The organism is Arthrobacter sp. Hor0625 (assembly GCF_052567525.1).
In genome coordinates this window covers 2,662,723-2,775,150 of sequence record NZ_CP199586.1, presented here as the reverse complement: position 1 = coordinate 2,775,150, position 112,428 = coordinate 2,662,723, and the positions used below count along the sequence as shown (strand labels likewise).

105 protein-coding genes, 7 tRNA genes, 1 other RNA gene and 2 riboswitches are annotated in these 112,428 nt (G+C 68.7%); of the genes, 37 read left to right on the top strand and 76 right to left on the bottom strand.

What is annotated here, in order from left to right:
* The first annotated feature begins 409 nt into the window (after positions 1-409).
* Positions 410-607, top strand: coding sequence for a hypothetical protein (locus tag ACTWLI_RS12800; protein ID WP_056738712.1), 198 nt, complete (start codon positions 410-412; stop codon positions 605-607).
* Between the two features lie 33 nt (positions 608-640).
* Here ACTWLI_RS12800 and ACTWLI_RS12795 read toward each other — a convergent pair whose 3' ends face one another.
* From ACTWLI_RS12795 to ACTWLI_RS12725, 15 genes are all read right to left on the bottom strand, one after another.
* On the bottom strand, positions 641-1,843 hold the full coding sequence (locus tag ACTWLI_RS12795) for an ROK family transcriptional regulator (protein WP_445154185.1): 1,203 nt from the start codon (positions 1,841-1,843) through the stop codon (positions 641-643).
* A gap of 139 nt (positions 1,844-1,982) precedes the next feature.
* Complete coding sequence (locus ACTWLI_RS12790; protein WP_445154184.1) at positions 1,983-3,227, bottom strand: class I SAM-dependent methyltransferase; 1,245 nt, start codon at positions 3,225-3,227, stop codon at positions 1,983-1,985.
* 147 nt (positions 3,228-3,374) lie between these two features.
* Positions 3,375-3,447 (bottom strand) — tRNA-Ala (locus ACTWLI_RS12785).
* A gap of 195 nt (positions 3,448-3,642) precedes the next feature.
* A tRNA-Ala gene (locus ACTWLI_RS12780) sits at positions 3,643-3,715 on the bottom strand.
* A gap of 119 nt (positions 3,716-3,834) precedes the next feature.
* Entirely contained in the window at positions 3,835-4,236 is a 402-nt protein-coding gene (gene rsfS, locus ACTWLI_RS12775) for a ribosome silencing factor (RefSeq protein ID WP_056738370.1), read from the bottom strand.
* A gap of 110 nt (positions 4,237-4,346) precedes the next feature.
* Complete coding sequence (locus tag ACTWLI_RS12770) at positions 4,347-5,645, bottom strand: hypothetical protein (protein ID WP_445154183.1); 1,299 nt, start codon at positions 5,643-5,645, stop codon at positions 4,347-4,349.
* A gap of 7 nt (positions 5,646-5,652) precedes the next feature.
* Positions 5,653-6,282: a nicotinate-nucleotide adenylyltransferase gene (gene nadD, locus ACTWLI_RS12765; RefSeq protein ID WP_445156181.1), complete on the bottom strand. Its 630-nt coding sequence runs from the start codon at positions 6,280-6,282 to the stop codon at positions 5,653-5,655.
* Between the two features lie 55 nt (positions 6,283-6,337).
* Positions 6,338-6,571: a hypothetical protein gene (locus ACTWLI_RS12760; RefSeq protein WP_445154182.1), complete on the bottom strand. Its 234-nt coding sequence runs from the start codon at positions 6,569-6,571 to the stop codon at positions 6,338-6,340.
* Between the two features lie 80 nt (positions 6,572-6,651).
* A complete protein-coding gene (locus ACTWLI_RS12755) occupies positions 6,652-7,986 on the bottom strand; it encodes a glutamate-5-semialdehyde dehydrogenase (RefSeq protein ID WP_445154181.1) in 1,335 nt (444 codons plus the stop codon).
* 26 nt (positions 7,987-8,012) lie between these two features.
* On the bottom strand, positions 8,013-9,164 hold the full coding sequence (gene proB / locus ACTWLI_RS12750) for a glutamate 5-kinase (protein ID WP_445154180.1): 1,152 nt from the start codon (positions 9,162-9,164) through the stop codon (positions 8,013-8,015).
* Positions 9,154-10,743 carry a GTPase ObgE gene (gene obgE, locus ACTWLI_RS12745; protein WP_056738362.1) on the bottom strand — a complete coding sequence of 530 codons (1,590 nt, stop codon included), beginning with the start codon at positions 10,741-10,743 and terminating at the stop codon, positions 9,154-9,156. Before obgE ends, proB begins: the two co-directional genes overlap by 11 nt.
* Before the next feature lie 115 nt (positions 10,744-10,858).
* The gene (gene rpmA, locus ACTWLI_RS12740; protein ID WP_009372867.1) at positions 10,859-11,122 is read right to left on the bottom strand and encodes a 50S ribosomal protein L27; all 264 of its coding nucleotides are present in this window, start codon (positions 11,120-11,122) and stop codon (positions 10,859-10,861) included.
* A gap of 59 nt (positions 11,123-11,181) precedes the next feature.
* Positions 11,182-11,490: a 50S ribosomal protein L21 gene (gene rplU / locus ACTWLI_RS12735; protein WP_056738360.1), complete on the bottom strand. Its 309-nt coding sequence runs from the start codon at positions 11,488-11,490 to the stop codon at positions 11,182-11,184.
* A gap of 366 nt (positions 11,491-11,856) precedes the next feature.
* Positions 11,857-13,488 carry a bifunctional hydroxymethylpyrimidine kinase/phosphomethylpyrimidine kinase gene (locus tag ACTWLI_RS12730; protein WP_445154179.1) on the bottom strand — a complete coding sequence of 544 codons (1,632 nt, stop codon included), beginning with the start codon at positions 13,486-13,488 and terminating at the stop codon, positions 11,857-11,859.
* A riboswitch (TPP riboswitch) is annotated at positions 13,479-13,576 on the bottom strand. It overlaps the preceding gene by 10 nt.
* A 165-nt stretch (positions 13,577-13,741) precedes the next feature.
* Positions 13,742-17,314, bottom strand: coding sequence for an Rne/Rng family ribonuclease (locus ACTWLI_RS12725; protein WP_445154178.1), 3,573 nt, complete (start codon positions 17,312-17,314; stop codon positions 13,742-13,744).
* A gap of 487 nt (positions 17,315-17,801) precedes the next feature.
* Here ACTWLI_RS12725 and ACTWLI_RS12720 point away from each other — a divergent pair, with 487 nt between their 5' ends.
* Positions 17,802-18,473: a vitamin K epoxide reductase family protein gene (locus ACTWLI_RS12720; RefSeq protein ID WP_445154177.1), complete on the top strand. Its 672-nt coding sequence runs from the start codon at positions 17,802-17,804 to the stop codon at positions 18,471-18,473.
* A 128-nt stretch (positions 18,474-18,601) separates the two neighbouring features.
* On the opposite strand, the gene ndk is transcribed toward ACTWLI_RS12720, so the two are convergent.
* The 10 genes from ndk to ACTWLI_RS12670 form a co-directional block, all read right to left on the bottom strand.
* The gene (gene ndk, locus ACTWLI_RS12715; RefSeq protein WP_445154176.1) at positions 18,602-19,015 is read right to left on the bottom strand and encodes a nucleoside-diphosphate kinase; all 414 of its coding nucleotides are present in this window, start codon (positions 19,013-19,015) and stop codon (positions 18,602-18,604) included.
* Positions 19,016-19,054: 39 nt separating this feature from the next.
* Positions 19,055-19,498 carry a DUF4233 domain-containing protein gene (locus ACTWLI_RS12710; protein ID WP_445154175.1) on the bottom strand — a complete coding sequence of 148 codons (444 nt, stop codon included), beginning with the start codon at positions 19,496-19,498 and terminating at the stop codon, positions 19,055-19,057.
* 3 nt (positions 19,499-19,501) lie between these two features.
* The gene (locus ACTWLI_RS12705) at positions 19,502-20,860 is read right to left on the bottom strand and encodes a bifunctional folylpolyglutamate synthase/dihydrofolate synthase (RefSeq protein WP_445154174.1); all 1,359 of its coding nucleotides are present in this window, start codon (positions 20,858-20,860) and stop codon (positions 19,502-19,504) included.
* 3 nt (positions 20,861-20,863) lie between these two features.
* The gene (gene ileS / locus ACTWLI_RS12700) at positions 20,864-24,205 is read right to left on the bottom strand and encodes an isoleucine--tRNA ligase (RefSeq protein ID WP_445154173.1); all 3,342 of its coding nucleotides are present in this window, start codon (positions 24,203-24,205) and stop codon (positions 20,864-20,866) included.
* Positions 24,206-24,522: 317 nt separating this feature from the next.
* On the bottom strand, positions 24,523-25,758 hold the full coding sequence (locus ACTWLI_RS12695; protein WP_445154172.1) for an MFS transporter: 1,236 nt from the start codon (positions 25,756-25,758) through the stop codon (positions 24,523-24,525).
* Entirely contained in the window at positions 25,755-26,132 is a 378-nt protein-coding gene (crcB, locus tag ACTWLI_RS12690; RefSeq protein ID WP_445154171.1) for a fluoride efflux transporter CrcB, read from the bottom strand. Before crcB ends, ACTWLI_RS12695 begins: the two co-directional genes overlap by 4 nt.
* Entirely contained in the window at positions 26,129-26,707 is a 579-nt protein-coding gene (locus ACTWLI_RS12685; RefSeq protein ID WP_445154170.1) for a fluoride efflux transporter FluC, read from the bottom strand. Before ACTWLI_RS12685 ends, crcB begins: the two co-directional genes overlap by 4 nt.
* A complete protein-coding gene (locus ACTWLI_RS12680; protein ID WP_445154169.1) occupies positions 26,707-27,255 on the bottom strand; it encodes a universal stress protein in 549 nt (182 codons plus the stop codon). The genes ACTWLI_RS12685 and ACTWLI_RS12680 overlap by 1 nt, the downstream gene beginning before the upstream one ends.
* A gap of 139 nt (positions 27,256-27,394) precedes the next feature.
* Positions 27,395-27,482, bottom strand: a riboswitch (Fluoride riboswitch).
* Between the two features lie 61 nt (positions 27,483-27,543).
* Positions 27,544-28,323, bottom strand: a complete 780-nt coding sequence (locus ACTWLI_RS12675) for an SDR family oxidoreductase (RefSeq protein WP_445154168.1) — start codon at positions 28,321-28,323, stop codon at positions 27,544-27,546.
* Positions 28,324-28,332: 9 nt separating this feature from the next.
* The gene (locus ACTWLI_RS12670) at positions 28,333-28,731 is read right to left on the bottom strand and encodes a DUF488 domain-containing protein (protein ID WP_445154167.1); all 399 of its coding nucleotides are present in this window, start codon (positions 28,729-28,731) and stop codon (positions 28,333-28,335) included.
* Between the two features lie 54 nt (positions 28,732-28,785).
* Here ACTWLI_RS12670 and valS point away from each other — a divergent pair, with 54 nt between their 5' ends.
* Positions 28,786-31,404: a valine--tRNA ligase gene (gene valS, locus ACTWLI_RS12665; RefSeq protein WP_445154166.1), complete on the top strand. Its 2,619-nt coding sequence runs from the start codon at positions 28,786-28,788 to the stop codon at positions 31,402-31,404.
* 325 nt (positions 31,405-31,729) lie between these two features.
* Here valS and ACTWLI_RS12660 read toward each other — a convergent pair whose 3' ends face one another.
* The 6 genes from ACTWLI_RS12660 to ACTWLI_RS12635 all read right to left on the bottom strand — a co-directional run bounded on the left by ACTWLI_RS12660 (position 31,730) and on the right by ACTWLI_RS12635 (position 37,100).
* Positions 31,730-32,335, bottom strand: coding sequence for a mycothiol-dependent nitroreductase Rv2466c family protein (locus ACTWLI_RS12660; protein ID WP_445156180.1), 606 nt, complete (start codon positions 32,333-32,335; stop codon positions 31,730-31,732).
* Between the two features lie 179 nt (positions 32,336-32,514).
* Positions 32,515-33,795: an ATP-dependent Clp protease ATP-binding subunit ClpX gene (gene clpX, locus ACTWLI_RS12655; protein ID WP_445154165.1), complete on the bottom strand. Its 1,281-nt coding sequence runs from the start codon at positions 33,793-33,795 to the stop codon at positions 32,515-32,517.
* A gap of 210 nt (positions 33,796-34,005) precedes the next feature.
* Positions 34,006-34,665, bottom strand: coding sequence for an ATP-dependent Clp protease proteolytic subunit (locus ACTWLI_RS12650; RefSeq protein WP_056738346.1), 660 nt, complete (start codon positions 34,663-34,665; stop codon positions 34,006-34,008).
* A gap of 38 nt (positions 34,666-34,703) precedes the next feature.
* Positions 34,704-35,315, bottom strand: coding sequence for an ATP-dependent Clp protease proteolytic subunit (locus ACTWLI_RS12645; protein WP_056738345.1), 612 nt, complete (start codon positions 35,313-35,315; stop codon positions 34,704-34,706).
* 246 nt (positions 35,316-35,561) lie between these two features.
* Positions 35,562-36,956 carry a trigger factor gene (gene tig / locus ACTWLI_RS12640; protein WP_445154164.1) on the bottom strand — a complete coding sequence of 465 codons (1,395 nt, stop codon included), beginning with the start codon at positions 36,954-36,956 and terminating at the stop codon, positions 35,562-35,564.
* Positions 36,957-37,025: 69 nt separating this feature from the next.
* A tRNA-Pro gene (locus ACTWLI_RS12635) sits at positions 37,026-37,100 on the bottom strand.
* Between the two features lie 131 nt (positions 37,101-37,231).
* On the opposite strand from ACTWLI_RS12635, the gene ACTWLI_RS12630 reads away from it, so the two are divergent.
* A tRNA-Gly gene (locus ACTWLI_RS12630) sits at positions 37,232-37,302 on the top strand.
* 57 nt (positions 37,303-37,359) lie between these two features.
* Here ACTWLI_RS12630 and ACTWLI_RS12625 read toward each other — a convergent pair.
* The 3 genes from ACTWLI_RS12625 to ACTWLI_RS12615 form a co-directional block, all read right to left on the bottom strand.
* Positions 37,360-38,307: an Fpg/Nei family DNA glycosylase gene (locus ACTWLI_RS12625; protein ID WP_445154163.1), complete on the bottom strand. Its 948-nt coding sequence runs from the start codon at positions 38,305-38,307 to the stop codon at positions 37,360-37,362.
* Positions 38,307-38,801, bottom strand: coding sequence for a ribose-5-phosphate isomerase (locus tag ACTWLI_RS12620; RefSeq protein ID WP_445154162.1), 495 nt, complete (start codon positions 38,799-38,801; stop codon positions 38,307-38,309). The genes ACTWLI_RS12625 and ACTWLI_RS12620 overlap by 1 nt, the downstream gene beginning before the upstream one ends.
* Positions 38,802-38,868: 67 nt before the next feature.
* The gene (locus tag ACTWLI_RS12615) at positions 38,869-39,876 is read right to left on the bottom strand and encodes a hypothetical protein (RefSeq protein WP_445154161.1); all 1,008 of its coding nucleotides are present in this window, start codon (positions 39,874-39,876) and stop codon (positions 38,869-38,871) included.
* Positions 39,877-40,020: 144 nt separating this feature from the next.
* Here ACTWLI_RS12615 and pepN point away from each other — a divergent pair, with 144 nt between their 5' ends.
* Positions 40,021-42,573, top strand: a complete 2,553-nt coding sequence (pepN, locus tag ACTWLI_RS12610) for an aminopeptidase N (protein WP_445154160.1) — start codon at positions 40,021-40,023, stop codon at positions 42,571-42,573.
* Between the two features lie 105 nt (positions 42,574-42,678).
* Complete coding sequence (locus tag ACTWLI_RS12605; RefSeq protein ID WP_445154159.1) at positions 42,679-43,167, top strand: OsmC family protein; 489 nt, start codon at positions 42,679-42,681, stop codon at positions 43,165-43,167.
* Here the strand turns inward: ACTWLI_RS12605 and ACTWLI_RS12600 are convergent.
* Complete coding sequence (locus ACTWLI_RS12600) at positions 43,164-44,207, bottom strand: NAD-dependent epimerase/dehydratase family protein (RefSeq protein ID WP_445154158.1); 1,044 nt, start codon at positions 44,205-44,207, stop codon at positions 43,164-43,166. The genes ACTWLI_RS12605 and ACTWLI_RS12600 overlap by 4 nt on opposite strands.
* 88 nt (positions 44,208-44,295) lie before the next feature.
* Here ACTWLI_RS12600 and ACTWLI_RS12595 point away from each other — a divergent pair, with 88 nt between their 5' ends.
* Both ACTWLI_RS12595 and ACTWLI_RS12590 read left to right on the top strand, forming a co-directional pair.
* A complete protein-coding gene (locus ACTWLI_RS12595) occupies positions 44,296-44,952 on the top strand; it encodes a mechanosensitive ion channel family protein (RefSeq protein ID WP_445154157.1) in 657 nt (218 codons plus the stop codon).
* Position 44,953: 1 nt separating this feature from the next.
* A complete protein-coding gene (locus ACTWLI_RS12590; RefSeq protein ID WP_445154156.1) occupies positions 44,954-45,412 on the top strand; it encodes a globin in 459 nt (152 codons plus the stop codon).
* A 131-nt stretch (positions 45,413-45,543) separates the two neighbouring features.
* Here ACTWLI_RS12590 and ACTWLI_RS12585 read toward each other — a convergent pair whose 3' ends face one another.
* Complete coding sequence (locus ACTWLI_RS12585) at positions 45,544-46,203, bottom strand: hypothetical protein (protein ID WP_445154155.1); 660 nt, start codon at positions 46,201-46,203, stop codon at positions 45,544-45,546.
* 63 nt (positions 46,204-46,266) lie between these two features.
* Between ACTWLI_RS12585 and tesB the strand changes: the two genes are divergently transcribed.
* On the top strand, positions 46,267-47,247 hold the full coding sequence (gene tesB / locus ACTWLI_RS12580) for an acyl-CoA thioesterase II (protein WP_445154154.1): 981 nt from the start codon (positions 46,267-46,269) through the stop codon (positions 47,245-47,247).
* 79 nt (positions 47,248-47,326) lie between these two features.
* On the opposite strand, the gene ettA is transcribed toward tesB, so the two are convergent.
* Positions 47,327-49,009, bottom strand: a complete 1,683-nt coding sequence (gene ettA / locus ACTWLI_RS12575; RefSeq protein ID WP_056738333.1) for an energy-dependent translational throttle protein EttA — start codon at positions 49,007-49,009, stop codon at positions 47,327-47,329.
* Positions 49,010-49,097: 88 nt separating this feature from the next.
* Positions 49,098-49,625: a single-stranded DNA-binding protein gene (locus ACTWLI_RS12570; protein WP_445154153.1), complete on the bottom strand. Its 528-nt coding sequence runs from the start codon at positions 49,623-49,625 to the stop codon at positions 49,098-49,100.
* 229 nt (positions 49,626-49,854) lie between these two features.
* Between ACTWLI_RS12570 and ACTWLI_RS12565 the strand changes: the two genes are divergently transcribed.
* Positions 49,855-49,927 (top strand) — tRNA-Arg (locus ACTWLI_RS12565).
* Positions 49,928-50,077: 150 nt separating this feature from the next.
* Here ACTWLI_RS12565 and mptB read toward each other — a convergent pair.
* Positions 50,078-51,643: a polyprenol phosphomannose-dependent alpha 1,6 mannosyltransferase MptB gene (mptB, locus tag ACTWLI_RS12560; protein WP_445154152.1), complete on the bottom strand. Its 1,566-nt coding sequence runs from the start codon at positions 51,641-51,643 to the stop codon at positions 50,078-50,080.
* A 158-nt stretch (positions 51,644-51,801) separates the two neighbouring features.
* Here mptB and orn point away from each other — a divergent pair, with 158 nt between their 5' ends.
* The 5 genes from orn (at position 51,802) to ACTWLI_RS12535 (ending at position 55,519) form a co-directional block, all read left to right on the top strand.
* The gene (gene orn / locus ACTWLI_RS12555) at positions 51,802-52,449 is read left to right on the top strand and encodes an oligoribonuclease (RefSeq protein WP_445154151.1); all 648 of its coding nucleotides are present in this window, start codon (positions 51,802-51,804) and stop codon (positions 52,447-52,449) included.
* Between the two features lie 131 nt (positions 52,450-52,580).
* Positions 52,581-52,653: transfer RNA gene (locus ACTWLI_RS12550), tRNA-His, on the top strand.
* Between the two features lie 103 nt (positions 52,654-52,756).
* Positions 52,757-53,911, top strand: a complete 1,155-nt coding sequence (locus ACTWLI_RS12545) for an acyl-CoA dehydrogenase family protein (RefSeq protein WP_445154150.1) — start codon at positions 52,757-52,759, stop codon at positions 53,909-53,911.
* A gap of 29 nt (positions 53,912-53,940) precedes the next feature.
* Positions 53,941-54,513 (top strand): peptide deformylase, encoded by a 573-nt coding sequence (gene def, locus ACTWLI_RS12540; protein WP_445154149.1) that lies wholly within the window; start codon positions 53,941-53,943, stop codon positions 54,511-54,513.
* 43 nt (positions 54,514-54,556) lie between these two features.
* Complete coding sequence (locus ACTWLI_RS12535; protein ID WP_445154148.1) at positions 54,557-55,519, top strand: 1-phosphofructokinase family hexose kinase; 963 nt, start codon at positions 54,557-54,559, stop codon at positions 55,517-55,519.
* A gap of 27 nt (positions 55,520-55,546) precedes the next feature.
* Here the strand turns inward: ACTWLI_RS12535 and ACTWLI_RS12530 are convergent, their stop codons facing one another.
* From ACTWLI_RS12530 to ACTWLI_RS12520, 3 genes are all read right to left on the bottom strand, one after another.
* The gene (locus tag ACTWLI_RS12530) at positions 55,547-56,344 is read right to left on the bottom strand and encodes an HNH endonuclease family protein (RefSeq protein WP_445154147.1); all 798 of its coding nucleotides are present in this window, start codon (positions 56,342-56,344) and stop codon (positions 55,547-55,549) included.
* 121 nt (positions 56,345-56,465) lie between these two features.
* A complete protein-coding gene (locus ACTWLI_RS12525) occupies positions 56,466-56,675 on the bottom strand; it encodes a hypothetical protein (RefSeq protein WP_445154146.1) in 210 nt (69 codons plus the stop codon).
* 64 nt (positions 56,676-56,739) lie between these two features.
* Complete coding sequence (locus ACTWLI_RS12520) at positions 56,740-58,233, bottom strand: glyceraldehyde-3-phosphate dehydrogenase (RefSeq protein WP_445154145.1); 1,494 nt, start codon at positions 58,231-58,233, stop codon at positions 56,740-56,742.
* 278 nt (positions 58,234-58,511) lie between these two features.
* On the opposite strand from ACTWLI_RS12520, the gene ACTWLI_RS12515 reads away from it, so the two are divergent.
* Positions 58,512-58,664 carry a hypothetical protein gene (locus tag ACTWLI_RS12515; protein WP_445154144.1) on the top strand — a complete coding sequence of 51 codons (153 nt, stop codon included), beginning with the start codon at positions 58,512-58,514 and terminating at the stop codon, positions 58,662-58,664.
* Positions 58,665-59,230: 566 nt separating this feature from the next.
* Here ACTWLI_RS12515 and ACTWLI_RS12510 read toward each other — a convergent pair.
* Positions 59,231-59,431, bottom strand: coding sequence for a hypothetical protein (locus ACTWLI_RS12510; protein WP_445154143.1), 201 nt, complete (start codon positions 59,429-59,431; stop codon positions 59,231-59,233).
* 326 nt (positions 59,432-59,757) lie between these two features.
* Here ACTWLI_RS12510 and ACTWLI_RS12505 point away from each other — a divergent pair, with 326 nt between their 5' ends.
* The 3 genes from ACTWLI_RS12505 to ACTWLI_RS12495 all read left to right on the top strand — a co-directional run bounded on the left by ACTWLI_RS12505 (position 59,758) and on the right by ACTWLI_RS12495 (position 61,359).
* The gene (locus ACTWLI_RS12505; RefSeq protein ID WP_445154142.1) at positions 59,758-60,252 is read left to right on the top strand and encodes a hypothetical protein; all 495 of its coding nucleotides are present in this window, start codon (positions 59,758-59,760) and stop codon (positions 60,250-60,252) included.
* Positions 60,253-60,353: 101 nt separating this feature from the next.
* Complete coding sequence (locus ACTWLI_RS12500; protein WP_445154141.1) at positions 60,354-60,908, top strand: hypothetical protein; 555 nt, start codon at positions 60,354-60,356, stop codon at positions 60,906-60,908.
* A 58-nt stretch (positions 60,909-60,966) separates the two neighbouring features.
* Positions 60,967-61,359 (top strand): hypothetical protein, encoded by a 393-nt coding sequence (locus ACTWLI_RS12495; protein WP_445154140.1) that lies wholly within the window; start codon positions 60,967-60,969, stop codon positions 61,357-61,359.
* Here the strand turns inward: ACTWLI_RS12495 and ACTWLI_RS12490 are convergent.
* Positions 61,306-61,917, bottom strand: a complete 612-nt coding sequence (locus ACTWLI_RS12490; RefSeq protein WP_445154139.1) for a hypothetical protein — start codon at positions 61,915-61,917, stop codon at positions 61,306-61,308. The genes ACTWLI_RS12495 and ACTWLI_RS12490 overlap by 54 nt on opposite strands.
* Before the next feature lie 816 nt (positions 61,918-62,733).
* Between ACTWLI_RS12490 and ACTWLI_RS12485 the strand changes: the two genes are divergently transcribed.
* The 4 genes from ACTWLI_RS12485 (at position 62,734) to ACTWLI_RS12470 (ending at position 65,281) form a co-directional block, all read left to right on the top strand.
* Positions 62,734-62,910, top strand: a complete 177-nt coding sequence (locus tag ACTWLI_RS12485) for a hypothetical protein (RefSeq protein WP_445154138.1) — start codon at positions 62,734-62,736, stop codon at positions 62,908-62,910.
* Positions 62,911-63,256: 346 nt separating this feature from the next.
* Positions 63,257-64,261: an AbiTii domain-containing protein gene (locus ACTWLI_RS12480; RefSeq protein WP_445154137.1), complete on the top strand. Its 1,005-nt coding sequence runs from the start codon at positions 63,257-63,259 to the stop codon at positions 64,259-64,261.
* 14 nt (positions 64,262-64,275) lie between these two features.
* Complete coding sequence (locus ACTWLI_RS12475; RefSeq protein ID WP_445154136.1) at positions 64,276-65,043, top strand: hypothetical protein; 768 nt, start codon at positions 64,276-64,278, stop codon at positions 65,041-65,043.
* Positions 65,044-65,116: 73 nt separating this feature from the next.
* Complete coding sequence (locus tag ACTWLI_RS12470) at positions 65,117-65,281, top strand: hypothetical protein (RefSeq protein WP_445154135.1); 165 nt, start codon at positions 65,117-65,119, stop codon at positions 65,279-65,281.
* Positions 65,282-65,964: 683 nt separating this feature from the next.
* Here the strand turns inward: ACTWLI_RS12470 and rnpB are convergent.
* Positions 65,965-66,358, bottom strand: an RNA gene (gene rnpB / locus ACTWLI_RS12465) — RNase P RNA component class A.
* 121 nt (positions 66,359-66,479) lie between these two features.
* Here rnpB and ACTWLI_RS12460 point away from each other — a divergent pair.
* Positions 66,480-67,376: a slipin family protein gene (locus tag ACTWLI_RS12460; RefSeq protein WP_445154134.1), complete on the top strand. Its 897-nt coding sequence runs from the start codon at positions 66,480-66,482 to the stop codon at positions 67,374-67,376.
* A gap of 24 nt (positions 67,377-67,400) precedes the next feature.
* Positions 67,401-68,174, top strand: coding sequence for a YaaA family protein (locus ACTWLI_RS12455; RefSeq protein WP_445154133.1), 774 nt, complete (start codon positions 67,401-67,403; stop codon positions 68,172-68,174).
* Between the two features lie 13 nt (positions 68,175-68,187).
* Here the strand turns inward: ACTWLI_RS12455 and ACTWLI_RS12450 are convergent, their stop codons facing one another.
* Positions 68,188-68,925, bottom strand: a complete 738-nt coding sequence (locus tag ACTWLI_RS12450; protein WP_445154132.1) for a zinc ribbon domain-containing protein — start codon at positions 68,923-68,925, stop codon at positions 68,188-68,190.
* Positions 68,926-69,027: 102 nt separating this feature from the next.
* Entirely contained in the window at positions 69,028-70,044 is a 1,017-nt protein-coding gene (locus tag ACTWLI_RS12445; protein WP_445154131.1) for a Nif3-like dinuclear metal center hexameric protein, read from the bottom strand.
* A gap of 112 nt (positions 70,045-70,156) precedes the next feature.
* On the opposite strand from ACTWLI_RS12445, the gene msrA reads away from it, so the two are divergent.
* The 3 genes from msrA (at position 70,157) to epsC (ending at position 72,305) form a co-directional block, all read left to right on the top strand.
* Entirely contained in the window at positions 70,157-70,681 is a 525-nt protein-coding gene (gene msrA, locus ACTWLI_RS12440) for a peptide-methionine (S)-S-oxide reductase MsrA (RefSeq protein WP_445154130.1), read from the top strand.
* A 66-nt stretch (positions 70,682-70,747) separates the two neighbouring features.
* On the top strand, positions 70,748-71,683 hold the full coding sequence (gene cysK, locus ACTWLI_RS12435; RefSeq protein ID WP_445154129.1) for a cysteine synthase A: 936 nt from the start codon (positions 70,748-70,750) through the stop codon (positions 71,681-71,683).
* 37 nt (positions 71,684-71,720) lie between these two features.
* Positions 71,721-72,305 (top strand): serine O-acetyltransferase EpsC, encoded by a 585-nt coding sequence (gene epsC, locus ACTWLI_RS12430; RefSeq protein ID WP_056738318.1) that lies wholly within the window; start codon positions 71,721-71,723, stop codon positions 72,303-72,305.
* A gap of 84 nt (positions 72,306-72,389) precedes the next feature.
* On the opposite strand, the gene gndA is transcribed toward epsC, so the two are convergent.
* Positions 72,390-73,826 (bottom strand): NADP-dependent phosphogluconate dehydrogenase, encoded by a 1,437-nt coding sequence (gene gndA / locus ACTWLI_RS12425; RefSeq protein WP_445154128.1) that lies wholly within the window; start codon positions 73,824-73,826, stop codon positions 72,390-72,392.
* 224 nt (positions 73,827-74,050) lie between these two features.
* On the opposite strand from gndA, the gene ACTWLI_RS12420 reads away from it, so the two are divergent.
* Positions 74,051-74,779 (top strand): FadR/GntR family transcriptional regulator, encoded by a 729-nt coding sequence (locus ACTWLI_RS12420; protein WP_445154127.1) that lies wholly within the window; start codon positions 74,051-74,053, stop codon positions 74,777-74,779.
* A 131-nt stretch (positions 74,780-74,910) separates the two neighbouring features.
* Here ACTWLI_RS12420 and ACTWLI_RS12415 read toward each other — a convergent pair whose 3' ends face one another.
* From ACTWLI_RS12415 to ACTWLI_RS12395, 5 genes are all read right to left on the bottom strand, one after another.
* Entirely contained in the window at positions 74,911-75,201 is a 291-nt protein-coding gene (locus ACTWLI_RS12415) for a hypothetical protein (protein ID WP_445156179.1), read from the bottom strand.
* A gap of 127 nt (positions 75,202-75,328) precedes the next feature.
* Positions 75,329-75,404 (bottom strand) — tRNA-Val (locus ACTWLI_RS12410).
* An 86-nt stretch (positions 75,405-75,490) separates the two neighbouring features.
* The gene (locus tag ACTWLI_RS12405; RefSeq protein ID WP_445154126.1) at positions 75,491-76,384 is read right to left on the bottom strand and encodes an NAD-dependent protein deacetylase; all 894 of its coding nucleotides are present in this window, start codon (positions 76,382-76,384) and stop codon (positions 75,491-75,493) included.
* Positions 76,385-76,427: 43 nt separating this feature from the next.
* Positions 76,428-76,931 carry a peroxiredoxin gene (locus tag ACTWLI_RS12400; protein ID WP_445154125.1) on the bottom strand — a complete coding sequence of 168 codons (504 nt, stop codon included), beginning with the start codon at positions 76,929-76,931 and terminating at the stop codon, positions 76,428-76,430.
* Positions 76,928-77,347: a DUF3052 domain-containing protein gene (locus ACTWLI_RS12395; RefSeq protein WP_056738313.1), complete on the bottom strand. Its 420-nt coding sequence runs from the start codon at positions 77,345-77,347 to the stop codon at positions 76,928-76,930. The genes ACTWLI_RS12400 and ACTWLI_RS12395 overlap by 4 nt, the downstream gene beginning before the upstream one ends.
* Positions 77,348-77,795: 448 nt before the next feature.
* On the opposite strand from ACTWLI_RS12395, the gene aceE reads away from it, so the two are divergent.
* The 6 genes from aceE (at position 77,796) to fabF (ending at position 85,905) form a co-directional block, all read left to right on the top strand.
* The gene (gene aceE, locus ACTWLI_RS12390; RefSeq protein ID WP_445154124.1) at positions 77,796-80,537 is read left to right on the top strand and encodes a pyruvate dehydrogenase (acetyl-transferring), homodimeric type; all 2,742 of its coding nucleotides are present in this window, start codon (positions 77,796-77,798) and stop codon (positions 80,535-80,537) included.
* 191 nt (positions 80,538-80,728) lie between these two features.
* Positions 80,729-81,973, top strand: coding sequence for a PucR family transcriptional regulator (locus tag ACTWLI_RS12385; protein WP_445154123.1), 1,245 nt, complete (start codon positions 80,729-80,731; stop codon positions 81,971-81,973).
* An 88-nt stretch (positions 81,974-82,061) separates the two neighbouring features.
* Entirely contained in the window at positions 82,062-82,991 is a 930-nt protein-coding gene (locus tag ACTWLI_RS12380; RefSeq protein ID WP_445154122.1) for an ACP S-malonyltransferase, read from the top strand.
* Complete coding sequence (locus ACTWLI_RS12375) at positions 82,988-84,049, top strand: beta-ketoacyl-ACP synthase III (RefSeq protein WP_445154121.1); 1,062 nt, start codon at positions 82,988-82,990, stop codon at positions 84,047-84,049. Before ACTWLI_RS12380 ends, ACTWLI_RS12375 begins: the two co-directional genes overlap by 4 nt.
* 143 nt (positions 84,050-84,192) lie before the next feature.
* The gene (locus ACTWLI_RS12370) at positions 84,193-84,438 is read left to right on the top strand and encodes an acyl carrier protein (protein WP_056738309.1); all 246 of its coding nucleotides are present in this window, start codon (positions 84,193-84,195) and stop codon (positions 84,436-84,438) included.
* Positions 84,439-84,669: 231 nt separating this feature from the next.
* Positions 84,670-85,905, top strand: coding sequence for a beta-ketoacyl-ACP synthase II (fabF, locus tag ACTWLI_RS12365; RefSeq protein ID WP_445154120.1), 1,236 nt, complete (start codon positions 84,670-84,672; stop codon positions 85,903-85,905).
* Positions 85,906-86,071: 166 nt separating this feature from the next.
* Here fabF and ACTWLI_RS12360 read toward each other — a convergent pair whose 3' ends face one another.
* From ACTWLI_RS12360 to ffh, 19 genes are all read right to left on the bottom strand, one after another.
* Positions 86,072-86,575 carry a DUF3145 domain-containing protein gene (locus tag ACTWLI_RS12360; RefSeq protein ID WP_056738307.1) on the bottom strand — a complete coding sequence of 168 codons (504 nt, stop codon included), beginning with the start codon at positions 86,573-86,575 and terminating at the stop codon, positions 86,072-86,074.
* Positions 86,576-86,917: 342 nt separating this feature from the next.
* Positions 86,918-87,844, bottom strand: coding sequence for a tyrosine recombinase XerC (locus ACTWLI_RS12355; RefSeq protein WP_445154119.1), 927 nt, complete (start codon positions 87,842-87,844; stop codon positions 86,918-86,920).
* 59 nt (positions 87,845-87,903) lie between these two features.
* Positions 87,904-89,091 carry a DNA-processing protein DprA gene (gene dprA, locus ACTWLI_RS12350; RefSeq protein WP_445154118.1) on the bottom strand — a complete coding sequence of 396 codons (1,188 nt, stop codon included), beginning with the start codon at positions 89,089-89,091 and terminating at the stop codon, positions 87,904-87,906.
* Between the two features lie 76 nt (positions 89,092-89,167).
* Positions 89,168-90,712, bottom strand: coding sequence for a YifB family Mg chelatase-like AAA ATPase (locus ACTWLI_RS12345; RefSeq protein ID WP_445154117.1), 1,545 nt, complete (start codon positions 90,710-90,712; stop codon positions 89,168-89,170).
* Positions 90,713-91,069, bottom strand: coding sequence for a YraN family protein (locus ACTWLI_RS12340; RefSeq protein ID WP_056738303.1), 357 nt, complete (start codon positions 91,067-91,069; stop codon positions 90,713-90,715). It lies immediately after the preceding gene.
* 162 nt (positions 91,070-91,231) lie between these two features.
* Positions 91,232-91,558, bottom strand: coding sequence for a DUF2469 domain-containing protein (locus ACTWLI_RS12335; RefSeq protein ID WP_018773443.1), 327 nt, complete (start codon positions 91,556-91,558; stop codon positions 91,232-91,234).
* 134 nt (positions 91,559-91,692) lie between these two features.
* Positions 91,693-92,364, bottom strand: a complete 672-nt coding sequence (locus tag ACTWLI_RS12330; RefSeq protein ID WP_445154116.1) for a ribonuclease HII — start codon at positions 92,362-92,364, stop codon at positions 91,693-91,695.
* An 11-nt stretch (positions 92,365-92,375) separates the two neighbouring features.
* A complete protein-coding gene (gene lepB / locus ACTWLI_RS12325) occupies positions 92,376-93,425 on the bottom strand; it encodes a signal peptidase I (protein ID WP_445154115.1) in 1,050 nt (349 codons plus the stop codon).
* Positions 93,426-94,103 carry a signal peptidase I gene (gene lepB / locus ACTWLI_RS12320; protein ID WP_445154114.1) on the bottom strand — a complete coding sequence of 226 codons (678 nt, stop codon included), beginning with the start codon at positions 94,101-94,103 and terminating at the stop codon, positions 93,426-93,428.
* A 101-nt stretch (positions 94,104-94,204) separates the two neighbouring features.
* The gene (gene rplS / locus ACTWLI_RS12315) at positions 94,205-94,564 is read right to left on the bottom strand and encodes a 50S ribosomal protein L19 (protein WP_056738299.1); all 360 of its coding nucleotides are present in this window, start codon (positions 94,562-94,564) and stop codon (positions 94,205-94,207) included.
* 280 nt (positions 94,565-94,844) lie between these two features.
* The gene (trmD, locus tag ACTWLI_RS12310; protein ID WP_445154113.1) at positions 94,845-95,660 is read right to left on the bottom strand and encodes a tRNA (guanosine(37)-N1)-methyltransferase TrmD; all 816 of its coding nucleotides are present in this window, start codon (positions 95,658-95,660) and stop codon (positions 94,845-94,847) included.
* 1 nt (position 95,661) lies between these two features.
* Positions 95,662-96,249, bottom strand: coding sequence for a ribosome maturation factor RimM (rimM, locus tag ACTWLI_RS12305; protein WP_445154112.1), 588 nt, complete (start codon positions 96,247-96,249; stop codon positions 95,662-95,664).
* 124 nt (positions 96,250-96,373) lie between these two features.
* Positions 96,374-96,616, bottom strand: a complete 243-nt coding sequence (locus ACTWLI_RS12300) for an RNA-binding protein (protein ID WP_056632598.1) — start codon at positions 96,614-96,616, stop codon at positions 96,374-96,376.
* A 1-nt stretch (position 96,617) separates the two neighbouring features.
* A complete protein-coding gene (gene rpsP, locus ACTWLI_RS12295) occupies positions 96,618-97,040 on the bottom strand; it encodes a 30S ribosomal protein S16 (protein WP_445154111.1) in 423 nt (140 codons plus the stop codon).
* Positions 97,041-97,282: 242 nt separating this feature from the next.
* Positions 97,283-97,720 (bottom strand): hypothetical protein, encoded by a 438-nt coding sequence (locus ACTWLI_RS12290; RefSeq protein WP_445154110.1) that lies wholly within the window; start codon positions 97,718-97,720, stop codon positions 97,283-97,285.
* A 341-nt stretch (positions 97,721-98,061) separates the two neighbouring features.
* Positions 98,062-98,937: a VOC family protein gene (locus tag ACTWLI_RS12285; protein ID WP_445154109.1), complete on the bottom strand. Its 876-nt coding sequence runs from the start codon at positions 98,935-98,937 to the stop codon at positions 98,062-98,064.
* 81 nt (positions 98,938-99,018) lie between these two features.
* Positions 99,019-100,131: an amidohydrolase family protein gene (locus tag ACTWLI_RS12280; RefSeq protein WP_445154108.1), complete on the bottom strand. Its 1,113-nt coding sequence runs from the start codon at positions 100,129-100,131 to the stop codon at positions 99,019-99,021.
* Between the two features lie 31 nt (positions 100,132-100,162).
* Entirely contained in the window at positions 100,163-100,912 is a 750-nt protein-coding gene (locus tag ACTWLI_RS12275) for an alpha/beta fold hydrolase (RefSeq protein ID WP_445154107.1), read from the bottom strand.
* A gap of 62 nt (positions 100,913-100,974) precedes the next feature.
* Complete coding sequence (gene ffh / locus ACTWLI_RS12270; protein ID WP_445154106.1) at positions 100,975-102,561, bottom strand: signal recognition particle protein; 1,587 nt, start codon at positions 102,559-102,561, stop codon at positions 100,975-100,977.
* Positions 102,562-102,711: 150 nt separating this feature from the next.
* Here ffh and ACTWLI_RS12265 point away from each other — a divergent pair, with 150 nt between their 5' ends.
* Positions 102,712-104,100 carry a glucose-6-phosphate dehydrogenase gene (locus ACTWLI_RS12265; protein WP_445154105.1) on the top strand — a complete coding sequence of 463 codons (1,389 nt, stop codon included), beginning with the start codon at positions 102,712-102,714 and terminating at the stop codon, positions 104,098-104,100.
* A gap of 153 nt (positions 104,101-104,253) precedes the next feature.
* On the opposite strand, the gene ACTWLI_RS12260 is transcribed toward ACTWLI_RS12265, so the two are convergent.
* Both ACTWLI_RS12260 and ACTWLI_RS12255 read right to left on the bottom strand, forming a co-directional pair.
* Positions 104,254-104,592, bottom strand: coding sequence for a P-II family nitrogen regulator (locus ACTWLI_RS12260; RefSeq protein ID WP_354236720.1), 339 nt, complete (start codon positions 104,590-104,592; stop codon positions 104,254-104,256).
* The gene (locus tag ACTWLI_RS12255; protein WP_445154104.1) at positions 104,589-105,983 is read right to left on the bottom strand and encodes an ammonium transporter; all 1,395 of its coding nucleotides are present in this window, start codon (positions 105,981-105,983) and stop codon (positions 104,589-104,591) included. The genes ACTWLI_RS12260 and ACTWLI_RS12255 overlap by 4 nt, the downstream gene beginning before the upstream one ends.
* A 255-nt stretch (positions 105,984-106,238) precedes the next feature.
* On the opposite strand from ACTWLI_RS12255, the gene ACTWLI_RS12250 reads away from it, so the two are divergent.
* Positions 106,239-107,480 carry an MFS transporter gene (locus ACTWLI_RS12250; protein ID WP_445154103.1) on the top strand — a complete coding sequence of 414 codons (1,242 nt, stop codon included), beginning with the start codon at positions 106,239-106,241 and terminating at the stop codon, positions 107,478-107,480.
* 55 nt (positions 107,481-107,535) lie between these two features.
* Here ACTWLI_RS12250 and ftsY read toward each other — a convergent pair whose 3' ends face one another.
* Together ftsY and smc are read right to left on the bottom strand one after the other, a co-directional pair.
* Positions 107,536-108,732 (bottom strand): signal recognition particle-docking protein FtsY, encoded by a 1,197-nt coding sequence (ftsY, locus tag ACTWLI_RS12245; RefSeq protein WP_445154102.1) that lies wholly within the window; start codon positions 108,730-108,732, stop codon positions 107,536-107,538.
* A gap of 72 nt (positions 108,733-108,804) precedes the next feature.
* Positions 108,805-112,413, bottom strand: coding sequence for a chromosome segregation protein SMC (gene smc, locus ACTWLI_RS12240; RefSeq protein WP_445154101.1), 3,609 nt, complete (start codon positions 112,411-112,413; stop codon positions 108,805-108,807).
* Positions 112,414-112,428: the final 15 nt, after the last annotated feature.

Here is a 112,428-nt window from a genome sequence, read left to right as displayed (position 1 = left end):
CCGGCCGGCGCTGGCGCCAATGAGGTGAGTTTGGAAACACGGAGGGAACTTCGGCAGGACGCAGCCGCGACTGGTACGCCTGGGGGAAGCTGTCCGTGAGCAAATGTCAGGCCCACATGGGGGCACCCACACCCTCCTGGGCGGCGCCGGATGGTTCCGGTGGCGGGCCCGCAGCGGAGGATCGCTGACACGTTACGGAAGTAACTTGGCTACGACTCTAGGCGGTGCCGGAAGGGGCGCACAAGCCGGTCGCCGAATTAAGACGCGGTTTTACGTCATCGAGGCACCGCTGGTTGAATATTCTTCGGCGGAAATCCCCCTGCGCCGCCGGGTCGGTCCGGTGGCGGGGCGTGATGCTCAGTGCGGAAGGACCCTCCCCAGGCCACCGGTGCGGGTCTATCCTGTGCACATGATTCAGCTTCCAGCCAGTTACCAGGAGTATCTCGCCGGCAAGAGCGAGAGCCTCGTCAACACCGTGCGGCCCATTTTGATGCAGTCCGCTGCGGACGGCCGGCACGGCGTCCGGGTGGTCGTCCACCCCCACGACCATCAGGCGCACCTCGACGACACCATCCCGTTCGGGACCGTCATCGAGGACATCGACTAGCGTCCGGAGCCCCGCAAGGCCCGGCCCGCTCGCCTAGCCTTCGAGCAGAAGGCGCTGCGACCGGGGTGCCAGCGTGTGTTCGAGCACCAGGCAGGCCGCACCCACGGCGCCCACGTCCTCCCCCACGCCGGTGCCGACGACGTCGACGCCGTGAATTTTCCCGGTGGCGCTGCTGCGGCCCACCAGCTCGGGAAGCAGTTCCAGGTAGGCGGGCGAGAGGCAGGTCCAGAACGGGCCGCCGAAGACGACGCGGTCCACGTCCAGGGCATTGGTCACCGCGGAAACGGCCCTGCCGACCAGCACCGCGGACTTCCTGATGATCTCAACGGCTGTCTCGTTGCCGCCGTAGGCCAGGGCACAGAGTTCGGCGAAGCTTTCCTGCACGGCGGGCGCGCTGCGGTCGCCCCGGGAACCGTCCAGCACCCCGGCGGCCTCGGCCTGCGCCACGAGGACCTGCGGGATGGCGGATGACTTCACGCAGCCCCGCTGGCCGCAGTCGCAGAGCGGGCCGTCCGGGTCCACGATGATATGGCCGATTTCGCCGGCGTTGCCCGACGTCCCACGGATGACCTCGTCATTGATCACCACACCGCAGCCGATGCCGGTGCCCATGTACATGAACACGAAGCTGCCGGCCCCACTGGGCCCGCCGGCCCAGGTCTCTGCGACGGCAGCGCTGGTGACGTCCTTGTCCAGCAGCGTGGACAGGCCGGTCGCTTCGGCGAGGGTGTCGCGCAGCCGCACCCGGTCCCACCCCGGCAGCAGCGGCGGATCCACCACGGCGCCTTCGCCGAGATCGATCGGCCCCGGCGACGCCACCCCCAGCCCCGCCACCTTGGCCGGATCGACGCCGGAGTCCTGGATCAGCTGCCGGATTTCGGTGGCGATGGTGCCGATGATCGATTCCGGGTCCGTGCGGGAGGGGGTTTTGAGCCGGGAATGCTTGACGACCGCGCCGACGAGATCCAGCACGACGAAGGTCAGGACGGCGGGATCGAGGTGGACGCCGACGGCGTACATTCCGCCCGGATTGAGCCGCAGCATGGTGCGCGGCTTCCCGGGCCCGGACCCTTCCTTGCCGGCTTCCACGATCAGGTTCTGGTCCAGCAGGCGCCGGGAAATATTGGAGATGGTCTGCGGCGACAGGCCGACCATCTGTGCGAGCTCGACGCGGCTCAGCCCGGCCGGGGCCCGACGGATGGCGTCCAGGATGACGGTGAGGTTGAAGTCGCCCATGCGTGGGAGGTTGGTTCCGCGCCGAGGCGAGGGTGTGCGGATCTCAGTCACTGATACCTCTCAACGTCTTTGGCAAAGCACAGCCGATGTCAGAATCGTACGTTACCGACGGCGCTGGCCCCACCCGCGGGCGTCACGATCAGGCTGGTTCGGCGTCCGGTTCGGCGGCCGCGGCCGGTGCCGCTGCCGACGGTGCCTGCGCGGCGCCGCGCGGCGGCTCTTGCCGCACGCTGACCGTGACGGTGAATTTGCGGTTGCGGCCGGCCTCCCGGGTGGGCCCCACCATCCGCTGGAGGGCGGGCCGGTACTGCAAATGGCTGTTGAAGACCGTCCACAGTTCCCCGCCCGGCGCCAGGACGCGGGCGGCCGCCTCGATGAGTTTGAGCCCGGCGCCGGCGTGGACTGCGGCGCCCAGATGGAACGGCGGGTTGAGCAGGACCAGCCCTGCACAGCCGTCCGGCAGGGAGCTCACGGCGTCGTCCTGCAGCGTCTCGATCTGTTCGTCCAGGCCGTTGGCGCGGGCGGTGGCCCGGGCGGAGTCGACGGCCGCTGCCGAGCGGTCGGTAGCCGTGACCCGGGCGCGCGGATGGCTGCGCGCATAGGCCGCGGCCAGGACGCCGGTGCCGCAGCCGAGATCCACGGCGTGGGCGACGTCGGGCAGTTCGGGGAGGAAGTCCAGGAGGAACCGGGTGCCGATGTCCAGCCCTGTGCCGGCGAAGGCTGCACCGCGGGCGCAGACGGTCAGCCCGAGCCCGGCGTGCCGTTCGGCGACCGGGAACGGCGCGGCTCCGTCGACGGCTTTGGCCCCGCGCACCAGGAGGACGCGTGACTTTTGCCTGGCCAGCTGGGGTTGGACGTGCCGGAAGTAGCGTTCCAGTACGGTGTTCATGCCCAGGCTCATGTGCTTGATCCTGCCGCCGGCCAGCACGGTCACGCCGGGGGCGGCGTACCGGGCGACGGCGTCGGCGATCTCTTCGAGTTCGGCCAGGGACCGCGGCAGCTGGAGCAGGACCAGGCCGGCGTCCCGGACCGCGTCGTGAAGCGGGAGCTGCTCGAAGCCGCCGGTGAGGCCGGCGGCCTCGGCGTTGCGCCTCAAGGCGCGTTCGCCGGTGACCAGGTCCTCGTGGACACGAATGATGCTGTCCGCCCCGGCGGCGCCGTCCCGGCCCCAGCCGGTCAGGCGCAGCCCCAGGGTCAGGGCGCCGTAGCGGTCCCCCACGACGGCGGTCCGGACGCCGGGGGCAAGGTCACCGCTGGCCCGCAGCGCGGCGGCGGTGTCCAGCAGCAGGCGGTCCGTGGCATCCCAGGCCTGCAGGTTGGGCGCCTCGACGTCGGGGGCCCTCCGCAGCAGGGAGAACAGGGAGTCGAGGTCTTCTTCCGCCATGTGCACCGCTTGCCGCCGTTCTCTCGCGCCGTTTCGGTCGTTCCTGGGCCGCACCGCACCCGGGGGCTTCCCGCGCCAAGCAGCCGCCTGCCCGGCCTGTCGGCTTAAAAAGGTGAGGTCCCGCTCGCTGAGCGGGACCTCGTTCGGTGGAGCTGAGGGGACTCGAACCCCTGACCCCCTGCATGCCATGCAGGTGCGCTACCAGCTGCGCCACAGCCCCGAAACCGCTGCTTCTCCAACCTTCCCAGTGGGCGGTTCGATCAAGCAACCTGATTAGCTTAATCTACATTTGCCGCTGACGCTAATCGGCGCGCCGACGCGCATTTCGGCGGGATGGCCGGCACCTGGAAGCCGGCCGGCAGTCCCGGAAACCAAAAAATCCGCCGGAATCTTTCGATTCCGGCGGATTATCCGGTGGAGCTGAGGGGACTCGAACCCCTGACCCCCTGCATGCCATGCAGGTGCGCTACCAGCTGCGCCACAGCCCCGTATTCTTGCCGTTCCGGTTTCATTCTCTCCGGAGCAACTCAAATATCTTAGACCAGCACTTCTGAAAATTCCAAATCGGGCATATTCAGAATCCGGTGCCGCCCGGTCCGGCTGTCCGCTACTCGGTTTCGGTGGCGGGAGCCGTGGTGGCGGTGGCTTCGTCGCCCAGCTGGAGGTCCACGACGGGGCAGTCCTTCCAGAGGCGCTCCAGGGCGTAGAAGACGCGGTCCTCCTCATGCTGGACGTGGATGACGACGTCGGCGTAGTCCAGCAGGACCCAGCGGCCGCCGGAGCGCCCCTCGCGGCGGACCGGCTTCAGGTCGTGCTTGGACAGTTCGTCTTCGATGCCGTCGACGATGGCGTTTACCTGGCGTTCCGAGGGGGCGGAGGCGATCAGGAAAACGTCGGCCAGGGCCAGCCGTTCGCTGACGTCGAGGGCCACGATGTCCTGGGCCAGTTTGTCTGCGGCGGCGTGGGCTGCCTGGCGGGCGGTCGTGATGGATGAATCGGTGGCAGTCATTGGACTCCTTGGTGAAGGGGAAAGCTGGTGGATGGGGACGGGCTGGCCGCCGGGGTGCGTTGGGCGCCGGCTGCCGGCGGGGCGGTGCGGGACCGCGGAGACGGGACGGGTTAGCCGGCCAGCCCGGTGATGATCAGGATGATGCCTGCGATGAGCGCCAGCACGCCAAGGGCCAGGACCCCGAGCTGGATGGCGCGCAGGCGCCGGGCCCGGCCGAGCCCGGCCGTGGCGGCGTCCAGCGGATCGAGCCCGTACGCGGCGTTGGCGGCCACGGGAGGCCTGGCCGCCGGCTCTTCCTCGGCCGCCGCCTCGACGCCGGCAGGCCGGCGGCGGACGGAGGCAGCCTGCGCGGCGGCCTCTGCCCGGGCCAGGACGCCGGAGCGTCCGTCCGCCGGGCCGGCGTCGCGCTTGCGGGCCGATCCGGGCCTACGCGCGGTGCGAGGCGGCTGGACCTTGGGGCTGGAGTTGGTGACCAGCGGGACGTAGGACGTTGCCGGGCGTTTCATCACCGGCCGGTCGATGCCGGGGACGGCTTCGAATTCCAGCGGCGTGACCATGGCGAGGTTGCTCGCCGTCGAGGGCCCGTTGCTGGGCGTCTCGGTGCGCGGCTGGCCGGGACGCGGCGCGGCCGGCTGGCTGTTTTGTGCGGCGAGCTTTTGCTTTGCTGCCGCCCGCCGGTTGAGCACCGCGGCACGTTCGGCCAGGGCGATCTGCTCGGCAAGGACTTCCGGGTTGACCGCGTCCGGGTCAGTGGCTGCGATGTGTTCCATCTTGGCAACCTGGTTGCGCGCCTGTTCGGCGAGGAGTTCGCGCGCGGCGAGGGCCTGTTCGACACTCATCCCCTCGGGCAGCTTTGCCTCCGGCCCGGGGCCGGCCGACGCGCCGGCAGGCGCGGTGCCGGGGCCGGGAGCGGCGCCGGTAGCGGGAGCGGCCGGCTCCGGAGCCTTAGGAGCGGCGGCAGGCCCGGCAAGGCCCTTGTCGGCGGCACTCTTCGGTGCAACCACCGGGTGGGACCGGGTCCGCGGCGACGGCATCGGAACGATCGGGTTGGCCGAGGTCGCCGGGGCGGTCTCCTCGGCCAGCTGCTGGAGCCGGAGCTGCCGGCGCGTCGGGGTCCCGCCGGGCGCGAGCTGGCCCTCCTTTTCGGCGAGCTCCTTGATGGTGCGCAACGCGGCGCGGTCACGGGCGCGGACCTGGGACGAGCGCTCGGCTGCGGAGGTCGTCCGGACCGAGTCCACCGGCCCGGGAATGCGCCGCCGGCCGGTGGTTTCGGCCTCCGTGGGCGCTTCCGGCCGCGCGCCATTGGCCGGGTTGTCCGGCGTCGCGGCGCCCGGGTTGGCGTCCTGGCGTTCACCCCTGGCCTGGCGCAGTTCGCGTCGGCTGCGGATGGGGGGCTGTTCCTGACTCATTGAAGACTCATTCGGTGCTGGCGGTTTGGTGTGCTTCGGGCTCCGGCCGCGGCTCCCGGGTATCCGACTCGGGATCGGACCGGCCGTCGTAGAGGTCGTACTTGGCGATGTACTGGACCACCCCGTCGGGTACGAGGTACCAGACCGGGTTGCCGGCAGCGACCCGCGCCCGGCAGTCGGTGGAGGAAATGGCCATGGCGGGGACCTCCAGCAGGCTCACATCGTCGCGGCCCATGCCGTCGAGCACGTGGCCGGGCCGCGTCACGCCGACGAAGTGCGCCAGTGACCACAGCTCGTCGATGTCCTTCCAGGACAGGATCTGGGCCAGCGCGTCCGCGCCGGTGATGAAGAACAGGTCCGCGTCCGGCCGCAGCGTGCGCAGGTCGCGCAGCGTGTCGATGGTGTACGTCGGGCCGGGCCGGTCGACGTCGACCCGGCTCACCGTGAACCGAGGGTTCGACGCCGTGGCGATGACGGTCATGAGGTAGCGGTGCTCGGCCTCACTGACCTTCTTGCTGCTCTTCTGCCACGGCTGGCCGGTAGGCACGAAGACGACTTCGTCGAGGCCGAACTCGGCCGCGACCTCACTGGCCGCGACGAGGTGGCCGTGATGGATCGGGTCGAAGGTCCCGCCCATCACACCCAGGCGCAGGCGGCGCTTCGCGCCGTGCTGCTTCACTGTGGCGGAAATATTAGTGGCCCAGTCCGTGGTCGTGCTTGTTCGGGTGCTGGCGGTGCGGGTCCGCGTGCTCCTCGACGGCTTCGTGGCGCTTGCCGAGGTTGCCGTAGGAGAGCGTGATGAACAGCATGACCAGCAGGATCACGAACATCGTAATGCCGATGACGAACGGCGGCGCGATGAGCGGTGCGAGTTCCTCATGCTCGGCAGCGGCGGCTACGGTGGTGGCGATCTGCTGGAACAGCATGTTCTCCCCTAGTGAGTTCACGGAATCAGGACGGCGGGCTCCCCCGCCGTTCCTGGCTTTTGTTCCATGTTACCGCGTCGCTACGCCCTGACTTGGCCTTCGCCCTGCACGATCCACTTCGTGGTGGTCAGCTCGGTCAGGCCCATCGGACCGCGGGCGTGGAGTTTCTGGGTGGAGATGCCCACTTCGGCGCCCAGGCCCAGTTCCCCGCCATCGGTGAAGCGCGTGGAGGCGTTCACGATCACAGCGGCCGAGTCGACCTCCGCGATGAAGCGTTCGGCGTTGGCGAGGTCGTTCGTGAGGATGGCTTCGGTGTGTCCGGTGGACCAGGTCCGGATGTGCTGGACCGCCTCATCCAGGCTGTCGACCATGGCCACGGCGAGGTCCAGGTCCATGTATTCGGTGCCCCAGTCCGCGTCGGTGGCCGGGACGGATTCGATGTCGGCGGGCAGCGCGGCCCGGATCCGGTCGTCCGTGTGCAGCGTGACGCCAGCGCCGCGCAGTGCGGCGGCGACCGCGGGCAGCACTGTCGACGCGGAGTGCACCAGCAGCGTCTCCACGGTGTTGCAGACACTGGGCCGCTGGGTCTTGGCGTTGAGCAGGATCTCCACGGCCATGTCTTCGTCGGCGGAGGCGTCGAGGAAGATGTGGACGTTGCCCTCGCCGGTTTCGATCACGGGTACCGAGGAGTTCGTCACCACGGTCTGGATCAGCTCGCGGCCGCCGCGGGGAATCAGCACGTCGACGCGGCCCCGGGCTCGCATCAGCACGCCCGCGCCCGCGCGGCCGTATTCGTCGACGCTCTGCACGGCGTCCGCGGGCAGGCCCACGGACTCCAGCGCGTCGCGGAGGATCGCAACCAGCGCGGCGTTGGTGTGGGCCGCAGCGCTGCCGCCGCGCAGGATGACGGCGTTGCCGCTCTTGAGGGCCAGCCCGGCGATGTCCACGGTGACGTTGGGACGCGCCTCGTAGATCGCTGCCACCACTCCCATGGGCACATTGACCTGCCGCAGCCGGAGCCCGTTCGGGAGGGTCTGGCCGCGGACCACGTTGCCGACCGGGTCGGGCAGGTTGGCGAGGTTTTCGAGCGCCGCGGCGAGGGCCTGGACGCGGGCGGCGGTGAGGGTCAGCCGGTCCAGCAGTGCCGCGGAGGTGCCGTTGGCCCGTCCGGCGGCGACGTCCTGGGCGTTGGCGGCCAGGACTCTGTCCTGGTGTTCGAGCAGGGCGGCTCCGACGGCCCGCAGGCCGCGGTCCTTCCAGGCGCGGTTGGCGCGGGCCATCCGGCGGGACGCGGCCCGCGCCCGGTCGGCGACGGCGTGCACCGCGGCTTCGACGTCCGTCACGGCCGGCGGCAGGGCCCCGGCGGGCGCGTCGGTAACCGGCAGGTCGGGGTGCGAAGTGAGGGCCTCAGTCATGCTCCAAGTTTAGGCGAGCCGGGGGCTTAGACCAGCACCAGGTCGTCAACATGAACAACTTCACGGTCATAGCCGCGGCCGAGCGCCCGGCCCAGTTCCCGGGTGGAGCGGCCGAGCATCTGCGGCAGCTCCCCGGCCCCGTAGTTGACCAGCCCGCGGGCCACCACGGTCCCGTCGGTGCCGGTCATCTCCACCGGGTCGCCGGCTTCGAAGTCCCCGTGCACGGCGGTGATGCCGGCCGGAAGCAGCGAGGTGTGGCGGTCGCGCACGGCGCGGACGGCGCCGTCGTCGAGCACCAGCGTGCCCTGGACGGACGCCAGATGGGCGAGCCACAGCAGCCGGATCGGCTTGCGGGAGCCGTTGACGGAGAACCAGGTTCCCACGTCCTCCCCCGCCAGCGCCGCGGCGGCGTTGGCGGTGGACGTGACGAGGGCGTGGATGCCGGAGCCGGCGGCGATCGAGGCGGCTTCCACCTTGGTGACCATGCCGCCGGTGCCCACCCCCGCTTTGCCGGTGCTGCCGATCGAGACCCCTTCGAGGTCCCGCGGGCCCGCGACGTGCGGGATCCGCTTGGCGCCGTGGGAGGGCGGCCCGTCGTAGAGGGAGTCGACGTCGGAGAGCAGGACCAGTGCGTCGGCGCGGACCAGGTGGGCCACGAGCGCGGCGAGCCGGTCGTTGTCGCCGAAGCGGATTTCATGGGTGGCCACGGTGTCATTCTCGTTGACTACCGGGACCACGCCGAGGTTCAGCAGCCGGTCCAGTGCCCGGAAGGCGTTGGTGTGCTGGCTGCGGCGCATGAAATCATCCGCGGTGAGCAGCACCTGGCTGACCGTGACGCCGTGTGCGCCGAAGGCGTGGGTGTAGCGGGCCATCAGCAGTCCCTGGCCCACGCTCGCGGCGGCCTGCTGGGTGGCGAGGTCGCGGGGCCGCTTGTCCAGGCCCAGCGGGGCCAGGCCGGCGGCGATCGCGCCGGAGGAAACCAGGATGATCTCGGTGCCGGCGTTGCGCTTGCGCGCCAGGGCGTCGGCGAGGTCGGTGACCGCTTCCTCCGCGATGCCGCCCCGGATGGAGGTCAGCGACGAGGACCCGACTTTGACCACGATCCGGCGGGCCCCGGAGAGCACCTCACGGCCGGGGACGCCGGCCGTGCCGGGCCGGGCGACGGCGTTACTCGTCATCGGCTTCGCCGAGCCCACTCTCCTTGAGCGGCTGCGGGGCGCGGCGGGCACTGACCGATTCGGTCCAGATACCGGCCTTGCGCTCGGCCTCCAGCTCGGCGCGGGCGGCAGCCTTGGCCTCGCGGCGCTCCTGCTGCTCCTCGCGCTTCTGGCCACGGGTGGGTCGGTCGCCGATGTCGGCGAACCGGATGTCCGTGCCGCGCGGCGAGGCCAGCAGTTCGGCGCCGGCCATCATGGTCGGCTCCCAGTCGAAGACGACGCCGTCATCCTCGCCGATGACGACCGCGTCGCCGGGCTTGGCGCCCTGCTTGAACAGCTCGGTTTCGACGCCGAGCTTGGCCAGCCGGTCCGCGAGGTAGCCGATGGCTTCCTCGTTGGTGAAGTCGGTCTGCTTGACCCAGCGGACCGGCTTCTCGCCGAGGACGCGGAACAGCGGCTCCATGCCGCGTTCTTCGCGGCGGATAGTGAAGCCGGATTCGTTGACCGCGCGGGGCCGCAGCACCGGCGCCGCGACCTTGGGCGGGGTGGCGGCGACGGCGTCGCGGGCGGCCTTGACGATCTCGGCCATGGCGAAGCCGAGCTGGCGGAGTCCCTCATGGCTGGTGGCGGAGATTTCGAAGACGCGGTAGCCGCGTTTCTCCAGCTCCGGACGGACGAATTCGGCCATGTCCTTGCCGTCGGGCAGGTCCACCTTGTTCAGGGCGACCAGCCTCGGGCGGTGGTTCAGGGGCACGACTTCGCCGTCGGTGCCGGCGTAGCTCATGTCGACGGCGTACTTCTCCAGTTCGGCCTCGATCACGGCCAGGTCGGAGAGCGGGTCGCGGTCGGATTCCAGCGTGCCGCAGTCCAGCACGTGGACCAGGGCCGCGCAGCGTTCGACGTGGCGCAGGAAGTGGTGGCCGAGGCCCTTGCCTTCGCTCGCGCCCTCGATCAGGCCCGGGACGTCGGCGATGGTGAAGCGGACGTCGCCGGCCTGCACGACACCGAGGTTCGGGACCAGGGTGGTGAAGGGGTAGTCGGCGATCTTCGGCCGGGCGGCGGACATCGCGGCGATCAGGCTGGACTTGCCCGCGGAGGGGAAGCCGACCAGGGCGATGTCGGCGATGGACTTCAGCTCCAGGACGATGTCGCTGGATTCGCCTTCAATGCCCAGCAGCGCGAAGCCGGGGGCGCGGCGCTTCTGGGAGGACAGCGCGGCGTTACCCAGGCCGCCCAGGCCGCCTGCCGCGGCGATGAACTCGGTGCCTTCGCCGACCATGTCGGCCAGGACGGTGCCGTCCTTGCTCTTGACGACGGTGCCTTCGGGCACGGGCAGGACCAGGGTCTCGCCGTTCTTGCCGCCGCGCCAGTCGCCCATGCCGGGGCCGCCGTTGGTGGCGTGGCGGTGGGGGGCGTGGTGGTAGTCGAGCAGGGTGGTGGTCTGGGGATCCACGCGGAGGATGACGTCGCCGCCGTTGCCGCCGTTGCCGCCGTCGGGCCCGCCGAGCGGCTTGAACTTCTCGCGGTGGACGGAGACACAGCCGTGGCCGCCGGTACCGCCGGATACGTGCAGTACTACCCGGTCTACAAAGCTGGCCACGTGGATCTCCTCAGTGCTGTTCCTTGGGTCCCTGGGGGCCCAAGATGATTGTAATGCGGTTAAAACACCGGTGGAGCGGACCTGCTGGCCCGCCCCACCGATTTAGAACTTGTTGTTACTCTGCAGCTGCAGCAGCCACGATGTTCACAACGCGGCGACCACGACGGGTGCCGAACTCGACAGCACCGGGGGTCAGGGCGAACAGGGTGTCGTCGCCGCCGCGGCCGACGCCGGCGCCCGGGTGGAAGTGGGTGCCGCGCTGGCGGACGATGATCTCGCCTGCGGAGACTACCTGGCCGCCGAAGCGCTTGACGCCGAGGTACTGGGCGTTGGAGTCACGACCGTTGCGAGTGGAGCTCGCGCCTTTTTTATGTGCCATTTGAAATGCCTGCCTTTAAATTCTGGGGAATCTGCTGAAAACCTGAACAGTAACGCTAGTTACTTGATACCGGTGATCTTGACCTTGGTCAGTTCCTGACGGTGACCCTGGCGCTTCTTGTAGCCGGTCTTGTTCTTGAACTTCTGGATGACGATCTTGGGACCACGCAGGTCCTCCAGGATCTCAGCCGTAACCGTTACCTTGGCCAGGTCCTTGGCTGCAGACGTGACCTTGTCACCGTCTACCAGGAGCAGTGCGGGCAACTCAATGGTGCTGCCGGCTCCACCGGGGACGCGGTTCAGGGTAACGAAGTCTCCAACGGAAACCTTCTCTTGGCGGCCGCCTGCGCGGACAATCGCGTACACCACTGGGGAACTCACTTCTCTCGACGTTTATTACTAGATTTGCGTGCGGAACCTGGGACCAAGGACTGGTCCGGCTCACGCTGTGCCTCAACGCCGGTGGATTCCCCGGGGGGATCCATGAGCCATTCCGTGAAAGCGTCCTGCCCGTAGGCGGATGGACACTTCCTCAAGGACATAGCCCAAGTGTTGGCGTAAGCACCGAAGGTCTAGACTACGCTAATTTTGCCTTCGGTCGCAAACGAGGCCGGGCCCGGCATGGAGTGCGTGACAGGCGCCACACCGCCCCCGTCGAGGGGCCGGTGCCGTCCTGCCGCAACAGCTTCCGGAACCGCGCCCCATTATCTTACCGGCCGGAACGTCCCGCGGCGCCTAGGCGTGCAGCCTCGGCGCGTCGAAGAACTCCCTCTCGTAGCGGCAAGAGTGGCGGAAGGCTTCGGCCATGGCCATGCGGTCCCCCGCCGACGCCCGCCGGGCTGCCGCGTCGGTGAAGCGGATGGCCTGCCGCGTCGATTCCGCGAAGGCCTCGTCGGCGTAGGTGCGCAGCCACGCGGCATAGGGATGGGCGCCGGGGTCGGTGGCGAAGTCCCGCCGGAAGGCCTCGTGCAGGGTGGCTCCCACTTCGGCGTACAGCCAGAAGCACGGCAGCACCGCCGCGAGCAGTACCGCGTAGCTGCCGGCGAGTGAGGCCGCGTGCAGGTGGTCCACGTAGGCCTTGGTGACCGGTCCCGGTTCGGCCGTTGCCGCGGCGCGGCCGGCCAGCCATGTCCGGTGCAGCTCGGATTCGACCTCGAGGCACTGCTGGGCCGAGCGCCCCCAGAACAGTTGCTCGTCCTCGGTGGGGGCAAGGGCGGCGGCACGGGACAGCACCCGGGAGTAGCCGTTGAGGTACAGGGCGTCCTGGCCGAGGTAATAGGTGAATTCGCGCTCGGGCAGGGTCCCGTCCGCAAGACCCCGGATGAAGTCGAGGCCGTAGATGGCCGCCAGGCTGTCGGCCGCGTGCCGGTCGAGCGCCGCCGCGAAGCCGCCCTCGGCGGCCTCCGGGCCCCCGTCCCCGTCCCCGCCGGACGCGGGGTGCAGGTGGTGGAAGTGGTGGACGGGTCCGTTGCCGCCCCCGACCTGCAGTTGCCCGGCCTCCCGAAGTGCTCCCAGCAGCCAGGGTTTGACCTCCCGCAGTGCGGCCTCCCAGTTGCCCGTCCGGGCCTGCACCGTGGCGAGGGCCGAGGACAGCGAGCAGCCCGTGCCGTGGCTGTTCCCGGTGGCGATCCGCTCGCCTTCCACCACCACCTGTTCCCGGCCAAGCACTCCCCCGGTGTTGATCAGCGCATCCGGGCAACCGCCGTCGTCGGTCCCGGCGCTGCCCGCCAGGTGGCCACCCTTGACCAGCACCGTCGTCCCGGCGGCGGCTGCGAGCCGTTTGCCCTGCTGCAGCGCACCGGCCCAGTCACTGGCCGCCGGTTCGCCGAGCAGCATGCCCAGTTCGGCCAGGTTGGGGGTGATCAGGTCCGCCAGGGGAAGCAGCGCGCGGAGGGCGGCTTCCGCCGATTCCTGCAGCAGCCGGTCGCCGCTGGTCGCCACCATCACCGGATCCAGGACCACGACGGCGGGCCGGGCCTTCTCCAGCCAGCCGCGCACGGCCTCGATCACGGCGGCGTCGCCCAGCATGCCGATCTTGACGGCGTCGATGGTGATGTCCTCGCTGATGGCCGCCAGTTGGGAGGTCAGGAACGACGCCGGCGGGACGTGCACCGCGCGCACGCCGCGGGTGTTCTGGGCGGTCAGCGCGGTTATGGCGGCCATTCCGTAGCCGCCGTGCGCGGCGATGCTCTTCAGGTCCGCCTGGATGCCGGCGCCGCCGGAAGGATCGGAGCCGGCGATGGCCAGGACCCTCGGGATCCGCCGGGCCTGCGGCGCTTCGGTGGCGGCGCCTCCCCGCCGGTCCGCCGGTGCGGGGGTTGGAAAGGCGGAGGTCAGGGTGGAAGTGGGCGCGGTGGATACAGTCATCTGGACATCCCTTCGCCGGTGCTAACCGGACAGGTTCAACGGGTCTGAATCTCAGCCGGCTCGATGCGCGGCACCCCGTGTCAGTCCACCCAGCCTAGCGCGCGTCGCCGGCCGATATCCCGCGTCCCGCGGCGGGTCCGTGTGCCCGGCGGAACAGCGCTGTTAACGAACCAGCGGGCCCCGCCCGGATCCAACGACATGCGTCGGATCCGGGCGGGGCCCGCGGTGGTTCGTGCCTGCTGCTTCCGGTCGCCTACAGTTCCGAGGCGGGGACGCCGACGCCGAGGATGAGGGGTTCGCTGGCGGCCGGCTTGGCTGCTGCCTGGCTCGGTTCCGGCGCCTTGGCCTCGTGCACCGAGCCGGCCGCAGCCGACGGGGTGGCTTCGCGCTGCTGCACGGAGGTTTCGTTGGCGGCACCCTGCGCGCGGCTGGCGCTGCGGTTACGGCGCACCCGGCGCGGGGCGGTGGTGTCCGCAGCCGCCACGGACGGCTGGGCCGGAGCCTGCCGGACCGGCGCCTGCTGGGCCGGCGCCTGGGCGCGTTCCTGGCGGGCCGGTTCCTGGGCGCGTTCCTGCGTCCGGTCCTGGCGGCCGCGGTCCTGGCGGGCCGGTTCCTGGGCGCGTTCCCGCGTCCGATCCTGGCGGCCGCGGTCCTGACGCGACGGCGCCTGTCCCCGCTCCTGCCGGGACTGGTCCTGCCTGGACTGGTCCTGCCGGACCGGTTCCTGGCCGGCTGCCTGCTCCTCGCGGGCACGCACGCTCGGCGGCTGGATCCGGGCGACCCGGGCCCTGCCCCGGCCGCGGGTGGCACGGGACGGTGCGGCGGCCGGTGCAGCCGCAGATTCCTCGTCCGGCGTGGCTTCGGCGGCCCGGGTGGGGGCAGCCTCGGCGGCGGGAGCCTGCGCCTGGACGGGAGCCGCCCCGGCGGGCTTGCCGGTTTCGGCGTCGCCCAGGTTGGCGAAGGCTTCGGTCAACAGGTCCAGGGTCAGCGCAGGCTGCGTGCTTTCCTGGGCGTGCTCGACGAAGGGCAGGGCTACCTGCTCCCCGCCGAAGGTCAGGACCGCGGCCGGCCGGCCGGCCGCTTCCTCGGTGGAGGCGAGCTCCACGGCGGCGTCGAGCGCCGCCTGCCGCGTTTCGGCGTCGGGCGCTGCCGTTGCCTCGCCGTCGTGCAGGTGCGCGGCGTGCGCTGCGGCGGCGATGTTGGCCAGCGCCGCACGGGTCGCCTCCGCCTTGGCGTGGCGCTCCGCCTCATCCGGTTCGGCGTGCGCAGCTGCGGGCGTGGGAGCCCCGGCCTCGCTGCCCTGGCCGCCCTTGCCCCGACGGCGCTTGCGCTCACTGCGGCCGGCCGGCTGGTGCTCGGTGCGCGGCACGTGGTGTTCGGCGGCGACGGTGTTGGCGCGGCGGTGTTCCACCGGCTCGTCGTGGGTAACGACGCCCCGGCCGGCGCAGGCTTCGCACTGTTCGCCGAAGACTTCCAGCAGGCCGGTGCCCATCCGCTTGCGGGTCATCTGCACGAGTCCGAGCGAGGTCACCTCGGCGACCTGGTGCTTGGTCCGGTCCCGGCCCAGGCATTCGACCAGGCGGCGCAGCACGAGGTCGCGGTTGGATTCGAGCACCATGTCGATGAAGTCGATCACGATAATGCCGCCGATGTCGCGCAGCCGCAGCTGCCGGACGACTTCCTCGGCGGCTTCGAGGTTGTTCTTGGTGACCGTTTCCTCAAGGTTTCCGCCGCTGCCGGTGAACTTGCCGGTGTTGACGTCGACGACGGTCATGGCCTCGGTGCGGTCAATCACGAGCGAGCCGCCGGAGGGCAGGAAGACCTTGCGGTCCAGGGCCTTGTGGATCTGCTCGTCGATGCGCCAGGCAGCGAAGATGTCCGTGTCCTTGGTCCACTTCTCGAGCCGGCCCACCAGGTCCGGGGCGACGTAGGTGACGTAGGCCTCGATGGTGTCCCATGCCTCCTCGCCGGAGACGATCAGCTTGGAGAAGTCCTCGTTGAAGACATCCCGGACCACCTTGATGGTCAGGTCCGGTTCGCCGTAGAGCAGCTCCGGGGCGAGGACCTTGCTCGACGCGGACTGGGCTTCGATTCCCTCCCATTGCGCCCGCAGCCGGTTGATGTCGTGGGTCAGCTCCTCTTCCGAAGCGCCTTCGGCAGCGGTGCGGACAATGACGCCGGCATCCTCCGGGAGGCGGTCCTTGAGGATCCGCTTGAGCCGGTTGCGTTCGACGTCGGGCAGCTTGCGGGAGATGCCGGTCATGGAGCCGCCGGGCACGTAGACCAGGTACCGGCCGGGCAGGGAAATCTGGCTGGTCAGTCGGGCGCCCTTGTGGCCGATCGGGTCCTTGGTGACCTGGACCAGCACGGAGTCGCCGGACTTGAGCGCGTTTTCGATCCGGCGCTGCTTGCCCTCGAGGTTGACGGAATCCCAGTTCACTTCGCCGGCGTACAGCACGGCGTTGCGGCCGCGTCCGATGTCGACGAAGGCTGCCTCCATGGACGGCAGCACGTTCTGGACCTTGCCCACGTAGACGTTGCCGATCAGGGAATCCTGCTGCGTGTTGGACACGAAGTGCTCGGCCAGGACGCCGTCTTCGAGGACACCGATCTGGATTCTGTCGTCGCGCTGGCGCACGATCATCTGGCGGTCCACGGATTCGCGGCGGGCCAGGAACTCGGCCTCGGTGATCACGGTACGGCGGCGGCCGGTGTCCCGGGACTCGCGGCGCCGCTGCTTCTTGGCTTCCAGCCGGGTGGAGCCCTTGACGGAGGTGACTCGGTTGCTGGCCGGGACTTCGCTGACCGTCCGCGGGGCCCGCACGCGGGTCACCGTGTTGGGCGGGTCGTCGTCGTTGCCCCCGGTCAGTTCCAGGTCCTGGTCACCGCGGCGGCGCCGGCGGCGGCGGCGGGAGGTGACGCCGTCTTCGAGCGTGGCCTCGGAATCATCGCCTTCGCCCTCAATGTCGCCTTCGGTCTCGGCCTCGCCGGCGGTGCGGCTGCGCCCACGGCGGCCGCGGCTGCGGCGGCGCCGGCGGCTGCCGGAGTCCTCGCCGTCCTCATCTTCTTCTTCGTCCGTCTCCTCGGCGGCCGCGGGGGCTGCCGCAGCGGCCGGGCGGACCACCGCGCTCAGGTCGGGGGCCTGGAAAATCATCGAGGTGACGGCGCCCGGGGCCAGGAAGGGCGACGGCGCCCCGGCGGTCTGCGTGTCCGGCTCCGCCTCCGGGGCCGGGGTTTCGGCGGCCTGGGTGGCCGGGGCCGCTGCGGGGGCTTCCGCCTCCGGTGCGGGGGCTTTCGCCTCCGGTGCGGGGGCGGCCGTCTCGGGCGCTGCTGCCGTCCCTGCTTCCTGCACCGCTATGTCCTGCGCTGCTACGGCGGGCTCTGCTGCTGCTTCATCCGGGGCGGCTGCGACCGGGGCGACCTTGGCCCGGGAAGCCCGGCGCCGGACCGGCTTTTCGGGGGCCTCGACGGCCGGAGTTTCTGCGGGGGCTTCGACGGCGGCGGCCGTCGTGTCGGCGGCGGCTTCGGCGACAGCGTCCTGGACGTCCGTCTCGACCTTTTTCCGCGACCGGGTTCGGCGGGCAGGGGCCTTGGCTTCCGCGGCGGGGGCTTCGACGGCGGCGGGGCTGTCGGGCGCGGCACCCTCGGCGCCGGCCGCAACGACGGCATCGGCGTCGGGCGCCGGCTCGGCTGCTGCCGACTTCGGCGCCGCCTTGCGGCGGCTACGGGTGGCCTTCTTCGGCGCCTCCGCCGCGACGGCGGCTTCCGGGGTTTCCTCGGTGACGGTTGCTTCGTCGTTACCGGCTACAAGCTGGTCTTTATCCATATGTGGCGACACTCCTGCCCCTGATATACCGCCACATCCGGCACCCGTGGGGGCAAATATGCGTCAACACCCGCAGGCATTGACAGAAGTCAATTGGCTACCTTCAGGTTCGCACCGGCAGTGGGGTGCGGCAGCCCTGGAAGGCCGGCGGGATTGTCGTGAACCCGTTGATCTCTACGTCACAACCAGGTGCCGTCCAATGGCATTGCGGGATAGCCCGGATCGACGGATCCGTAGTATGCCCAGCTCATCATTGGCGGTCTTGGAAACAAAGTCGCCGGACTGAAACCCGAATGTGGTTCGCGTAACAGCCAGGTTCATTGTCTCACAGGAGGCACAAAAGCAGGGGTAGGCCGGGTCTCCGGTCCGCGCATTGGACCGCGGGCCGGGGTGAGGCAGGGCCGTTGCCGGGCTTCTTCCAGCCTCCGGCGATAGAATCGGCGCTAGAGCATCCGCCCCGGTTTCCCAACGCAAAGGACTGAAATCCATGCCGAGCCTGTCCACCGCCCCCGGCGACGTGTCCCCGGCCGGACCTGCCGCCGGCACGGCCGCAGCGGAGCGGCCGTTGCCCCCGATGACCCGCGACCGGCCGTTCGCCTGGCTCCTGCTGGTCACCGGCGTCGTCGGCTGGCTCGCGTCCGGTGCGCTCGTGCTGGAAAAGCTGGAGGTCCTGAAGGACCCGAGCCATGTCACGGTGTGCGACGTGAACCCCTGGATTTCCTGCGGGCAAGTGATGCAGACCTGGCAGAGCTCGGTCTTCGGCTTCCCGAACATGTTCATCGGCATCGTGGCCTTCGCCGTTATCATCACCACGGCCATGGGCATCTTCGCCGGGGCCAAGTTCGCCCGCTGGTACTGGATCGGGCTGCAGACCGGCGTGACGCTCGGCTTCGCCTTCGTGGTGTGGCTCTGGTCCCAGGCGCTGTACTCGATCCACATCCTTTGCCCGTTCTGCATGATCGTCTGGGCCGCGATGATCCCCCTGTTCGTCTGGGTGACGGTGCGCAACGTCAGCCACGGCGTCATTCCGGTCCCGGCCCCGGCCGCCCGCATCCTGGGGGAATCCGGCTGGATCATCACGGCCCTGCTCTACGTCGCCGTCATCGCCACCATCTTCTTCGCCTTCATCCAGGTTTTCATCGGCACCTCCGGCTACTGAGCCTCCCCACCCCCGCACACACAAGCGCGAACGTACACTTGGGGCCCCGGTTTCCATCCAAAACCGGGCCCCAAGTGTACGTTCGCGCTTAACGGGGGGTCTGAGGTGTCCGTTCGCGCGGGAGTGGGTTAGAACCAGATCTTGATCTCGCGCTCGGCGGATTCGGCCGAGTCGGAGCCGTGGACCAGGTTCTGCTGGACCTTGACGCCCCAGTCGCGGCCGAAGTCGCCACGGATGGTGCCGGGCGCCGCCGTCGTCGGGTCGGTGGTGCCGGCGAGTGAACGGAAGCCCTCGATCACGCGGTGGCCCTCGAAGATCGCCGCAACGACCGGGCCGCTGAGCATGAACTCGACGAGCGGCTCGTAGAACGGCTTGCCGACGTGCTCTTCGTAGTGCTGCTCGAGGAGTTCGCGGGTGGCGTCGACCTTCTTGAGTTCGGCCAGGGTGTAGCCCTTGGCCTCGATCCGGGCAAGGATGCTTCCGGTCAGGTTGCGGGCGACGCCGTCGGGCTTGATCAGGACTAGGGTGCGCTCAGTGCTCACAGCTGCTCCAATATGTTGGGGTGGGGTTCGGGGACAAGTCTAGTTGCTCTGGCCTTCGGGGTGGGCGGCGTCCCAGGCCTGCTGCTCGCGGTCCCGTTCGGCCGACTCGCGGTCGATCCGGATGCCGGTCAGGATCCCGTACCACCAGGTGATCGCGAACAGGCCGCCGACGATGAACATGGTGGGCTCGATAAACCCGGTGAGCACCAGCAGCAGCTGCAGGATCCAGCCCAGGGCCACACCCCACGGCTTCGTCAGCACGGCGCAGGTCAGCGCGAGCACCAGGCTCAGCCCGATGCCGACGCCGAAGACCAGCAGCGGCGGGAACTCGCCGCGCCGGAGCCCGAAGACGGCGAGGGTGCCGAAGAGCGCCACGAAGGACTCCAGCAGCAGGACCGTGGAGGCGAACATGACCTTGGTGGAACGGCGCTTTTTGGGCATGCCCGGGCGCCATTCGCGCTGGGCTTTGGTGAGCTTTGCCATCGGTTACGCCTCGGACTTTCCGAGCAGGATCCGCGCCTCGGCCACGAGCGTGATGGACCCCGTGACGAGGATGCCGCCGGCGAGGTCGTCGTTGGCTTCGGCCCGCTCGACGGCCCATTCGAGGGCGTCGTCGAGTTTTTCCGCGACGTGGATGTTCTCCTCGCCGAAGCCCAGGTCCAGGGCCAGCTCCCCCAGCTCGGCGGCCGGGATCGCGCGGGGCGAGTTGGACTGGGTGAAGCAGTACTCGGCAGCCATGTCGCCCAGGGAGTCCTTGAGCTGGCGGAGGATTTCCTCGGCGTCCTTTTCCTGCAGGATGCCCACGACCACCACGAGCTTGCTGAAGCTGAACGCTTCCTGCAGCGCTTCGGCCGACACCCGGATGCCTTCCGGGTTGTGGGCGGCGTCCACGATGATGGTGGGGGCGGTGCGGAGCACCTCGAGCCGGCCCGGGGAGGTGACGGCGGCAAACGCCTCCTGCAGCACCTCGGCGTCGAGCGGTTTCTCGGCGCCGAAGAACGCCTCCAGGGCGGCGATCGCGACGGCGGCGTTCTCCGCCTGGTGCGCCCCGTGGAGTGGAACCAGCAGGTCCTCGTAGCGGCCGGCGATGCCCTGGACGGTCACAAGCTGTCCGCCGACGGCGACCGTGCGGGACTCGACGCCGAACTCCACCCCTTCGAAGCGGAACGGCACGTCGACTTCCTTGGCCTTGTCCAGCAGGACCTGGGCGGCGTCGAGCGGCTGCGCAGCGCTGACCAGAAAGCCGCCGGGCTTGATGATGCCGGCCTTTTCGTGCGCGATGTCCTCGGTGGTGTCCCCGAGGAGGTCGGTGTGGTCCAGGGAGATCGGCGTGATCACGGAGACCTGGCCGTCGCCGACGTTGGTTGCGTCGGTGATCCCGCCCAGGCCCACCTCGATCACGGCGACGTTGACCGGCTGGTCCGCGAAGACCGCGAAGCCCAGGATCGTCAGGCATTCGAAGTAGGTCAGCCGGGGCTGGCCCTCGGCGGCGAGCTCCCCGTCGACGATGTCCAGGTACGGGCGGATTTCGTCCCAGATCCGGACGAAGGTTTCGTCCGGGACCGGTGCGCCGTCGATGCTGATCCGCTCGGTGACCTTGGTCAGGTGCGGGCTGGTGTACCGGCCGGTGCTCAGCCCGTGGGCCCGCAGGCCGGCCTCGATCATCCGGGCCGTGGAGGTCTTGCCGTTGGTTCCGGTGACGTGGATGATCGGGAACGCCTTGTTCGGCTCCCCCAGGATGTCCATGGCGCGGCGCAGCGGCGCGAGCCTGGGTTCCATCTTGTTTTCCGGCGCCCGGCCCAACAGTTCGGCGTAGACGCTCTCTACGGAGAATTCGTCGGTCATGGCTTAGGCCCCTACTTCAACGGTTACTTTGTCGACACTGATCCGGGGTTCCTTGACGTCGGCGGGGACCGTGTCCAGTTCCACCGTCAGCGTCTCGGTTTTCACCAGCTCGGCGTGCGCCAGCAGCGCCTCGACCGTGGCGGCCGCGGCCGTGACCGTGGTGCGGATCCGGTCGCTGACGTTCAGCCCGGCGTCCTTGCGCGCCTGCTGGATGGCACGGACGAGGTCCCGGGCGGTGCCCTCGGCTTCGAGCTCCGGGGTGACTTCGGTGTTGAGCACCACGAACCCGCCGCCGGGCAGGACCGCCGCCGCGCGCGAACCCTCCCCTTCGGCTGCTTCGGCCACCACGGTTTCCAGGGTGTATTCCTGCGGCTCGAGCGCGAGCCCGCCGGCAGTCACCACCCCGTCCTCGCCGACGGACCAGTCACCGGACTTGGAGCCCTTGATGGCCTGCTGGACGTTCTTCCCCAGGCGGGGTCCGGCGGCCCGGGCGTTGACCACGAGCTTCTGCTCGATGCCAAACTCCTCCGGGGAGGCGCTGCCGGCATCGAGCAGCCGGACCGAACGCAGGTTCAGTTCATCGGCGACGACGGCGGCAAAGCCCGCGAGGGCGTCCGCGCCGGGGGCGACGACGGTCAGTTCCTGCAGCGGCAGGCGCACCCGGAGGTTCGCGGCCTTGCGCAGCGAGGATCCGGTGGAGCAGATCTGCTGCACCCGGTCCATCGCCTCGACCAGCTCCGGGTTCGCGGGGAACTTCTCCGCCTCGGGCCAGTCGGCCAGGTGCACGGAGCGCCCGCCGGTGAGGCCGCGCCAGATTTCCTCGGAGACCAGCGGCAGCAGCGGGGCCGCCGCCCGGCAGACGGTCTCCAGCGCGGTGTAGAGCGCGTCGAAGGCGTCGGTGTCCTCGTCGAAGAAGCGCTGCCGGCTGCGGCGCACGTACCAGTTGGTGAGCATGTCCAGGTAGCCGCGCAGTTCATCGCACGCCCCGGAGATGTCATAGCTGTCCAGCTGGGCGGTCATGTTGCGGACCAGCTCGCCGGTGTTCGCCATCAGGTAGGCGTCCAGGGTGTCGGTGTAGCCGTCGTAGCGCAGCTTCGCGTCGTAGCCGGAACCGCCTGCAGCGGCGTTCGTGTACAGCGTGAAGAAGCTGTAGACGTTCCACAGCGGCAGGATGACCTGGCGGACGCCGTCGCGGATGCCCTGCTCGGTGACAACCAGGTTGCCGCCGCGCAGGATCGGGCTGGACATCAGGAACCAGCGCATAGCGTCCGAGCCGTCGCGGTCCAGGACCTCGGAGACGTCCGGGTAGTTGCGCAGGCTCTTGGACATCTTCTGCCCGTCGGAGCCGAGCACGATGCCGTGGCTGATGACGTTGCGGAAGGCCGGCCGGTCGAACAGCGCGGTGGAGAGGATGTGCAGCATGTAGAACCAGCCGCGGGTCTGGCCGATGTATTCGACGATGAAGTCCGCCGGGTTGTGGGTGTTGAACCATTCCTCGTTCTGGAACGGGTAGTGCACCTGGCCGTAGGGCATGGAGCCGGAGTCGAACCAGACGTCCAGGACGTCCTCGACGCGGCGCATCACCGACTGGCCCTCTTCCGGGGTGCGCGGGTCGTCCGGGTTCGGCCGGGTCAGTTCGTCGATGAACGGCCGGTGCAGGTCCACCTGGCCGTCCTTGTTGCGCGGCAGCCTGCCGAAGTCCGCCTCGATCTCGGCCAGCGAGCCGTAGACATCGGTGCGCGGGTAGTCCGGGTCGGTGGACTGCCAGACCGGGATTGGGCTGCCCCAGTACCGGTTGCGGCTGATCGACCAGTCGCGGGCGTTGGCGAGCCACTTGCCGAACTGGCCGTCCTTGACGTTGCCCGGGATCCAGTTGATCTCCTGGTTCAGCTCCGACATGCGGTCCTTGAACTTGGTGACCTCGACATACCAGGAGGAGACGGCGCGGTAGATCAGCGGGTTGCGGCAGCGCCAGCAGTGCGGGTAGCTGTGCTCGTAGCTGGCCTGGCGGACCAGGCGGCCCTGCGCGCGAAGCACCTGGGTGATGGGCTTGTTGGCCTCGAACACCTGCAGCCCGGCGATCGCGGCGAGGTCGCCGTGGCCGAAGAGCGGCAGGAACTTCGCGCCCTCGTCGACGGAGAGGACCACGGGGATGCCGGCCTCTTCGCAGACCTTCTGGTCGTCCTCACCGTACGCCGGTGCCTGGTGGACGATGCCGGTGCCGTCGGTGGTGGTGACGTAGTCGGCCACGAGGAAGCGCCAGCCGTTTTCGGTGCCGTACTTCTCGGCGTCGGCGAAGTAGTCCCAGAGCGGCTCGTACGTCAGGCCCTCGAGTTCGGCGCCGGTGTGGCGGGAAACGACGGCGGCTTCGGCCGCGGCGGCGCCCTCGGCGCCGTCGCCGTAGCCGAGGTCCTTGGCGTAGGCGCCCAGCAGGTCGGCGGCGAGCAGGAAGGAGCCGGTGACCGGCGCGTCGGCCGAGGCGGCCTTGATCCCGTGCGGGCCGGCCGGGAGCACCACGTAGGTGATGGCGGGGCCGACGGCGAGCGCCAGGTTGGTCGGAAGGGTCCAGGGCGTGGTGGTCCAGGCGAGCGCCTGCACACCGGCCAGCTGCTTGGAGAGCTCGGACTCCCCCGCGGTGATCGGGAACGTGACCGTGACGGTCTGGTCCTGGCGGTTCTTGTAGACGTCGTCGTCCATGCGCAGCTCATGGTTGGACAGCGGCGTCTCGTCCTTCCAGCAGTACGGCAGCACGCGGTAGCCGTTGTAGGTCAGGCCCTTCTCGTGCAGCTGCTTAAAGGCCCACAGCACGGACTCCATGTACTCGACGTTGAGCGTCTTGTAGTCGTTCTCGAAGTCCACCCACCGCGCCTGGCGGGTGACGTAGCTCTTCCACTCGTCGGCGTACTTCATCACCGAGGCGCGGCAGGCGTCGTTGAACTTGTCGATGCCCATGGCCTCGATCTGGGTCTTGTCCGTCATGCCCAGCTGCTTCATGGCTTCGAGCTCGGCGGGCAGTCCGTGGGTGTCCCAGCCGAAGCGGCGCTCGACGCGGCGGCCGCGCTGGGTCTGGTAGCGGCCCACCAGGTCCTTGGCGTAGCCGGTGAGCAGGTGGCCGTAATGCGGCAGTCCGTTGGCGAAGGGCGGGCCGTCGTAGAAGACAAATTCGTTGGAGCCGTCTTTACCCGCGTCCCGCTGGTCGATGCTCGCCTGGAACGTGCCGTCCTGGTCCCAGTACTTGAGGATGCGCTCCTCGATCTCCGGGAACTTCACGGAGGCGGACACACCGGCGGAGGGAGCGTTGCCGGCGTCGGAAGGTGCGGCTGAGGCCTTGGGGTAATGGGTCATCTCGACATCCTGGGTTGAGCTGTGAACAACGGGATTCATTCAGGATGCGAGGACGGCTCCTGTGCTGTCGGAACAACACCGGCACCGCGGTACCACCTCACTTACCGCACGCTGGCCATCGCTCCCCGAAGGGGCGCCGGCCGGCCGCGGCCGCTCGTTGACTGCTGTGACGGGCTTACCCGTCCGGTTCTACTGGCCCTGGCGCGCAACCATTTTTACAATCTGCCGCGCCGGGGCGTTCTTCCGGAAGCTCACCGGTGATGGCCGGGTCAAAGCTGATATGTCGATGGTACCGGAAGTCGCGGCGGCCCGCGGTATTACGGCCGGGCCGGCACAGCGGGACGCCGAAGGAGCGGGAGGAAGGCCAGCAGCGCTGCCAGCTGGGTGGCCACGATGAAAGTGATGAGCCCGGGAAGGGAAACGGCATAGAGGGCGCCGACGATGGTGGAGCCGGCCAGCCACCCGGTGCCGTAGATGGCCGTGAAGATACCGTATCCGGTGCCGCGTCGCGCTGCCGGCACCAGGTCTGCGACCGCTGCCCGGAGGGTGGATCCGTGGATGCCCAGGGCCGCGCCCCACACCACCGCGCCCGTCCAGACCAGGCCGGGCGAGGTGCTGAAGGAGAGGAACGGGACGGCAGCCGTCAGCGGCAGCGCAATCAGCAGGCCCCGCAGTCCGATCCGGTCATACAGCGCCCCCGAGGTCAGGGCGGCCAGCGCCGCCGCGCCCATGGACGCGGCGTAGGTGACCGGGATCAGCGCGGCGGGAAGCACCCCCTGCACTTCGAGGTGGTAGGAGATCACCCCGAAGGTGGAGAACCCAAACATCGAGACCGCGGTGAACCCGCTGTACCACCAGAACCTGGCCGGCAGCCGGTGCCGCGGCGGGCGGGGCCCGTCCGGGCCGGCAGTGGTTCCGGAGGTGCCGGGGTCGGCGTCGGGGCCGTCGGGGTCGAACCTCTCGGGCACCGGGACGGCGCGGCGGAGCAGCAGCACAGCGACCAGGGCGAGCGCCCCCGGGATGGCCAGCACCGCGAAACCGAGCTGGTATCCGGACACCGCGACCATCAGCCCGACCAGCAGGGGTCCCACCAGCGCTCCGGACCGGTCGAGGGCTTCGTGGGCGGCGAACGCCCTGCCGTGGCCGATGCTCGACCCGGCGTGGGAGAGCATGGTGTCGCGCGCCGGTGTGCGGACCGCCTTGCCGAAGCGTTCTGCGATGATCAGCACCGACGCCTGCCACAGCGCTCCGGCCAGCGAAAGCAGCGGAACGGTCACGATGGTCAGCGTGTAGCCGGCAATGGTCAGGGGCCAGTACTTCCGGGTCCTGTCCGCCAGGGGGCCGCTGGCCAGGCGCAGGACCAGGGCCACGGCTTCGCCGGCGCCGGTGATGAAGCCGACCATGACGGCGGATGCGCCAAGGGTGGCCAGGTAGGGACCCGTGATGGCGCGGGCGCCCTCGTAGACGACGTCGGCGAGCATGCTCACGACGCCGAAGGACAGCACAAACCGCAGCGGGCCGAGCCGGTTCGTCGTGCCCGCCGGGCCCGTCACAGCAGCCCGGCCAGGCCCAGCCCGGCGGCGGCTGCAGCGACGGCGGCAACGGCCGTGCCGACGCCGTTCAGGAGTGCCAGGCCGGTGCGGCGGGACTGGATGAGGCGGACGGTTTCGAAGCTGGCCGTGCTGAAGGTGGTGAAGCCTCCGAGGAACCCGGTGCCGGCGATAGCCTGCAATTCGGCCGGCGCCGCGTGGGCAATGACCAGCCCGGCGACCAGACCCAGCAGGAACGATCCGCTGACGTTGATGGCGATGGTGCCCAGCGGCAGGGCGGTGCGCAGCCGGGACCGGACCAGCCCGTCGACGACGAACCGTGTCCCGGCGCCGAGGCCGCCGGCGAGGCCAAGCAGGAGCAGCGTTGGGAGGGTCATTCGGTGCGCCCCTGCCGGGCAGCACGCCCGGGGCTCCGCCGCCGGGCCTGCCGGTCGTGCTGTCCGGCGGCTGCCCGGATCCCCGCTACGGTCGCCAGTGCCCCGCCGACCACGGTCGCGGCGACGTAGCCCAGCGCGTCGCCGGCCCGGCCGGCGCCGAGCAGGGTGGTGGTCTCCAGCGCCAGGGAGCTGTACGTGGTGAAGGCGCCCATGAACCCGGTCCCGGCGAGCAGCCGGATCACCCGGAGCCTGCCGCCGTCGGGCCCCCGCCGCACGAGGGCCTCCAGCAGGGCGCCGAGCAGGAACGCGCCGGCGAGGTTGACCACGAAGGTTGGCAGCGGCCACCCGCCCGGGGACGGCAGGACAGTACCGAGCCCGTAGCGGGCCAGCGCGCCGGCCACGCCGCCGCACACCACCACGAGCACGAAGCCCGGGTGCAAGTGCAGCGGACGTTGGACGCGCGCCGGGCCCAGGGTGCCGGCGTCGCCGTTCACGGGCAGCACCCGCCCGGGTCCGGCCGCGGGCGATTCCGCCGAGGTATTCGGGGCGGCCGTCTCCGGAGTGCGCCGCTCCATCAGTGCCCTTCTTTCGGACGCGGTTTGGGCTGCGGCGCGAGCGGCACGACCAGGACCGGCCGGTGCTGGCGGTGGGTCAGATGGACGGCCACAGACCCCACCAGCAGTTCCTCGAACCGGGCCCCGAGGCCGCGTTCCCGGGTGCCGACGACGATCACGGAGGCGGCGATCGATTCGGCCAGCCGCCCCAGCGCGCGGGCCGGTTCGCCGGCCAGGGTCACAAAGGACCACTCGACGCCGGAGCCGTCCAGCGCCTCCCGCAGCCGTTCGGCGATCGCGGCGCTGATCCCCTCGACGTCGTCATCGATCCCGTCAGGATCGATGGGCCGGGCGCCGCCGCCGTCGGGTCCGCCGGCCAGGTAGCTGGTGACGTCCACGTAGGCGCAGATGAGCTTCACGCCCAGGCTGTGTGCCAGCTCGGCGGCGCGATGGACGACGGCGAGAGGCTGGCCGGGCACGACCCCCATCAGGACCGGGCCGGTGATCCGGCGCGGAACGAACGCGGCTGGTCCGGTCTCCGCCGCGGGACGCTTCTCGGGCTCGGTCATCGGTGCTCCTGTCGTTCGGATTCAACATCGCCGGGGGACGCTGCGGGGACGCGGGACAGGGCCGGCAGGGCCCCGGCGGACTCGAGGCGCCGGCGGGACGGGGCACACCGTGCGGCATGGGTCACCTACCTTCGTATCCGCAAAGGTAGGAACCATCAGCCGGGAGGCGGTTCGAACGTCCGCTACGGGTGCGGGGCGTTCCGGCGGGATCCATCGCCGTGAACAGATGCTACAGGCCCAGCCGCGGGCGCGCCATCATAAGGCGCGCCCGGCGGCCACCGGGTACGGCTAGCTTTTGCGGATCACCTTGAAGTTGGATGCCTGCGCGACCGGACGGATGACAATTTGGTCCAGGTTGACGTGGTGCGGCGCGGTCACTGCGTAGCGGACGACGTCGGCCACGTCCCCGGCCGTGAGGGGCTTCTCCACTCCGGCGTAGACCTTGTCCGCGGCGCCCTGGTCACCGAGCCGGTTGAGCGAGAACTCCTCGGTCTGCACCATGCCCGGGGCCACCTCGATCACACGCAGGTTGTGTTCGGCTTCCTCCAGCCGAAGGGCACCGGTGAGGGCGTGCTGGGCGAACTTGGCGGCGTTGTAGCCGCCGCCGCCCTCATAGGCGGACAGGCCCGCCGTCGAGGTCAGGTTCAGGACGGTGCCTTCGCCGCAGGCGCGGAGCATCGGCAGGAAGGCGCGGGTGAGCTTCATCGTGCCGAGCACGTTGACGCCGTACATCCACTCCCAGTCTTCGGTTTTGGACTCGGCGACCTTGTCGGCGCCGCGGGCGCCGCCGGCGATGTTGATCAGGGTGTCGATGCCGCCGGCCTGGCTGACTGCTTCGAGCAGCCGTGCGACGTCGGCGTCGTCGGTCACGTCCGCGGGCAGGGCGACGGCCCCGGTCTCGGCGCCGAGCGCCTCGAGCCGCTCGGCGCGCCGGGCGACGGCGAAGACGGTCCAGCCTTCGTTCCTGAGCGCCCGGACGGTGGCCTCGCCGATGCCGGTGCTGGCGCCGGTGACGACGGCTGCCTTGGCCGTAGGTGCAGTTCCTGCTTTATCGATTCCCTCAGTCATGGCACCACCCTAACGGGAATCGCCCGCCGGCTCGGCGCTGCGCCGCTGCAGGAACTCCAGCAGCACCCGGGCGTGGTTGGTCTCCGGATCCCTGGCTCCGAACAGCAGGGTCACCTTCGGGTGGCTAGCGGCGAGCTCGCGCAGGACGCCGACGGCGGGGTTGGCGTCGAGCTCGGCTTCGTAGGCGGCGCGGAAGTCGGCGAACCGTTCCTGCATGTGGGCGAATTCCGTGCGCAGCGGCGGCGAGGGCGCCACGTCCTTGAGCCACAGCTCCAGCTGCGCGCGGTCCTTGCTGACGCCCCGGGGCCAGAGCCGGTCCACCAGCACCCGGCAGCCGTCGTCGTCCGCGGGCTCGTCGTAAATGCGCTTGATTGCGAAACTTCCGCCGCTTTCCGTCACCTGCAGCATGTTACGGCAGCTGCCCCTGCGGGGCACCGGCAAAAAAGATGGAAGAATTGGCCCATGGCTGAACACACGCAGGGTACAGACACGCCCACCACCGCCCCCATCAACGTTCCGGACAAGCCCGCCCTCGAGGGCCTCGAAGCCGCCCTCACCCGGCGCTGGCTTGACGAAGGGACCTACAAGTTCGACCCGGACACCACCCGGGACGAGGTCTACTCGATCGACACTCCCCCGCCCACCGCGTCGGGGTCCCTGCACGTGGGGCACATGTTCTCCTACACCCAGACCGACGTCCTGGCCCGCTACCAGCGGATGACCGGCAAGAACGTCTTCTATCCGATGGGCTGGGACGACAACGGCCTGCCCACCGAGCGCCGGGTCCAGAATTACTACGGCGTGCGCTGCGATCCGGCCATCCCCTACGACGCCGGGTACCGGCCGCCGGCCGAACCGGCAAAGAACCAGCGCGACTTCGACGTCGTTTCGCGCCGGAACTTCATCGAACTTTGCGAGGAGCTCGCGGTCGAGGACGAGAAAGTCTTCGAGAACCTCTTCCAGACCCTCGGCCTGTCGGTGGACTGGGACCTGACCTACCGCACCATTGACGACAAGTCCCGGGCCATCTCGCAGCGGGCGTTCCTGGCCAACCTCGCCGCCGGCGACGCGTACATGGCCGAGGCGCCCACCCTGTGGGATGTCACCTTCCGCACCGCAGTGGCGCAGGCCGAGCTGGAGGACCGCGAGGTCGCCGGCGCGTACTACCGCTACCCGTTCTTCACCGAAGACGGCGAAAAGATCTTCATCGAGACGACCCGGCCGGAGCTGCTGGCAGCCTGCGCCGCGCTCGTGGCCAACCCCGACGACGAGCGCTACCAGCCGCTCTTCGGCAAGAAGGTCACCTCTCCCCTGTTCGGCGTCGAGGTGGAGGTCAAGGCCCACCCGCTCGCCAAAGCGGACAAGGGCTCGGGCATCGCCATGGTCTGCACCTTCGGCGACCTGACCGACGTCACCTGGTGGCGCGAACTGCAGCTGCCGACCCGCCCGATTGTCGGCCGCGACGGCCGCATCGTGGGCGAGACCCCGGGCTGGATTACCTCCGAGGAGGGCCGGACCGCGTTCGCCGCGATTGCCGGCAAGACCGTGTTCAGCGCCAAGGAAGGCGTGGTGGAACAGCTGGCCGCCGCAGGCCTGCTCGACGGCGAACCGAAGAAGATCATGCACCCGGTCAACTTCTTCGAAAAGGGCGACAAGCCCCTCGAGGTCGTCACCTCCCGCCAGTGGTATATCCGCAACGGCGGCCGCGACGAGGACCGCCGCGAACGCCTGATCGGCCGCGGCAAGGAGATCGAGTTCCACCCGTCCTTCATGCGGTCCCGCTACGAGAACTGGATCACCGGCCTGAACGGCGACTGGCTCGTCTCCCGCCAGCGCTTCTTCGGCGTGCCGGTGCCGGTCTGGTACCCGCTGGATGCCGACGGCAACCCGGACTACGACTCCCCCATCCTGCCGGCCGACGAGCAGCTCCCGGTGGACCCTGCGGCGGACGCAGCCCCCGGCTACGAGGAATCCCAGCGCGACACCCCGGGCGGCTTCACCGGCGACGCCGACGTCCTGGACACCTGGGCCACCTCCTCGCTGACCCCGCAGATCGTGGGCGGCTGGAGCACCGACGAGGCGCTCTTCGCCAAGGTCTTCCCGTTCGACGTGCGCCCCCAGGGGCACGACATCATCCGGACCTGGCTGTTCTCCACCGCCGTCCGGGCCGATGCCCTGCAGGACGTCGCACCGTGGAAGCACGCGGCGATCTCCGGCTGGATCCTGGACCCGGACCGCAAGAAGATGTCCAAGTCCAAGGGCAACGTGATCGTCCCGACCGACGTGCTCAACGAATACGGCTCGGACGCTGTCCGCTACTGGGCGGCCTCGGCCAAGCTCGGCGCGGACACCGCCTATGAGATCGCGCAGATGAAGATCGGCCGCCGCCTGGCGATCAAGCTGCTGAACGCCTCCAAGTTCGTGCTGAACCTGGGCGCCACGGAGGACTCGGTGGTCTCCAGTGACCTGTCGGTCCTGACCAACCCCTTGGACCGCGCCGTGCTCGCGCAGCTCGCCGAGGTGGTTCAGCAGGCCACCAAGGCGTTCGAGAACTACGACTACGCTCGCGCCCTGCAGATCACCGAGAGCTTCTTCTGGCACTTCACCGACGACTACGTGGAGCTGATCAAGGACCGGGCCTACGGTGCCGCCGGTGAGGAGCAGCAGGCCTCCGTGCTGGCCGCGCTGGCCACCAGCCTAGATACGCTGCTGCGGCTCTTCGCTCCGTTCCTGCCGTTCGCCACGGAGGAAGTCTGGAGCTGGTGGCGGAACGGCTCGGTGCACCGCGCGCCGTGGCCCGCCGCCGTTGAGGTCGACGGCGACACGACCCTGCTGGCCACCGTGGGTTCGGCCCTGGGCGGCATCCGCAAGGCCAAGTCCGAGGCCAAGGTCAAGCAGCGCACCGAGGTGCTCTCCGCCACGATCAAGGCCCCGGAGGCGTTGACCGCCCAGTTGCAGGCCGGGCTGGGCGACCTCAAAGCCGCGGCCAACGCACGAGAGCTGGCGTTGGTGGCCGCCGACGGCGAGCTGACCGTGAGCGACGTCGTGCTGGCTCAGGCCGAGGAGCCCGCGCAGGCGTAACGCCTGCTTTTGGGCAAAGGGGAAGCCCCATCAGCTTTTTGCGGTTGGTGGGGCTTCGACTTTTCGATTACCACGTGACGTCTTAGGTAATCTGGCGGGATCCTTGGAATTTCAGGTCTTCCTACCTCGTCACTGGTAGCCATCATCTGACTTTGCCGAAGGCTGCGTCGGATGAGTGTCACTGAATCTTTGGTTCCTGCGTCCCGCTTCTTTCGAAGTGGGTAAGTTCTATTGTTCTCCCGCCCTTCCGGATGCACAAGGGCCCCGGTCGAACTACAACAAAGTAGTTCGACCGGGGCCCTTGTGGCCGCCGTGGGGCTACCGCCTAGCTGAACACCGGGCTCTCGGTGCGGCTGCGCTTGAGCTCGAAGAAGGACGGGAACGACGCCAGGGTCACGGTGGCGTCCCACAGCTTGCCGGCCTCCTCGCCGCGCGGGATGCGGGTGATGACCGGTCCGAAGAATGCCGTTCCGTTGAACGCCACGACCGGGGTGCCGACGTCCTGGCCGACCAGGGAGATGCCGGACTCGTGGCTCGCCCGCAGCTCGGCGTCGAACGCGTCGTCGTCGCCGGCGGCAGCGAGTTCCGCCGGCAGGCCCAGCTCGGCCAGCGACTTGGCGATGACCTCGGCGATGTCCTTATTGCCCTCGTTGTGGATCTTGGTGCCCATGGCGTCGTAGAGCGGCTTGATGTATTCGTTGCCGTGCTTCTGGGCGGCGGCCACGATCACGCGGACAGGTGCCCAGGCCTTGACCAGGAACTCCTTGTAGTCGGCCGGCAGTTCGTCGCGGCCCTCATTCAGGACGGCCAGGCTCATCACGTGCCACTCGGTCTCGATGTCCCTGACCTCCTCGACCTCGGTGATCCAGCGGGACGTCACCCAGGCGAAGGGGCACATGGGGTCGAACCAGAAGTCAGCTTTATTCGTCATGGTTTCAGGCACGGAATTCTCCTTCGGAAGTCAACGGGGCCGCACCGCGCGGGGGCGAAAACACCACCACAGCGCACGGGGCGTTACTTACGCATAGCCACGGTCCCGGATGATTTATTCCGGAACCCCGCCTGCTGACGGACGGTCCCGACCAGGCCGGCGTAGTCGGACCCTCGTGATCAGGCGGACTTGCGGCGTTTGACGTCGTGCGCGATCAGCGTGGGCTCGGCCTTGTTGGCCACGACATCCTTGGTGATCACCACGGATGCAACATCGTCCCGGCTGGGCAGGTCGAACATGACCGGGAGCAGCACTTCCTCCATGATGGCCCGCAACCCGCGGGCGCCGGTGCCGCGTTCGAGCGCCTGGTCCGCGATCGTGTCCAGGGCCTCATCCTCGAATACGAGTTCCACGCCGTCGAGCTGGAACATCTTCTGGTACTGCTTGACCAGCGCGTTCTTGGGCGTGGAGAGGATCTGGATCAGTGCCGGGCGGTCCAGGTTGGACACGGTGGTGATGACCGGGAGCCGGCCGATGAATTCGGGAATCAGGCCAAACTTCAGCAGGTCCTCGGGCATGACCTCGCCGTAGGAGTCCGCGTTGTCCTTGACCTCGTTCAACGGGGCGCCGAAGCCGATCCCCTTGCGCCCCGAGCGCGAACCAATGATTTCCTCCAGGCCGGCGAAGGCGCCCGCCACGATGAAGAGCACATTGGTGGTGTCGATCTGGATGAATTCCTGGTGCGGGTGCTTCCGGCCGCCCTGCGGCGGGACCGAGGCCACCGTGCCTTCGAGGATCTTCAGCAGGGCCTGCTGCACGCCTTCGCCCGAAACGTCGCGGGTGATGGACGGGTTCTCGCTCTTGCGCGAAATCTTGTCGATCTCGTCGATGTAGATGATGCCCTGCTCGGCCTTCTTGACGTCGTAGTCGGCGGCCTGGATGAGCTTGAGCAGGATGTTTTCGACGTCTTCGCCCACGTAGCCGGCCTCGGTCAGGGCGGTGGCATCCGCGACGGCGAACGGGACGTTCAGGCGCCGGGCGAGGGTCTGGGCGAGGTAGGTCTTGCCACAGCCGGTGGGGCCGATCAGCAGGATGTTGGACTTGGCGATCTCGACGTCGTCGTGGTGGCCGCCCTCGGCCAGGCTGCCGCTCTTGGGTGCGTGGCCGGCCTGGATCCGCTTGTAGTGGTTGTAGACGGCGACGGCGAGGGACCGCTTGGCGGGCTCCTGGCCGATGACGTATTCCTGGAGGAAATCGAAGATCTCGCGGGGCTTGGGCAGTTCAAAACTGCCCAGGTCGGCTACTTCGGCGAGTTCTTCTTCAATGATCTCGTTGCAGAGTTCAATGCACTCGTCGCAGATGTAGACGCCGGGCCCGGCAATGAGCTTGCGGACCTGCTTCTGGCTCTTTCCGCAGAAAGAACACTTCAGCAGATCGGTGCTCTCGCCAATCCGAGCCATATGTGAACCCCTTTTAGTGTCTTGCTGCCGGCCGGGTCGTGCTCCTGTGCAGCGCTGCATCCGTTACTCGAGTCACGGACGGTCCCCGCGGGACATCCGGCCGTGACATCTTCCACTCTAGGTCACTTTAGGCGTGATCGGTGGAAAGAAGACGCCGGTGCGGCCCCATTTCTCTGGGCCGCACCGGCGTCGTGGTCTTACCGCCGGGTGCTACTTGGTGAGCGCCTGGGGCTTGATCTTGCGCGAGTCGAGGACCTGGTCGATCAGGCCGTAGCTCATCGCTTCGGCCGCGGTGAGGATCTTGTCGCGTTCGATGTCGTTGTTGACCTGTTCGGAGGTCCGGCCGGAGTGCTTCGCCAGGGTGTCCTCGAGCCAGGAGCGCATGCGCATGACCTCGGCGGCCTGGATTTCCAGGTCGGAGGCCTGTCCGCCCTGCCCGCCGGAGAGGGCGGGCTGGTGGATCAGGACGCGGGCGTTCGGCAGCGCCAGGCGCTTGCCGGGGGTGCCGGCGGCCAGCAGCACTGCGGCGGCGCTGGCGGCCTGGCCCAGGCAGACCGTCTGGATTTCCGGGCGGATGTACTGCATGGTGTCGTAGATCGCCGTCATGGCGGTGAAGGATCCGCCCGGGGAGTTGATGTAGAGCGTGATGTCGCGGTCCGGGTCGGTGGACTCGAGCACCAGCAGCTGCGCCATGATGTCGTCCGCGGAAGCGTCGTCGACCTGGACGCCCAGGAAGATGATGCGGTCCTCGAACAGTTTGGTGTAGGGGTCCTGGCGCTTGAAGCCGTAGGGAGTGCGCTCTTCAAACTGCGGCAGCACGTAGCGGCTGCTCGGCAGGTTCCCGGCAGTCGATCCGAAGTTGTAGTTCATAGTCATTGCTCCTGGAGTCGGTTCTGGCTGCGTGCCGGTTAGTTTTCGGTGCCGGACTCGGCGTTGGTCCCGCCGCCGCCTGCCACGGATCCGGCGTGGGCCGCGATCTTGTCGAAGAAGCCGTATTCGAGGGCTTCGGTGGCCGTGAACCACTTGTCACGGTCGTTGTCCTTGAGGATGGTCTCGACCGTCTGGCCGGTCTGCTCCGCCGTCAGTTCAGCCATGACCTTCTTCATGTGCAGGATCAGCTCGGCCTGGATCTTGATGTCCGAGGCGGTGCCGCCGATGCCGCCGGAGGGCTGGTGCATCAGGATGCGGGCGTTCGGGGTGGCGTAGCGCTTGCCCTTGGTGCCCGAGGAGAGCAGGAACTGGCCCATCGAGGCGGCCAGGCCGGTGGCGACCGTGACGACGTCGTTCGGGATGAACTGCATGGTGTCGTAGATCGCCATGCCGGCGGTCACGGAGCCGCCGGGCGAGTTGATGTAGAGGTAGATGTCCTTCTCGGGGTTTTCGGCCGAGAGGAGCAGCAGCTGGGAGCAGATCGCGTTGGCGTTCTCGTCGCGGACCTCGGAGCCGAGCCAGATGATGCGCTCTTTCAGCAGGCGGTTGTAAATGTAGTTATCCTGGGCTGCCGGATCGACGGTAGCCATCCGGGGTGCCCCTGCTTGCTGTGACATGTGTACTTACCTCTCGCTGGCGACGGTGGCGCCACTGGACGGCGCCACTGAACTTTCCTACATGGACACTAACGGTTTTCCGCCCCGCTTTGTGCGCAGGCGCAGGGCTGTTCGCTGACGGCGCACGATTGGCCGGAGGGGTTCGTTGCAGGCTTAAAAAGCCGCACCCCCGGATCGGTGATCCGGGGGTGCGGGCGGGTACTGCGGGTGCCGGTCGGGCTAGAACTTCACAGCCGCCGGGTCATCGTTCTTGGCTTCTTCGGCAGCCGGAGCCTCCTCAGAGGTTTCCTCGGCCGCGTCGGCTTCGAAGGAGGCCTCTTCGCCGCCGGGGCGGACGAAGTCGCTCAGGTCGATGGTCTTGCCCTCGGAATCGGTGACCTCGGCCTGGCCCAGGACCACGGCGAGTGCCTTGCGGCGGCGGACCTCGGAGACCATCATCGGGACCTGGCCGCTCTGATCGATGATCTGGGCGAACTGGTTCGGGTCCATGCCGTACTGGCTGGCGGTGGTGACGATGTAGTCGATCAGCTCGTTCTGAGTGACGTTGACTTCCTCCTTTTCCGCGATGGCGTCAAGGATGATCTCGTTCTGGAAGGCGCGCTCGGTGTTGGCCTTGACCTCGGCGCGGTGCTCCTCGGTGTCGTGCTCGCCTTCACCGTGGGAGTTCTCGGCGCTGAAGTGCTGCTCGAGCTGCTCTTCGACGACGGAGGCCGGGACCGGAACCTCGACCATTTCTACGAGCTTGTCCAGGACCTTGTCGCGGGCCTCGACACCCTGCTCGACCGTCTTGGAGTCGGCGGCCTGCTTGGCGAGGTCCTCGCGGAGCTCGGCCAGGGTGTCGAACTCGGACGCCAGCTGGGCGAAGTCGTCGTTGGCCTCGGGCAGCTCGCGCTCCTTGACAGCCTTGACGACAACCTTGACCTGAGCGGCTTCGCCGGCGTGGTCACCGCCCACGAGGGTGGTGTCGAAGATGGCGTCCTCGTCGGCGCTGAGGCCGGTGACGGCCTCGTCCAGGCCTTCAAGCATGGTGCCCGCGCCGACCTGGTAGGACAGGCCGGAGGCGGAGTCGACTTCGGCGCCGTCGATCGAGGCGGTGATGTCGATGGTGAGGAAGTCACCGTCAGCGGCGGGGCGGTCGACGGACTTCAGCGTGCCGAAGCGGCCGCGCAGTTCGTCGAGGGCCTTGTCCACATCGGCGTCCGAGGACTCGGCGGCGGCGACCTCGACCTTGATGCCGGCGTAGTCCGGCAGTTCGATCTCGGGGCGGACGTCAACCTCGGCGTGGAACTTCAGCTCGCCGTCGGTGGCGGACGGGTCCGGCACCTCGGTGATCTCGACCTCGGGGCGGCTCAGCGGCCGGATGCCGGTTTCCTGCACGGCGGCCTGGTACCAGCCGTTGAGGCCTTCGTTGATCGCGGTCTCCAGGACGTACCCGCGGCCGACCCGCTGGTCGATGAGCTTGGCAGGGACCTTGCCCTTGCGGAAGCCGGGAACCTGGATCTGCGAAGCAACAGTCTTGTATGCCTCTTCGATGCTGGGCTTCAATTCCTCAAAGGGGACCTCAACATTGAGCTTGACCCGCGTGGGGGTGAGGTTCTCGACAGCGCTCTTCACAGTCTAAGTACTCCTGGTTTTGGGGGTATGGGGGTCTGCAACGCCACTATCGACGGCATTGCTGCAGAGTCGGGGTGACAGGATTTGAACCTGCGACTTCCTGCTCCCAAAGCAGGCGCTCTAGCCAAGCTGAGCTACACCCCGTAAGTGCACAGAACAGTCTACGGTCATACTGTGGCGATTTGCACATTTGACACTGGGGGCCTGCATTGGGTTTAGTTGTATCCGGCTTCAACAGCCGCCCGGAAATTTCGCTGAAGTTCCAGCGGATTCCCGGGGACGTAGCTTAATGGTAAAGCCTCAGTCTTCCAAACTGATTACGCGGGTTCGATTCCCGTCGTCCCCTCTCGAATATGACGAAGAAGGCCCCTCTCCGGAGGGGCCTTCTTCGTACCCGGGCATTTCAGGCCCGCTGGCAGACGGGGCACCAGTAGAGCTTCCGGGCGGCGTGCTCGGCCAGCGCCACCGTTCCGCCGCAGTCGCGGCACTCCAGGCCGTGCCGGCGGTAGACGAAGTGCGCGTCCACGGGCTCCGGCAGGAGGCCTGCGGCGCGGGTCCCCGGGCCGCCCGCGCCTGCGCCGCCGGCCGCACCGGCGCGGGCCGACGTCCAGTAGCGCGGCGCGGTGGTCACGATCCGGCCGTCGCGCACGCCGTCGGACATCACGGCAACCGTGTCGTCCCAGAGCCGGCCGGCGGCCTCCGCGTCCAGGGCGGTACCCGGCAGCAGGGGATCCAGCCGCTGCCGGAACAGCAGTTCGGCCCGGTAGACGTTGCCGACGCCGGCAATCACCTTCTGGTCCATCAGCAGCGTCGCCAGCGGGCTGCGCTTTGCGGCCAGCACGGCAATAAAGGCGCCCCGGTCCCCCGGAAGATTCCGCAGCGGATCCGGTCCCAGCCGGGCAGTGACCGCTTCGGCCTCCGCTGCGGTCAGGGTCTCGCAGGTGGTTGCCCCGCGCAGGTCCGCCCAGCCGTGTGCACTGGCCAGCCGCACCCGCACGGCGCCCACGGGGGCGGGCGGGCCGGCATACACGGGATCCGGGCCGGCCCCGCCGGAGACCTCCCGCTCCCCTACCCGGCGCGGCGCACCGATGCTGGAAGCGCCGCGGAAGTGCGCGTCGCCGCCGAAGTCCCAGGCCCCGTACAGCCCCAGGTGGACGTGGAGGACCAGGCCGTGCTCGAACGTGAGGAAGAGGTGTTTTCCGTGGGCGGCGGAGGCGGTCAGGACGTGTCCGTCCAGCAGCGCCGCGCCCTGGGCAAAACGGCCCTGCGGGCTGCTCACTGCGAGCCGTTCGGCCACAAATACGTCGGCGAACTGGCGCGCCAGCCGGTGGATTGAATGCCCCTCCGGCACTACTCGACGACCTCGCCGGTGGCCTCGTAGGTGGCGATCTTGCCGATCCGGCGCACGTGGCGCTCGTCGTTGCTGAAGGGCTCGGTGAGGAAGGCCTCGATAATGGCGGTGGCCTCCTCGACGCTGTGCTGCCGGCCGCCGACGGCGACGACGTTGGCGTCATTGTGCTCCCGGGCCAGCTTGGCGGTGGAGAGGTTCCAGGCCAGCGCGGCGCGGATGCCCTTGACCTTGTTGGCCGCGATCTGCTCGCCGTTGCCGGACCCGCCCAGCACGATCCCCAGCGCCGCGGTACCGGCCTCCTGGTCGGCGATCACGGCGCGGGCGGCGTTGATGCAGAACGACGGGTAGTCATCCTGGGCGTCGTAGGCCTTCGGCCCGTGATCGATGACTTCGTAGCCCTTGGCCCGGAGGTGGCCCACCAGGTGGGCGCTAAGCTCCATGCCGGCGTGGTCGGTGGCGATGTGGACGCGCGGGAATTGCGGTGCAGTGGTCACGGCAGATCCGTTCTGTGGGGCGCCGGCGGGCTCGCCGGCGCGGCTGATCAGGCTCCTGACAAGCCTACTAGGGCCGGACCGGCGGCGCCCCGCCGTCGCGGCGCGCCCGGGCCGCGACCCGGGTAAGCACCTGCGCCACGTTGTCCGCCGTCGCCGGGCTGCCGCCGCTGATGGCGAGCCGGTGCCCGTCGGAACGGGCGACGACAACGGCGGGGCCGCTGCTGACCAGCATCGCCGTCGTGCCGCCGTGGCGCCGGTAGCCCCAGCCGCCGTAGTCCGCGGCCTTGACCAGCTCCGGGACGGCCGTCTCGATGGCGGCAGCTGGGACGTCCATGACCGGCACGATGCCGGCCGCGAATACCCGCAACCCGGTGCGGTCCACCCTGACCCGGGCGAAGAGGAACACCGCGGCGAGCACTGCCACGGCCGCCAGCAGCACGGCCAGCCAGGGGACAGCGATCGTGAGCAGCGCCGCCGGGAACAGCGTGGCAATGCCCAGCATGACGAACACGGAACTGCGGGCGTGGACCCACAGGCTGATGGAGTCGCGGGCCAGCTCGGGGTCCAGCTCCCGTTCCAGCGCCTCCCTGACGGCCCGCTCATCGTCGGCGGACCACCGCTCGTCCGCCTTGAAGACAAAGCCCATCACCACGCCCAGGCCGAGGGCGGCGCCGCTGCCCATGGCCAGCACCGCCACGTCGACCCGGGAGCCCCGGGCGTCGGGCAGGCCCAGCTGACCGACGAGCATGGCCGCCAGCACAGTGGTGACAAAGAGGCTCACCGCCAGCCCCGCCCCCATCATGAAGCGGCGCATCAGCGCCGGGCGGGACAACGGGACCGCCTGCAGCAGCAGCGCCCAGCCGACGACCGCGATCAGGGCCGCCCCGATCCCCACGACAGCCCCGAAGGGCGCGAAGTCGGCGGCCCCGGCACCGGTCCAGCGGACCGCCAGCGGTTCGGGCAGGTCCGGCCGGATCAGCAGGGCGCAGCCGACGAAGGCGGCTGCCAGCACCACCGGGAACCCGACGGCGAAGCGCAGGGCCCGGACGTCGGCGGAGTCACGGATCTTTCCCATGGCTCCAACGCTACCCCTGCCGCGGCCGCCGGGAAGGACACGCTGTGACGGAGGCAACTTGCCAAGCCGACGAAGCGTGAAAGAATAATTTCACAGTATCGTTTCCACCGTCCCCACCACTTCTGGAGGCACCTCTTGCCCGGTATGAACCTCACGCGCGCCGAAGCCCGCGAGCGCGCCGCACTGATCGCCGTCGACTCCTATGACATCAGCCTCGACCTGACCCGGGGCGAGAAGGTGTTCGGCTCCACCACCGCCGTGAAGTTCACGGCAACGCCGGGGTCCTCGACCTTCATCGACGCCGTGACCGACACGGTGCACAGCGTGACGCTCAACGGCCGCGAACTCGATCCCGCCGTCGTCTCCGACGGCATCCGCATCCAGCTGCCGGACCTTGCCGCCGAGAACGAGCTGGTGGTGGTCGCGGATGCGCCGTATATGAACACCGGCGAGGGGCTGCACCGCTTCGTGGATCCGGTGGACAACGAGGTTTACCTCTACACCCAGTTCGAGGTCCCGGATTCGCGGCGGATGTTCGCCGTGTTCGAGCAGCCCGACCTCAAGGCCAGCTTCACGTTCACCGTCACCGCCCCCTCGCACTGGGATGTCGTGTCCAATTCCCCCACGCCCGTCCCGGCCGAAACCACCCCGGGCGAGGACGGAGGCGCCCGGTCGGTCTGGACGTTCGCGCCGACCCCGCGGCTGTCCTCCTACGTCACCGCCTTGATCGCCGGACCGTACCAGTCGGTCCGCAGTGAAGTGGTCTCCGCCGACGGGAAGGTCACCCCGCTGGGTGTCTTCGCCCGGAAGTCGCTGATGCAGTACCTCGACGCGGACAACATCTTCGAACTCACCCGCCAGGGCTTCGAGTTCTTCGAAGCCCAGTTCGGCTGCCCGTACCCGTTCGAGAAGTACGACCAGCTGTTCGTGCCCGAGTTCAATGCCGGGGCGATGGAAAACGCCGGCGCGGTCACCATCCTTGAGGGCTATGTTTTCCGCAGCAAGGTCACGGACGCGCAGGTCGAACGCCGCGCCATTACCGTGCTGCACGAACTGGCGCACATGTGGTTCGGCGACCTCGTCACCATGCGCTGGTGGAACGACCTGTGGCTCAACGAGTCCTTCGCCGAGTACATGTCCCACCTCGCGGCCGTCGAGAACACCAAATTCGACCACGCCTGGACCACCTTCGCCTCGGTGGAGAAGTCCTGGGCCTACCGCCAGGACCAGCTGCCCACCACGCACCCGATCTTCGCCGAGATCAACGACCTGCAGGACGTCGAGGTGAACTTCGACGGCATCACCTACGCCAAGGGCGCCTCGGTACTGCGCCAGCTGGTGGCCTGGGTGGGGCCGGAGGAGTTCATGGCCGGCGTGCGGGAGTACTTCCGCAAGCACTCCTGGCAGAACACCGAGCTGGCTGACCTGATGGTCGAGCTGGAGAAGGCCAGCGGCCGCGACCTGGACCACTGGGGCCGGCTCTGGCTGGAGACCGCCGGGGTGAACACGCTGAAGCCGGAACTCTCGGTGGGCGAGGACGGCACAATTACCTCCTTCGCGATCCTGCAGTCCGCCACCGAGGCGCAGCCGACCATCCGGCCGCACCGGCTCGCGGTGGGCTTCTACAACCTCGACGGCGCGGGAAAGCTCGAGCGGGTGCACCGCGAGGAGCTCGACGTCGACGGGGAGCGCACCGACGTTCCGGCCCTGGCCGGCATGGCGCGGCCGGACCTGGTCCTGCTCAACGACGACGACCTGGCCTACGCCAAGGTCCGGCTGGACCCGCAGTCCCTGGCCACCGCCACGGCGCACCTGAAGGACTTCGGCCAGAGCCTGCCTCGCACCCTTGTCTGGGGCTCGGCCTGGGATGCCGCGCGCGACGGCGAAACCCCGGCGCGCGGCTACGTGGAGCTGATCCTGGCCAACATCGCGGAGGAAACCGACTCCTCGGTGATCCTGGTCCAGCTCCGCCAGCTCGCCACCACGCTGAACTTCTATGTGGCCGCGGAGCACAAGGAGGCCACCGCGACCGCCGCGGCCGACCGGCTGTGGGAGCTGGCCTCCCGCGTCCCGGCCGGCTCCGACGCGCAGCTGCAGTTCGTGAAGTCCTACGCCCTGCTGGCCCGCAGCGCCGGGCAGCTGGACACGGTTGCCGGGCTGCTGGACGGCTCGGTCGAGCTGGCCGGGCTCGCCGTCGACCAGGACCTGCGCTGGGAGCTGATCACGTCCCTCGTCGCCGGCGGCCGCGTCGGCCAGGAGGCGATCGACGCCGAACTGGAGCACGACAACACCGCCACCGGCCAGAACGCCGCCGCCCTGGCGAAGGCAGCCATCCCCACGGCCGAGGCGAAAGCCGCGGCGTGGGAGTCGATCGTGGTCAAGGGCGAACTGTCCAACGCCCTGCAGGGCTCGGCGGTCGCCGGGTTCACGCGGGTACTGGACACTTCCCTGCTGGAGCCGTTCGCCGAGAAGTACTTCGAGGCCGTCCCGGGCATCGTCCGGGACCGCACCCACGCGCTGGCCCAGCAGATCGTCGTCGGGCTCTACCCGGCCCAGCTGACCACCCAGGCCACGGTGGACCGCACCGACCAGTTCCTGGCCACCCTGCCGGAGGAGAGTGCCGCGCTGCGCCGGATGATGCTGGAGAACCGCGACGGCGTCGTCCGGGCGCTGCGCGCCCGCGCAGCCGACGTCTAAGCCGCATCTGACGGCGGCGCTCACCGGCGCCGCCTGACCGCAGGACCCCGGCACCGCCTGACGGTGCCGGGGTCCTGCTGTTTTTGGCGCGGCTAGACTGGCGCCATGGGCCTTGACGAACACCGCTATTCCCTGCTGGTGCGCTGGACCGGCAACACCGGCAGCGGCACCTCCTCCTACCGGGGCTACTCCCGGGACCACGACATCGAGATCCCCGGCCTTCCGGTCCTGAAGGGCTCCGCGGACCCCACCTTCCACGGCGACCGGCAGCGGTACAACCCGGAGCAGCTGCTCCTCGCCGCGCTCTCGCAGTGCCACATGCTGTCCTTCCTGCATGTTGCCGTGAAGCACGGCGTGGTGGTCACCGGGTACGAGGACCACGCCGAGGGCCTGATGCGAACCAACCGGGACGGCAGCGGCCAGTTTGAGTCCGTCACGCTCAGGCCAAAGGTCACCACTGCGTCCGCCGTGGCCGCGGACCTGATGGAGGAACTGCACCGCGGGGCGAACGCCGTCTGCTTCATTGCCCGGAGCGTGAACTTCCCGGTACGGCATGAGGCGTCGGCGGCGGTGGATCCGGGCCCGGCCGCTTAGCCGGACGCAGCTCCGGCCCGGAACTCCCGCAGCAACCGGCGCTCGGTGTCCGGGCTGAGGCCGGCCTTGCGTTCCCGGTCCAGCCCGCGGCGCCGTTCGTCGGCCAGGCTGTCTGCCAGCGTCCGGGTCCAGGGCCGCAACTGCAGCCCGGCGGCGCGGGCGGCGGCGTTGCTGCGGGTCGCGAATCCCTCGTAGCCCGGCGGAAGCCACAGCGGCAGCGAGTCCGGACCGGCGTAGTAGTTCACGCCGCGGGCGGCCAGCCAGTCAGAAGGAACGGTAACCACCTCGGCCGCTCCGCTGGCTGTTTTCCCTGCGGCGGCCCCGGCTGCTTCCCCCGCCAGCCGCTGCGACTCTTCAAGGTACGCGGCGAACGGCACCGGTTCGCCGACGGCGTTCAGCGGCCCCGTCACGCCCTCTTCCGCCGCCGTCAGCAGCCAGGCGGCCAGGTCCCGGACGTCAATGATCTGGGTCCAAGCAGCCGGAGTGTCCGGCACGAGGACCGGCCCGGGCTCCCGGGCGAAGCGGGCCGGCCAGTAGCCGTAGCGGTCCGATTCGTCGCCGGGCCCGCCGATCAGCCCTGGCCGGCACAGGTGCGCCTTCTCCCCGGCCAGTTCCATGGTCAGGCGTTCAATCGCGGACTTCGCCGCGCCGTAGTTCTCCATCGACGCCGGCGTCCCCGCGGGCAACGGAGGCAGGACGGCGTCGTCCTCCGCCGTGCCGGGGATCGAAGGGTCCGCATAGACCGAACAGCTAGAGACGAAGGTCCAGTGGCGGGCCCGGCCGGCGAGCGCTTCGAGCGCATCCTGCGCCTCGCCGGGGTCCCTGGTGACGTCGACGACGGCGTCCCACTCCCCCGCGTAGACGGCCCCGGCGTAGGCGGCCGGCCCCTGTGAACGGTCCGCCTGCAGCCAGGTGGCACCGTCCGGCGGCCCCGACCGGGTTCCACGGGCCAGGCACATGACCTCATGTCCGGCGGCGACGGCCTGCCGGGCGATTTCGGCTGACAGGAAAGCGGTGCCGCCAAGGACCAGGATGCGCATGGGGCAACGCTACGGCGCTAATCTGGAAAGTGAACAGAGTCTTATGCGCCCGGCGAACGCGGGCGCACCGAAGGAGCAACCCGCGCAGATGTACAGCCTGACCACCGCCGAGCCCATCACGCCTCCGGACATATCCGCCGTCAACCTGCCCGGTGTGCTGATCAGCATCGGCGTAGGGGTGGCCGTCTGGCTGGTGGCGTCCTTCGTGATCGCCGGCATCACCAAACGGGTGGCCGCCGGCACCACGTTCTTCAAGAAGCCGCACTTCCGCTGGGTGGCCCCGGCGCTGCGGGCACTGGACCACCAGCGGCGCGAACAGCGCGCCAACACCATCGGCTCGCTGCTCAGCAGCGTCGTCAGCGTGCTCGTCGTCGTCATCACGGTGATGTACGTCCTGCAAAACCTGAACGTCAACATCGCCCCGCTGCTGACCAGCGTCGGCATCCTGGGCGTGGCAATCGGCTTTGGCGCCCAGCAACTGATCCGCGACTTCCTGGCCGGGATCTTCATCACCATTGAAGACCAGTACGGCATCGGCGACGTCATCGAAACCTCGGAAGTGGTCGGGACGGTGGAGTCCATGGGCTTGCGCATCACCCGGGTCCGCTCCGAGGATGGCACCGTCTGGTACCTGCGCAACGGCGAGATCCTGCGGGTCGGCAACCGCTCCCAGGGCACGTACCTCCCACCCACGGTCCAGGCGGACGACGCCGGAACCGCACCCCAGCAACAGGCCGGAGAATGACATGACCATCCCCAGCGCCGGTGAACCCCGGCTGCCCAAACTGCTGATGCAGAACGATCCGTTCAGCCGCCCCGGGTACACGGACAACTTCTACGACGCCGTGGGCGGGCACGAAACCTTCGTGAAGCTGATCGATGTGTTTTACGACGGCGTCGCGACGGACCCGCTGCTGCGGCCGATGTACCCCGAGGAGGACCTGGGCCCGGCCAAGCGCCGCTTCCTGATGTTCCTGGAACAGTATTGGGGCGGCCCCACCACCTACGGCGAGGAGCGCGGCCACCCGCGGCTGCGGATGCGCCACATGCCCTTCCGGGTCACGCCGGAGGCCAAGGATGCCTGGCTGCACCACATGCGCACCGCCGTCGACGCCCTGGACCTGCCGCCGCTCTACGAGGGCACGCTCTGGGATTACATGGAGCGGGCGGCGCTCTCGATGATCAACAGTCCGTCCGAGGCCTAGGAGCGCACCAGGCCGAACATGGAAAGACCCCGGAGGCACTTGGGGGAATGCCTCCGGGGTCTTTCTGCGTTCAGAATACCCCGACGGGTATGCACGTGGCAAGTGCTGCGTGCGCGTGGTCCGGAAGCGTCCTAGAGGCCCGAGCCGGCACGGACCAGGATGTGTCCGCGGCTGCTGCTGAGCCGGAACCACCGGCCGGCCCGGAAAAGCCCCTGCTCGCCGTCGGCCAGGAACCCCAGGGCCAGCGCGGCGAAGGCCGCTCCGGCAGGCAGCCCGCCGGCGTTGTCGAGAGGCCGGCCCCAGACGGTGGCCCGGGCGTTGTTCACCAGCAGCGCCCCCGGCTTGTCCGGGATGATCCCGGCAATCTCGGCGATCCCGGCATCCGCAGCCTGGCGCAGGACGGCGTCCGGCAGCGCCCCGAGCGGCTCCCAGCCGGACCGCGGGGCTCCGACGCCGGCCCAGGATTCGGCGACAGTCACCGGCGGCACGGGAAGGTCGACGTCGCCGGCACCGGCGCGGGCGAGCCGGTCCAGGACGGCGGACAGCGGAACGGTCACGTCGAGGTCCGCGGGTTCGGCCAGCGCCATCGTGCGCAGCCCCAGGATGGTCGGCGTCGACTCCCCCAGCAGCCGGGGCCGGAGCACGCACACGTAGGCGGCCAGGACCGGGCCGGCGGCGTTCAGCCGGATGGCTCCGTCGTCGATGGACTTGGCGCGGGTCGCGAAGGTGCGCAGGTCGGCGAGGTCTTGGGGATCGGTGAACCGCAGGGACTGGGTGAGGAGGTCAGACACAATCCCGACTTTACCGGCTGTGCCTCTTTTGAGCCTTGCCGGGGCGGCGTCTAGAGTCGTTGCATGACTGAAGCCGAAGCCGGATTGCAGGCGATGCCCACCGAGGATCCCACCTCCTCGCTCATCCAACTCCTGACCCTCGGCGAGCTGGAGGGGGCCCGGACGGACGAGGACATTTTCATGGGCCCCTCGCAGAAGCAGCCCCGGCAGCGCGTCTTTGGCGGACAGGTCCTGGCGCAGTCGCTGGTGGCGGCGGGCCGGACCGTGCCCGACGGGCGCGGGGTGCACTCCATGCACGGCTATTTCCTTCGCCCCGGCGACGCCAACCAGCCGATCACCTTTGGCGTGCAGCGGCTGCGCGACGGCCGTTCCTTTTCCGCCCGCCGGGTGCACGCCTACCAGGAGGGCATGCCGATCCTGTCGATGATCGCGTCCTTCCAGGACGAGGACGAAGGGATCGAGCACCAGAGCGAGATGCCGGCGGGGATCCCGGACCCGGAGTCGCTGCCGAGCACGGCTGACCTGCTGGGCAAGTACGACCATCCGGTGGCCCGGCACTGGGCCTATGAACGTCCCTTCGATATCCGCCATGTCGACCCGGCCCTGTACGTCTCGGCGCAGGGGTCCAGGGAGGCGCGGAACGCCGTCTGGATGCGAACCTTCGGGCCGATGCCGGATGATCCGCAGCTGCACCGCGCTGCCCTGGCCTACGCCAGCGACTACACCTTGCTTGAGTCGGTCCTGCGCCGGCACGGCCTGAGCTGGATCACCCCCGGCATGTCCGTCGCCAGCCTCGACCACGCCATGTGGTGGCACCGGCCGGTCCGCGTTGACGAGTGGCTGCTCTATGTCCAGGAGTCGCCGAGCGCCCAGGGTGCCCGCGGCCTGGCGACGGGCCGGATCTTCAGCCGCGACGGCCGGCACGTGGCGACCGTCGCGCAGGAGGGGATGATCCGGGTGCCGACCGACCTCAAGCACAAGGTCAAGGGCGCCGTCCAGACCAAGGTCCTGCAGCACCAGATGCGCAAGGCCGACCGCGGCTGACGCGCGCACGCAAAAGGGCCGGCTTCCCGTTCGGGAAACCGGCCCTTTTGGTTCGTGCGGCCGTGCCGCGGGGCGGAACCTAGTCGCGGGTGAGGCGGCGGTGGGTCACGCGGTGCGGCTTGGCCGCGTCGGGGCCGAGGCGCTCGATCTTGTTCTCCTCGTAGGATTCGAAGTTGCCCTCGAACCAGTACCACTTCGAGGGGTTCTCCTCGTCACCTTCGTAGGCCAGGATGTGGGTGGCCACCCGGTCCAGGAACCAGCGGTCGTGCGAGACGACGACGGCGCAGCCGGGGAACTCCAGCAGGGCGTTCTCAAGGCTGCTGAGCGTTTCGACGTCAAGGTCGTTGGTCGGTTCGTCGAGCAGCAGCAGGTTGCCGCCCTGCTTGAGGGTCAGGGCCAGGTTCAGGCGGTTGCGTTCGCCACCGGACAGCACGCCGGCCTTCTTCTGCTGGTCCGGGCCCTTGAAGCCGAAGGCGGCCACGTAGGCCCGGGACGGCATCTCGACCTGGCCGACCTGGATGAAGTCCAGGCCGTCGGAGACGACCTCCCACAGCGTCTTGTTCGGGTCGATGCCGCCGCGGCTCTGGTCCGCGTAGGAGATCTTGACCGAGTCGCCGATCTTCAGCTCGCCGCCGTCGAGCGGTTCCAGCCCGACGATGGTCTTGAAGAGCGTGGTCTTTCCGACGCCGTTCGGGCCGATGACGCCGACGATGCCGTTGCGCGGCAGCGAGAAGGACAGTCCGTCGATCAGTGTCCGGTCCTCGAAGCCCTTCTGCAGGTTCTTGGCTTCGAGCACCAGGCCGCCGAGGCGGGGTCCCGGCGGGATCTGGATCTCTTCGAAGTCAAGCTTGCGGGTGCGGTCAGCTTCCGCTGCCATCTCCTCGTAGCGGGCCAGGCGGGCCTTCGACTTGGTCTGGCGGCCCTTGGCGTTGGAGCGGACCCACTCGAGCTCCTCGGCGAGGCGCTTGGCCTGCTTGGCGTCCTTCTTACCCTGGATCTCCAGGCGGGCGCGCTTCTTCTCGAGGTACGTGGAGTAGTTGCCCTCGTACGGGTAGAGGTGGCCGCGGTCCACTTCGGCGATCCACTCGGCCACGTGGTCCAGGAAGTACCGGTCGTGGGTGACGGCCAGGACGGCGCCCGGGTAGGAGGAAAGGTGCTGTTCGAGCCACAGCACACTCTCGGCGTCCAGGTGGTTGGTGGGCTCGTCGAGCAGCAGCAGGTCCGGCTTCTGCAGCAGCAGCTTGCAGAGCGCGACGCGGCGGCGTTCACCACCGGAGAGCAGCGTGACGTCGGCGTCGGCGGGCGGGCAGCGCAGGGCGTCCATGGCCTGCTCGAGCTGGGAGTCGAGGTCCCAGGCGTCCGCGGCGTCGATGGCTTCCTGGAGCTGGCCCATCTCCTCGAGGAGTGCGTCGTAGTCCGCGTCCGGGCTGGCCATCTCTTCGGAGATCTCGTTGAAGCGCTGGATCTTGCCGTAGATCTCGCCGACGCCTTCCTGGACGTTGCCCAGGACGGTCTTTTCCTCGTTCAGCGGGGGTTCCTGCAGCAGGATGCCCACCGAGTAACCGGGGCTCAGCCGGGCTTCGCCGTTCGACGGCGTGTCCAGGCCTGCCATGATCTTGAGAATGGTGGACTTACCGGCACCGTTCGGGCCAACAACACCAATCTTGGCCCCCGGGAAGAAGGACATGCTTACGTCGTCGAGGATAAGTTTTTCGCCAACGGCCTTACGGGCCTTGGTCATTGTGTAGATAAATTCCGCCATGCCTACAAATCTAGTGGCTCGACGCGGATAACTCACATTTTCCCGGCCCCGTGTGTGATCTCCGTCCGCGCTGGCGGCCCGCCGCCCCTCAGGCCGCCGTGTCCTTGAGCTCGCCGGTCTCCTCATCAAATTCCAGCTCGTCCCCCGGAGCATCGCCGGCTTCCCCGTCACCGCCGGCCGGGAAGTCCCGAAACGGGTCCTCCGGCCCGGGCCCGGCGTCGTTCCGTTCGGGGACAGCCGCTTCGTCGGTCGGGCTGTGGCCCGCGTTGCGGATGAAGTTGGCGGAACCCCACATCAGGTCATGGCCAACGGACTCGGCGTCAATGTCCACAGCGTGATGGACCCGGCCGTCGGATTCCCAGCTGCGCAGCTTAAGCCGGCCGACCACGATGACGCGTTGGCCTTTCTTGATGCTGCAGCCCATGTTCCCGGCGAGCTGGCGGTAACCCTGCACGGTGAACCAGTTGGTGTGGGTGTCCACCCAGGCGTTGGCGGTCCGGTCGAAGCGCCGGCCGGTTGACCCCATGCGGAAAGAGGCGGTGGCAACGCCGCCCGGTGTCGTCGAGCTCTTGATCTCCGTGGCCACGAAGCCGCGGACGGTGATGCTGTCGTTCATTGGTCTTGTCCTGTCTCGCTGGGTTGTTCCTTGGCTCTCCCAGCGTCCGGCCTTATGGGCTCGCCCGGCAGGCCGGGACGCCGCTATGTGGAAAACCCGTCCACCTGCGCGTCCGGAGGCGAGTCCCCGGGGCCCCCTGACCGGGTGCGCGCGCCCCCTGACCGGGTGCGCGCGCCCGGCACTGTAAACTTCTTGAGGCGTCTCCGGCAGCAGCCCGGCGAGGCCATGTGCCCCAGTAGCTCAGGGGATAGAGCAGCGGCCTTCTAATCCGCCGGTCGGGGGTTCGATTCCCTCCTGGGGCGCAGGATGATGGCGCGGAACATCGGCGCCCGATGTCCCGCGGGAAATACAACACCCCCGGTCTTCGGACCGGGGGTGTTGTATTTTTGCCGGGAACCGGGACCGCGTGCCTGCCGCCGGAGTCCGGCCGGAGAGCCGGGGTGCCGGCCGGGTCAGATCACCGGGCGGGTGGTGACCGGTTCGGAGGGTTTGCTGAACAGCTGCTTGGTTTTGGGATCCAGGAAGATCAGGTAGAGCGCGAACAGCAGGGCGATGATGGCGGCCGCGTTGCGGGCCAGCGCGAGCGCCAGGCCGAGGTCTTCGGTCTGCAGGTAGGGGAAGACTTCCAGCTGGTCCGAGATGGCGTACACCATGAAGAAGGACACCAGGAAGTACACGGCCTTGACCTGCCAGTCGTCCCGGATTCCGGTGACGGCGAAAAGCGGGATCAGCCAGACGACGTACCAGGACTGGATCATCGGCGCCAGGAACACAACGGCGGCGAAGGCCAGCGTGAGCCGCCGCATCAGGCGGTCGTAGTCACCGCGGAAGATCTGCCAGGCCACGATCCCGAGCGCCAGCAGCTTCCCGGCGTCGTAGACCCATTTGGCCACTCCCCAGCCGTCCAGGCTGAAGGCGTTCAGGATCGAGGCGACGATCAGGCCCAGCAGGCCCACCGGCGCGTACCAGATCCAGATGCTGCCCGGCGCCGAGAGCCCGTTGATCCAGCCGAAACCGAACCCGTTGACCAGGCTCATGGCGTACAGCAGCGCGAGGCTGATGCCGGCGGTCAGCGCCCAGAAGACGAACTTACGCGGCCAGCCGGCGTTCTTGCCGGCCCACAGCAGCCCGATGAACGGCAGGAAGACGATCGTGATGGGCTTGACCGAGATGGACAGGGTCACGAGGACCAGGCCCAGCAGCACGCGCTTGGTGGCGCAGTAGTAGAGACCGGCCAGGGCCAGGCCGATCATCAGGGCATCGTTGTGGACGCTCGCGATGAAGTTGGTGAGGAACAGCGGGTTGGCGGCGGTCAGCCACAGCGCCCGGTGCGGGTTGACGCCGTGGAGGTCGGCCAGCTTCGGTACGTAGATGATGCACAGCACGATGCCGATCAGGGCGGCGAGGCGGAACAGCATGACGCTGGCCTCGGGATGGACGTTCGTGGACCAGACCACGAACTGTTCGATCCAGAGGAAGAGCTGGCCATACGGCACAGGAGCCTCGGTCCACATCTTGTCCGCGCCCAGCTGGAAATAGTTGGACAGCGCAGAGATGCCGTTCTCGTACGGGTTGAACCCCTCCACCATGAGCCGGCCCTGCCCGATGTACGCGTACACGTCGCGGCTGAACAGCGGCACCGACACCATCATCGGCAGCCCCCACGCGGCCACGGCCGCCAGGGTTGCCTTGCGTGCGCCGGGGCCCCAGGTGCGGACCCGCTGCCCCAGCCGGAGCCAGGCGCGGACCAGCAGCATCCCGCCGACCGCCAGCAGCACGATGCTCAGGCCGACGCCCACCGCCTCGGTCCGCATCCAGATGAACAGCGGAACCCGCCGCAGTTCGGAAACCGGGGCCAGCCAGCCGACGCCGAGGGAGCCGATGGCCATGAAGACCGAGCCCACAAATCCGGCCAGTATCGGTGACCGGGCGTTGTCGACGTCCGCGACGGACGCCGCCGGAGAGGTGCGGGACGTACCGGCAGCCGTTCCCCCCGCCGCAGGTACAGGCGCCGTCATCTCAGGGTCGTCCAATCTGTAGTTGGGGGTTGGTTCGGCCCGCAGCCCGCCTCCACGGCGGCCACCGGGCACGCCGCGGGGTCAAAAAATTCGAGGGCCGCGTACCCGAAATCCTAGCACCGGACCGCTCAACGACGGCGGAACGGTAGGCTGGGCGGGTGCCTATAACTAACGAACGCATCGTGTGGATCGACTGCGAAATGACCGGCCTGGACTCCAAGAACGACGCCCTTATCGAGGTGGCGGCCCTCGTGACGGACTCTGAGCTGAACATCCTTGGCGACGGCGTCGACGTCGTGATCAAACCGGACGACGCCGCCCTGGCCCAAATGAACGACTTCGTGCGCGATATGCACACCCGTTCCGGGCTGCTCGCGGAGCTTCCCCACGGCAAGACCATGGCCGAGGCGCAGGCCCTCGTGCTCGACTACATCAAGAAGTGGGTGCCGGACCCGAAGAAGGCGCCGCTGGGCGGCAACTCCGTCGGCACCGACCGGGTGTTCCTGGTCCGCGACATGCCGGAACTGGTCGAACACCTGCACTACCGCGTGATCGACGTGAGCACCATCAAGGAGCTCTCCCGGCGCTGGTACGCCCGCGCCTACTTCCAGTCCCCCGCGAAGCTCGGCGGCCACCGCGCCCTGGGCGACATCAAGGACTCCATCGACGAGCTGCGCTACTACCGGGAAGCCGTCTTCGTGCCCGCACCGGGGCCGGACAGCGCCACCGCCCAGCGGATCGCCAAGTCCATCATGGCGCCGGCCGGCGCAGCCGAAGACGCCCCGGCCACCTCTTCGGCGGAGTAATCTCCACCACGTTTGGGGAAAATTTCGGCGAATTCCGCCAAAGTGGCAAAACCACTCCCGAAGAGCAGGTAAGCTATTTGTCGTTGCCTTAGCAGCCCGCCGGTTCGCCGGAGGGTCCAGCAGGGCACATGGTGGGCGTAGCTCAGTTGGCAGAGCGCCTGGTTGTGGTCCAGGAGGTCGCGGGTTCAACCCCCGTCGCTCACCCTCACCAAGGACGGCACATTGTCCGACCTTGCCAAAGGCCGCACCGGTTATCCGGTGCGGCCTTTGTTGTCTGTCCAGTCGTCCGTGCAGGGAAGGATCCGCCATGAAACGCCGGCTCTTTGAAGAAGACCACGAGATGTTCCGCGAGATGGCCGCGGAGTTCAACACCCGCGCCGTCGCCCCGCACTACAGCCAGTGGGACCAGGACCACATGATCTCCCGCGGACTGTGGACGGCCGCCGGCGAGCAGGGCCTGCTGGGCCTCGCTGTGCCGGAGGAATTCGGCGGCCTCGGCATGGACGACTACCGCTTCCGCGCCGTGCTGGACGAGGAGTTCGCCCGGAGCAACCACCTCGCCGTGGGCCTGGCCCTCCATCTGCACGATGACATGGTCCTCCCCCACCTGCTGGCCTACGCCTCCGAGGACCTGAAATCCCGCTGGCTGCCCGGCATGGTCTCCGGCGAGACGGTCACCTCGGTCGCGTGGACCGAACCGGGGGCCGGCTCGGACCTTCGCGGCATCCGCACCAAGGCAGTGCGCGACGGCGACGACTGGCTGATCAGCGGCCAGAAGACCTTCATCGGCAACGGCATCTCCGGCGACGCGTCCCTGGTCCTGGCCCGCACCGACGGCGGCACCGGACGCGGAAACCACGACTCCTTCTCCCTCTTCATGGTCCGCAAGGGCGAGGGCTACAGCACCGGCAAACAGCTGGACAAGATGGGCCTGAAGGCCTCCGACACCGCAGAGCTGTTCTTCGACAACGTGCGCGTGCCGCACGCGGACCTGGTCGGAGAGGAAGGCAAGGGCCTCCAGTACGCGGCAGCACAGTTGCCGCAGGGCCGGCTGGCGATCGCCGTGGCGGCGTCCGCCGTCGTCCGCGCCGTCTACGAGACGACCGTCGCGTACACCAAGGACCGCAACGCCTTCGGCGAGCGGATCATCGACTTCCAGCACAGCCGCTTCGAGCTGGCCGACATCCTGACCGAGGTGGAAGTTACGGAGAGCTACGTGGACCGGGCCGTCCTGGCCTTCAACGCCGGCGAGCTGGACGCGGCATCCGCGGCGCGGGCCAAACTGTGGGCATCGGAGCGGGCCAAGTCCGTCACCGACCGCTGCCTGCAGCTGCACGGCGGCTACGGCTACATCATGGAGTACCCGGTCGCGCAGGCCTACCTCGCGGCCCGTCTGCTCACCATTTTCGGCGGCACGAACGAAATCATGCGCGACGTCGTCGGCCGCACCATCGCCGGTTAACCAGCCGCCGGCCGCAGCAAAGGAAACCCATGACAGTCCTTCCCATCACCATCTGGGGCGAGCCCGTCCTGCACCGCCGGGCCGCAGAGGTTGAAGTCTTTGACGACGCCCTCCGCACCCTGATCGCGGACATGTTCGAGACCAACGACGCCGCCAACGGCGTCGGACTCGCCGCTCCGCAGGTGGGGGTGGGCAAGCGCTTGTTCGTCTACAAGTACGCGAACGACGACGGCGCGCCGCCGTCCGGCGTGGTCGTCAACCCGGTGCTGACCCTCTCGAAGGTCTCCGGTGCGCTGCCCGACCCGGATGAGGAAGTCGAAGGTTGCCTGTCCTTTCCGGGCGGCCAGTACCCGCTCAAGCGGGCGGAGTGGGCCAGGGTGCAGGGCTTTGACGGCGACGGCAACCCGGTGGACTTCGAGGCGACCGGCTGGTTCGCCCGGGTGATGCAGCACGAGTATGACCACCTCGACGGGAAGCTCTACGTCAACCGGCTGATGGACCGCTACTCCCGCAAGGCGATGAAGCAGGCCAAGAAGAGCGGCTGGGGCGTCCCCGGGCTGACCTGGATGCCGGGCGTGGACCCGGACCCGTTCGGCCACTAAGCAGCCCGGCGACACCGGCCGGCCGGGCTCCTATGCTTGGCCCATGGAAGCCACCGCAGCGGCGAAGCCGATCCTCACGCTTACCGTCAATCCGGCCCTGGACATCAGCACCACCACCGAGACGGTCGCCAGCGGGCACAAGCTGCGCTGCGGGCCGAGCCGGCTGGATCCGGGCGGCGGCGGCGTGAACGTCGCCCGCGTCGTGCAGCGCCTCGGCGGCCGTCCGCTGGCCATCTACACCGCGGGTGGACCCACCGGGGAAGCCTACCGGCGTCTGATCGAAGCCGAACGGCTTCCGTCCCTGGTGGTCCCCGTCCAGGGCAGCACCCGGCAGGACTTCACGGTTGACGAGACCGGCACCGGGAAACAGTTCCGCTTCGTGCTGCAGGGACCGGAGTTGAGCGAACCGGAGTGGCGCCTGTGCCTGGCGCTCGTGGCGGACACCATCCAGCCGGGCGGGTACGTCGTCGCCAGCGGGAGCCTGCCGCCGGGGGTACCGGAGGACTTTTACGCCCAGGTGGCCCGGCTGGCCCGGGAACAGGGTGCGCGCTGCGTGGTCGATGCCTCCGGCCCTGCCCTGGCCGCGGCCCTGGCCGAGGGGGTTTTCCTGATCAAACCCAGCCGGCGGGAGCTCGGGCTGCACTTCGGTACGGTCCTGGACAGCGAGCAAAGTGAACTCGACGCGGCGATGGCGTTGGTGGCCGACGGGACCGCCAAGCACGTTGCGCTGACCCTCGGCGGGCAGGGCGCGGTGCTGGCCTCCAGGGAGGGCACCCTGCGGCTGGCGGTCCCCCAGGTACGCGTGCGAAGCACGGTCGGCGCGGGCGACAGCTTCCTGGCCGCGTTCGTGCTCCGGCTGGCGCAGGGCAGGCCCCTGCCGGAGGCGTTCCGCTCCGCTGTCGCGGCTGGCAGCGCAACGGTCACCACGGTGGCCACGGAGCTCTGCCACCGGGAGGACGTCGAGCGGCTGGAGGCCGAACTCGCGGCCCAGGACTTCGGCGCGTAGGCGGTAAGCCGCCGCGCGCGCGGCGCCTCAGCGGGGCAGCACCGTGGGCTGCTCCGGACAGGAATCGAGCACCCGCTTCATTGCGTCCTTCTCGGCAGGGGTCACCCAGAGCCCGTAGGCGGCCTTTACCGAAATCTGCCGGGCGACGTAGTGGCAGCGGAAGTTCCGGTTCGGCGGCAGCCAGGCGGCGGCGTCGGAGGCGCCCTTGTCCTGGTTGGCCTGGCCGTCGACGGCGATCAGGTTCAGCGGGTCGTTGGCGAGGTGCTGGCGCTGGACCGCCGTGAGCTGCTGGGCGCCCGTCCGCCAGGCATCCCCCAGCGCGACGACGTGGTCGATCTGCACGTCCTTGCTCGAGCCCGACCCCCGGCGGAACGTTTTCGTCCGCCCGGTGTAGGGTTCCTGGAATGTCCCGGCCCCAATCCGGCAGCGGGATCCCGCGGCGAAGCTGGCCCCCGGGAGGTCCCGGCGGAGGATGTCGTTGCGGGTGTCACAGCCGTTGCGGTCGACGTCGAACCACGCCTGCCCGAAGGCGCTGCGGTTGTAGTTGCCGACGCCGGCCGGATCCCTCACCGGCAGCGCTTCCAGCGCGTCGGCGGCGCTCCCGCCGGGGACGGCGCGCACCGCTGCGACGGGTTTCATCCAGCCCCGCGCCAGCACGGGCGCGGCGCTGGGCCCGGTCCCCCGCGGTTCGGTCAAGGCGAACTGGCCTGCGGCGAAAAACCACACCGGCAGCACCAGGGCTGCCAGCAGAGCCGCGGCCAGCACCGCCCACGCCTGCCGGGACCGGCGCCGGGCGCGACGGTAGTCGCGCCAGGTCGCGGTCACGGAGGGTTGGCGCAGGGCCGGGGCGGGTACACAACCTCAGCCTAGGCACGGGCAGAAGCGGCCGCGGGGTTCTCCACAGTGTGCAGGACAAGTCCGCGGCGTGCCCGTCAGGTCCGAGGCGTTACTGCTCCCGGGTGACCCGGCGCAGGTCCTCCTCGGCAAGCTTCAGCAGCGCTTCGAGCTGGGCTACGCGCGCGTCGTCGATCTCGCCGGCCTCGCGCTTGGCACGGGCGTCGTCGAGGAGGCGTTTGGCTTCCTTGGCGTTGCTGCGTGCCACATCGAGGGCGTGTTCGAGGGTGGTTTCGTGCTCCACAGCCGGGTTCTGTTCCATGGCTTTATTGTGGTTCGCTTTCCCGGCCGATGCCAGCAGACCGGCCGGGAAAGCGCGAAGCGTCCTAGCCGACTTCGACCGGCAGGCCGGCTGCGGCCAGCGTGGCCGCCGCGTCCTTGGCGGGGAACGACGGCGGGTTGACGCCGGCCATTTCCTCCATGACCCGGACCACCTGGCAGCTGTAGCCGAACTCGTTGTCGTACCAGACGTAAAGCACCAGGTTCTTGTCGTTGCAAATGGTGGCGAGTCCGTCGACGATGCCGGCACGGCGCGAGCCGACGAAGTCGGTCGAGACGACCTCGGGCGAGTCGATGTAGTCGATCTGCTTGCGGAGGTCCGAGTGCAGGGACATCTCGCGCAGGTAGTCGTTGACCTCGTCCTTGGTGGTGCCGTTCTCGAGGTTCAGGTTCAGGATGGCCATCGACACGTCCGGGGTGGGGACCCGGATGGCGTTGCCGGTGAGTTTGCCCTGCAGCTCCGGCAGCGCCTTGGCCACGGCCTTGGCGGCGCCCGTCTCGGTGATGACCATGTTCAGCGCGGCGGAGCGCCCGCGGCGGTCGCCCTTGTGGAAGTTGTCGATCAGGTTCTGGTCGTTGGTGAAGGAGTGGACCGTTTCCACGTGCCCGTGCACCACGCCGTAGCGGTCGTTGATCGCCTTCAGCACCGGGGTGATCGCGTTGGTGGTGCAGGAGGCCGCGGTGACGATCTTGTCCTCGTCGGTGATCGAGCCGTGGTTGATGCCGTGCACGATGTTCTTGAGATCGCCCTTGCCCGGAGCGGTGAGGAGCACCCGGGAGACGCCCTTGCTCTGCAGGTGCTGGGAAAGACCTTCGGCGTCGCGCCACCGGCCGGTGTTGTCGACCACGAGCGCGTCCTTGATCCCGTAGGCGGTGTAGTCGACGGTGGCCGGGTTGTCGGAGTAGATGACCTGGATCTGCACGCCGTTGGCCGTGATGGTGTCGTTCTCCAGATCCACCTTGATGGTGCCCTCGAAGGAGCCGTGCACCGAGTCGCGGCGCAGCAGGCTCGCCCGTTTGGTGAGGTCGTTATCAGACCCGCGGCGTACGACGATTGCGCGCAGCCGCAGCCCGTGGCCGCCGCCGGCCTTTTCAATCAGGAGCCGGGCCAGCAGACGGCCGATCCGGCCGAAGCCGTAGAGGACGACGTCGGTGCTTGTGCGGTCGTCGCCGCCGCGCTTGCCCACAACCTCAGCGAGTTCCTGGCGCAGGAAGGCGTCCAGGCTGACGCCCTCGCCCTCCGCGCGGTACTTCTCGGTCAGCCGGGCGATGTCGATGGCCGCGGCGCCGAGATCCAGCTTGGTGAGCGCGTCCAGCAGCGGCGCGGTCTCTTCCAGGCGCAGCTCTTCCTTGCTCATGCGGCGCGCGAAGCGGTGGGCCTTGAGGATGTTCATGGTGGACTTGTTGATCAGGCTCCGTCCATGGATGGAGGTCACCACGTTGTTCTCGCGGTACAGCCGGCCGATGACCGGGATCATGGCCTCGGCGAGCGCCTCACGGCCCATCCACGTATCAAGACAAGAATCTGACGTCTGGCTCACAGAACTACCTTCCTAGAATCCCCGCATACGCCCTCGTATACGGATGTCGGCCGCCGGCGGGTCTCCGGAACCTGGGCGCCGCGGGGATTCGGTCCACCCCGGGCGCCTGCGTGAACTGCAGAGAAAAAGCCACCGGCTGCGAACGCAGACCCGGTGGCAGAACATCTACGTTCGCTATCCATTCTAGGGCGGGGCCGCGCCCCCGGAAGCCGGAGGCGGCGTGAAGTCACTCACACGGCCGTGGGGCTGGCGGGGCGCCTGTGACGTAGGATGAACGGATGGGACTCATCGTTGCACTTCTTGTCATCTGGCTGATCCTCTCAGTCCTCGGCTTCGTCGTGAAGGGCCTGCTCTGGCTGGCCGTAATCGGCCTCGTCCTGTTCGTCGCGACCGCCGCCTGGGGCTGGGTCAAGCGCAAGGCCAAGGCCTGACCTAGGCCAAGACCTCAAACCAACGGCGAAGGGCCGGCACCTCCGGGTGCCGGCCCTTCGCCGTATGCCGGCCGCTCCGGCCGGTGCTGTTTGGGGTGGATGGGTTGACCGATACGCCGGGTTACCGGCGAAACCGCGTCACTCCGCGGCCGTTCCGGGTCTATGCGCGATTCATGCGCAATCACCTTCACCAGCCCATCAGTCAGGGTTGCAGCCCGGGTGTCGTCATCCGGCCATAGGTGCCCGTACTTCTTCAGCGTTTCGGTCAACCGCGGCAAGTGTCTCCAGCCACGCGGGGTCGGCCGCCGCGCCACCGGCCGGTTCGCCAGGTGCTCCGCCTCGATGTCCGGGGGAGGGTCCGCTGCGCCCGGATATGCCAGCCCACCGTCTGCCGCACGGCGAAGCAGAGGTCAGCGATCCGGGTCACCGTCAGGCCCTTTCGGTACATCAAATCCGACTCAGCGTGAAGGGACACACCAAGCTCGGACGCTCCCCCGGAATTCATGTCCACATTCTAAAACAATGAGTCGGGGCTACATCAGGTTCCAGCCCAGACCGGGGGCAGGTCAGGAGCAGGAGTTCGCTTCTTCTTTCACCGGCACAGAGGCCGGCGCGGTCTCCTGCCCGCCGAAGAATTGCTCTACGGTCTTAGCCATTTCCTTACCGAGGATGTCACCCACCATGAATACGAATGCCCCCATTAGCGTCAAGAAAGCCGTCGTGACGATGACGTCCACAAAATCGAATGAGAGCTTGAAACCGAACACTATGAGACACAGAAAAGTGGAGGTAAGCGAGCCGATAAGCGCGACATAGCGGACGGTAAAGTGCGCGAGGTTGTACCATCTGGCGAAAGTCCTGGCTTCAAGAATCTCCCCTCAAGGAGGAGAGCGATGAGAAGCGTCGGGAACACCTGGGCAAGGAGCCCTGCAAGGTCGGGAGTTATGTGCATGCGGCATGCTAACCCGGCGCCATCCGCAAACGACTGATTCCCCACGATCAACCGTTAGGGAACTCCGGTTTGATGTCGGGGCTCGCCACTAGTATTCGAAGTGGCCGTCCGCCCACCACGACTACGAAAGGCTGTGCCGCATTGAGTGAAGTAACAGAAACAGAAGAGGAGTATGACTTCTCTACAGACCCGCATGGACTTACAAAGGACGATGTCGCCGGTCAGGACCTCCTGCTTGAAGTAATGCTCGCCATGGCCCACGGCCGGCGCGACGACGGCGAGGGAAGCTTGGGTCTCACGGTCACCATCGATGGTGTTGCGATCTCCGGCATCGCTATCAGCGCCAAGGAATGGCGGCGTCGCATGTCCGAACTCCTTGAACCAGCCGGCGCGGCATTCGCCTCCGCCTTCACCGAAGTGGCGTCGGACCTCGCGGACAAAAAAGCAGAAATGCTCGCCGCCCGCGAAGCAGAGAACCGACCCGCCCCGGCTCCCCGTTTCATCCACATGCGGGACGCCTACCTTGTTTCAGGTAACACACACCAGAAGATGCCCCTGTGGCGCGGAAGGCTGTCAAAGCTCAGCGGCTGGTCTATCGGAAGCATCAACACCCCTGAAGAATCCAAAGAAAACTAAGTGCAACGGGACTGCGGCGCCAAGAAACGTAACTGGGTACTGGCGCCGCAGCCCGTCAAGACCGGAGAATCGACATGATTATTCCCTGTGAGGCCGCGACCGTGGTCGTTGAGTCGGCGCCAGACTGGACGGGGCCCATCGTCGGCATCATCGGTGTTGTCCTCGGGTCACTGATGGGCTTGGCAGGAATCAGGTGGCAACACGATGCCCAAAGGGCATACGACGTACGCAAGCTGTGTGCCGAATTCATCGCTGTGGTCGATGAAATCCGGCTGATGTTCTGGAGCACGACAGAAAACGACCTGAGCCCCTTGGCACTTGACGACGTCTTGTTGAAGATGAACCAGGCTACAGGTCAAATCAATCTGATTCGCCGCCATCTGGAGTTAGTCGCACCTGTGCAGACCGAGCGACTTGCTGCAGCCTACGGATTGTCCGGGGATCTCTTCATAGTGCTATTCGAAAATCGCTTCTTGAAGACTCAGGCCGTGGAGGGGGCAGCAGAAGCCGAAGTGGAGGGCAGATGGCTCGGATCGCGGCAGGCCCTAATTGAGCATCTAAATCCAAACCGGAGGATTCGCCCGACAATCCCGGACCGGGTAGCTGGGTATCGAACGAAAATCGATAGATCCCGGCAGGTTAGGAGAAGCCACTGAAAATGTTGGGAACCAATGCGTGCGGCGCGAAACTCAAGGGCAAGAAGGCCGGCAGGACATGCGAGCTCACGCCAGCGGAGGGCGCTGCACGCTGCTGGCGGCATGGCGGCAAGGCGGCAAGGCTCCGCAGTTGCAGAAGGCGGCGGAGCGGTGCGTTGCTGAGGCCGCGGCCCGGGAAACCATGGCCAAAGCCGTCCGCACGGTGGGCCTGCCCATCGACGTCGACCCCGGCAGAGCCTTGCTGGCTGAGATCCACCGGACCGCCGGGCATGTGGCTTGGCTCCGAGACAAGGTCCAGAAGCAGGAAGCCGAGCAGCTGGTCTGGGGTAAGACCCAGACCGAACAGGGTGTCGGGCCGCGGGGCCCCGTCGACAGCACCACCGAGAAAGCCGGCCCGTCAGTCTGGTACGAGCTCTACCTCAAGGAACGTGACCACCTCGCCAAAGTCTGAGCCCTCGCCCTCCGTGCCGGCATCGAAGAACGCAAGGTCAAGCTCGCCGAATCCCAGGGCCTCCTCGTCGCCGACGCCATCCGCCGGATTCTCGGCGCCCTCGGCCTCACCCCCGAACAACAGCAGCTGGTGCCCGTGATTGTGCCGCGGGAACTGCGTGCGCTTGCCGGGGGCGCCTAAGGCATGGCCCCACTGGTGGGCTCCAGTGGCTGGGGCGGAGTCCGGGGCGGTAGACGCACTAGTGCTCGGATCCTGCGCGCCACCAGTGGGCTCACTGTACGTGTATACCTGCTGTCTTCCGCTGGCAGCGAGCCCTACGCCACAGAAAATACCCACGGGTACGACGAAAATGTATGCCGGCCACCACAGCATGGCCCAGAAGATGAGAGCTGCCATCAACGCACCGATTAGGAACGCCACAAACAGGAGCGCGCCGATCCCACTCCAGTTGAGCGTTCGGGTTCCCCGCCTAATCCGCTCGGAGGCGTACTTCTCCGCTTCGAACGTGATGAGCCTTTCAATTGGCCCCCGACTAATCTCCGGCAACTCCTCACGCAATTTTGCATGTTGTTTGAGCGCCCTTACAGCGGTCGGATCTTGCTGTTCGTTTCGAACCTTCAGCCACAAACCGACGCTGGGCACGATGACGGCACCAATCGAGTTTCAAACGCGTAGAACTTGCTAGACGTACCAGTGCTAAGCGGCGGTATCGGAGGGGGGAGCCAAGTGGTCGAACAAGCGCAGTGCACGGGCGGGGAACACCCAACCAACGCGCAAGGGGTGACCCCCTGCCACAACTGCACCACCCGGCTCGAAACCCTCCTCCGGGACGTCAGGGACGTGTCGGCGAACCTCATGGTCACCGCGGCCCGCCTCGACAGAGGCGCCGCGTCCATCGGGTCCAGCGGCCACTCGGTCCCGGCTGCACCCGGCAACTTCGAGGCCATCGAATACGGGGACCAGCTCGCCGCCGGCCTCCGAGGGTGGGCGGAACAGCTCGCCGTGGTCAGCCCCCACTTCAGCCCGCCCCGGGTCGCGGAGCGCCTACTGAACCAGGTCAAGCAGATCCAGGCGGCGGGACTGGGCCGGCGACCTGATGCACGAGCTTCGGGACCCCCTCAACGCGGCTCGCCGCGCAACGGACCGGGGCGCGGAACGGGTGTTCGCCGGGATGTGCCCCACCCAGACGGACGGGACCGAGTGCGGGGCAGCAGTGTTCACAGCACCCGGGCGGGCCGTTGCACGCTGCCACAAATGCCGGTCCGAATGCGATTTGACGGAGTGGCGGGGACGGGCAATCAGTTCCGCTGGCATCCACCACGGCACGACCGCGGAAATGTCTCGCATGATCTCCGTCCCATCACAGGCGAGGCCTTGCCGCAGGCCCGGATCAGGCAGTGGGTGCGCCGGAACAAGCTCGCACCCATCGAGGTCAACGCCGACGGCAAACCCACCTACCAGGTGCGGAAGGTCCGGAACCTGTGGGCCCGGATGCAGGCCTCCGCCGACGGAAACCCATCGAACAAGAAACAACTTGAACTCACCGCATAGGCGCTCTGCAATTCGCAGACTTGTCACGTAGGTCGAACCCATACTGCGAGCAGGCGCGAAGCCCGCCGCTCCCCCAGCTGTGGCGGACTTCTTGCATGCGAGGGGACGGGTAAACAACCGGAGCGTACCCTGGTGAAGGCCGGCCGGGGTTCTTTGAACCTTTCAACCCTGCAATGGGCGGACCTGCCCACAACTCCCCCCGCCACAACGGAATAGCCCGACGCCGCTGCGTGAGACCCGGCCGGAGCGGGCGTCAGGAAACCCTCTACGACATGCTCCCGATCGCCAGCAATGGCAGCAAGTACCATTTGAAGGTTGAAGAACCTTCGAACGGGAAAGAGAATCCGTGGCCTCCGACCGCATCGCCTCCGCCGCACTCTTGTCAGACCAGCTCTTGGAGGACATCGAGATGTCCCGGATTGGCGCGGCGGACCAAATCCGCCGCGCTAGCCGCTTGGCTCGTCTCCTTGACGACGACGAAGCTCTGGCATGGCTGGGCCACGAGATTGAGGGCTTTACCACAACAAACGGTGGACTCACTGACTCGCAGGTCCAGGCAGCCACAAGGTCGCGCCGACAGGCTCCTTCGAAGGAGAGCGGAAAACTGAGTTTCTGGACCGACTCGGTTGACAAGATACAAGCCGAAATTGAGTCAGCGCGGCTGCAGCTTGCGGCGTCGGCAGACGCACCGGTGAGTGTGTCGTCCGCTAATCCCTCGCAGTTTGTCAGTGCTCCCTCCGGAAACGCTAGAGAACGAGCCTCCTTACGCGAGTTCATCTCGCATCGCAGCGATCTCCTAGGCAGGATCCAGGGTGCTGTGCACAAGTACGCGTCTGAAAAAAACGTGGAACTCCGCTTCGGTGCGGCAATGGAATCCGCGTTTGCGGTTCTCCGGCGGGACGTTGACAGCAAGATCGCGTCCCTCGTTCCGGCAGCAGGCGCCAAGTTCGCCACTGCCTTCGAGAACGCAGCTTCCCGGAACTCGGAAGATTGGGCGAATGCCGCGGGAGCATGCCGGCGGCTAATTAAGGCCGTGGCAGATGAACTCCGGCCCGCCGGAGAGCCGGTCAACAACATCAAAATGACGGATGACAAGTACATAAATCGGCTCATCGACTGGATCAACGAACAACACGAGTTGAGCGCAACGCCGAAGGACGTTATTCGCCGCGATTTGGAGTTTCTGGGCAACCGGCTGGATGCCTTCGCGGACGCCGGGCACAAGGGGGCTCACGCCGAGGTGTCACGCTACGAGGCATCTCGGTACATCACGGGCACGTATCTTCTCATCGGAGACATTCTCCGTCTCAACGATCCGATGGCGACCAGCGCCGACGCCGCATCCGCATAGCTTTCGGAGGTCCAATGACCGTGGACATGTGGGAAGCAGCTGCCCGCATGTTCGAACCGGCGGACAAATACGCGACGCCCGGTGCTCTGGCGAGGGCGATCGACCCGGCCACGGTGCAGACTCCGGCCCTGGACCTGATCGACCAGGCGCTCGTGGATGTCGAGGCGGGCCGCACCAACCGCCTCATCATCTCCATGCCACCCCAGGAGGGGAAGAGCACCCGGGTGACGAAGGTCGGGCCGCTCTGGTTCCTGACCCGCAACCCGGAACGACGCATCGCCGTCGTGCCCTACGCAGCGTCTTTGGCGCAGGAGTTCGGGCGGGACATCCGCAAATTCATCACGGACAACTCCGGTCAGGACGGCACCCTCGACCGCGGCCTGCGCATCGCACCCGACAACGGGGCTGTGTCCGGGTGGCGGCTCGACGGGCACAAAGGCGGCGTCAAAACCGTGGGCCTACGCGGCGGCCTGACCGGTAAACCCGCCGACATCCTCTTCATCGATGACCCGGTCTCCAACCGCGACCAGGCCGAGTCCTCAACGTTCCGGGAACAGGCGAAGAACTTCTGGCGCTCGGTCGGCTCCACACGCCTCGCACCCGGCGCCCCCGTGATCCTGATCCTCACCGCTGGCACGTCGACGACCTCGCCGGCCACCTCCTGTCCCAGCCGGACAAGGACCGGTGGCGGGTCATCAACATCCCCGCCCAGGCGAACCACGACCCCGAACAGGGCGAAACGGACCTTGTGGTCACGAACCATGCCGGGAAGCGGGACGTGAACGCCCGGCAAGTAGCGGTGCAAGCACGCCTGCGGGAAGTCGCCGAGGCGTACGGCGGCGCCCTCGTGAACCTGTGGGGCAAGTACCGGAACTCGTGGGCCGTCGCGCGAACTCGGCAGGGTACTGGGGATCCACGACCACGATCGACGTGACGGGGACAGACGACGTGCACCCGTCGGACACCGGGCACGCCGCCGTCTGGGCAACCATCCGGCCCCTGCTCGTGCCGGCCGCCTAGCTACCAGGCGTTGACGGATTCGAACTCGTCTCTGTGCTCGACCGTGCAGTAGGGAATTCGCGCATCCGGGAGCAGAACTCCGCACATACGGCACTTAGCGCCGGCGAACTTACTCAGCAGGAAACGCAGAACACGCAAGACTATCCGAAAAATGAGATGAGCCTACCCCTACAGCGTTGGAGCTACGATTACCGCATGCCCTCCCTTTACCCTCGACGGTACAACGTTCGAGTATTCCGCCGGCGACCCCGGCCGGGAGGAGGAAACCCATTTGTGGGAGTACGGGCACCACCCCAAGATCGTCGCCATCCTGCAGCTGGCCGACGGCAGTGTCGAGCTCCACGCCCACTCGCAGCGCTGGAGCCCCACCCACGTCCTCGCTTCTTGGGAAGACGACGATCGCCGCCCGCACTGGGCATGGCTCCCCGCCGCCGACGTCCGAAGGCTCACAGAATCCGAATGGGATATCTGGGAAGACTGGGGCTGCCCCGAGAACCTCCACGGCGTGCGCTGGGGCGACCGACTCCCAGGTTTCCTACCGGCATGATTTCCATGCGCGATCTATGCGCAAATTGAGTGACCGAACGGGCAAAAGTAGCCCAAATAGCCCAAAGCTAGAGACCCGGAAATGCCGCAGAAACCGCGGAGTCCCCCGTTTTCACGGGGGACTCCGGCTAAGTCGTGGGATGGGTTGACCGATACGCCGGGTTCTGTGTTCCCGCGCTGTTACCGGCGCGGGAGTAGCGGCCATCCATCTACGAACGCCGTTGCCGACGCCCTCCAGCAGCCTACCCGGACACTCGGGCGGGCAGCCCTCAAACGTGTCCTGTCTGGCCTTGCTCCGGGTGGGGTTTACCTAGCCTTCCCGGTCACCCGGGAAGCTGGTGGTCTCTTACACCGCCGTTTCACCCTTACCTGCTCCCGCCACCGTGCAAGCACGGTTCCTGGGCAGGCGGTCTATTTTCTGTGGCACTGGCCTGCGGGTTACCCCGAGTGGGCGTTACCCACCACCCTGCCCTGCGGAGCCCGGACGTTCCTCGAGCCACTTGCGTGACGCGCGGCCGCCTGGTCAACCCATCCGCTGTCCATTCTACGGTCCCGCCGCCGCATGGCCGGGCGGCCCCGCCGGACCGGCGCCTTTTTCCCTCTCCGGTGGGAGAATTGAAGCAACATTCCCGCCAGGCAAGGGGGCGTCCGAATGGACTTCACCGCCGTCGTCGTATGGCTGCTCGCCGCGGTCCTGCTGCTCCTCCTGGCCCGGGCCTCCATCCGGATCGTCCGCCAGTACGAGCAGGGCGTGCTGTTCCGGCTCGGCCGGGTCATCGGCGTGCGGATGCCGGGGCTGCGCTTCATCGTCCCGGTCATCGACCGGATCCAACTGGTCAGCCTGCGGATCGTCACCATGCCCATCCAGTCTCAGGGCATCATCACCCAGGACAACGTCAGCGTTGACATCTCCGCCGTCGCCTACTACCGGGTGATTGACGCCGTGAAGTCGGTCGTGGCGATCGAGAACGTGGCGGCCGCAATCAACCAGATCGCCCAGACCACCCTGCGGAAGGTAGTCGGCCGGCACAGCCTGGACCAGACCCTGTCCGAGACCGAGCACATCAACAGCGACATCCGCGAAATCCTCGACGCGCTCACCCTGGAGTGGGGCGTCGAGGTGACCCTCGTGGAACTGAAGGACATCCAGCTGCCCGACAGCATGAAGCGCGCCATGGCCCGGCAGGCCGAAGCCGAACGGGAGAAGCGGGCCAAGATCATTGCGGCGGAGGGCGAATCGATCGCGGCGGTGGCCCTCGGCGAGGCATCGGACATGATGATGGCGCACCCGCTGGCCCTGCAGCTGCGGAACCTGCAGTCACTCGTCGAGATCGCCGTGGACAAGAACTCCACGGTCGTCTTCCCCGCCCCGCTGATGAGCACCATCGGCGAACTATCGGCCTTCCTCGCCCGCGAAAACCAGGCCGCCGAGGCAGCCGGGCACCCCCGGCCCGACGCGCCGGCGGCCGGAGCGCCGACCCCGGCCCCGGCGCCCGCGGTGGCCCCGGCTGCCGCCAGCACCCGGGACACCCCGCCGAAAGTCGCCTGAGCTGCGCGCGGCTAAGATCGAACGGTGCTGATTCTGCTGCCGCCCTCCGAAGGCAAGACCCCCGCAACCAGCGGCGACGCCGTCGACCCTGCGTCGCTGAGCTTCCCGGCGCTGAACACCTACCGCGCCAAGGTCCTGGAGGCCCTGGGCACCGTCAGCGCCCACGAGGACGCCTTGGCCCTGCTGGGCGTCGGCGCGTCGCTGCGGGCCGACGTCGAACGCAACACCCGGCTGCACGCCGAACCGGCCGCTCCCGCGCACCAGGTCTACTCCGGCGTCCTTTACGACGCCCTGGGCTACCGCACGCTGACGCCCGCGCAGCGGAAGAAAGCTGACGGCTCGGTCCTGGTCATTTCCGCACTCTGGGGCGCGATCCGCTTCGCCGACCGGGTTCCCGCCTACCGCCTGTCGATGGGCACGGCCCTGCCCGACGTCGGCCGGCTGGCCTCCTTCTGGAAGCCCCAGCTGACCGAGGCACTGGCAGCCGTCACGGAGGGTGAGCTGCTGGTCGACTGCCGTTCAAGCACTTACGCGGCCGCCTGGGCTCCGCCGGCCGGACAGACCGTGGCTGTCAATGTCTTCACCGAGGTCGGCGGGGTCCGCAAGGTGGTGAGCCACTTCGCCAAGCACACCCGCGGCGCGCTCGCCCGGCACCTGCTGACCCGGCGCGGCAAGGCCCCGCAGACGCCGGAGCAGCTGAGACACGCCGCCGCCGAAAAATGGACCGCCGAGCTGGTCGGGGGCACGGCCCGGAAGCCGCACACCCTCAACCTGATCCTGCCGGGCCAGCCCGGCTAAGCCGGAAGCCTGGCTAGGCCCACTCGGCGGAGCGGACCAGGATGCAGCCGGAGTCGGGGCAGAAGACAATGTCATCCTCGGCGGCGGCCTTGATCTCGGCCAGGTCGCCCGGGCTCAGCTGCATGCCCGAGCCCTCGGAGGTGCCGTGGAAGAGCCGCGCCGCGCCGACGCCGCGCTTTGCCAGCGTCTTCTCGTAGACGGCGAGCATCGCCGCATCCAGCCCGTCGGCGAACTCGGCGCGCTGGCCGCGCACCACGGTCAGCTCGGCCGCCACCTCGGCGAGCTGTTCGTCCAGCTCGGCACGGATGGCCCCGAACGAACCCTGGATGTCGTCAACGATCTGCTGCTGTTCAGCCTGGCGGAGGCGCAGCCCGTCCAGCCGTTCGAGGACCTCGAGCTCGACGTCCTCAAGGTCCGAACGGCGCTTGTTCAGGGATGCGATGTCGCGCTGCAGGGCCACCAGGTCCTTGGACAGGCCGGTGCCGCTGTTGAGCCGTGCCTCGTCGCGCTCAATCCGCGAGGCGACCTGCTCGACGTCGGCCTCGGCACGCTTGAGTTCGAGCTCGGCGTCGTGCACCGCCACCTTCGCGGACCCCAGTTCGCCGTTCGCCACGCCCAGCGCGGCCTCCAGGTCGGTGATCCGGGAGTCGCTTTCAAGGCTGCGGCGGCGGTTGGTCAGGGACTTGATCCTGGCGTCGAGTGCCTGCAATTCGAGCAACTTCAACTGTTCCGCCGGTGCTGCCTTGGCCACTGTTTCCTCCGCTTGTTCACTTTCCGGCCGGAGCCGGGCACCGTACCGGCGCTCCCTAGACTCTATCGCCTAGTCTGCTCCCCGGCCCCCTGCACCCCGGGATTAGCCCGGAGTGAGGATGAAGTCCCAGGGGTCGCTGTTGGTGGTGCTGACCCGGATCTCCACGTCGTGGCCCTGGTCGCCCAGCACATTGCCCAGCGCCTCGGCCGCGGCCGGCAGCCACAGCCACTCGCTGGCGAAATGCGAGACGTCAATCAGGTAGGGCCGGTCGTTGACGGCCGCTTCGCGGGCTTCCGAGGCCGGGTGGTGGCGCAGGTCCGCGGTCAGGTAGACGTCGGCGTTGCTGGCCCGGACCTCGTTGAACAGCGAGTCCCCCGCTCCCCCGCACAGCGCCACGCGCCGGACCAGGCCGTCGCGGTCCCCGGAGACCCGGACGCCGCCGGCCACGGAGGGCAGGATTTCGAACACCTTGGCGGCGAACTCCCCCAGCGTCTGCACCTCGGACAGGTCGCCCACGCGCCCGATGCCCTCCTCGGGGAGGCCGTTGGCGGCCGGAGTCAGCGGCATCACGTCCTGCAGGCCCAGCGCATCGGCGAGGACATCAGAGACGCCGCCGACGGCGGAATCACCGTTGGTGTGGACGGTCAGGAGGGCGGTGCCGGACTCGATCAGCCGGTGCACGGCTTTGCCCTTGGGCGTGTTGGCCGCGACGGAGGTGACGCCCTTGAGCAGCAGCGGGTGGTGGGTGATGAGCAGCTCGGCGCCCCAGGCGACGGCTTCCTCGATCACTTCCAGGGTCGGGTCGACGGCGAAGAGGATCCTGCCGACCGGGGCGTTGGGGTGCCCCGCCACCAGGCCGACCTCATCCCACTGCTCGGCCAGCGATTCGGGCCAGAGCTCCTCGACGGCCAGCAGGATGGTGCCAAGCGTGGCAACGGATTCCGCATTGGGGGCCTCCCCCGGAGCGGCGTCGTCCGCGGCGCCGGTTCCTTCGGCAGTTTCGGCACCGGTCACGGTGCCCTCCGCCTCGGCGCCCGCGGCCTCGGTGCCCCCGGGGTTTGCGGCAACGCCGCCGGGCCCGGCCGGCTGTGCTGAAACGTCGTTGTTCTCAGGTTCCATACCCACATTCTTACCCTATCGGCGGCTCCTGCCGCCCGTGCCGGGCGCCCCTGGTTGGGGCCGGGTCCGGGCGGCCGGGAATGATCTGCGCGGTTCGTCCATTGAAGAGAACATGAGAACTTTCGTCCTCGGTGGGGGCTGCTTCTGGTGCCTCGATGCCGTTTACCAGAAGACCAAGGGTGTCAGCTCGGTCGTTTCGGGTTACACCGGCGGCCATGACCGAAACCCCGACTACTACGCCGTCTGCTCCGGCACCACCGGCCACGCCGAGGTGGTGGCGGTGACCTTCGACGAGGAGATCATCCCCGCGGATGTGGTCCTGGACATGTTCTTCGCCCTGCACGACCCCACCACCCTGAACCGGCAGGGCTACGACGTCGGCACGCAGTACCGGTCCTCGATGTTCTACGAGACGACCGAGGAAAAGATCCTGTTCGAGGAAGCGATCGAGCGGAACCAGGCGCTCTGGTCCGATCCGATCGTGACCGAAGTCAGCCGCCTGCCGGTCTTCCACGTCGCCGAGGATTTCCACCAGGACTACTACGCGAAATATCCCGAGCAGGGCTACTGCCAGGTGATCATCAACCCGAAGCTGGCCAAGGCGAGGAAATATTACTCCGCATGGCTTAATGCTTAGCCGGGCCTTTACGGCTCTCGTTAGGCTGACCTTAGAATTCCTCCTCACAGATAGGCACATATACCCATGGCACGGATCTATGACGATGTAACCCAGCTGGTCGGCGGGACGCCGCTGGTGCGGCTCAACCGGCTGAGCGAGGGCCTGGACGCCACCGTCGCGGTCAAGCTCGAGTTCTACAACCCGGCCAACAGCGTCAAGGACCGGATCGGCGTCGCGATTATCGACGCCGCGGAGAAGTCCGGGGCGCTGAAGCCCGGCGGAACCATCGTCGAGGGCACCTCGGGCAACACCGGGATCGCCCTGGCCATGGTCGGCGCAGCCCGCGGCTACAAGGTCATCCTCACGATGCCGGAGACCATGTCCACAGAGCGCCGTGTCATGCTGCGCGCCTACGGTGCCGAGATTGTCCTCACCCCCGGCTCCGAGGGCATGCGCGGAGCGGTGGAAAAGGCCCAGGAGATCGTCGCTAACACCGAGAACTCCATCTGGGCACAGCAGTTCGCCAACGCGGCCAACCCCGAGGTCCACCGCCGCACCACGGCCGAGGAGGTCTGGGACGACACCGACGGCAAGGTGGATATCTTCGTCGCCGGCGTCGGCACCGGCGGAACCGTCACCGGCGTCGGCCAAGTGCTCAAGGAGCGCAAGCCCGGCGTGCAGATCGTCGCCGTCGAGCCCAAGGACTCCGCCATCCTCAACGGCGGCGCCCCCGGCCCGCACAAGATCCAGGGCCTGGGCGCGAACTTCGTCCCGGAAATCCTCGACACCAACGTCTACGACGAGGTGCTCGACGCGACCCTGGAGGACTCCGTCCGGGTCGCGCGCGACCTGGGTACGAAGGAAGGCATCCTCGGCGGCATCTCCTCCGGAGCGATCGTCTGGGCCGCCCTGGAGCTCGCCAAGCGTCCCGAGAACGCCGGTAAGCTGATTGTTGGCGTCGTCTGCGACTTCGGGGAGCGCTACATCTCCACCGTGCTGTACGACGACATCCGCGGCTAATACCGGCCCCGATTCCAGCTTTTGCAGAAAGGTCTTAGTGAGCTTCTTCGCAAGACTGAAGGAAGACCTCGACGCCGCCCGGTCCCACGACCCGGCGGCGCGGGGTTCTTTTGAGAACTTCTTTGCCTACTCCGGCCTGCACGCCATCTGGGCGCACCGGCTGACGCACCGCATGTGGCAGAACCCGTCGCTGCGTTTTCCGGCACGCCTGATCTCGCAGCTGGCCCGGTTCCTGACCGGGATCGAGATCCATCCCGGCGCCACGATCGGCCGCCGCTTCTTCATCGACCACGGCATGGGCGTGGTGATCGGTGAGACCGCCGAAATCGGCGAGGACGTCATGCTGTACCACGGCGTCACCCTCGGCGGACGCTCGCTGGCCAAGATCAAGCGTCACCCGACGATCGAGGACCGGGTCGTGATCGGCGCCGGCGCCAAGGTCCTGGGCCCGATCACGATCGGCCGGGACAGCGCCATCGGCGCCAACGCCGTCGTGGTCAAGGACGCGCCGGCCGAATCCATCCTCACCGGCGTGCCGGCCACCTGGCGGCACCGCGACGCCCAGCGCGAGACCAAGCCCGCGGTCGACCCGGCCGAGTACCTGATCGAATACCGCATCTAGCCCGCGTTCCAAGCAGAGGCTTTAAACGCAGCGGCCGGCGCCCCGGATTGGGGGCACCGGCCGCTGCGGCTTAACCGGTCCGGGCTAGTGCGTGTCCACCGCGGCGATCTCGGACTTGTCCTCGCCCCAGAGGGTGTGGAACGTGCCTTCGGTGTCGATGCGGCCGTAGGTGTGCGCGCCGAAGAGGTCGCGCTGGCCCTGGATCACGGCGGCCGGGAGGCGCTTGCGGCGCAGCCCGTCGTAGTAGGCCAGCGACGAGGAGAACACCGGCACGGGGATGCCCAGCTGCACGGCGGTGGCGACCACGCGGCGCCAGGCCGGGAGAACCTCGGCGATGGCCTGGGTGAAGGCCGGGGCGAAGAGCAGGTTGGCCGGCTTCTCCTCCGCAGCGTAGGCCTTGGTGATTTCCTTGAGCAGCTCGGCGCGGATGATGCAGCCGCCCCGCCACAGGGAGGCGATCTCGTCCAGCTTCAGGTCCCAGCCGTATTCCGCGGCCGCGGAGGTCAGCATGTCCAGGCCCTGGGCGTAGGAGACGAGCTTGGACGCGTACAGCGCCTGCCGGACATCCTCGACGAAGGTCTCGGGGACCTCGACGGCGGCCTCGCCGCCGGCGAGCAGCTCCTGGGCCAGCTTGCGCTGGCCGGCCTGGGAGGACAGGGCGCGGGCGAAGACGGACTCGGCGATGCCGGAGACCGGCGACCCGAGCTCCAGGGCGGAGATGACCGTCCAGCGGCCGGTGCCCTTCTGACCGGCGGCATCCACGACGACGTCGACGAACGGCTTGCCGGTCCTGGCGTCGACATGGCCGAGGACCTCGGCGGAGATCTCGATCAGGAAGGAGGCCAGCTCCCCCTTGTTCCATTCGGCGAAGATCCTGGACTGCTCGGCCGGCTCGATGCCCGCGCCGGAACGCAGCAGGTCGAAGGCTTCGCCGATGACCTGCATGTCGGCGTATTCAATGCCGTTGTGCACCATCTTGACGAAGTGGCCGGCGCCGTCGGTGCCGATCCAGGCGCAGCAGGGCTGGCCGTCGACGTGGGCGGAGATCTTTTCCAGCAGCGGGCCGAGCGCCTTGTAGGACTCCTTGGATCCGCCGGGCATGATCGAGGGGCCGTTGAGCGCGCCTTCCTCGCCGCCGGAGACGCCGATGCCGACGAAGTGGAGGTCCTTCTTGGCGAGGGCCGCTTCCCGGCGGCGGGTGTCCTCATAGTGCGAGTTGCCGGCGTCGATGATGATGTCGCCGGGCTCCAGGAGGGGTTCGAGCTGCTCGATCACGGAGTCCACCGGCTTGCCGGCCTTGACCATAATCAGCACGCGGCGGGGCTTCTCCAGCGAGTCGACGAGTTCCTGCAGCGTCTCGGTCCGGACGAAGTCGCCGTCCTGGCCGTGCTTCTCGAGGAGCGCGTCGGTCTTCTCAACGGACCGGTTGTGCAGGGCAACGGTGAAGCCGTTCCGGGCCAGGTTGCGGGCCAGGTTGGCCCCCATCACCGCAAGGCCGGTGACACCGATGTGTGCTGACATCAAAACTCCAATTCATTCTGTGCAACGTGTGCAATTCGCTCCGCGCCGGGCGGGAGCACGCTTTTGGAACCAGCGGCTGTCAATAAACCATATGTATTCCCGCGCACTGCGGGAAAGCAGCGCCCACGTGGCGGAATACGGCGCGTCATAAACAGTCTATGATTTCGGCGGCCGCCGCGCCTGCTGCCGCCGGATCAGCGGCCCGCGCCACTATGCTTACGACTATGTCGACCAGCCTCCATCACCGCGCTATCGAGCATCTGGGCGCCCGCATCGTTGCCGGTGAGCTTCCCGCCGGCCACGTCATGCTGGCAGAACACCTGGAGGACGAGCTGAAGGTTTCCCGCTCGGTGGTCCGCGAGGCGGTCCGGGTGCTGCAGTCGCTGGGGCTGGTGGAGACGATCAAGCGGGTCGGCATCCGTGTTCTGCCGGCCAGCCGGTGGAACCCGTTCGATCCGCTCGTGATCCGCTGGCGGCTGGCCGGTGAAGGGCGCGGCGCCCAGCTGCGTTCCCTGGCGGAACTGCGGACCGCCGTCGAGCCGGTCGCGGCCGAGCTCGCGGCCGCGAATGCGCCGGACGAGCTCCGGTCAGACCTGGTGGAGATCTCCCATGCCATGCGCGAAGCCGGCGTGGCCGGTGACGTCCCGCGGTTCCTCGACCTGGACATCCTGTTCCACTCGCTCCTGCTCACCGGTTCCGGCAACGAGATGTTCGCCAACATGGTGGGCCAGGTCGCCGAGACCCTGACCGGCCGCACGGTCCACGGCCTGATGCCGGACCACCCGCGCAGCTCCGCGCTGCAGTGGCACGTGGATGTGGCCGAGTCTATTGCGGCCGGCGACGGCGCCGCCGCCCGGGAGGCTTCCGAGAAGATCATGCGCGAGACCATTGCCGACATGGAACCAAGCTGGAAGGACCAGCCCCGGGTCTTCGTGCCGGTGCAACGCCGTTAGCCGGAATTAGTCAGGGCAATGGCGAAATTCAACCTTTAGGCGTTTCACAATTTCCGGAAATCAGGGTATATTTCTTTCAAGCCTTCCACCGCGGTATCCCCCAATAATCGCGGTGGAAGGCTTTTCCATTGCTAGGCGGCGTCTGCCACGGCATCGCGGAGCCGCCATCCCCCGCCGAGGCCGTCGCGGATGATCTCCATGGTGGTGAGGGCGGATTCCCGGTTGCGGCCCAGCCGGGCCTGGATCTGCCACACCTCCACGTCGACCCGGCTTAGGCCCTTGGGCATCCTGCGTTCAGCCTCCCACCACGGGACCCGTTCAAACCAGCGGACCGGCTCCGCCCCGACAAGCCATTCGCGGCCCCCGCGCACCACCGTAGCAGGGCGCCCGTCCGGGCCGGTCTTCACCATCACATGTTCCATGCCGGTGACAGTACGGGCGGGCACCGACATTCTTCCGCGACTCCTCGAGCGGCGGGGCCGCCGGTGGGCGGGCAACAAAAAACCCCGCTGCGGGAGCCATGGTTAGCGCTCTGCAGCGGGGTTATCGTGGTGGGTCCTACCGGGATCGAACCGATGACATCCACGGTGTAAACGTGGCGCTCTACCAGCTGAGCTAAAGACCCAAAGCGTTGTTTCCGCACTTCAACGCGTCAACCAACGAACAATTACTGTACCGGAAGCGGGCGCCGAAACGCTAATTGGCGCCCGGTCAGAGTTCCGGGAGTTCGGCCGCGAGCCAGGTCAGCGATTCGCTCACGCCGGCCTCCAGCTTGATGGTGGCCAGGTCGTCTCCCCGGGTGGGCCCCCGGTTGATGATCACCACAGCCTTGCCCTGCTTCGCCGCGTGCCGGACGAACCGCAGCCCGCTCATCACGGTCAGGGACGACCCCGCCACCAGCAGGGCCGCAGCCGCGTCGACCATGGCGTACGAGCGCTCCACCCGCTCCTTGGGGACGTTCTCGCCGAAGTAGACAAAGTCCGGTTTGAGGGTGCCGCCGCAGGCCGGGCAGTTCGCGACCACGAAGCCCTCGATCAGCTCCGCGTCATCCACGGCGGCGTCGGCGTCGGGGGCGGTCTCGACGACGCCGGTTGCCAGCGCCTCCGCCAGGAAGCCGGGGTTCAGTTCCTCCAGCACGCCCGCCAGCAGGGAACGGCTGTAGCGGCGGTGGCAGTCCAGGCAGATGACCTGGTCGAAGCGGCCGTGCAGGTCCACTACGTTCACGCTGCCGGCGTCCTCGTGCAGCCGGTCCACGTTCTGGGTGATCAGGCCGGTCAGCAGCCCGCGCTGTTCCAGCCGGGCGGCCGCCGCGTGGCCGTCGTTGGGGTCGGCCCGGCGCATCCGCGACCAGCCGATGTGGTTGCGGGCCCAGTACCGGCGCCGGTTTTCCGCGGCGCCGATGAATTCCTGGTACGTCATGGGGGTCCGCGGTGCCGCTCCGGGCCCGCGGTAGTCCGGGATGCCCGAGTCCGTGCTCAGCCCGGCGCCGGTGAGCAGTGCGAAGCGCTCCCCGGCCAGGACTTCGTGGATGCCGCGCAGGACCTCGAGGTCGTCCTGCGCCAAACGGGCCGCAGGTACCGGCGGCAGGCTCGCGAAGCCGGTCATGCCGACTCCGGGCCGCCGCTGCCGCACCATGCCGCCTCCGCCGTCAGTTTCCCGCGAGGGCCGCCAGGGCGGCACGGTATTCGGCCAGGTCGCGCGCCTGGCCGCGGGGATTGACCACCACGTAGCGGACCGTCCCGGCCGCGTCGATGATGAAGGTCCCGCGGCGGGCCATCCCGGCGTCGGCGTCAAACACACCGTATTGCTCCGCGACGGCGCCGTGCGGCCAGAAGTCCGCCAGCAGGTCGAAGCCGTAGCCTTCCTTCTCCGCGTAGGCCCGCTGGGTGAACTTGCTGTCCACCGAGACGCCCAGCACCACGGCATCGGCGTCGTCGAAGAGCGCCAGGTTGTCGCGGAGTTCGCAGAGCTCGCCCGTGCAGATGCCGGAGAAGGCGAACGGGAAGAACACGAGCACCACGTTGCGGCCCCGCAGTCCAGACAGCCGGACCGGTTCGCCGTACTGGTTGGCCAGTTCGAAGTCGGGAGCCTGCTGGCCGACGGCCGGAACGGCAGGGGCCAGCGCCGGCGCGTCGGTGCCGGGTGGGGTCACTTGTTCTTCCGGGTGACCAGGCGGGTGGCGCTCCAGTCGCGGGAAACGCCGGCGGAGGTGGTGCAGTGCAGCCCCGCGGTGGGCGCCGCTTCCTGGATGTCCGACGGCGAGACGTAGCCGTCACGGCCGTTCTTCGGGGTCAGGACCCACACCACGCCGCCTTCGGTCAGCGAGGTGAGCGAGTCGACGAGGGTGTCCACGAGGTCCCCGTCGCCGTCGCGCCACCAGAGGATCGCGGCGTCCACGACCTCATGGTCCTCCTCATCGAAGAGTTCCGAACCGGTGAGGTCCTCGATGTCGTCACGCAAGTCGAAGTCGACGTCGTCGTCATAACCGAATTCCTGAATCAGATCTCCGTTTTTGAAACCCAATTTTTCCGCCACATTTACCGAAGTGGCGGCGTCGGCCTCGCTCACGTGTTGCTCCTATGCTGTTTGTACGATCCGGGGTGGTGCTCTATGGTCCCAGCGGTGCTAGTGATTTCCATTACTACAAGCCAACACCCTTTGAGCCTTTGCTTCAAGCTGCCGGGCCCGTGATCGGCCATATTCTGCGTCACACAGCCCCGTCCGCGGGCCGGTCGTCGGCCCCGCGTCACAGAACCAGTATGCCCGCGTCTCACGGCCCCGGCCCTGCGCGACAGCTACGCATCCGCGGACGCACACGGCTAGAGTGGCTGGTGACGACCATGACTGCGCGGCCAAACCGACCGCTACAACAGGCAGGCACGGTCGTGATTGGACCTAGCCCGGCGTACAGGACCGGGCTGCTGTTACCGATATGTCGCACACGTCGCGTTCACGCCAGGCAGTCACCCTGCCGGAGCTGAGGGTGCCGGTGAATGCGCTCAAAGAGAGGTTGGACGTGGCTGCAGGAGAAGATACCTCCCATATCCTCAGCGGGTTGACTAACCAGCTGCCTGATCGTGATCCCGAAGAGACCGCCGAATGGCTGGAGTCCCTGGATACCCTGATTCAGGAACAGGGCACCGAGCGTGCCCAGTACATCATGCGGAGCCTGCTTCAGCGGGCGGGCGCCCAAAGCGTAGGCGTGCCGATGGTGACCACCACCGACTACGTAAACACCATCCCCGTGGACCAGGAAGCACCCTTCCCCGGCGATGAGGAGATCGAACGCAAGTACCGCGCCTGGCTGCGCTGGAACGCCGCCGTCATGGTGCACCGCTCCCAGCGCCCCGATATCGGCGTCGGCGGCCACATCTCCACCTACGCCGGCGCGGCGACCCTCTACGAGGTCGGCTTCAACCACTTCTTCCGCGGCAAGGACCACCCGGGCGGCGGTGACCAGGTCTTCTTCCAGGGCCACGCCTCCCCCGGCATGTACGCCCGCGCCTTCCTCGAAGGCCGCCTGAGCGAAGAGGACCTGGACGGCTTCCGGCAGGAGAAGTCCAAGGAGGGCCACGCCCTCTCGAGCTACCCGCACCCGCGCCTGATGCCGGAGTTCTGGGAGTTCCCGACCGTGTCGATGGGCATCGGCCCGATGAACGCCATCTACCAGGCGCAGTCGAACCGCTACCTGCACAACCGCGGGATCAAGGACACCTCGGACCAGCAGGTCTGGGCGTTCCTGGGCGACGGCGAAATGGACGAGCCCGAGTCCCGCGGCCTGCTGCAGCTCGCCGCCAACGACAAGCTGGACAACCTCAACTTCGTGATCAACTGCAACCTGCAGCGCCTCGACGGCCCGGTCCGCGGTAACGGCAAGATCATGCAGGAGCTTGAGGCATTCTTCCGCGGCGCCGGCTGGAACGTCATCAAGGTTGTCTGGGGCCGCGAGTGGGACACCCTGCTGGCCAAGGACGACGACGGCTCGCTCGTGAAAATCATGAACGAGACCGTCGACGGCGACTACCAGACCTACAAGGCCGAATCCGGCGGGTTTGTCCGCGAGCACTTCTTCGGAAAGACCCCGCAGACCAAGGACATGGTCGCGGACATGACGGACCAGGAGATCTGGAACCTCAAGCGCGGCGGCCACGACTACAACAAGGTCTACGCCGCGTACAAGGCCGCCACCGAGTTCAAGGGCAAGCCGACGGTCATCCTGGCCCACACGGTCAAGGGTTACGGCCTGGGCACGCACTTCGAGGGCCGCAACGCGACCCACCAGATGAAGAAGCTGACCCTGGCGGACCTGAAGGCCTTCCGCGACCACCTGCGCATCCCGATCACGGACGAGCAGCTCGAGGCAGACCCGTACCAGCCGCCGTACTACCACCCCGGCGCCGACGCCCCGGAGATCAAGTACCTGATGGAGCGCCGCCAGGCGCTCGGCGGCTTCGTCCCGGAGCGCCGTTCCAAGCACACCGAGGTCACCCTGCCGGGCGACAAGGCTTACGAGGTCGCCAACCGCGGCTCCGGCAAGCAGCTGGCCGCGACCACCATGGCGTTCGTGCGGTTGCTCAAGGACCTGATGCGGGACAAGGACTTCGGTTCCCGGATTGTGCCGATCATCCCCGACGAGGCGCGCACCTTCGGCATCGACGCGTTCTTCCCGACGGCGAAGATCTACAACCCGAACGGCCAGAACTACCTGTCCGTGGACCGCGACCTGGTCCTGGCCTACAAGGAATCGATCGCCGGGCAGATCGTGCACGCCGGCATCAACGAGGCCGGTTCGGTGGCGGCGTTCACCGCCGCCGGTACCTCCTACGCCACGCACGGCGAGCCGCTGATCCCGATCTACGTGTTCTACTCGATGTTCGGTTTCCAGCGCACCGGCGACTCCTTCTGGGCAGCCGCGGACCAGATGACCCGCGGGTTTATCATCGGCGCCACGGCCGGCCGCACCACGCTGACCGGTGAGGGCCTGCAGCACGCTGACGGCCACTCCCCGATCCTCGCCTCAACCAACCCCGCCGTCGTCACCTACGACCCGGCCTACGGGTACGAAATCGGCGTGATCATGCGGGACGGCCTGAACCGGATGTACGGTCCCGACAGCACCGACCGGAACCTGATGTACTACCTGACGGTCTACAACGAGCCGATCGTCCAGCCGGCCGCCCCGGCCGAGCTCGACACCGAGGGCATCATCAAGGGCATCTACCTGCTGGCCCCGGCCAAGATCGACGGCCCCCGCACGCAGATCCTCGCCTCCGGCGTCTCGGTCCCCTGGGCCCTGGAAGCCCAGCGGATCCTCGCCGAGGACTGGGGCGTGTCGGCCGATGTCTGGTCCGTGACCTCCTGGACCGAGCTGCGCCGCGACGCCATGGCCGCCGAAGAAGACGCCTTCCTCAACCCGGGCCAGCCGGCACGCGTCCCGTTCGTGACCGAACAGCTCGCCGGCGCCACCGGACCGATCGTGGCGGTTTCGGACTACATGAAGGCCGTGCCGGACCAGATCCGGCAGTTCGTCCCGAACGAGTTCGCCTCGCTCGGCGCGGACGGCTTCGGCTTCTCGGACACCCGCGCCGCCGCGCGCCGCTTCTTCAAGAACGACACCCACTCGATCGTGGTCCGCTCGCTGCAGATGCTGGCCCGCCGGGGCGAGGTCGATGCCCAGGCTCCGGCCCAGGCGATCGAGAAGTACCGGCTGCTGAACGTCAACGCCGGCACCACCGGCAACGCGGGCGGCGACTCCTAGCCACCCGCGCCGGCCACGGCAGCACCGCAACGACGCCCGACGGCGGTTCCCACCTGGTGGGGGCCGCCGTCGGGCGTTTAACCCCGGCGGAGGCAGCCCCTTGGCGGCCGCGGGTCGTGTGATCTGGCGCAACGCGTCTTGTAGCCTTTGCACAAATGGAGCTTGGGCGGCGTGCCCCGTATGCTCGATGCATGGCAGAGCCCACCACGACCCCCGCCCAACGCAAGCAGCCGGCGCGGGCATTGACTCCAGAGAAGGCCGAGACGCTCAAAAAGCTCCGCGCCAGCGTGGGCCAGCTGTCCACCACCACCCTGCGGCAGCTGGAAAAGTCGCTGCCCTGGTACAGCCGGCTGAACTCCGATGAGCGCTCCGCGCTGGGCATGGTCGCGCAGAACGGCATCGCCGCCTTCGTGACCTGGTTCGAGCGCCCGAGCTCCCCCTCGTGGATCCTGTCCGACGTTTTCGGCACCGCCCCCACCGAGCTGACCCGGTCGATCAGCCTGCAGAAGGCCCTGCAGCTGATCCGGATTGTCGTCGAAGTGGTCGAGGAACAGGTCCCGATCATCGCCCCGGAAGCGGACCAGGCCGGTCTCCGTGAGGCCGTGCTGCGCTACTCCCGCGAGGTCGCCTTCGCCGCGGCCGACGTCTACGCCCGTGCCGCCGAGACCCGCGGTTCCTGGGACACCCGGCTCGAAGCGCTCATCGTCGATGCGATCCTGCGCGGCGAAAACACGGACGCCCTGCGGTCCAGGATCGCCGCGCTGGGCTGGAAGGCGCAGGAGCGCTTCACCGTGATGGTGGGCAATTCCCCCTCCGAACCCAGCGCCAGCTACGTCAGCGAGCTGCGCCGCACCGCCGGCCGCTTCGCCGAGGACGCCCTCGTCGGCATCCAGGGCGACCGGCTCATCCTGATCCTGGGCGGGGTCCAGGACCGGGAGGCGGCCTGCCAGAAACTCAGCGAACTCTTCGCCCCGGGCCCGGTGGTCTACGGCGCCGAGGCCGGGTCCCTGCTGGAGGCCAGCAGTTCCGCCCAGTCCGCGTTCGCCGGGCTCACCGCGGCCCGGGCCTGGCCGTCGGCACCGCGTCCGGTGGCGGCCGACGACCTGCTGCCCGAGCGGGTGATCTCCGGGGACGACGCCGCGCGGCGCTCCCTGGTCAAGAACATTTACCGGCCGCTGCTGGCGGCCTCGAACGGCCTGGTGGAGACGCTCGGGACCTACCTCGAGCTCGGCCATTCGCTCGAAGCCACCGCCCGGGAACTGTTCGTCCACGCCAACACGGTGCGCTACCGGCTCAAGCGCGTCTGCGACGTCACCGGCTGGGATCCGCTGATCCCCCGGGAGGCGTTCGTGCTCCAGGCGGCGCTGGTGGTGGGCCGTCTCTCGACCCCTCCGCGGGCCGCGGCGGAGCGCCCCGCGCCGCGCAACAACTCCTGACCCGTTGTAGACTTCCTACAACCTGACCCAGTGAGCTTGGTGCATGAAAGTACCGATGATTCACGCGGCAATTTGGAAAGCTGGATACGTGCTTGCAATCGTCTGCCCTGGACAGGGCTCCCAGACCCCCGGTTTTCTGGCCCCCTGGCTGGAACTGCCACCCGTCGCAGGCCACCTGGCCTCCCTGAGCGAGATAGCGGGCATCGACCTCACCGCGCACGGCACCACCTCGGATGAGGAGACCATCAAGGACACCGCCGTCGCGCAGCCGCTGATCGTCGCGGCCGGACTCGTGGCCGCCAAGTCGCTCTTCGACGTCGAACTGGGCACCCTCCCCGTCATCCTCGCCGGGCATTCGGTCGGTGAAATCACCGCCTCCGCCCTAGCCGGGGTGCTGACCGAAACCGAAGCCATGACCTTTGTCCGCGAACGTGCCAACGGCATGGCCGCCGCGGCCGGAGCCACCCCGACCGGCATGAGCGCCGTCGTCGGCGGCGACCCCGCCGAGGTGCTGGCCGCGATCGAGGCCTGCGGCCTCACCCCCGCCAACGTCAACGGCGCCGGCCAGACCGTCGCCGCCGGCACCCTGGAGCAGCTCAAGGCCCTGGCCGACAACCCGCCGGCTAAGGCCCGCGTGATCCCGCTTAAGGTTGCCGGCGCGTTCCACACCGCACACATGGCCCCCGCCGTCGCGGCACTGGAGGCCCTGCGCCCGTCGCTGCACCCGCGCAACCCGCAGGTTCCCCTGCTGTCGAATTACGACGGCGCCGAGGTCACCGACGGCGGGGCCGCCGTCGCAAGCCTGATCGCCCAGGTCTCCCGCCCGGTCCGCTGGGACCGCTGCATGGAAACCCTCCTCAAGCGCGGCGTCACCGGTGTCATCGAACTGGCTCCGGCCGGGACGCTGGCCGGCCTCGCCAAGCGCGGCATGCCGGGCGTGAAAACCGTCACCGTCAAGACCCCGGACGACCTGTCCGCCGCCCTGGCCCTATTCGCAGAACTGGAGGGAGGCAAATGAGCGCTCCTACCCTGAAGCAGTCTCCCCTGCAGGAGAACACCCGGGTGATGGGCGTCGGCGCCTACCGCCCGAACGTCATCGTCACCAATGAGGACGTCTGCCAGTGGATCGACTCCTCGGACGAGTGGATCCGGCAGCGCACCGGCATCATCACCCGCCACCGGGCTCCCGCCGACGTCAGCGTCATCGACATGGCGGAGGGTGCGTCCCGCGAGGCGCTGCAGAAGGCTGGCATTGAGGCCTCCCAGCTCGGCGCCGTGATCGTCTCCACCGTTACCCACCCGTACGCGACGCCGTCGGCCGCGGCCAGCCTGGCCGACCGTCTCGGCGCCACCCCCGCGCCCGCGTTCGATATCTCCGCCGCCTGCGCCGGCTACTGCTACGGCATCGCCCAGGCCGACGCCCTGGTCCGCTCCGGCGCCGCCAAGTACGTGCTCGTCGTCGGCGCGGAGAAGCTCTCCGACGTCATCGACAACACCGAGCGCACGATCTCGTTCCTGCTCGGCGACGGCGCCGGCGCCGTCGTCATCGGCCCCTCCGACACCCCGGGCATCGGCCCGTCGGTGTGGGGCTCGGACGGCAGCAAGTGGGACGCCATCGGCATGACCCACTCGATGCTGGACATCCGCGAGCTGGCCATGGCCGGCAAGAGCAACGCCGCCCTGAGCGACGGCGAAGCGGCCGTGACGCAGGCCGCGCTCTGGCCGACGCTGCGCCAGGACGGCCAGACCGTGTTCCGCTGGGCCGTCTGGGAGATGGCGAAGGTGGCCCAGCAGGCCCTCGATGCCGCCGGCGTCCGCGCCGAGGACCTCGCGGCCTTCATCCCGCACCAGGCCAACATGCGCATCATCGACGAGATGGCCAAGCAGCTCAAGCTTCCGGAGACCGTCAAGGTCGCCCGGGATATCGCCGAAGCAGGCAACACCTCGGCAGCGTCCATCCCCCTGGCCACCCACCGCCTGCTGCAGGAAAATCCTGAGCTCAGCGGCGGGCTGGCCCTGCAGATCGGGTTCGGAGCCGGACTGGTCTTCGGCGCCCAGGTGATTGTGCTTCCGTAGGCGGCCACCGCACTTCCCAGGCCGGCGGCACCCGCCGGCACTGATTCCCACACCAAGCCGAACCCTCGGTTTGAATCATTTCGCCAGACACTGCCGGAACAACACCCGGAAGCCGACGGCACCAACAAGAGAAGGAGCCATCAATGGCTAGCAACGAAGAGATCCTGGCCGGCCTGGCCGAAATCGTCAACGAAGAGACCGGCCTGGCCCCCGAGGCTGTCGAGATGGACAAGTCCTTCACCGAGGACCTGGACATCGACTCCATCTCGATGATGACCATCGTCGTCAACGCCGAGGAAAAGTTCGGCGTGCGCATCCCGGACGAAGAGGTCAAGAACCTCAAGACCGTCGGCGACGCCGTCAACTTCATCTCCAACGCCCAGGCCTAATCACCGCCTGAACTTCCGGCACGGGCCGGCGGCGGCCGGGCACCAGCCCGCCGCGCCGGCCGTGTTCCGGCCAGGTTCCCGGCCTGCTTCCGTTCCCGGCGCCGCTGCGCACGGAACAACCCCCGCCGGAACCAATCGCTACCGCACCACCACCGAGTTTTCCCCACGCGGGCCGCGGACGCCTCACCCAGGGTCCGCACGAGAGCCGGCGCACCGACAGAGAGTGATCCCATGGCACGCAAAGTAGTCATTACCGGTCTGGGTGTCACCACACCCATCGGCGGCGATGTCCCCACGATGTGGAAGAACGCGCTCAAGGGCGTCTCCGGGGCGCACACGCTCGAGGACGACTGGGTCGCCAAGTACGAACTTCCCGTGCACTTCGCCGCACGCGCCTCCACCCCGGCCCTGGAGGTCCTCAGCCGGGTCGAGGCCAAGCGCATGGACCCCTCCACGCAGTTCGGCGTCGTCGCCGCGCGCGAGGCCTGGGCCGACGCGAACATCACCGACATCGACCACGACCGCCTGGCCGTCGCCTTCGCGACCGGCATCGGCGGCGTCTGGACGCTGCTGGACGCCTGGGACACCCTGCGCGAAAAGGGTCCGCGCCGCGTCCTGCCCATGACCGTGCCGATGCTGATGCCCAACGGCGTCGCAGCCGCGGTCAGCCTGGACCTCGGCGCCCGTGCCGGCGCCCACACCCCCGTCTCCGCCTGCGCGTCCGGCACCGAGGCCGTGCACATGGGCCTGGACCTGATCCGTTCCGGCAAGGCCGACGTCGTCGTCTGCGGCGGCGCCGAAGCCGCCATCCACCCGATGCCGATTGCGGCCTTCGCCTCCATGCAGGCCCTCTCCCGCCGCAACGACGATCCGGAGCACGCCTCGCGGCCGTACGACCGCGACCGTGACGGCTTCGTCATGGGCGAAGGCGCCGGCGCGCTGGTGCTGGAGGCCGAGGAGCACGCCCTGGCCCGCGGCGCCCGGATCTACGCCGAACTCGCCGGCACCTCGGTGACCGCCGATGCCTACCACATCACCGCCCCGGATCCCGAGGGCCTGGGCGCCACCCGGGCGCTGAAGGCCGCCATGTTCGACGGCCGGATCCAGGCCGAGGACGTCGTGCACGTGAACGCGCACGCCACCTCCACCCCGGTCGGTGACAAGCCCGAGTACACCGCGCTGAAGGCCGCCCTGGGCAGCCACGTGGACAACGTGGCGGTCTCGGCCACCAAGTCGCAGATGGGCCACCTGCTGGGCGCCTCCGGTGCCGTGGAAGCGGTGCTGACGGTCCTGGCCGTGCACGAGCGCAAGGCTCCGGTCACGATCAACCTGGAGAACCAGGATCCGGAGATCCCGCTCGACGTCGTCACCTCCGAGCGGGCCCTGCCCGCCGGGGACATCGTGGCGCTGAGCAACTCCTTCGGCTTCGGCGGCCACAACGCCGTCATCGCCGTCCGCAGCGTTTAACCGGGCCCGCCGCGCGGCATGGCCGCGCGGCACGTCCGGCACGCCCCGGCACGCCGAAATGACAGATGGCGGCAATGTTCCTCGTGAACATTGCCGCCATCTGTCATTTCGCGGTGCTATGGAGTGTGTTGCGGTGCGTCCCGGACTGGCGGGAGGCGGGTGGGGTCTAGCCGACCTGGTGCAGCCAGCGCACGGGTGCGCCTTCGGCGGCGTGCCGGAAGGGTTCGAGTTCCTCGTCCCACGCCTCGCCGAGGGCCAGGGAGAGCTCGTGGTAGACGGCGGACGGGTCGCCGGCGCCGGATTCATAGGCGTAGCGGATCCGGTCCTCGGAAACCATGATGTTGCCGTGGACGTCCGTGACGGCGTGGAAGATGCCGAGCTCAGGGGTGTGGGACCAACGGCCGCCGTCGACGCCCTGGCTGGGCTCCTCGGTGACCTCGTAGCGCAGATGCGCCCAGCCGCGGAGCGCGGACGCCAATTGAGCCCCCGTGCCCGGCGTTCCGGTCCACGACAGCTCGGCCCGGAACATTCCGGGCGCGGCGGGCTGGGCAGTCCACTCAAGGTCCGTGCGCTTGTCCACGACCGAGCCAATGGCCCACTCAACGTGGGGGCACAGGGCGGTCGGGGCCGAGTGAACGAACAGGACACCGCGGGTTTGTGCAACAGACATTCCATCCTCCATAGCTATAGGTACGTCTTCCCCAACGACCTCTGCCTGGATGCCTGTCTGCTACGTGGATCCGCGTGCGGGGCTGTTGCCCCTTGCCAGACTATTCAGTTTTGAAGAACTACCTGGTGCAAAAAATAGGTCCGGACCTCAGGTGGTGAAACGATGCTTTGGAGCTTCAAGCACCACTTGAAAGTTGCCGGGCGTGAGTCTCATTCTGCCGTACCCTGCCTAATTACGCCAGTGCAATTCGGCGAGCCGTTTCCGGCGCGCCGAAAGGGGGTTGAACGGTTCGCCATGCATGGGCCTGCGCACCCGGCGAGCCGCGACAGACTGCCCCGCCGGTCAGGCCCGCGGGTGTGCCTGTTGGTAGCTCTTGCGCAGCCGGTCGACGGAGACGTGGGTGTAGATCTGGGTCGTGGCGAGGCTGCTGTGGCCAAGGATCTCCTGCACTGCCCTCAGGTCGGCGCCGCCGTCGAGCAGGTGCGTGGCGGCGGAGTGGCGCAGCGCGTGCGGCCCCGTGGCCGAGGTGTCCCCCAGCCCGTCCAGCAGGCCTTTGACGACGCTCCGGACCTGCCGCTGGTCCACGCGGCGACCGCGGGCGCCCAGGAAGAGTGCCGGGCCGGAGCCCTCCACCGCGACGGCCGGGCGGCCGCGGCGCAGCCAGTCGTCGACGGCGAGCGCCGCCGGCAGTCCGTAGGGGACGGTCCGTTCCTTGTTCCCCTTGCCGAGTACCCGGAGGGTCCGGCGGTCCGGGTCCAGGTCGTCGATGTCCAGGCCGGCCAGTTCCCCGACGCGCACGCCGGTGGCGTAAAGCAACTCCAGCATGGCACGGTTGCGGAGGGCCAGCGGGTCCCCCTCCGCCGCAGCGGACTCGGCCCCGGTGACCAGACGCTGTACCTGCCCCTGCTGCAGCACGCCGGGCAGGGACTTCTCCCGCTTCGGGGCCTTGAGCCGGAGGGCCGGGTCGGTGCCAAGGAGCTCTTCGCGGACCGCCCAGGCAGTGAAGGCCCTTGCCGTGGCGGCACGCCGGGCGAGCGTGGCCCGGGACATCCCCGCCTCGCTTTGCGCTCCCAGCCAGCGGCGCAGAGTCCCGAGCTCGATGTCTGGCAGGCCCGCGGCGCCCTCCGACGCGGCATGCTCGAGCAGGCTGGCGACATCCGAGAGATAGGCGCGCACGGTATGGGCGGACCGGTTCCGCTCCGCCGCCAGGTAGCGGCCGAAGCCCTCGGCGGCGGCGTCGAGCGCGGCGGGCAGTTGCTGTGTTGACACCCTCCCATTGTTCCCGCTTGGGACCGGCCGGTCCCGCAGCCGGGCGGCGCGCCGGGCATTCATCCGGCCGCCGTCGAGCGTTTCCAGCCGCCGCGGACGCCCTCGGCCAGGCCGAGCAGTCCCAGCCGCCCGAGGCCTGCCCGAACCGACTCGGCGCTGAGCCCGGCCACGACCGCGAGCTTCTCCACCGTACTGGTGGTCCGCAGCGGCAGGGCGTCGAGCAGGATCAGGTCCTCGAGGGTCAGCCCATCCTGCGCCAGCGCCGGACCCGGGTCGACATCGGGCAGGCCGTCACCGCTGGGTGAGGCCAATTCGGCGATCTCGCCGGCATCGGTGACGCACACCGCGCCGCCCTCGCGCAGCAGGCGGTGGCAGCCTGCCGAGTTGGCGGAATGCACCGACCCGGGAACTGCCCCGACGGCCCGCCCCAGGCTCTCGGCGTGGTGGGCGGTGTTCAGGGCACCGGAACGCCAGCGGGCCTCCACCACCACCGTGACGGCGGCCAGTGCGGCAATGATCCTATTGCGCTGCAGGAACCGGTACCGCGTCGGCGCCGAGCCCGGAGGAACCTCGGCCAGAACGGCCCCCTGGTTGGCCACCGCGCGGAGCAGGTCCTCGTTGCCCGCCGGGTAGAAGCGGTCCACTCCCCCTGCCATCACGGCGATCGTGGGCAGGTTCCCGGCAGCTCCGGCGAGGGCCGCGCGGTGGGCGTGCGCATCGATGCCGTAGGCGCCGCCGGAGACGACAGTGAATCCCCGCTGGGCCAACGCGTAGGCCAGATCACCGGTCACCGCCGAGCCGTACGCGGTACTGTCGCGGGAGCCGACCAGGGCGACGGCCTTCGACGCCGGAGGCAGCTCCTGTTCGACGCCGCGCCACCAGAGGCACACGGGTTCCTGTAGGCCCAGGTCCGCCAGTTGGGCCGGCCACAGCGCGTCGCCGGGGATGAGGAGACGGCCGCCGAGCCGCTGCACCGTGGCCAGGTCCCTGGCCGGGGCCAGATCGGGAACCCGGGGCGCCCAGCGCTTCAGGGCCATTCCCAGCCCGCACCAGCCGCCCGACGCACCGTTTTCCTCCAACATGCCGGTCAGCTCACGTTCCAGCCCGGGCCCGGCTGGGAGCTGTCCGGTCGCGACCCGCAACGCGTCTTCGGCACCCACCAGCCGGACCAGCGCCAGGCCAACGGCATCCTGGGGTTCGAACAGCCGGGACAACGCGGCCCGGGCCATTCTTTCGTCGTGTGTCATGCAGGGATTCCTCTCCGTTGGTGGTCCAGGCCTTGACTCCGCACCCGCAGGCCGGAGCCGGAGTGCGCCGGCGCCGTCATGCGGCGGCCGCCGCGGCCTGGCGAAGCCCGAGCGCCTGGCCGATCTCGTCCGCGCCGGGACTGCCGCGCCCGGCCAGGTCGGCCAGCGTCCAGGCGAGCCGCAAGACGCGGTCATAACCGCGGGCCGTCAGCGCGCCCCGCTCCAGGGCGTGGTCGAGGATGCGGGTGTTCGTGCCGGCCGGCCGGAGCACGCCGCGCAGCACCCTTCCCGGGACCTGGGCGTTGGTCTCCAGTCCGAGGGGCCCGAGCCGCTCCAGCTGGATCTCCCGGGCCCGGTGGACCCGGGCGGCGATTTCTGCGGTCCCCTCCTCCGCGCGGGTTTGCCCGAAGTCGGCCAGGGCCACCCGCTCCACTTGCAGCTGGATGTCCACGCGGTCCAGCAGCGGCCCCGACAACCGGGCAAAGTAGCGGCGACGCATCATCGGCGTGCAGGTGCAGTCCAGGCCCTTGCCGGCGGCCTTGCCGCAGGGGCACGGGTTGGCTGCGAGCACCAGCTGGAATCTCGCGGGGTAGGCGGCGGTGCCTGCGGAGCGGTGAATCACCAGCTCACCGCTTTCCAGCGGCTGCCTCAGGGCGTCCAGGACACGCCGTTCGTACTCCGGGGCCTCGTCCAGGAACAGCACGCCCCGGTGCGCCCGTGAGGCAGCGCCTGGCCGCGGCAGGCCCGATCCGCCGCCGATGATGGCGGCAGCGGTGGCCGTGTGGTGCGGGTTCTCGTAGGGCGGGCGGCGGCGCAAGGTGACAGCCGCCGAGGTCAGGGCGCTGAGCGAGTGGATGGCCGTAACTTCCATGGCTTCCCGGTCGCCAAGGTCCGGGAGCAACCCGGGCAACCGTTCGGCCAGCATGGTCTTGCCGGCTCCGGGCGGTCCGCTCAGCAAAACGTGGTGCGCGCCCGCGGCTGCAACTTCCAGGGCCCGCCGGCCTTCCGTCTGGCCGGCGACGTCGCACATGTCCGGCGCCAAGGCTGCCGGATCCGCGCCTTCTTCGTCCGGCTCTTCCTCGTCGGGCTCGAAGTCGAGGGCGAGGTCCTGCGGGTCGGCCCCGAAGTCGAAGGCCAGCCGGGCAAGCGTGCGGTAGCCGCTGACCCTGGCGCCGGGCACCAACCCGGCCTCGGCGGCGTTGGCCTGGGCAACCACCACATCCGGGTAGCCGGCCTGCACCGCGGCCATGACGGCAGGAAGAATGCCCCGGACCGGCCGCAGGCGCCCGTCCAGGCCCAGTTCGGCGATGAAGACGTGCCTGCCGGTGGGGCGGACGTCGTTGGCGGCGAGCAGCACCGCCATGGCAATGGACAGGTCGAAACCAGACCCCCGTTTGGGCAGCGATGCGGGGATCAGGTTGGCTGTGATTTTCCGCCGGCTGAGCGGAATGCCGGAGTTTTGCGCGGCAGACCTGATCCGCTCTTTTGCCTCGTTCAACGAGGCGTCGGGAAGGCCGAGGATCACAAACGCCGGCAGCGTCTGGCCGATGTCGGCCTCGACTTCGACGATGTAGCCGTTCAGTCCCACCAGGGCGACAGAGTATGTGCGGCCAAGCGCCATCTAGCCCACCCCTTTGAGGTGTTCGATGGACGGGCCGCCGGTACCGTCGTCGAGGACGGCGACGACGTCGACCCGGCGCAGCGGCATCCGAAGTTCGTGGTCACGGCACCACGCGGAGGCCAAGCGGTGCAGCCGTGCCAGTTTGGCCACGGTGACGGCTTCGAAGGGGTGGCCGAAGGCGAGCGAGGCGCGGGTTTTGACCTCCGCGATGACCAGGGCGTCGCCGTCGAGCGCCACAATGTCGATCTCCCCCTCGGGGCACCGCCAGTTGCGGTCGACGATCCGCATCCCCTGGGCTTCGAGGAAGCCTGCGGCGAGTTCTTCACCGCGCCGGCCCAGCACGTCCTTGGCTCTCATGCCTCCACCGTGCGGCCCGGCGGTTCCCAGGCACAGCGTGAGGCCGGGCTATGTGGGTAACCCGGAGTATGTGGGTAAGCCGGCTCTGTGGGTAGCCCGGGCTACGCAGGCAGCGTCAGCGGCCGGCCCGGCCCCAGACGGAGGTCACTCCCCGGCGCAGGGTCAGTTGCCGAGGTCCTCGACCTTGGGCAGCGCCAGTTCCTCGGAGCGCGGGAGTTCCTCGACGTTGACGTCCTTGAACGTAATGACGCGGACGCTCTTGACGAACCGGGCGGACCGGTACACGTCCCAAACCCACGCATCCTGGAGCGTCAGGTCGAAGTAGACCTCGCCGTCGGCGCTGCGCGCCTGCAGGTCCACATGGTTGGCCAGATAGAAACGCCGTTCGGTCTCGACCACATAGCTGAAGAGCCCGACGACGTCGCGGTATTCGCGGTAGAGCTGCAGCTCCATGTCGGTTTCATAGTTCTCAAGGTCCTCGGCACTCATGCTTCCATCTTGCACCATTGGGCGACGGGCGCGCGCCACGGCCCCCGACGGGCCGGGCTGGCTCCGGCACCGGGAACGGCGCCCGGGCCCCGCAACAGAGCCAGCCACGGTGTGCCCGCAACGCGGCGGCCGTCCTAGTCGCCCAGCAGCTGCCAGCTGACGCGGTGGTAGGGCGAGGGTCCGGCGGCGCGGAGGGCGTCCTTGTGCGCGGCGGTGCCGTAGCCCTTGTTTTCGTTCCAGCCGAAGGCCGGGTATTCCGTGTGCAGGGCTGCCATCTGCCGGTCCCGCTCAACCTTGGCCAGCACGGAGGCCGCGGCCACGGACAGGCACTGCATGTCGGCCTTGACGAGGGTGTGCACCGGGGCGTCGCAGCCGGGCTCCTCGGGGCCCTCGTCGAACAGCGATGCCTGCGCAGCCGGCGAAAGCCAGTTGTGGCTGCCGTCCAGCAGCACCACGTCGGGCCTCACCCCGGCGGCCAGCACGGCGAACCAGGCGCGGTTGCCAGCGAGCCGCAGCGCGGCGATGATGCCCAGCGCGTCGATCTCCGCCGCGGACGCGTGGCCGACGGCGGAGGCAACGCTCCAGCTGCGCACCAGCGGTTCCAGCCGCTCCCGGTCGGCAACCTTGAGCAGCTTGCTGTCCCGCACATCGGCGAGCAGCTTTTGCTTGTGCAGGTCCACGACGGCGATCCCGACGCTGACCGGGCCGGCGAGGGCGCCGCGGCCCACCTCGTCGATCCCGGCGAGCAATCGGGCACCGGAACCCCGGAAGCGGCGTTCGTAGTCGAGGGTTGGAGCTTCGGACACGGCAGCCGTCCCTACTTGCCCGCCGGGGCCGGGACGTTCCGGAAGACGTCCGGGTAGTTGTCCAGGGACGTGATCCGGTTCAGCGGCCACGCGATCACGGCTGCCTTGCCCTCGATGTCGGCCAGGTCGATGAAGCCGCCGCCGCTGTCCAGGTGGGCACGTGAATCGGCCGAGTGGTTGCGGTTGTCGCCCATGACCCAGACCTTCCCGGCCGGCACCACGACGTCGAAGTCCCGCGCCTGCGGGATCTCGGCGTTGTTGATGTACTTCTCGTCCAGCGGCGCCCCGTTCACGGTCAGCCGGCCGCTGCCGTCGCAGCAGACCACGTGGTCGCCGGGGAGGCCGATGACTCGCTTGACCAGGTGCTGCTCGGAGTTGTCCGGGAGCAGGCCGACGAATATCAGCGCGTCCTGCACGCCGGTGAGCGGTCCGGCGGGCTTCGCCGGGGCCGGGACCAGCCAGCCCTTGGTGTCGCGGAAGACGACGACGTCGCCGCGCTGCAGCGCGATCGGTTCCGGCACGAGCAGGTTCACGAAGATCCGGTCGTTGACGTCGAGCGTGTTCATCATCGACTCGGACGGGATGTAGAAGGCCCGGAACAGGAACGTCTTGATCAAGAAGGACAGGACGACGGCGATCACCACCACCGTGGCGATCTCCTTGAGCCAGGCCAGGACGGGGTTGCGTCCCTCGCGGGCCTTCGCCTTGCGGGCCCGCGCCGACGTCGGCCCGGCGTGCGCGGGACCCGCCAGCGGGGTGCCCGGAGCGTGTTCGGGCCGGACGTGCTCGGACCGACCGGACCCATGGCCGGGCCGCGCCGCGTCGTGCGCCGGGTGCGGATCAGCGGCGGTCTCCGGTGTCGGATCGTCGTCGAACGCGGTGGTCTCCGCCGTCGGCCCCGCAAAGGCGGCGGTCTCCGGCGTCGGCTCGGGGACGTGCGTCGGCACCGGCGCGGCCGGCAGCCGCGTCGTCCGGGGTTCGTCGGCCGGGATCGGCATGGAGGTCACGCGGGGTTCGTCGTGCCCCTGCGGATCGGGACTCCGGGGTCCGGTCTCGGGCATCTACCGTCCGTTCCTAATCGTTGTGGCGGCCTCTGCGGGCCGCGGTATTTCTGCAAATCTATCAAGCGGCCAGATGACCTGTACCGGCCGGCCGATTACGCGGTCCAGCGGAACCATGCCGCCGCCCGGAGCGCCCAGCAGGCTCCGGGAATCGGCCGACTGCGACCGGTGGTCCCCCAGCAGCCACAGCCGTCCATCCGGGACGATGACGTCGAACTTGAGCCGGCTCGGGGCGTCCCCCGCATAGATATAGGGTTCCTCAAGCGGCTGGCCGTTTACTGTGAGCCGCCCGCCGGCGCCGCAGCACGCCACCCGGTCGCCGGGCAGGCCGATGACGCGTTTCACGTACGTGGTGTCGCTGCCGGTCAGGCCCAGCCAGTGGCCGGCGCCGGCCAGGAGGTCGGCGGCGGGGCCACGCCCGCTGGTCAGCGGGGCGAAGGACCCGCGGCCGTCGAAGACGACGATGTCCCCGCGGCGGATTGGCGACGACGCGAAATCCGTCCGCGACACGAGGATCCGGTCACCGTCGCGCAGCAGCGGTTCCATCGACGCGGAAGGGATGAAGTAGACATCCAGCCACAGCGAACGCACCAGCCCGCCGATGGCCACCGCCAGAACCAGGCCTAAAAGCGCAAGACGCCAGCCCAGTTTCCTGGGCCGGCGTCTTGTCTGTTCCATGATCCGAATCCTCTAACGCGTTTCTGATGGAGCTGCGCAGGGGCGGACGGTTCCGGCGCATGCCGGAGCCGTCCGTGGATCCGCGGGTAAGTCCGGGAGACTTACTTGGCGGTCTGGAAGTCGCGCTTTTCCTTGATCTTCGCAGCCTTACCGCGCAGTGCACGCATGTAGTAAAGCTTGGCGCGGCGCACGTCACCCTTGGAGACGAGCTCGATCTTGTCGATGATCGGCGAGTGCACCGGGAAGGTACGCTCCACGCCAACACCGAAGGAAACCTTGCGGACGGTGAAGGTTTCGCGCACGCCGTCACCCTGGCGGCCCAGGACGAAGCCCTGGAACACCTGGACGCGGGAGTTCTTGCCTTCGATGATGTTCACGTGCACCTTGATGGTGTCACCCGCGCGGAACTCGGGAACATCGTTGCGCAGCGAGGCTGCGTCGACGGAATCGAGGATATGCATTAATCCACTCCTGGTGAACGCCACAGGTCATTCACGTTGGGTCACGGCGGCCAAGCCCGGATGCGGTCCGCACCGGAAATTGCCGCCGAAAGTTTTATGTTTCCGGTTCCGCCGGGAATCGGCGGGACCGGGGTGCCGCACTGTTGGTGACGCTCCCCCTGTGGCAGGTTCGCACCCAGCAGGCACAAGGACTAATTTTGCCACATCCGGGCCCGGTTTGGTGAATCCGCGGGACCGCCCGGCCTTGCCCGGGCCGGCCGGGAGGCCCTGCGGTGCAGGCTCAGGCTTCGGGGCGGCGCCGGAGCCGGCCGTCGACGACGTCGTACCCCAGGTCTGCGAAAGCGGTGCGGTCCGCGCGGGGCAACGCGGCGGCGTCGAACGCCTCCAGCAGGTCCGGCCGGCGCTCGGCGGTGCGGCGGTACTGTTCGTGCCGCCGCCACTGGGCGATCCTGCCGTGGTTGCCGCTGAGCAGCACCGCCGGGACCTCGCGGTCCCGCCAGGTCGAGGGCTTCGTATACACCGGGTATTCGAGCAGCCCGTCGGAGTGGGATTCCTCGACGAGCGATTCGGGGTTACCGACGACGCCGGGCAGCAGCCGCCCGACCGCCTCGACCATGGCCAGCACGGCCACCTCGCCGCCGTTGAGGACGTAATCGCCGAGGCTCATGGGCCGGACGGTGAAGTGCTCTGCGGCCCATTCAAGGACCCGTTCGTCGATGCCCTCGTAGCGGCCGCAGGCGAAGACCAGCTGGTCCTCTTCCGCGAGTTCGTGGGCGATCGACTGGGTGAAGCGCTCCCCCGCGGGCGAGGGGACAATCAGCACCGGCTTGTGGGCACGTGCCCCGGCGGAGGCGTCGCCGCCTGCCCCCGTCGCAGCCACGGCCTCGAGCGCCTGGGCCCAGGGCTCCGGCTTCATCACCATGCCCGCGCCGCCGCCGTAAGGTGTGTCGTCTACGGTGCGGTGCCGGTCCGTGGTGAAGTCGCGCAGGTCGTGGACCGACAGGTCCAGCAGGCCGTCCTGCCGGGCCTTGCCGATCAGGGACAGCTCCAGCGGTGCCAGGTACTCGGGGAAGATGCTGACGACGTCGATCCGCATCTTAGGCGTTGTCCCCGTCGCCCGCCGGCCGGTCCCCCGCCGTCCCGGCGCCGTCGCCGTCGTCGGGGGTTGCGCCGGCGTCGGAGTTGACCTCGAAGAGTCCGGGCGGCGGGGTGACGACGACGTACTTGTCGCCGACGTTGACCTCGGGGACGATCTGCTCGACGAACGGGACCAGGACTTCACTGCCGCCCTCGACGGTGACCACCAGCAGGTCCTGGACGGGCATGGTGTGCAGGCCGGAGACCTTGCCGACAACCTTGCCGCCGACCCGGACGTCGAGGCCGACGAGTTCGTGCTCGTACCAGCCCTCATCGTCGTCCTCGTCCAGCTCCTCGGTTTCGACGTAGAGCTTCGCGCCGCGGAGGGCCTCGGCCTCGTTGCGGGTCTGCACTTCCTCGAAGGCCAGCAGCAGGATGTCCTTGTTCCAGCGGGCGCTTTCCACCGTCAGGGGCCCGGCGGAGGCGGGTTCCACCACGAACTGCATGCCGGGAACGAAGCGGTCACCGGGGGCGTCCGTGAGCACCTGCACGGTCACTTCGCCGCGGATGCCGTGCGGCTTGCCGATTCGTGCCACCTGAAGCTGCATCTGTTCCTCTGTTCGGGTCTTGGGGAGTTTGTGGTTCCGGGTGCGCTCGTTGCGCAAAAGAGTCCGGCCCCTCCACCATAAGCTGGCGGAGGGGCCGGACTAAAGACGAGTTGTGCTGGCCGCGCTACCGGCGGCGGTCGGTGTCGACGACGTCGACCCTGACCTGCTCGCCGTCGGCCAGGGCAGCCACCACAGTGCGCAACGCGCGTGCGGTGCGGCCCTGGCGACCGATCACCCGTCCAAGGTCATCCTGATGAACGCGCACCTCGAGGGTGTCCCCGCGGCGGTTGTTCTTGGCACTGACCTTGACGTCTTCGGGACTGTCAACAATCCCGCGGACCAGGTGTTCGAGCGCTTCTGCCAGCAAGTTACTCAGCCTCGGTGGTCTCTGCTTCGGCTTCGGCCGGAGCCTCGGCTGCATCGTCCTTCTTGGCCTTCTTGGTGATGGCTTCCGGGATGATCACGGAACCCTTCTCCGGGGCAACAAAGCCTTCCTTGGCAGCCTTGGTCTTCAAGGTGCCTTCCTGGCCCGGGAGACCCTTGAACTTCTGCCAGTCACCGGTGATCTTGAGAATCGCGGCAACCTGCTCGGACGGCTGTGCGCCGACGCCGAGCCAGTACTGGGCACGGTCCGAGTCGACCTCGATGTACGAGGGCTCTTCGGTCGGGTGGTACTTGCCGATCTCTTCGATGGCACGGCCGTCACGCTTGGAGCGTGCGTCCATGACGACGATGCGGTAGTACGGGGCGCGCATCTTGCCGAAGCGCTTAAGGCGAATCTTAACGGCCACTTTTGTGGTCACTCCTGTTTCATAAACGGGGTCGAGCCCGGCGTTCTGCACCCGTGGGGCGGGCCGTACTAGGGGGTTCTAAAGGACAAGATCCAGACGCGGAGAGAGGGGCCGCGCAGATCAAGTACCTGATCATTGTGCCAGATGACCGCGCGGATTTCGACTTGACACCCGCGTGCGGCGTTCCCGGCGGCGTTCCCGGCGGGTTTCGGCCGGTGTTCCGGGCGGCGGCGTGGGCGGCGTCAGCAGGCCCAGACGTACAGTCCGGCCCTGGTCGCAGGGTCGATACCGGCGGCGAGCTCCGCGATCTGCCGGACGTACCGCTCGGCCCGTTCGGCACCGAAGGGCATGTCCTCCTCCGCGGCCCAGCTCGCAGCGACGTCGGCCAGCACGTCGCCCTCCCCTTCGGTTTCGTAGCTGAGCAGCTCCGCCAGGGCGCGGACCATGGCCGCCGGGGCACCGAGCAGGGCATCGCTGGCCACGTCCACCATGGCCAGCTCGTAGTCGGCGCCCGCGGCATGCACCGCGGCACCGGCCAGGTCGCCGAGGCGCTCGACCTCGAAGTCGCTGATGTCCGGGATCCGGACCGCACCGGGCGCGACGGCGGAGCCGCCGTCGAGGGCTGCAGCGCGCTTGAGCGCGGCGTCATGGGTGGCGGCGAAAATCTCGGTAAATCCCACGGAACTCATCCTTAGCTGTCCGGCGGCGTCGGGCCGCTGCCTGCGGCCTTCCCTCAGCCTAGCGGCTCGGGCCCTGGCGATGGACATGCCCCGCAGCCGGCAGAATCCGGCAACGGACATGCCCGGTCAGGGCTAGGCCTGGTGGGCATAATCCGTTATGCCCATTCCCGGCGCCGAAGGATGGGCATGTCCGTCGAGGGAGCTGATGCCGCCCAACGGGCATGCTCCGCCCAGGACATACCCGGTGGGCATAACCCGTCATGCGCTGTCCCGGCGCCGAAGGATGGGCATGTCCGTCGGAGGTGCCGCGGACATGAACTACGGACACGCCCGGGCCGGGCTTAGCGGACCGCGACGCGGATCCGGTTGCGCCACGGGTCCTCGAAGCGCAGCTCCGCCCCGGTGTGGTGGGACTGGACGCCGGCGGTCTTGAGCCGGTCCGCAAGCGCCCCGACGTCGTCGCCGGAGGGTACTTCGATCAGCACCTCGCCCAAGCCCAGGGTGTCCCGGCGCGGCCCGGCGCCGCGGCTGTTCCAGACGTTCATGGCCATGTGGTGGTGGTAGCCGCCAGCGGAGACGAAGAGCGCTTGGCCGTGCCAGCCGGCGGTCTTCTCGAAGCCGAGCGTGCCGACATAGAAGTCGTGGGCCGACTGTACGTCGCCGACCTGCAGGTGGACGTGTCCGACGCCGGCATCCGTCCCGAGCTGTCCGGCCAGGGCGGCTTCGGTCAGGTGCTGTTCCAGGTAACGCTGCGGCGGCAGGGCCAGGCTGTCCATCACCACGGTCTTGCCATCCCAGGACCAGGCGTCGCGGGGCCGGTCCCAGTAGAGCTCGATGCCGTTGCCCTCGGGGTCGTTGAAGTAGAAGGCCTCGCTCACCAGGTGGTCCGCGCTGCCGGTGAAGGACTGCGGTTCGTACTGCGCGGCCGAGGCGACGGTCGCCGCCAGTGCGGCCTGGTCCTCAAAGAGCAGGGCGGTGTGGAAGAGGCCGGCCTCGCCGCGGGAGGGGATGTTCAGCCCCGGCGCCGGAGCCAGGTGGACCAGCGGCCTGCGCTTGCGACCGAGGTAGAGCCCGCCGTCCTGCTCGGCCACGACCTCCAGGCCGAGGGCGCGCTGGTAGTAGTCGGTCATCAGCTTCATGTCGCCGACCTTGAGCATCACGGTGCCCATGGTGAGGTCTGCGGGAAGGAGATCCTGGGTGCTGGGTTCTGCGGTCATCGAAACGCTCCGGTGTTCCTGCGGCCGCCGACCTTCGGCGACCCGTCACATAGTTAAATTACTTGAAGCTTCAATTTATTCCTAATGCGGGCCGCCGGGGCCACCCTCTCCCCCACCGACGCGGTCGCCGCGCAACACAATGTGGCGGATGCTCCGAAGCGTGGACAGGTCCTTGCGCGGATCCCCGGCGCAAACGAGGACATCGGCGCTGGCACCTTCGGCAATGGCATCACCCCCCAGCCACGTGCGCGAAGCCCAGGAACCGGCGTCGAGGGCGGCGACGGCGGACAGGCCGGCGGCGTGGAGCGCCTCGAGTTCGTCCACGATCCGGCCGTGCCGGATGACACTGCCGGCGTCGGTGCCGGCGTAGATCGCCACGCCGGCCTCATGCGCTTCAAGGATGCGTTCCGCCCGGCGCTCCCACAGCGCGCGCATGTGCGCCGCGTACCGGGGGAATTTGCCCTCCGCCTGTGCGGCGATGTCGGGGAAGGTGGCGATGTTGATCAGGGTGGGCACAATCGGCACACCCTGTTCGGTGAATCGGGGCAGGTGCCGGGGCAGCAGCCCGGTTCCGTGTTCGATGCAGTCGATGCCGGCGTCGAGCATGTCATCGAGAGTGTCCTCGGCGAAACAGTGCGCCGTGACCCGCGCGCCCTCGTCGTGCGCGGCCTGGACGGCGTCCTTTACGGTGCGGGCAGGAAAGCTCGCGGCGAGGTCCCCGGCATCGCGGTCGATCCAGTCCCCGACCAGTTTGACCCAGCCGTCACCGGCGCGGGACTGCTTGCGGACTGCCTCCATCAGGTCCTCCGGTTCGACCTCGACGGCGAAGCCGCGCAGGTAACGGCGGGTCCGGGCGATGTGCCGGCCGGCGCGGATGATCCGGGGCAGCCCCGGGTGCCGCTGGATCCAGCGCGTGTCATGGACGGCGCCGGCGTCGCGGACCAGCAGGGTTCCGGCGTTGCGGTCCTGCTCGGCCTGCTGTCCGGCCACCTCGGCGGAGACATCGCCGCCGGGGCCGAGCCCGATATGGCAGTGCGCGTCCACCAGCCCGGGGATGACCCAGCCGTCCAGGACCTGGTCCGGTGCCTCCGTGGGCCGGGTGAAGGTCAGCGCGCCGTTCACCGACCACAGCCCGTGCCGTTCCTGATCGGGCGCGGTAAGGATCGGGCCGCGGAATTCGATGATGCCGTTCATGGCCTACAGCCTAATCCGCGGCACCGGCGGCTCAGGAGGCGTGCGCGTGGCTGCTGCGTTCGACGTCGGCGATGAAGGTGCGGATGGCGCGGTCGCCTTCGCGGGAGTCCTGCGGCCGGTGCCCGCCCGGGGCAGTGCGGTGCAACGCCCCGGTTTCCCGGAGGTAGCCGGCGATCTCCTCATAAAGCGGTTCCCAGCCGCCGGTGAGGACCAGGGTGGGCACGCCGGGAACGATGTGCAGCGGCGCGTCCCACCCGGGGGCCTGCAGCCGCAGCCGCCGCGCCTCCCTGCCGTCGTCGGCCGCGGGGGCGCCGACGCCGCCGCGCACGGGGGCGTGGGCGGCGAACACGCGCCGGACGAATTCGCGGTGGAAGTCCTCGTCGCTGAGCTGGTGCCGGACATCGAAGAGCGGCTGCAGCAGGGCGCGGTGGGCCGCGGTGGCGGGCAGTTCGGCCGTCAGCGAGAAACAGGCCGGTTCCACCAGGGTCAGCGACTGCACCAGGTCCGGGCGTTCGACGGCGGCCATCATCGCCGAGATGGCGCCCTGGGAGTGGGCGACCACGTGACCTCCGGCGGCACCCCGGCCGTCGTCGGCCAGGGCACGCAGGACGATGGCTGCGTCGGCAGCGAAGTCGGTCGCCAGCGGCTCGGCGACCGGGTCGAAGCCGTGGCGGCGCAGGAACAGGGCGTCGTAGGCCAGGGCCATGCCGTGCTGCTTCGGCCACGCCGCGGCGCCGAAACTGCCGGCGCCGTGGACGAAGACTACGCGCTGCTTGAACATGGTCTAACCCTAGGGCACCGGTCTGTCATCGGAACCGACGACATACGCTCCGGGCGCCCTGCCTACTTGCTGCCGCCGAGGAACTTGTCGAAGCCCTTGGGCAGGTTCAGCTGCGACGGGTCGAAGTCCCCGCCCTGCTGGCCGAAGGACGCACCCGTGGGGACGGCCTTCGCGCCGGCGGCCCGGCGGGCCTCCGCGTCGCGCAGTTCCTGCGCGGCCTTGGCCGGGTTGCCGGAGCGGGCCTTCTTCTTCGGCGCGGACTTGGCTCCCTTTCGAGCACCGCCTCCGCCCATGCCGGGCATGCCCGGCATCCCGGGCATGCCGCCGCCGGCGGCCATCTTCTTCATCATCTTCTGCGCCTGGGCGAAGCGTTCCAGCAGGCCGTTGACCTCGGAGACGTGCACGCCGGAACCGCGGGCGATGCGCGCGCGGCGGGAGCCGTTGATGATTTTGGGGGCCACCCGCTCGTGCGGGGTCATGGACCGGACGATCGCCTCGACGCGGTCGATTTCACGCTCGTCGAACTGCTCGAGCTGCTGCCGGATGTTCTGTGCGCCCGGCATCATCATGAGCATCTTCTTCATCGAGCCCATGTTGCGGATCTGCTGCATCTGGGCGAGGAAGTCTTCGAGGGTGAAGTCTTCCTGGTCGGCGAACTTCTTCGCCATCCGGGCCGCTTCGTCCTTGTCCCAGGACTTTTCGGCCTGTTCGATCAGGGTGAGCACGTCGCCCATATCGAGGATGCGGGAGGCCATCCGGTCCGGGTGGAAGAGTTCGAAGTCGTCCAGGCCCTCGCCGGTAGAGGCGAACATGACGGGCTTGCCGGTGACCGACGCGACGGAGAGCGCGGCACCGCCGCGGGCGTCGCCGTCGAGCTTGGAGAGCACGATGCCGGTGAAGTTCACGCCCTCGTCGAACGCCAGCGCGGTGTTCACCGCGTCCTGGCCGATCATCGAGTCGATGACGAACAGGACTTCGTTCGGGACGATCGCCCGGCGGATCTGGCGCGCCTGCTCCATCATGTCCGCGTCGACGCCGAGGCGGCCGGCGGTGTCCACGATCACGACGTCGTGCAGGGTGCGCTTGGCTTCCTCGACGCCGGCGCGGGCGACGGCGACCGGGTCACCGGCGGGGTGGTCCAGCTCGGTGGAGGTGGCGCCCGGGTGCGGGGCGTAGACCGGGACGCCGGCGCGCTGGCCGACGACCTGCAGCTGGGTTACGGCGTTGGGGCGCTGCAGGTCGCAGGCGACCAGCATGGGGCTGTGGCCCTGGGCCTTGAGGAACTTGGAGAGCTTGCCGGCCAGGGTGGTCTTGCCGGCACCCTGGAGGCCGGCGAGCATGATGATGGTCGGGCCGGTCTTGGCCAGCCGGATCCGGCGGGTCTCGCCGCCAAGGATCTCCACGAGTTCCTCGTTGACGATCTTCACGATCTGCTGGCTCGGGTTCAGTGCACCGGAAACCTCGGCGCCGAGGGCACGCTCGCGGACCCGGGCGGTGAACTCCCGCACCACCGGAACGGCGACGTCGGCGTCCAGCAGGGCACGCCGGATCTCGCGGACCGTGGCGTCAACGTCCGCCTCGGTCAGGCGGCCCTTGCCACGGAGGTTCTTGAAGGTTGCTGTCAACCGGTCAGAGAGTGAATTGAACACGCGCCGTGCACTTCTTTCAGTGGATCTACAGCTGGCGGCCGGAGCGGCGCGCCAGAGTCGTGACTGATTCGCCGGAACGAACTGCCTCGACAACGGGACTCGACTATCTAGGGTATCAAGACGCGCCTTCAAGATGGCATGCTGGCTTAGGTGACCAGTCAACCAACGGTAAAAACCCTGCTCATCCTCGGCGCCTCGGGCGACCTGACCGGCCGGCTGCTGCTTCCGGGCCTGGCCCGGCTGGTGGCCAGGGGCCACGCCGAGGGCCTGACCCTGGTCGGCGCCGGCTCCGACAACTGGACCGAGGACCAGTGGCTTGAACGCCTCGAGACTTCGTTCGCCGACGCGAACTCCCAGGCCGATTCGGCCGGCAAACGGGAGCTCAAGCGGATCCGCACGACCACCGCCTACCGGCAGCTCGACGTCACGGCCGAGGGCCAGCTCGCCGGGCTGATCGCCGGGCTGGAAGGCCCCGTCGCCGTTTACTTCGCGCTGCCGCCAAAGATCAGCGAGCGCGCCTGCCAGGCCCTCAGCCCCGACGACGTTCCCGCCGGGACGCGGCTGGTGATGGAAAAGCCTTTCGGATCCAGCGAGGAATCCGCCCGCGAGCTGAACCGGACCCTGGCTGCCCTGGTCCCCGAGGACCACATCCACCGGGTGGACCACTTCCTGGGCAAGGCGACGGTGCTGAACATCCTGGGCCTGCGCTTCGCGAACACGTTCCTGGAGCCGGTGTGGAACCGGGAACATATCGAGAAGGTGGAGATCATCTTTGACGAGGACCTCGCGCTTGAGGGCCGGGCCCGCTACTACGACGGCGCCGGCGCGCTGCGGGACATGATCCAGAGCCACCTGCTGCAGATCATGGCGCTGATGGCCATTGAACCGCCGGCGTCCGTGGACGAACGCGACCTGCGCGACGCCGTCGCGACCCTGCTGCGCGCCAGCAGCATCAAGGCCCCGTACGCCAAGAGCACCCGACGCGCCCGGTACACCGCCGGGACCCTGGACGGCCGGAAGGTCCCCGACTACGCCAAGGAAGACGGCGTGGACGCCTCGCGGAACACTGAGACCCTGGCCGAGGTCCAGGTGGACATCGACAACTGGCGCTGGCAGGGCGTGCCGTTCATCCTTCGCTCCTGCAAGGCGCTCGGCACCAAGCGCAAGGAAGCCGTGGTGACTTTCCGTCCGGTCCCGCACCTGCCGCGCGGTTTCACCGGCGTCGACTCCCCCAACCAGCTGCGGATCGGTTTCGGTCCCGACACGCTCCAGTTCGACGTCGACGTCAACGGCCCCGGCAACGTGCTCAGCCTGGACCGGGCCACCCTGCAGGCCGAACTGAGCGCCTCCGACCTGCTGCCCTACGGCGAAGTCCTGGAGGGCGTACTCACCGGCGACCCGCTGCTGAGCGTCCGCGGAGACACCGCCGAAGACTGCTGGCGCATCCTCGAGCCCGTGCTCAAGGCCTGGGCCCGGGACAGCGTGCCGCTGGAGGAATACCCTGCCGGCTCCGACGGCCCCGAGGGCTGGCCGGCCTAGCCGCCGCTGGCGGCAGCGCACCACGCGCTAGGCATCACGCACCCGAGAACAAAAAAGCGGGCCGGACACCTTTTCAGGTGCCCGGCCCGCTCTCGTGTCCCCCGATCGCGGTCCGCGGACACAGTCCACAGCGGTCCGGCCGGGGGCTGCGGCCTAGATGGCTGCCGCGCCGCGTTCTCCGGTGCGGACCCGGACGGCTTCGAAGACGTCCACGGTCCAGACCTTCCCGTCACCGGCCCGGCCGGTGTTCGAGCTGGCAATGATGACGTCCAGGATGTCGTCGGATTGTTCGTCGGTGGCGAGCACCTCGACCCTGATCTTGGGCAGCAGGTCCACGTTGTACTCGGCGCCGCGGTACACCTCGGTGTAGCCGCGCTGCCGGCCGTAGCCGCTGGCCGCGCTGACGGTCAGGCCCTGCACGCCGTAGGCTTCCAGGCCTTCCCGGATCGCGTCGAGTTTTTCCGGACGGACGATTGCGGTGATCAGTTTCATGCTTCCACGCTTTCCTTGCCTGCAGCGGTCTTCTGGCCGTTCGAAGCGGCGTCCACGGCAGCCCCTGCCGGTGCAACTGCCGGGGCGGCTGCCGGCGTCCCGGCGCCCTCGGCCAGCGGCTTGCCGGTGATCAGTTCGTGGAGCGGCTGGAAGCTTCCGCCGTGGCCGCCGACGCCGAACTCGTACGCGGTTTCGGCGTGCAGGCTCAGGTCCACGCCCACGACTTCCTGCTCCTGGGAGACCCGGAAGCCCATCGTCTTGTGGATCGCCAGGGCGATCACCGCGGTCAGGACGGCCGAGTAGACGATCGCCACCGCGGCCACGGCGAGCTGCGCCCAGAGCTGTGTGAGTCCGCCGCCGTAGAACAGGCCGCCGCCGACGCCGTCGGCCGGGACTGCGATGAAGCCCAGCGCCACGGTGCCGATGATGCCGGAGACGAGGTGGACGCCGACGACGTCGAGGGAGTCATCGAAGCCCCAGCGGAACTTCAGGCCGACGGCGAGCGCCGAGGCCACGCCGGCCACGACACCCAGGCCGAGCGCACCGACGGGGCTGACGTTGGCGCAGGCCGGGGTGATGGCGACCAGGCCGGCGACGACGCCGGAGGCGGCGCCGAGGGAGGTCGGGTGGCCGTCGCGGATCCGTTCGGTGACGAGCCAGCCGAGCATGGCCGCGGCCGGGGCTGCGAGCGTGTTGACCCAGATCAGGCCGGCCTGTTCCGCCGTCGTTGCCGCACCGGCGTTGAAGCCGAACCAGCCGAACCACAGGATGGCGGCTCCCAGCATGACGAACGGGATGTTGTGCGGGCGGTGGTTCGGGTCCTTGCCGAACCCGCGGCGGTTGCCGATGATCAGGACCAGGATCAGGGCCGCGACGCCGGCGTTGATGTGGACCACGGTGCCGCCGGCGAAGTCGATGGCCGGGCCGAGGGCCTTGCCGAGTGCACCCTCGGGGCCGAAGAGCCCGCCGCCCCAGACCATAAAGGCCAGCGGGCAGTAGACCAGGGTGACCCACACCGGGACGAACACGCTCCAGGCCCCGAACTTGGCCCGGTCCGCGATCGCGCCGCTGATCAGGGCCACGGTGATGATGGCGAAGGTCGCGGCGTAGCCGACCTTGATCAGCCCGTCGGGGGTGTCGATGCCCTCCAGCCCGAAGGTGGCGAACGGGTTGCCGACGATTTCCAGGAAGCCCTGCCCGGAGCTCATCGAGGCGCCCCACAGCACCCAGACAACGCCGACCATGCCAATTGAGATGAAGCTCATCATCATCATGTTCAGTGCGGCCTTGGCGCGCGTCATGCCGCCGTAGAAAAATGCCAGTCCCGGCGTCATGAACAGCACGAGCGCTGCTGCCACCATCAGCCATACGTGACCTGCGGTAAGTTCCATGGTGCACGTCCTCCCTTGCGTAGAAATAAGTGCGATGCGAATTGTTGATGTCCGGCGGATCGCTCCGCCTGCCCCAACGCGGATTGCGTTCTACGAAAGAGTCTGCTGGCGCCGTGTTTCACCGGCAGAGGATTTACATTGCCGGGTTGTTACAGGACGCTCCCGGACGTAAATGGTGCATCTCGCGCTTGTTACGGTTATGTTTCACGCGCTTCCACTCCCCTCCGCGTTCCTTCCGGCACCGAAAGCAGCACCATGAGCAAAACAACCCCGCCCGCCAACGGAACCCGCCTCCCGGCCCTCCTCCGGCGCACCGGCGGCCCGCGCCTGCCCCGGGACATCAAGGTGATGCTGGTCGCGGCGTTCCTGATCGCACTGGGCTTCGGCCTCGTGGCGCCGGTGCTCCCCCAGTTCGCCACCACGTTCGACGTCGGCGCGACGGCGGCGGCGGTGATTGTCAGCATCTTCGCGTTCATGCGCCTGGTGTTCGCACCGGCCGGCGGGGCGCTGATTGTGAAGCTGGGCGAACGCCCGGTGTATGTGGCCGGGCTGCTGATCGTGGCCGCGTCGACGGCGGCGTGCGCCTTCGCCCAGGACTACTGGCAGCTGCTGATTTTCCGGGGCCTGGGCGGCGCCGGATCGGTGATGTTCACGGTCGCGTCGATGGCCCTGGTGGTCCGGCTGGCGCCGCCGGAGAGCCGCGGCAGGGTTTCCGGCGCGTACGCCTCGGCCTTCCTGATCGGCAACGTGTGCGGGCCGATCGTCGGCGGGCTGCTCGCCGGCTTCGGCCTGCGGGTGCCGTTCCTGGCCTACGCGGCAGCGCTCGTACTGGCGGCCGCCGTCGTGCAGACCCAGCTCAGCCACGCCCCCGCGGGGTCCCGTGAGGCGGGCGCGGCGGCGCCGGCGATGCTGCTGCGGGACGCGCTGCGGGACAGTGCCTACCGGGCCGGGCTGGCCTCCAGCTTCGCCAACGGCTGGGCGACCTTCGGGGTCCGGATGGCGACGGTGCCACTCTTCGCTGTCGCGGCGCTCGGCGCGGGCCCGTCGTCGGCCGGCTGGGCCCTGGCCGTGTTCGCGGCCGGCAACGCCGCGGCCCTGACCTTTTCCGGGCGGCTCGCTGACACGCTGGGCAGGAAGCCGCTGATGCTTGCCGGGCTGGTCGTCACCGGTCTGGCCACTGCCGGGATCGGCTTCACCCACCAGTTGTTCTGGTTCCTGCTGGCGTCGACGATCGCTGGCCTGGGCTCCGGGCTGCTGGGGCCGGCGCAGCAGGCGGCGATCGCCGACGTCGTCGGTAACGAACGCTCCGGCGGGAAGGTCCTGGCGGTGTTCCAGATGACCTCGGACAGCGGCGCGATCGTCGGCCCGGTCATCGCCGGGGTGCTGGCCGACCGGCTGGGGTACGGGTGGGCGTTCGGCGTGACCGGCGGGGTGCTCCTGGCCGCGGCGGCCGGCTGGCTGCTGGCCCGGGAAACCTTCCAGCGCCAGGCCGCTTAAACCGCAGCCGGTGCCGTTGGGACGTCCCAACGGCACCGGCTACGGTGTGAGGCGCCTAGTTCAGCAGCGCGTCCACGAAGCTCTCGGCGTCGAAGGGTGCCAGGTCGTCCGCGCCCTCGCCCAGGCCCACCAGCTTGACCGGCACGCCGAGGGACTTTTGGATCGCGACGACGATACCGCCCTTGGCGGTGCCGTCCAGCTTGGTCAGCACGATGCCGGTGATGTTCACGACCTCGGCGAAGACCCGGGCCTGGTTCAGGCCGTTCTGGCCGGTCGTCGCGTCCAGGACCAGCAGCACCTCGTCCACCTCGGCGAGCTTTTCGACCACGCGCTTGACCTTGCCCAGCTCGTCCATCAGGCCGACCTTGTTCTGCAGCCGTCCCGCAGTGTCGATCATGACGACGTCGACTTCCTGCTCGATGCCAGCCTTGACCGCCTCATACGCAACGGACGCCGGGTCCGCCCCGGCAATGTCGGACTTGACCGTGGGGACGCCGACGCGCTGGCCCCAGGTGGCGAGCTGCTCGGCGGCAGCGGCGCGGAAGGTGTCGGCAGCGCCGAGCAGCACATCCTTGTCCTCGGCGACGAGCACGCGGGCCAGCTTGCCCACGGTGGTGGTCTTGCCGACGCCGTTGACGCCGACCACCATCATCACGGCGGGCGCGGCGGCGTGCCGTTCCACGTTCAGGCTGCGGTCCATGGTCGGGTCAACGAGCTTGATCAGTTCCTCGCGCAGCAGCGCCTTGACCTGCTCCGGCGACCGGGTGCCGAGGACCTTGACGCGTTCCCTGAGGGCGTCCACGAGCTGCATGGTCGGTTCGGTGCCGAGGTCGGCCAGCAGCAGGGTCTCCTCGACCTCGTCCCAGACGTTCTCATCGATCTTGTCCGCGGAGAGCAGCGCCAGCAGGCCCTTGCCCAGGATGTTGTTGGACTTGACCAGGCGTTCGCGCAGCCGGGTCAGGCGGCCCGCCACCGGCAGCGGGGTCTCGACCGGAACGGTCTCCAGACCGGCGGCGTTGTCCGGCACCTCGACGGTCTCCAGGCCCTCGAGGTCGACGGCGTCCGGCGCCTTCGTGGCCGGGCGGTCCTCCAGCAGCGTGCCGCCGCCGGCGCCCTGCACGGGGTCGTTCGCGTCGCGCTGCGTCGGGTACTCTTTGATGTTTTTCCGGGTCTTCATGAGCACCGGAATCAGCGCACCGAGGACCACCAGGGCAACAATGATGGGCAGAATGATAGGGAGGATGTCGTTCACTCCCCTAGCTTCTCATAACCCCAATCGCCGGCCTTAAGGCGCCGGCCCGGGGGCCGGTTTCCGGCCTCGGGCCTAGACGTCGGCGCCCAGCCGCTGGCTGATCACCGTGGAGACGCCGTCGCCGCGCATCGTGACGCCGTAAAGGGCATCAGCGACTTCCATGGTGCGCTTCTGGTGCGTGATGACGATCAGCTGGCTCGATTCGCGCAGCTCCTCGAAGATGGTGATCAGGCGGCCCAGGTTGGTGTCATCCAGCGCCGCCTCCACCTCGTCCATGACGTAGAACGGCGAGGGCCGGGCCTTGAAGATCGCGACCAGCAGCGCCACGGCCGTCAGGGAGCGTTCGCCGCCGGAGAGCAGGGAGAGCCGTTGGATCTTCTTCCCGGCGGGACGCGCTTCCACCTCGATGCCGGTGGTGAGCATGTCGGTCGGGTCGGTGAGCACCAGCCGGCCTTCGCCGCCGGGGAACAGCCGGGCGAAGACGCGGACGAACTGGGCCGCGGTGTCCTCGAAGGCTTCGGCGAAGACCTTCTGGACCCGCTCGTCGACTTCCTTGATGATGTCCAGCAGGTCCTTGCGGCTGGCTTTGAGGTCTTCGAGCTGGCTGCTCAGGAACTGGTGGCGTTCCTCGAGGGCGGCAAATTCCTCCAGCGCGAGCGGGTTGACCCGGCCCAGGGCGGAGAGGTCGCGTTCGGCCTTGCGGAGCCGCTTTTCCTGTTCCTCCCGGACGAAGGGCGTGCCTTCGACGATGTCGCGGCCGTCCTCATCCACTGGGGCGCGCAGGGCTGCCCACTTGTCCGCCGAGGCTGCGGCCGCCACGGGTACGGGCTGGTCGGGGCCGTAGTCGGCGACGAGCTGGTCCGGGGTCAGCCCGAGTTCTTCGACGCTGCGCAGCTCCAGGGCTTCGATCCGGAGGCGCTGCTGGGCGCGGGCCAGCTCGTCCCGGTGGACGGAGTCGGTCAGTTCGGCCAGTTCGCGGGCGAGCCCGTCGTTGCCGGTCCGCACCGCGGCCAATTCCTGGTCCATCTGTTCGCGGCGTTCCTCCGCGGCGTCGCGTTCCCGCCGGGCCAGTTCCACCGAGACATCGAGGAAGCCGACCGCCTGCCCCACGGCGGCGGCCACGGCGGCCGCGCGGGCGGCCTGCAGCCGACGGCGGCGGGCCCGCTCTGCGGCTTCCTCGCGGGCGCGGCGCTCGGTAGCGGCGGCGCGCTCCAGCGACGCGGCGCGGTTACCGATTGCGGTCAGCTGCTCTTCCGCGCTGCGCAGCGCCAGGCGTGCCTCCATCTCCACGGCGCGCGCGGAGGCGGCGGCCGCGGCGAGTCCGTCGCGGTGCTCGGGGGACGGCTCTTCCTCCGCCGGGGCCTCCTGGGCCGCGGCCAGCCGGGCGGCGACGGCTTCCAGCGCCTCCTGTTCGACCTGGATGTTCGCCTCGGCGCGGGCCAGGGAGGCGGTGAGGCGTTCACTTTCACCGACGGCGCTGCGCAGCACCGAGTTCAGGTGCCCCAGCCGTTCGGCGACGGCGGCGAGCCGGGCGTCGGAGTCGTGAAGTTTCTCCAGGGCCGCGTCCGCCCGCTCCTGCGCTTCGGCGCGGCGGGATTCCGCGGCGGCCCGGGCGAAGCGGTGCCGTTCAAGGTCAGCGGCCACGACGGCCAGCCGGGCGGCGGCTTCGTCGACGGCGGCCTGGACTTCCAGCAGCGACGGCGCCGTGGCGGAGCCGCCGCTGGCGGTGAGAGCGGTGAACACGTCCCCGCCCCGGGTGACCGCGGTCAGCTCCGGCCGGGCGGCGATGAGCCGGGCGGCCTCGTCGAGATCCCCGACGACGGCGGTGCGCTCCAGCAGGCGGGCGACGGCGGCGACGGTCCCGGCCGGGTCCGCCGCGCCGTAGGACGCCGCGACCAGGTCGGCGGCCCAGCGGGCGCCGGCCGGAAGCCCGGCGGCAGGTGCAGTGACGGCTTCGGGGCCCGGTACCGGGCCGGCGAGCAGCAACGCAGCGCGGCCGGCGTCGTCGTCCTTGAGCTGCTGCAGGGCCGCGGTGGCCGCGGCAGCGCCGGTGACCACGACGGCGTCGGAGCAGCTTCCCAGCGCGGCGGCGACGGCGGCCTCGAACCCGGGTTCGACGCTCAGCATGCCCGCCAGCGGGCCCAGCACGCCGGGCAGGTCAGCGGCCAGCACGTGGCCGGAACCGTCCTTGCGGTTCAGGCCGAGCTGCAGGGCGTCGCGCCGGGCCACGAGGGCGTCGCGTTCCCGCTCGGCGCCGCGTTCGGCGTCGTTGAGTGCCTCGATTTCCGCGGCCACGGTATCAAGCGCCTCCGCCGCGACCTCGTATTCGGCGTCAAGGGTCTCCTCGCCGTCCTCGACGCCGGCGACCTGGGCTTCGAGCGCGCTGAACTCGCTCTGGGCGAGGCGGCGGCGTTCCTCGCCGGCGGTCTGGGACTCCCGCAGCCGGCCGAGTTCGGCCTGCGCGGCTTCCACCCGGGACCGCGCGGCCCCCACCTGGCCGGCGAGCCGGGCCAGGCCCTCGCGCCGGTCGGCCGCGGCCCGGAGCAGCGCCGCGTGGCGCTTGTCCTCGGCCGCGGCGGCGGCCTCGGCGTCCTGCTTGGCGGCGGTGGCGGCGTCCAGGACGGTGCGCCGCTCGAGGATCTGTGCCTCCAGCCCGGCCTGTTCCGCCCGGACCCGGGCGGCCTGCCGCTCCAGCTGCTCGGGGTCCCGCCCGGCGTCGGGCGCGGGGTCCGACGCGCCCAGCAGGCGGCGCCGCTCCTCGGCGAGCGAACCCAGCGAGCGCAGCCGTTCGCGGCCGGAGGACAGCTGGTACCAGTTGTCCCGGGCGGCGTTCAGCGCCGGGGTGGCCTCCGCCGCGAGCTGTTCCAGCCGGCCCTGGCGCTGGCGGCCGGCTTCGAGTTCGCGTTCGACGACGGCGCGGCGTGCCTTCAGCGCGCTCTCGTCCGCTACGTCCTGCGCCAGCACGGACTGCAGCTGGACCAGGTCGTCGGCCAGGAGCCGGCAGCGGGCGTCGCGGACCTCGAACTGGACGGTTTGGGCGCGGCGGGCGACCTCGGCCTGCTTGCCCAGCGGGGTGAGCTGGCGGCGGATCTCACCGGTCAGGTCGCTGAGCCGGGCGAGGTTGGCCTGCATCGCCTCCAGCTTGCGGACGGTCTTTTCCTTGCGGCGGCGGTGCTTGAGGATGCCCGCGGCTTCCTCGATGAAGCCGCGGCGGTCCTCCGGGGTGGCGTGCAGCACCTTGTCCAGCTGCCCCTGCCCGACGATGACGTGCATCTCCCGGCCCAGGCCCGAGTCGGAGAGCAGCTCCTGGATGTCCAGCAGCCGGCAGCTGGCGCCGTTGATGGCGTATTCGGAGCCGCCGGTGCGGAACAGCGTGCGGGAGATCGTCACCTCGCTGTAGTCGATCGGCAGGGCGCCGTCGCTGTTGTCGATGGTGAGCGAGACGTGCGCGCGGCCCAGCGGCGGGCGGCCCGAGGTTCCGGCGAAGATGACGTCCTCCATCTTGCCGCCGCGCAGGGTTTTGGCGCCCTGCTCCCCCATCACCCAGGACAGGGCGTCCACCACGTTGGACTTGCCGGAGCCGTTGGGGCCGACCACGGCGGTCACTCCGGGTTCGAATTCGAAAGTCGTCGCGGAGGCGAACGACTTGAATCCGCGGACGGTCAGGCTCTTGAGGTGCAAGGTGTTTCGGGTCTC

Excerpts from the sequence above, each read along its gene's own strand:
- rpmA (WP_009372867.1), bottom strand. The coding sequence starts at position 11,122 with ATGGCACATAAAAAAGGCGCGAGCTCCACTCGCAACGGTCGTGACTCC.
- pepN (WP_445154160.1), top strand. The coding sequence starts at position 40,021 with ATGAACCTCACGCGCGCCGAAGCCCGCGAGCGCGCCGCACTGATCGCC.
- dprA (WP_445154118.1), bottom strand. The coding sequence starts at position 89,091 with ATGACACACGACGAAAGAATGGCCCGGGCCGCGTTGTCCCGGCTGTTC.
- ettA (WP_056738333.1), bottom strand. The coding sequence starts at position 49,009 with ATGGCGGAATTTATCTACACAATGACCAAGGCCCGTAAGGCCGTTGGC.
- ACTWLI_RS12705 (WP_445154174.1), bottom strand. The coding sequence starts at position 20,860 with ATGACCGACGAATTCTCCGTAGAGAGCGTCTACGCCGAACTGTTGGGC.
- tesB (WP_445154154.1), top strand. The coding sequence starts at position 46,267 with ATGACTGAAGCCGAAGCCGGATTGCAGGCGATGCCCACCGAGGATCCC.
- ACTWLI_RS12685 (WP_445154170.1), bottom strand. The coding sequence starts at position 26,707 with ATGGAGCGGCGCACTCCGGAGACGGCCGCCCCGAATACCTCGGCGGAA.
- ACTWLI_RS12275 (WP_445154107.1), bottom strand. The coding sequence starts at position 100,912 with ATGTTCAAGCAGCGCGTAGTCTTCGTCCACGGCGCCGGCAGTTTCGGC.
- ACTWLI_RS12495 (WP_445154140.1), top strand. The coding sequence starts at position 60,967 with ATGCGAGCTCACGCCAGCGGAGGGCGCTGCACGCTGCTGGCGGCATGG.
- ACTWLI_RS12600 (WP_445154158.1), bottom strand. The coding sequence starts at position 44,207 with ATGCGCATCCTGGTCCTTGGCGGCACCGCTTTCCTGTCAGCCGAAATC.
- lepB (WP_445154114.1), bottom strand. The coding sequence starts at position 94,103 with ATGGAACAGACAAGACGCCGGCCCAGGAAACTGGGCTGGCGTCTTGCG.
- ACTWLI_RS12725 (WP_445154178.1), bottom strand. The coding sequence starts at position 17,314 with ATGGATAAAGACCAGCTTGTAGCCGGTAACGACGAAGCAACCGTCACC.
- ACTWLI_RS12340 (WP_056738303.1), bottom strand. The coding sequence starts at position 91,069 with ATGAGAGCCAAGGACGTGCTGGGCCGGCGCGGTGAAGAACTCGCCGCA.
- rplS (WP_056738299.1), bottom strand. The coding sequence starts at position 94,564 with ATGCATATCCTCGATTCCGTCGACGCAGCCTCGCTGCGCAACGATGTT.
- ACTWLI_RS12420 (WP_445154127.1), top strand. The coding sequence starts at position 74,051 with ATGTCGACCAGCCTCCATCACCGCGCTATCGAGCATCTGGGCGCCCGC.
- ACTWLI_RS12570 (WP_445154153.1), bottom strand. The coding sequence starts at position 49,625 with ATGAACGACAGCATCACCGTCCGCGGCTTCGTGGCCACGGAGATCAAG.
- ACTWLI_RS12460 (WP_445154134.1), top strand. The coding sequence starts at position 66,480 with ATGGACTTCACCGCCGTCGTCGTATGGCTGCTCGCCGCGGTCCTGCTG.
- ACTWLI_RS12475 (WP_445154136.1), top strand. The coding sequence starts at position 64,276 with ATGACCGTGGACATGTGGGAAGCAGCTGCCCGCATGTTCGAACCGGCG.
- ACTWLI_RS12255 (WP_445154104.1), bottom strand. The coding sequence starts at position 105,983 with ATGGAACTTACCGCAGGTCACGTATGGCTGATGGTGGCAGCAGCGCTC.
- ACTWLI_RS12795 (WP_445154185.1), bottom strand. The coding sequence starts at position 1,843 with ATGGGCGACTTCAACCTCACCGTCATCCTGGACGCCATCCGTCGGGCC.
- trmD (WP_445154113.1), bottom strand. The coding sequence starts at position 95,660 with ATGCGGATCGACGTCGTCAGCATCTTCCCCGAGTACCTGGCACCGCTG.
- ACTWLI_RS12260 (WP_354236720.1), bottom strand. The coding sequence starts at position 104,592 with ATGAAACTGATCACCGCAATCGTCCGTCCGGAAAAACTCGACGCGATC.
- ACTWLI_RS12650 (WP_056738346.1), bottom strand. The coding sequence starts at position 34,665 with ATGAACTACAACTTCGGATCGACTGCCGGGAACCTGCCGAGCAGCCGC.
- gndA (WP_445154128.1), bottom strand. The coding sequence starts at position 73,826 with ATGTCAGCACACATCGGTGTCACCGGCCTTGCGGTGATGGGGGCCAAC.
- ACTWLI_RS12590 (WP_445154156.1), top strand. The coding sequence starts at position 44,954 with ATGACCATCCCCAGCGCCGGTGAACCCCGGCTGCCCAAACTGCTGATG.
- ACTWLI_RS12595 (WP_445154157.1), top strand. The coding sequence starts at position 44,296 with ATGTACAGCCTGACCACCGCCGAGCCCATCACGCCTCCGGACATATCC.
- ACTWLI_RS12615 (WP_445154161.1), bottom strand. The coding sequence starts at position 39,876 with ATGGGAAAGATCCGTGACTCCGCCGACGTCCGGGCCCTGCGCTTCGCC.
- ACTWLI_RS12675 (WP_445154168.1), bottom strand. The coding sequence starts at position 28,323 with ATGACTGAGGGAATCGATAAAGCAGGAACTGCACCTACGGCCAAGGCA.
- ileS (WP_445154173.1), bottom strand. The coding sequence starts at position 24,205 with ATGACCCATTACCCCAAGGCCTCAGCCGCACCTTCCGACGCCGGCAAC.
- ACTWLI_RS12790 (WP_445154184.1), bottom strand. The coding sequence starts at position 3,227 with ATGGCGGAAGAAGACCTCGACTCCCTGTTCTCCCTGCTGCGGAGGGCC.
- ACTWLI_RS12285 (WP_445154109.1), bottom strand. The coding sequence starts at position 98,937 with ATGACCGCAGAACCCAGCACCCAGGATCTCCTTCCCGCAGACCTCACC.
- ACTWLI_RS12535 (WP_445154148.1), top strand. The coding sequence starts at position 54,557 with ATGGAAGCCACCGCAGCGGCGAAGCCGATCCTCACGCTTACCGTCAAT.
- ACTWLI_RS12800 (WP_056738712.1), top strand. The coding sequence starts at position 410 with ATGATTCAGCTTCCAGCCAGTTACCAGGAGTATCTCGCCGGCAAGAGC.
- clpX (WP_445154165.1), bottom strand. The coding sequence starts at position 33,795 with ATGGCTCGGATTGGCGAGAGCACCGATCTGCTGAAGTGTTCTTTCTGC.
- nadD (WP_445156181.1), bottom strand. The coding sequence starts at position 6,282 with ATGGGCGGGACCTTCGACCCGATCCATCACGGCCACCTCGTCGCGGCC.
- crcB (WP_445154171.1), bottom strand. The coding sequence starts at position 26,132 with ATGACCCTCCCAACGCTGCTCCTGCTTGGCCTCGCCGGCGGCCTCGGC.
- ACTWLI_RS12730 (WP_445154179.1), bottom strand. The coding sequence starts at position 13,488 with ATGACTGTATCCACCGCGCCCACTTCCACCCTGACCTCCGCCTTTCCA.
- ACTWLI_RS12375 (WP_445154121.1), top strand. The coding sequence starts at position 82,988 with ATGAGCGCTCCTACCCTGAAGCAGTCTCCCCTGCAGGAGAACACCCGG.
- ACTWLI_RS12385 (WP_445154123.1), top strand. The coding sequence starts at position 80,729 with ATGGCAGAGCCCACCACGACCCCCGCCCAACGCAAGCAGCCGGCGCGG.
- ACTWLI_RS12345 (WP_445154117.1), bottom strand. The coding sequence starts at position 90,712 with ATGGCGCTTGGCCGCACATACTCTGTCGCCCTGGTGGGACTGAACGGC.
- ACTWLI_RS12445 (WP_445154131.1), bottom strand. The coding sequence starts at position 70,044 with ATGGAACCTGAGAACAACGACGTTTCAGCACAGCCGGCCGGGCCCGGC.
- lepB (WP_445154115.1), bottom strand. The coding sequence starts at position 93,425 with ATGCCCGAGACCGGACCCCGGAGTCCCGATCCGCAGGGGCACGACGAA.
- ACTWLI_RS12660 (WP_445156180.1), bottom strand. The coding sequence starts at position 32,335 with ATGACGAATAAAGCTGACTTCTGGTTCGACCCCATGTGCCCCTTCGCC.
- ACTWLI_RS12645 (WP_056738345.1), bottom strand. The coding sequence starts at position 35,315 with ATGGCTACCGTCGATCCGGCAGCCCAGGATAACTACATTTACAACCGC.
- mptB (WP_445154152.1), bottom strand. The coding sequence starts at position 51,643 with ATGACGGCGCCTGTACCTGCGGCGGGGGGAACGGCTGCCGGTACGTCC.
- fabF (WP_445154120.1), top strand. The coding sequence starts at position 84,670 with ATGGCACGCAAAGTAGTCATTACCGGTCTGGGTGTCACCACACCCATC.
- msrA (WP_445154130.1), top strand. The coding sequence starts at position 70,157 with ATGAGAACTTTCGTCCTCGGTGGGGGCTGCTTCTGGTGCCTCGATGCC.
- def (WP_445154149.1), top strand. The coding sequence starts at position 53,941 with ATGACAGTCCTTCCCATCACCATCTGGGGCGAGCCCGTCCTGCACCGC.
- ACTWLI_RS12370 (WP_056738309.1), top strand. The coding sequence starts at position 84,193 with ATGGCTAGCAACGAAGAGATCCTGGCCGGCCTGGCCGAAATCGTCAAC.
- ACTWLI_RS12515 (WP_445154144.1), top strand. The coding sequence starts at position 58,512 with ATGGGACTCATCGTTGCACTTCTTGTCATCTGGCTGATCCTCTCAGTC.
- ACTWLI_RS12545 (WP_445154150.1), top strand. The coding sequence starts at position 52,757 with ATGAAACGCCGGCTCTTTGAAGAAGACCACGAGATGTTCCGCGAGATG.
- ACTWLI_RS12720 (WP_445154177.1), top strand. The coding sequence starts at position 17,802 with ATGCCGAGCCTGTCCACCGCCCCCGGCGACGTGTCCCCGGCCGGACCT.
- ACTWLI_RS12360 (WP_056738307.1), bottom strand. The coding sequence starts at position 86,575 with ATGTCTGTTGCACAAACCCGCGGTGTCCTGTTCGTTCACTCGGCCCCG.
- ACTWLI_RS12280 (WP_445154108.1), bottom strand. The coding sequence starts at position 100,131 with ATGAACGGCATCATCGAATTCCGCGGCCCGATCCTTACCGCGCCCGAT.
- ACTWLI_RS12710 (WP_445154175.1), bottom strand. The coding sequence starts at position 19,498 with ATGGCAAAGCTCACCAAAGCCCAGCGCGAATGGCGCCCGGGCATGCCC.
- rimM (WP_445154112.1), bottom strand. The coding sequence starts at position 96,249 with ATGCAGCTTCAGGTGGCACGAATCGGCAAGCCGCACGGCATCCGCGGC.
- rsfS (WP_056738370.1), bottom strand. The coding sequence starts at position 4,236 with ATGACTGCCACCGATTCATCCATCACGACCGCCCGCCAGGCAGCCCAC.
- ACTWLI_RS12415 (WP_445156179.1), bottom strand. The coding sequence starts at position 75,201 with ATGGAACATGTGATGGTGAAGACCGGCCCGGACGGGCGCCCTGCTACG.
- ACTWLI_RS12755 (WP_445154181.1), bottom strand. The coding sequence starts at position 7,986 with ATGACTGAGGCCCTCACTTCGCACCCCGACCTGCCGGTTACCGACGCG.
- ACTWLI_RS12670 (WP_445154167.1), bottom strand. The coding sequence starts at position 28,731 with ATGCTGCAGGTGACGGAAAGCGGCGGAAGTTTCGCAATCAAGCGCATT.
- ACTWLI_RS12760 (WP_445154182.1), bottom strand. The coding sequence starts at position 6,571 with ATGCTGTTCCAGCAGATCGCCACCACCGTAGCCGCCGCTGCCGAGCAT.
- ACTWLI_RS12525 (WP_445154146.1), bottom strand. The coding sequence starts at position 56,675 with ATGGAACAGAACCCGGCTGTGGAGCACGAAACCACCCTCGAACACGCC.
- valS (WP_445154166.1), top strand. The coding sequence starts at position 28,786 with ATGGCTGAACACACGCAGGGTACAGACACGCCCACCACCGCCCCCATC.
- ACTWLI_RS12605 (WP_445154159.1), top strand. The coding sequence starts at position 42,679 with ATGGGCCTTGACGAACACCGCTATTCCCTGCTGGTGCGCTGGACCGGC.
- ACTWLI_RS12680 (WP_445154169.1), bottom strand. The coding sequence starts at position 27,255 with ATGACCGAGCCCGAGAAGCGTCCCGCGGCGGAGACCGGACCAGCCGCG.
- ACTWLI_RS12770 (WP_445154183.1), bottom strand. The coding sequence starts at position 5,645 with ATGAGTCAGGAACAGCCCCCCATCCGCAGCCGACGCGAACTGCGCCAG.
- ACTWLI_RS12335 (WP_018773443.1), bottom strand. The coding sequence starts at position 91,558 with ATGAGTGCCGAGGACCTTGAGAACTATGAAACCGACATGGAGCTGCAG.
- cysK (WP_445154129.1), top strand. The coding sequence starts at position 70,748 with ATGGCACGGATCTATGACGATGTAACCCAGCTGGTCGGCGGGACGCCG.
- ACTWLI_RS12250 (WP_445154103.1), top strand. The coding sequence starts at position 106,239 with ATGAGCAAAACAACCCCGCCCGCCAACGGAACCCGCCTCCCGGCCCTC.
- proB (WP_445154180.1), bottom strand. The coding sequence starts at position 9,164 with ATGACGAGTAACGCCGTCGCCCGGCCCGGCACGGCCGGCGTCCCCGGC.
- ACTWLI_RS12405 (WP_445154126.1), bottom strand. The coding sequence starts at position 76,384 with ATGACCGGCTTCGCGAGCCTGCCGCCGGTACCTGCGGCCCGTTTGGCG.